Origin of the sequence: Paenibacillus sp. FSL R7-0272 (assembly GCF_037969905.1) — a bacterium.
In the GTDB taxonomy this organism is placed as follows: Bacteria; Bacillota; Bacilli; order Paenibacillales; family Paenibacillaceae; genus Paenibacillus; species Paenibacillus polysaccharolyticus.
On the sequence record NZ_CP150221.1, the window covers coordinates 57672 to 173014 of the forward strand.

General features: G+C 46.8%; 98 protein-coding genes, 11 tRNA genes, 6 rRNA genes, 1 other RNA gene and 1 riboswitch (1 of these 117 only partly in view). Of the genes, 101 read left to right on the forward strand and 15 right to left on the reverse strand.

Annotated elements, in window-relative coordinates:
* The 24 genes from spoIIE to MKY23_RS00380 all read left to right on the forward strand — a co-directional run.
* On the forward strand, nt 1-657 hold the final stretch of the coding sequence (spoIIE, locus tag MKY23_RS00265; RefSeq protein ID WP_221788853.1) for a stage II sporulation protein E. It extends 1851 nt beyond the left edge of the window; 657 of the gene's 2508 nt are visible here — the last part of the coding sequence; the start codon falls outside the window, past its left edge; its stop codon occupies nt 655-657.
* Nucleotides 658-741: 84 nt separating this feature from the next.
* Complete coding sequence (locus tag MKY23_RS00270) at nt 742-1494, forward strand: VWA domain-containing protein (RefSeq protein WP_090924623.1); 753 nt, start codon at nt 742-744, stop codon at nt 1492-1494.
* Nucleotides 1478-2425, forward strand: a complete 948-nt coding sequence (locus tag MKY23_RS00275; RefSeq protein ID WP_090924624.1) for a protein kinase — start codon at nt 1478-1480, stop codon at nt 2423-2425. The genes MKY23_RS00270 and MKY23_RS00275 overlap by 17 nt, the downstream gene beginning before the upstream one ends.
* Nucleotides 2426-2468: 43 nt before the next feature.
* Nucleotides 2469-3908, forward strand: a complete 1440-nt coding sequence (tilS, locus tag MKY23_RS00280; RefSeq protein WP_339834398.1) for a tRNA lysidine(34) synthetase TilS — start codon at nt 2469-2471, stop codon at nt 3906-3908.
* 52 nt (nt 3909-3960) lie between these two features.
* Nucleotides 3961-4500, forward strand: a complete 540-nt coding sequence (hpt, locus tag MKY23_RS00285) for a hypoxanthine phosphoribosyltransferase (RefSeq protein ID WP_090924626.1) — start codon at nt 3961-3963, stop codon at nt 4498-4500.
* Nucleotides 4501-4600: 100 nt separating this feature from the next.
* A complete protein-coding gene (gene ftsH / locus MKY23_RS00290; protein WP_221788856.1) occupies nt 4601-6643 on the forward strand; it encodes an ATP-dependent zinc metalloprotease FtsH in 2043 nt (680 codons plus the stop codon).
* Nucleotides 6644-6940: 297 nt separating this feature from the next.
* Nucleotides 6941-7879: a quinolinate synthase NadA gene (gene nadA, locus MKY23_RS00295; protein ID WP_090924628.1), complete on the forward strand. Its 939-nt coding sequence runs from the start codon at nt 6941-6943 to the stop codon at nt 7877-7879.
* A 35-nt stretch (nt 7880-7914) separates the two neighbouring features.
* Nucleotides 7915-9552, forward strand: a complete 1638-nt coding sequence (gene nadB, locus MKY23_RS00300) for an L-aspartate oxidase (protein ID WP_221788869.1) — start codon at nt 7915-7917, stop codon at nt 9550-9552.
* Nucleotides 9549-10415, forward strand: coding sequence for a carboxylating nicotinate-nucleotide diphosphorylase (gene nadC, locus MKY23_RS00305; protein ID WP_336121455.1), 867 nt, complete (start codon nt 9549-9551; stop codon nt 10413-10415). The genes nadB and nadC overlap by 4 nt, the downstream gene beginning before the upstream one ends.
* Before the next feature lie 6 nt (nt 10416-10421).
* Nucleotides 10422-11192, forward strand: a complete 771-nt coding sequence (locus tag MKY23_RS00310; protein ID WP_090924631.1) for a type III pantothenate kinase — start codon at nt 10422-10424, stop codon at nt 11190-11192.
* 77 nt (nt 11193-11269) lie between these two features.
* Complete coding sequence (gene hslO, locus MKY23_RS00315; RefSeq protein WP_154892085.1) at nt 11270-12187, forward strand: Hsp33 family molecular chaperone HslO; 918 nt, start codon at nt 11270-11272, stop codon at nt 12185-12187.
* A 23-nt stretch (nt 12188-12210) separates the two neighbouring features.
* The gene (locus MKY23_RS00320) at nt 12211-13161 is read left to right on the forward strand and encodes a peptidylprolyl isomerase (protein WP_154892084.1); all 951 of its coding nucleotides are present in this window, start codon (nt 12211-12213) and stop codon (nt 13159-13161) included.
* A gap of 400 nt (nt 13162-13561) precedes the next feature.
* A complete protein-coding gene (gene cysK / locus MKY23_RS00325; protein ID WP_090924634.1) occupies nt 13562-14500 on the forward strand; it encodes a cysteine synthase A in 939 nt (312 codons plus the stop codon).
* Nucleotides 14501-14725: 225 nt separating this feature from the next.
* Nucleotides 14726-16339 (forward strand): anthranilate synthase component I family protein, encoded by a 1614-nt coding sequence (locus MKY23_RS00330; RefSeq protein ID WP_339834416.1) that lies wholly within the window; start codon nt 14726-14728, stop codon nt 16337-16339.
* A 77-nt stretch (nt 16340-16416) separates the two neighbouring features.
* Complete coding sequence (pabA, locus tag MKY23_RS00335; RefSeq protein ID WP_339834419.1) at nt 16417-16995, forward strand: aminodeoxychorismate/anthranilate synthase component II; 579 nt, start codon at nt 16417-16419, stop codon at nt 16993-16995.
* A gap of 1 nt (nt 16996) precedes the next feature.
* Nucleotides 16997-17890: an aminotransferase class IV gene (locus MKY23_RS00340; protein WP_339839118.1), complete on the forward strand. Its 894-nt coding sequence runs from the start codon at nt 16997-16999 to the stop codon at nt 17888-17890.
* Nucleotides 17887-18753 (forward strand): dihydropteroate synthase, encoded by an 867-nt coding sequence (gene folP / locus MKY23_RS00345; RefSeq protein ID WP_339834422.1) that lies wholly within the window; start codon nt 17887-17889, stop codon nt 18751-18753. Before MKY23_RS00340 ends, folP begins: the two co-directional genes overlap by 4 nt.
* A gap of 80 nt (nt 18754-18833) precedes the next feature.
* The gene (gene folB / locus MKY23_RS00350) at nt 18834-19196 is read left to right on the forward strand and encodes a dihydroneopterin aldolase (RefSeq protein ID WP_090924638.1); all 363 of its coding nucleotides are present in this window, start codon (nt 18834-18836) and stop codon (nt 19194-19196) included.
* A gap of 9 nt (nt 19197-19205) precedes the next feature.
* On the forward strand, nt 19206-19754 hold the full coding sequence (gene folK / locus MKY23_RS00355; RefSeq protein WP_154985681.1) for a 2-amino-4-hydroxy-6-hydroxymethyldihydropteridine diphosphokinase: 549 nt from the start codon (nt 19206-19208) through the stop codon (nt 19752-19754).
* On the forward strand, nt 19706-19909 hold the full coding sequence (locus MKY23_RS00360) for a helix-turn-helix transcriptional regulator (RefSeq protein ID WP_167375851.1): 204 nt from the start codon (nt 19706-19708) through the stop codon (nt 19907-19909). Before folK ends, MKY23_RS00360 begins: the two co-directional genes overlap by 49 nt.
* Before the next feature lie 46 nt (nt 19910-19955).
* Entirely contained in the window at nt 19956-20975 is a 1020-nt protein-coding gene (gene dusB / locus MKY23_RS00365) for a tRNA dihydrouridine synthase DusB (protein WP_090924641.1), read from the forward strand.
* Nucleotides 20976-21226: 251 nt separating this feature from the next.
* Nucleotides 21227-21706, forward strand: coding sequence for a transcription elongation factor GreA (gene greA / locus MKY23_RS00370; RefSeq protein WP_090924651.1), 480 nt, complete (start codon nt 21227-21229; stop codon nt 21704-21706).
* Between the two features lie 113 nt (nt 21707-21819).
* Nucleotides 21820-23331: a lysine--tRNA ligase gene (lysS, locus tag MKY23_RS00375; RefSeq protein ID WP_090924642.1), complete on the forward strand. Its 1512-nt coding sequence runs from the start codon at nt 21820-21822 to the stop codon at nt 23329-23331.
* Nucleotides 23332-23488: 157 nt separating this feature from the next.
* Complete coding sequence (locus tag MKY23_RS00380; RefSeq protein WP_154985679.1) at nt 23489-24826, forward strand: TrkH family potassium uptake protein; 1338 nt, start codon at nt 23489-23491, stop codon at nt 24824-24826.
* Between the two features lie 84 nt (nt 24827-24910).
* Here the strand turns inward: MKY23_RS00380 and MKY23_RS00385 are convergent, their stop codons facing one another.
* Nucleotides 24911-25501 (reverse strand): TetR/AcrR family transcriptional regulator, encoded by a 591-nt coding sequence (locus MKY23_RS00385; RefSeq protein WP_339834428.1) that lies wholly within the window; start codon nt 25499-25501, stop codon nt 24911-24913.
* Nucleotides 25502-25588: 87 nt separating this feature from the next.
* Between MKY23_RS00385 and MKY23_RS00390 the strand changes: the two genes are divergently transcribed.
* The 10 genes from MKY23_RS00390 to MKY23_RS00435 all read left to right on the forward strand — a co-directional run bounded on the left by MKY23_RS00390 (nt 25589) and on the right by MKY23_RS00435 (nt 38669).
* On the forward strand, nt 25589-26137 hold the full coding sequence (locus MKY23_RS00390; RefSeq protein WP_221788862.1) for a hypothetical protein: 549 nt from the start codon (nt 25589-25591) through the stop codon (nt 26135-26137).
* Between the two features lie 349 nt (nt 26138-26486).
* Nucleotides 26487-28042: ribosomal RNA gene (locus tag MKY23_RS00395) — 16S ribosomal RNA — on the forward strand.
* Nucleotides 28043-28376: 334 nt separating this feature from the next.
* Nucleotides 28377-31303, forward strand: a 23S ribosomal RNA gene (locus MKY23_RS00400).
* Nucleotides 31304-31400: 97 nt separating this feature from the next.
* Nucleotides 31401-31517: ribosomal RNA gene (rrf, locus tag MKY23_RS00405) — 5S ribosomal RNA — on the forward strand.
* Together the 16S, 23S and 5S rRNA genes form the textbook arrangement of a ribosomal RNA operon.
* A gap of 360 nt (nt 31518-31877) precedes the next feature.
* Entirely contained in the window at nt 31878-33335 is a 1458-nt protein-coding gene (gene guaB / locus MKY23_RS00410) for an IMP dehydrogenase (protein WP_090924897.1), read from the forward strand.
* Between the two features lie 420 nt (nt 33336-33755).
* Complete coding sequence (locus MKY23_RS00415; RefSeq protein WP_154892144.1) at nt 33756-35147, forward strand: D-alanyl-D-alanine carboxypeptidase family protein; 1392 nt, start codon at nt 33756-33758, stop codon at nt 35145-35147.
* A 182-nt stretch (nt 35148-35329) separates the two neighbouring features.
* Nucleotides 35330-36211 (forward strand): pyridoxal 5'-phosphate synthase lyase subunit PdxS, encoded by an 882-nt coding sequence (pdxS, locus tag MKY23_RS00420; protein WP_062329598.1) that lies wholly within the window; start codon nt 35330-35332, stop codon nt 36209-36211.
* Nucleotides 36212-36229: 18 nt separating this feature from the next.
* Entirely contained in the window at nt 36230-36820 is a 591-nt protein-coding gene (gene pdxT, locus MKY23_RS00425) for a pyridoxal 5'-phosphate synthase glutaminase subunit PdxT (protein ID WP_339834437.1), read from the forward strand.
* 278 nt (nt 36821-37098) lie between these two features.
* A complete protein-coding gene (serS, locus tag MKY23_RS00430) occupies nt 37099-38382 on the forward strand; it encodes a serine--tRNA ligase (RefSeq protein WP_090924894.1) in 1284 nt (427 codons plus the stop codon).
* Between the two features lie 198 nt (nt 38383-38580).
* Nucleotides 38581-38669 (forward strand) — tRNA-Ser (locus MKY23_RS00435).
* Nucleotides 38670-38862: 193 nt separating this feature from the next.
* Here MKY23_RS00435 and MKY23_RS00440 read toward each other — a convergent pair.
* A complete protein-coding gene (locus tag MKY23_RS00440; protein WP_090924893.1) occupies nt 38863-39210 on the reverse strand; it encodes a hypothetical protein in 348 nt (115 codons plus the stop codon).
* A gap of 153 nt (nt 39211-39363) precedes the next feature.
* On the opposite strand from MKY23_RS00440, the gene MKY23_RS00445 reads away from it, so the two are divergent.
* The 4 genes from MKY23_RS00445 to MKY23_RS00460 all read left to right on the forward strand — a co-directional run bounded on the left by MKY23_RS00445 (nt 39364) and on the right by MKY23_RS00460 (nt 41446).
* Nucleotides 39364-39705 (forward strand): hypothetical protein, encoded by a 342-nt coding sequence (locus MKY23_RS00445; protein ID WP_090924892.1) that lies wholly within the window; start codon nt 39364-39366, stop codon nt 39703-39705.
* A 25-nt stretch (nt 39706-39730) separates the two neighbouring features.
* Entirely contained in the window at nt 39731-39907 is a 177-nt protein-coding gene (locus MKY23_RS00450) for a hypothetical protein (RefSeq protein WP_221790065.1), read from the forward strand.
* Between the two features lie 22 nt (nt 39908-39929).
* Nucleotides 39930-40082, forward strand: a complete 153-nt coding sequence (locus MKY23_RS00455; protein WP_123067169.1) for a small acid-soluble spore protein P — start codon at nt 39930-39932, stop codon at nt 40080-40082.
* 269 nt (nt 40083-40351) lie between these two features.
* Complete coding sequence (locus MKY23_RS00460) at nt 40352-41446, forward strand: hypothetical protein (RefSeq protein ID WP_090924890.1); 1095 nt, start codon at nt 40352-40354, stop codon at nt 41444-41446.
* Nucleotides 41447-41612: 166 nt separating this feature from the next.
* On the opposite strand, the gene MKY23_RS00465 is transcribed toward MKY23_RS00460, so the two are convergent.
* Together MKY23_RS00465 and tadA are read right to left on the reverse strand one after the other, a co-directional pair.
* Complete coding sequence (locus MKY23_RS00465; protein ID WP_221790067.1) at nt 41613-42185, reverse strand: GNAT family protein; 573 nt, start codon at nt 42183-42185, stop codon at nt 41613-41615.
* Nucleotides 42186-42234: 49 nt separating this feature from the next.
* Nucleotides 42235-42735: a tRNA adenosine(34) deaminase TadA gene (tadA, locus tag MKY23_RS00470; protein WP_221790069.1), complete on the reverse strand. Its 501-nt coding sequence runs from the start codon at nt 42733-42735 to the stop codon at nt 42235-42237.
* 331 nt (nt 42736-43066) lie between these two features.
* Between tadA and MKY23_RS00475 the strand changes: the two genes are divergently transcribed.
* On the forward strand, nt 43067-45406 hold the full coding sequence (locus MKY23_RS00475; RefSeq protein WP_339834447.1) for a PAS domain S-box protein: 2340 nt from the start codon (nt 43067-43069) through the stop codon (nt 45404-45406).
* A gap of 18 nt (nt 45407-45424) precedes the next feature.
* A complete protein-coding gene (locus MKY23_RS00480) occupies nt 45425-46126 on the forward strand; it encodes a pseudouridine synthase (RefSeq protein ID WP_339834450.1) in 702 nt (233 codons plus the stop codon).
* Nucleotides 46127-46328: 202 nt separating this feature from the next.
* Here the strand turns inward: MKY23_RS00480 and motB are convergent, their stop codons facing one another.
* Together motB and motA are read right to left on the reverse strand one after the other, a co-directional pair.
* Nucleotides 46329-47147, reverse strand: a complete 819-nt coding sequence (gene motB / locus MKY23_RS00485) for a flagellar motor protein MotB (protein ID WP_339834453.1) — start codon at nt 47145-47147, stop codon at nt 46329-46331.
* Nucleotides 47134-47934, reverse strand: coding sequence for a flagellar motor stator protein MotA (motA, locus tag MKY23_RS00490; protein WP_090924884.1), 801 nt, complete (start codon nt 47932-47934; stop codon nt 47134-47136). Before motA ends, motB begins: the two co-directional genes overlap by 14 nt.
* Before the next feature lie 235 nt (nt 47935-48169).
* Here motA and MKY23_RS00495 point away from each other — a divergent pair, with 235 nt between their 5' ends.
* The gene (locus MKY23_RS00495) at nt 48170-48463 is read left to right on the forward strand and encodes a hypothetical protein (protein ID WP_154960662.1); all 294 of its coding nucleotides are present in this window, start codon (nt 48170-48172) and stop codon (nt 48461-48463) included.
* A gap of 212 nt (nt 48464-48675) precedes the next feature.
* Entirely contained in the window at nt 48676-48969 is a 294-nt protein-coding gene (locus tag MKY23_RS00500) for a 4a-hydroxytetrahydrobiopterin dehydratase (protein WP_090924882.1), read from the forward strand.
* A 113-nt stretch (nt 48970-49082) separates the two neighbouring features.
* On the opposite strand, the gene MKY23_RS00505 is transcribed toward MKY23_RS00500, so the two are convergent.
* The 5 genes from MKY23_RS00505 to MKY23_RS00525 form a co-directional block, all read right to left on the reverse strand.
* Nucleotides 49083-49442, reverse strand: a complete 360-nt coding sequence (locus MKY23_RS00505) for a cytochrome c (RefSeq protein ID WP_154960663.1) — start codon at nt 49440-49442, stop codon at nt 49083-49085.
* 148 nt (nt 49443-49590) lie between these two features.
* A complete protein-coding gene (locus MKY23_RS00510; RefSeq protein ID WP_339834460.1) occupies nt 49591-50088 on the reverse strand; it encodes a GNAT family protein in 498 nt (165 codons plus the stop codon).
* Between the two features lie 362 nt (nt 50089-50450).
* On the reverse strand, nt 50451-50906 hold the full coding sequence (locus tag MKY23_RS00515) for a C40 family peptidase (protein WP_244159491.1): 456 nt from the start codon (nt 50904-50906) through the stop codon (nt 50451-50453).
* An 18-nt stretch (nt 50907-50924) separates the two neighbouring features.
* Nucleotides 50925-51062, reverse strand: a riboswitch (cyclic di-AMP (ydaO/yuaA leader).
* A gap of 293 nt (nt 51063-51355) precedes the next feature.
* Nucleotides 51356-52210 (reverse strand): hypothetical protein, encoded by an 855-nt coding sequence (locus MKY23_RS00520; protein ID WP_339834463.1) that lies wholly within the window; start codon nt 52208-52210, stop codon nt 51356-51358.
* Nucleotides 52211-52220: 10 nt separating this feature from the next.
* Entirely contained in the window at nt 52221-54212 is a 1992-nt protein-coding gene (locus MKY23_RS00525) for a M1 family metallopeptidase (RefSeq protein ID WP_339834466.1), read from the reverse strand.
* Nucleotides 54213-54313: 101 nt separating this feature from the next.
* Here MKY23_RS00525 and MKY23_RS00530 point away from each other — a divergent pair, with 101 nt between their 5' ends.
* Entirely contained in the window at nt 54314-54817 is a 504-nt protein-coding gene (locus MKY23_RS00530) for a YwhD family protein (RefSeq protein ID WP_090924876.1), read from the forward strand.
* A gap of 201 nt (nt 54818-55018) precedes the next feature.
* Here MKY23_RS00530 and MKY23_RS00535 read toward each other — a convergent pair whose 3' ends face one another.
* The gene (locus MKY23_RS00535; protein WP_339834470.1) at nt 55019-57097 is read right to left on the reverse strand and encodes a PBP1A family penicillin-binding protein; all 2079 of its coding nucleotides are present in this window, start codon (nt 57095-57097) and stop codon (nt 55019-55021) included.
* A 259-nt stretch (nt 57098-57356) separates the two neighbouring features.
* Between MKY23_RS00535 and speE the strand changes: the two genes are divergently transcribed.
* Nucleotides 57357-58184, forward strand: a complete 828-nt coding sequence (gene speE / locus MKY23_RS00540; RefSeq protein ID WP_339834473.1) for a polyamine aminopropyltransferase — start codon at nt 57357-57359, stop codon at nt 58182-58184.
* A gap of 13 nt (nt 58185-58197) precedes the next feature.
* The gene (speB, locus tag MKY23_RS00545; RefSeq protein WP_090924873.1) at nt 58198-59067 is read left to right on the forward strand and encodes an agmatinase; all 870 of its coding nucleotides are present in this window, start codon (nt 58198-58200) and stop codon (nt 59065-59067) included.
* Nucleotides 59068-59305: 238 nt separating this feature from the next.
* Here the strand turns inward: speB and MKY23_RS00550 are convergent, their stop codons facing one another.
* The gene (locus MKY23_RS00550) at nt 59306-59437 is read right to left on the reverse strand and encodes a hypothetical protein (protein WP_260410934.1); all 132 of its coding nucleotides are present in this window, start codon (nt 59435-59437) and stop codon (nt 59306-59308) included.
* A gap of 234 nt (nt 59438-59671) precedes the next feature.
* On the opposite strand from MKY23_RS00550, the gene MKY23_RS00555 reads away from it, so the two are divergent.
* From MKY23_RS00555 to argS, 6 genes are all read left to right on the forward strand, one after another.
* Nucleotides 59672-59929 (forward strand): hypothetical protein, encoded by a 258-nt coding sequence (locus tag MKY23_RS00555; RefSeq protein WP_339834478.1) that lies wholly within the window; start codon nt 59672-59674, stop codon nt 59927-59929.
* A gap of 40 nt (nt 59930-59969) precedes the next feature.
* Entirely contained in the window at nt 59970-61172 is a 1203-nt protein-coding gene (locus MKY23_RS00560; RefSeq protein ID WP_339834481.1) for a hypothetical protein, read from the forward strand.
* Nucleotides 61173-61387: 215 nt separating this feature from the next.
* Nucleotides 61388-62869 carry an alpha-N-arabinofuranosidase gene (locus tag MKY23_RS00565; RefSeq protein ID WP_339834484.1) on the forward strand — a complete coding sequence of 494 codons (1482 nt, stop codon included), beginning with the start codon at nt 61388-61390 and terminating at the stop codon, nt 62867-62869.
* 3 nt (nt 62870-62872) lie between these two features.
* Nucleotides 62873-63178, forward strand: coding sequence for a DUF6171 family protein (locus MKY23_RS00570; RefSeq protein WP_221790080.1), 306 nt, complete (start codon nt 62873-62875; stop codon nt 63176-63178).
* 403 nt (nt 63179-63581) lie between these two features.
* On the forward strand, nt 63582-64007 hold the full coding sequence (locus tag MKY23_RS00575) for a DUF1934 domain-containing protein (protein WP_090924869.1): 426 nt from the start codon (nt 63582-63584) through the stop codon (nt 64005-64007).
* Nucleotides 64004-65683, forward strand: a complete 1680-nt coding sequence (gene argS / locus MKY23_RS00580) for an arginine--tRNA ligase (RefSeq protein WP_090924868.1) — start codon at nt 64004-64006, stop codon at nt 65681-65683. The genes MKY23_RS00575 and argS overlap by 4 nt, the downstream gene beginning before the upstream one ends.
* A gap of 372 nt (nt 65684-66055) precedes the next feature.
* On the opposite strand, the gene MKY23_RS00585 is transcribed toward argS, so the two are convergent.
* Complete coding sequence (locus MKY23_RS00585; protein WP_154960674.1) at nt 66056-67210, reverse strand: S8 family peptidase; 1155 nt, start codon at nt 67208-67210, stop codon at nt 66056-66058.
* 477 nt (nt 67211-67687) lie between these two features.
* Between MKY23_RS00585 and rpoE the strand changes: the two genes are divergently transcribed.
* From rpoE to MKY23_RS00830, 49 genes are all read left to right on the forward strand, one after another.
* On the forward strand, nt 67688-68260 hold the full coding sequence (rpoE, locus tag MKY23_RS00590; protein WP_154892127.1) for a DNA-directed RNA polymerase subunit delta: 573 nt from the start codon (nt 67688-67690) through the stop codon (nt 68258-68260).
* A 495-nt stretch (nt 68261-68755) separates the two neighbouring features.
* Entirely contained in the window at nt 68756-70360 is a 1605-nt protein-coding gene (locus MKY23_RS00595) for a CTP synthase (protein ID WP_090924864.1), read from the forward strand.
* 227 nt (nt 70361-70587) lie between these two features.
* Nucleotides 70588-70974 carry a response regulator gene (locus tag MKY23_RS00600; protein WP_090924863.1) on the forward strand — a complete coding sequence of 129 codons (387 nt, stop codon included), beginning with the start codon at nt 70588-70590 and terminating at the stop codon, nt 70972-70974.
* A 259-nt stretch (nt 70975-71233) separates the two neighbouring features.
* A complete protein-coding gene (gene fba, locus MKY23_RS00605) occupies nt 71234-72088 on the forward strand; it encodes a class II fructose-1,6-bisphosphate aldolase (protein WP_056698160.1) in 855 nt (284 codons plus the stop codon).
* 147 nt (nt 72089-72235) lie between these two features.
* Nucleotides 72236-73489: a UDP-N-acetylglucosamine 1-carboxyvinyltransferase gene (locus MKY23_RS00610; RefSeq protein WP_090924862.1), complete on the forward strand. Its 1254-nt coding sequence runs from the start codon at nt 72236-72238 to the stop codon at nt 73487-73489.
* 498 nt (nt 73490-73987) lie between these two features.
* Nucleotides 73988-75313, forward strand: coding sequence for a transcription termination factor Rho (rho, locus tag MKY23_RS00615; protein ID WP_090924861.1), 1326 nt, complete (start codon nt 73988-73990; stop codon nt 75311-75313).
* Between the two features lie 138 nt (nt 75314-75451).
* Complete coding sequence (locus tag MKY23_RS00620; RefSeq protein WP_090924860.1) at nt 75452-76726, forward strand: radical SAM protein; 1275 nt, start codon at nt 75452-75454, stop codon at nt 76724-76726.
* 103 nt (nt 76727-76829) lie between these two features.
* The gene (gene rpmE / locus MKY23_RS00625) at nt 76830-77027 is read left to right on the forward strand and encodes a 50S ribosomal protein L31 (RefSeq protein ID WP_090924859.1); all 198 of its coding nucleotides are present in this window, start codon (nt 76830-76832) and stop codon (nt 77025-77027) included.
* A gap of 151 nt (nt 77028-77178) precedes the next feature.
* An RNA gene (gene ffs, locus MKY23_RS00630) (signal recognition particle sRNA large type) lies at nt 77179-77446 on the forward strand.
* A 177-nt stretch (nt 77447-77623) separates the two neighbouring features.
* On the forward strand, nt 77624-79369 hold the full coding sequence (dnaX, locus tag MKY23_RS00635; RefSeq protein WP_154985785.1) for a DNA polymerase III subunit gamma/tau: 1746 nt from the start codon (nt 77624-77626) through the stop codon (nt 79367-79369).
* A 57-nt stretch (nt 79370-79426) separates the two neighbouring features.
* Nucleotides 79427-79738, forward strand: a complete 312-nt coding sequence (locus tag MKY23_RS00640) for a YbaB/EbfC family nucleoid-associated protein (protein WP_090924857.1) — start codon at nt 79427-79429, stop codon at nt 79736-79738.
* A gap of 35 nt (nt 79739-79773) precedes the next feature.
* A complete protein-coding gene (gene recR / locus MKY23_RS00645; RefSeq protein ID WP_062329683.1) occupies nt 79774-80373 on the forward strand; it encodes a recombination mediator RecR in 600 nt (199 codons plus the stop codon).
* A gap of 195 nt (nt 80374-80568) precedes the next feature.
* Complete coding sequence (locus tag MKY23_RS00650; protein ID WP_154960676.1) at nt 80569-80844, forward strand: DUF2508 domain-containing protein; 276 nt, start codon at nt 80569-80571, stop codon at nt 80842-80844.
* Between the two features lie 57 nt (nt 80845-80901).
* Complete coding sequence (locus MKY23_RS00655) at nt 80902-81171, forward strand: pro-sigmaK processing inhibitor BofA family protein (RefSeq protein WP_154960677.1); 270 nt, start codon at nt 80902-80904, stop codon at nt 81169-81171.
* 305 nt (nt 81172-81476) lie between these two features.
* Nucleotides 81477-83032: ribosomal RNA gene (locus MKY23_RS00660) — 16S ribosomal RNA — on the forward strand.
* 106 nt (nt 83033-83138) lie between these two features.
* A 5S ribosomal RNA gene (gene rrf, locus MKY23_RS00665) occupies nt 83139-83255 on the forward strand.
* A 35-nt stretch (nt 83256-83290) separates the two neighbouring features.
* A tRNA-Ile gene (locus MKY23_RS00670) sits at nt 83291-83367 on the forward strand.
* A 22-nt stretch (nt 83368-83389) separates the two neighbouring features.
* Nucleotides 83390-83465, forward strand: a tRNA-Ala gene (locus MKY23_RS00675).
* 204 nt (nt 83466-83669) lie between these two features.
* Nucleotides 83670-86596 (forward strand): 23S ribosomal RNA (locus MKY23_RS00680).
* Between the two features lie 80 nt (nt 86597-86676).
* Nucleotides 86677-86768 (forward strand) — tRNA-Ser (locus tag MKY23_RS00685).
* Nucleotides 86769-86811: 43 nt separating this feature from the next.
* Nucleotides 86812-86888 (forward strand) — tRNA-Met (locus tag MKY23_RS00690).
* Between the two features lie 9 nt (nt 86889-86897).
* A tRNA-Val gene (locus tag MKY23_RS00695) sits at nt 86898-86973 on the forward strand.
* A 5-nt stretch (nt 86974-86978) separates the two neighbouring features.
* Nucleotides 86979-87054, forward strand: a tRNA-Thr gene (locus MKY23_RS00700).
* Nucleotides 87055-87063: 9 nt separating this feature from the next.
* Nucleotides 87064-87141, forward strand: a tRNA-Asp gene (locus tag MKY23_RS00705).
* 19 nt (nt 87142-87160) lie between these two features.
* Nucleotides 87161-87233, forward strand: a tRNA-Phe gene (locus MKY23_RS00710).
* Between the two features lie 12 nt (nt 87234-87245).
* Nucleotides 87246-87331, forward strand: a tRNA-Tyr gene (locus MKY23_RS00715).
* 7 nt (nt 87332-87338) lie between these two features.
* A tRNA-Lys gene (locus tag MKY23_RS00720) sits at nt 87339-87411 on the forward strand.
* Between the two features lie 148 nt (nt 87412-87559).
* Nucleotides 87560-88756, forward strand: coding sequence for a helix-turn-helix domain-containing protein (locus MKY23_RS00725; RefSeq protein WP_154959923.1), 1197 nt, complete (start codon nt 87560-87562; stop codon nt 88754-88756).
* A 103-nt stretch (nt 88757-88859) separates the two neighbouring features.
* Nucleotides 88860-89984 carry a sn-glycerol-3-phosphate ABC transporter ATP-binding protein UgpC gene (ugpC, locus tag MKY23_RS00730; RefSeq protein ID WP_090924764.1) on the forward strand — a complete coding sequence of 375 codons (1125 nt, stop codon included), beginning with the start codon at nt 88860-88862 and terminating at the stop codon, nt 89982-89984.
* 364 nt (nt 89985-90348) lie between these two features.
* Entirely contained in the window at nt 90349-91287 is a 939-nt protein-coding gene (gene hprK, locus MKY23_RS00735; protein ID WP_090924765.1) for an HPr(Ser) kinase/phosphatase, read from the forward strand.
* Between the two features lie 197 nt (nt 91288-91484).
* Nucleotides 91485-92519, forward strand: coding sequence for a prolipoprotein diacylglyceryl transferase (gene lgt / locus MKY23_RS00740; RefSeq protein WP_154959922.1), 1035 nt, complete (start codon nt 91485-91487; stop codon nt 92517-92519).
* Nucleotides 92520-92525: 6 nt separating this feature from the next.
* Nucleotides 92526-93182 (forward strand): pyrophosphatase PpaX, encoded by a 657-nt coding sequence (gene ppaX, locus MKY23_RS00745; RefSeq protein WP_154891579.1) that lies wholly within the window; start codon nt 92526-92528, stop codon nt 93180-93182.
* Nucleotides 93179-93721 (forward strand): acyltransferase, encoded by a 543-nt coding sequence (locus MKY23_RS00750; RefSeq protein ID WP_339834519.1) that lies wholly within the window; start codon nt 93179-93181, stop codon nt 93719-93721. Before ppaX ends, MKY23_RS00750 begins: the two co-directional genes overlap by 4 nt.
* 524 nt (nt 93722-94245) lie before the next feature.
* Nucleotides 94246-95445 carry an ATP phosphoribosyltransferase regulatory subunit gene (locus tag MKY23_RS00755; RefSeq protein ID WP_154891577.1) on the forward strand — a complete coding sequence of 400 codons (1200 nt, stop codon included), beginning with the start codon at nt 94246-94248 and terminating at the stop codon, nt 95443-95445.
* Between the two features lies 1 nt (nt 95446).
* The gene (gene hisG / locus MKY23_RS00760; protein WP_090924770.1) at nt 95447-96106 is read left to right on the forward strand and encodes an ATP phosphoribosyltransferase; all 660 of its coding nucleotides are present in this window, start codon (nt 95447-95449) and stop codon (nt 96104-96106) included.
* Between the two features lie 94 nt (nt 96107-96200).
* On the forward strand, nt 96201-97505 hold the full coding sequence (gene hisD, locus MKY23_RS00765) for a histidinol dehydrogenase (RefSeq protein WP_339834523.1): 1305 nt from the start codon (nt 96201-96203) through the stop codon (nt 97503-97505).
* The gene (hisB, locus tag MKY23_RS00770) at nt 97498-98139 is read left to right on the forward strand and encodes an imidazoleglycerol-phosphate dehydratase HisB (RefSeq protein ID WP_339834526.1); all 642 of its coding nucleotides are present in this window, start codon (nt 97498-97500) and stop codon (nt 98137-98139) included. The genes hisD and hisB overlap by 8 nt, the downstream gene beginning before the upstream one ends.
* A 3-nt stretch (nt 98140-98142) precedes the next feature.
* Nucleotides 98143-98763, forward strand: a complete 621-nt coding sequence (hisH, locus tag MKY23_RS00775) for an imidazole glycerol phosphate synthase subunit HisH (protein ID WP_339834529.1) — start codon at nt 98143-98145, stop codon at nt 98761-98763.
* 162 nt (nt 98764-98925) lie between these two features.
* Nucleotides 98926-99660 carry a 1-(5-phosphoribosyl)-5-[(5-phosphoribosylamino)methylideneamino]imidazole-4-carboxamide isomerase gene (hisA, locus tag MKY23_RS00780; RefSeq protein WP_154891573.1) on the forward strand — a complete coding sequence of 245 codons (735 nt, stop codon included), beginning with the start codon at nt 98926-98928 and terminating at the stop codon, nt 99658-99660.
* A gap of 30 nt (nt 99661-99690) precedes the next feature.
* Complete coding sequence (gene hisF, locus MKY23_RS00785; protein ID WP_251510932.1) at nt 99691-100452, forward strand: imidazole glycerol phosphate synthase subunit HisF; 762 nt, start codon at nt 99691-99693, stop codon at nt 100450-100452.
* 1 nt (nt 100453) lies between these two features.
* A complete protein-coding gene (gene hisIE / locus MKY23_RS00790; protein WP_154891593.1) occupies nt 100454-101191 on the forward strand; it encodes a bifunctional phosphoribosyl-AMP cyclohydrolase/phosphoribosyl-ATP diphosphatase HisIE in 738 nt (245 codons plus the stop codon).
* Nucleotides 101192-101205: 14 nt separating this feature from the next.
* Nucleotides 101206-102045 carry a histidinol-phosphatase HisJ gene (hisJ, locus tag MKY23_RS00795; RefSeq protein ID WP_339834536.1) on the forward strand — a complete coding sequence of 280 codons (840 nt, stop codon included), beginning with the start codon at nt 101206-101208 and terminating at the stop codon, nt 102043-102045.
* Nucleotides 102046-102135: 90 nt separating this feature from the next.
* Complete coding sequence (locus MKY23_RS00800) at nt 102136-103083, forward strand: ribose-phosphate pyrophosphokinase (RefSeq protein WP_090924777.1); 948 nt, start codon at nt 102136-102138, stop codon at nt 103081-103083.
* 268 nt (nt 103084-103351) lie between these two features.
* Nucleotides 103352-105613: a helix-turn-helix domain-containing protein gene (locus MKY23_RS00805; protein ID WP_339834540.1), complete on the forward strand. Its 2262-nt coding sequence runs from the start codon at nt 103352-103354 to the stop codon at nt 105611-105613.
* A gap of 507 nt (nt 105614-106120) precedes the next feature.
* Complete coding sequence (locus MKY23_RS00810; protein ID WP_244159484.1) at nt 106121-107713, forward strand: extracellular solute-binding protein; 1593 nt, start codon at nt 106121-106123, stop codon at nt 107711-107713.
* 117 nt (nt 107714-107830) lie between these two features.
* Nucleotides 107831-108730 (forward strand): ABC transporter permease subunit, encoded by a 900-nt coding sequence (locus MKY23_RS00815; protein WP_090924780.1) that lies wholly within the window; start codon nt 107831-107833, stop codon nt 108728-108730.
* A gap of 76 nt (nt 108731-108806) precedes the next feature.
* Nucleotides 108807-109679 carry a carbohydrate ABC transporter permease gene (locus tag MKY23_RS00820; RefSeq protein WP_090924781.1) on the forward strand — a complete coding sequence of 291 codons (873 nt, stop codon included), beginning with the start codon at nt 108807-108809 and terminating at the stop codon, nt 109677-109679.
* Nucleotides 109680-109734: 55 nt separating this feature from the next.
* Entirely contained in the window at nt 109735-110688 is a 954-nt protein-coding gene (locus MKY23_RS00825; protein WP_339834546.1) for a TIM barrel protein, read from the forward strand.
* A 128-nt stretch (nt 110689-110816) separates the two neighbouring features.
* The gene (locus MKY23_RS00830) at nt 110817-112559 is read left to right on the forward strand and encodes a hypothetical protein (RefSeq protein ID WP_339834549.1); all 1743 of its coding nucleotides are present in this window, start codon (nt 110817-110819) and stop codon (nt 112557-112559) included.
* A gap of 130 nt (nt 112560-112689) precedes the next feature.
* Here MKY23_RS00830 and MKY23_RS00835 read toward each other — a convergent pair whose 3' ends face one another.
* The gene (locus MKY23_RS00835) at nt 112690-113142 is read right to left on the reverse strand and encodes a hypothetical protein (RefSeq protein WP_339834551.1); all 453 of its coding nucleotides are present in this window, start codon (nt 113140-113142) and stop codon (nt 112690-112692) included.
* Between the two features lie 397 nt (nt 113143-113539).
* Between MKY23_RS00835 and MKY23_RS00840 the strand changes: the two genes are divergently transcribed.
* On the forward strand, nt 113540-115288 hold the full coding sequence (locus tag MKY23_RS00840; RefSeq protein ID WP_339834554.1) for a tetratricopeptide repeat protein: 1749 nt from the start codon (nt 113540-113542) through the stop codon (nt 115286-115288).
* Nucleotides 115289-115343: the final 55 nt, after the last annotated feature.

Below are 115343 nucleotides of genomic sequence, written 5' to 3' on the forward strand. Positions count from 1 at the left end.
TTCAGCACTGTGGAACTTGGCAACGGTACGTTTGCAGTGGCACTTAGTGACGGGATGGGCAACGGGGAACGGGCTCGTATGGAGAGCAGTGCTGCATTAAATATTTTGGAGCAACTGCTTCAATCGGGCATGGACGAGAAATTAGCAATCAAATCTGTCAATTCGGTGCTGATGCTGCGTTCTCCAGAGGAGATGTATGCCACCGTAGATATGGCATTGATCGATGAATATACGGCAGAGACAACGTTTATGAAAATTGGTTCGACCCCAAGCTTTATTAAACGTGGGCAGGAGGTTATTCAAGTTTCAGCGAGCAATCTACCGATTGGGATCATTAAAGATATTGAGGTCGATTTGGTCACCCTTCAGTTACAGCCGGGTGATATCTTGATCATGATGACGGACGGCATCTATGATGCTCCAGGATATGCAGTCAATAAAGAGCTATGGATGAAACGACTTATTCAGGAGATTCATACGGATGATCCGCAGGAACTCGCAGATTGCTTGCTTGAGAGTGTTATTCGCTATCAGCAGCAAGAGATTTTGGATGACATGACCGTTGTGGTTGGCAAAGTTGAACATTATCGCCCGGAATGGGCCACCTTACGTGTGCCTGGTATTAATCGTATGGAGCGTCCTCGCACCGTAAGTTAAATCTATTCGAATCCGTTTGAACTCTCTTCAATGTGGCAATGCTAGTCATAGAGTTGGAGAGTACGAAAAACGGAGGGATATCGGATGAAACAAATTTTGTTGATCACCGACGGTTGTTCCAATGTGGGGGTAAGCCCGGTACTGGCAGCGGCGCAGGCACGCGAAGAGGGTATTACAGTCAATGTCGTAGGTGTAATTGATTATGGCACGATTGGCGAGCTGGGTAGTCGGGAGATTGAAGATATTGCGAGAGCTGGCGGAGGCATCAGTCAGACTGTAGGCACAAGACAGCTTGCCCATACGATGCAGATGATGACGAGAAAAACAGTGGTTCAGACCATTCAACAGGCGGTTAATAGAGAGTTAACACAAATTTTGGGAGAGAAGGGGACCAAGACTGTAACGGATCTGGAACCATCCCAGCGCTCACAGGTTGTGGAAGTGATTGACAATCTGACGGAAAATGCCGCCCTGCAGGTCACACTTCTGATTGATGTCAGTGCAAGTATGAAACCGAAACTGGCAGCAGTAGAAGAAGGGATTCGGGATTTGATGTTAAGCCTGCAGGCACGAGTAGGCAAAAGTCGTTTATCTGTATTTCATTTTCCAGGCCGCCACAGCGGAGAGGATGCGGTAATGGATATCGACTGGACCGATGATCCCGGGCGTGTTCGTTCCTTGTTTGGACGGTTGCAAACAAAGGGTGCAACACCGACAGGCCCTGCAATTCAGAAGGTGATTGATTTTTACCGTTATGGTACACTGGAGGAACAGCAGGAAATAGAAGGGAACTATCGCATTGAAAGAGAAGGGATGCTCGGTGACAACGTTGTCTGATGCCTCTTTCCCGCCAGGAACCGTCATTACGGGGAAATGGAACCGAAGTCGGTATACGATTCGAAAGTTGCTGGGCAGAGGCGCCAATGGGGTTGTTTTCCTCGTCCAGCGTGGAGAGAATGGCAAACATTATGCGCTCAAAATGGGATTTGACCCGGTTGATTTGCAATCGGAGATCAATGTACTCAAATCATTTCAATTACAGCGTAATCATGAAGCCCTTCGGCAGAGCGGCATTCCTTCCTATCTTAAAGATGTGGATGATTATGCCGTTCGTGGACGGGATATTCCTTTTTATGTGATGCGCTACGTTCGGGGTGAGGCTCTCCATCATTTCATTCGGCGTCAGGGAACGGACTGGACACTGCTGGTTGGATTAAGATTGTTGCAGAGACTCGCTCAATTACATCAGGCAGGCTGGGTATTTGGTGATCTCAAACCTCAAAATGTACTCGTGTCCGATTACGGTCATGTCGAGCTGATTGATTATGGCGGGGTAACGTCCATTGGACGAAGCGTTAAACAGTTCACGGAATGGTATGACCGGGGATTTTGGAATGCAGGTAGCCGAACTGCGGATGCTACATATGATGTGTTTGCGTATGCGCTTTTGATGATTCACATTTTGGAAGCGGACGCGCTGAAGTCTTTGGCTGCAGATGGCCTCCCACAATTGCGGAATGTGAGTCAACTTGTGATGTTGGTGGAAAAAAGCGAACGGCTGGCCCCTTTTCGTGAATGGATTATAGTGGCCCTACGGGGACAATTCCAGAATGCAGACCATGCTGCAAAATCGTGGAAGGAATTAATGGCACGTCCTACACAGATGCGCCGGCGTTCCAGAAGCAGCACACCGCGATGGCTGAAGAATGCATTTGCTCTATCGGTAATTCTACTTATCGGTGTACTTATCTATGCACTACGTTTTTGATGTTGGGCGTGCATATACATAACGCAAGGAATGAGGAACAGGTATGGAAGCTTCGCGCTGGGAGACACTGGTGGATAATGTACTGGATGCAGCGGAAGAGCATCAGTTATGGGTTCCCGGAGACCGGATTGTCATCGCTGTATCTGGCGGGCCGGATTCGGTAGCTTTTTTGCATATCATGCATGAGATCAGCAAGCGACATGTGCCGCTTGAATTGATCTGTGCCCATGTACATCATGGATTTCGGACGGAGTCGGATGAAGAGGCCCGTCAGATGATGGATGTGGCACGTCAGCTTGGCCTTGCATTTGAGTGGGTAAAAGCCGATATACCTTCCTATATGAAACAGACAGGTCAGGGTCCACAGGAGGCAGCGAGGAACCGGCGTTACGCCTTTTTGCATGAAGTGGCTGACAAATATGGGGCAGCAAGTATTGCCCTGGCACATCATGCCGATGATCAGGCCGAGACAGTTATGCTTCATTTGCTCCGAGGTAGCGGGCTTTCGGGGCTGGCAGGTATGAAGTTCAAACGTCGTGAAAAAAATGTGGAACTTATCCGTCCATGCCTTCGTATAAACAAGACAGACCTTGTAGAAGCTTGTATTACACAGGGTTTTACTTATTTTCATGATGAGAGTAATGATCAACGAAAATATCGGCGTAATGCGATTCGTCTGGATGTGCTTCCATTTTTGGGGCAATATAATGGACAACTCACGCCGTCACTGAATCGACTTGCCGAAATTGTGGGTGACGAAGACGATTTCATGGAGCAGAGTACTCAAGACACATACAGGTGTCTAGTGCAGGTGAACGGCGGAAGGCAGACCTTTGAGGTGCCTTCCTTCTTGAAGTTACATGTCGCTTTACAACGAAGGTTGATTAAACTAATATTGAATTATCTGCCTTTGGACAGTGATTTTGTCGACTTTACCCGTATTGAAACTATTCGGCGCAAGGTCATGGAGACCGAGGTGACGACCTGGAGCCTGGATATAGGACAGACACTCGTATGTGTCCGGGAGTATGATCTGATTTCTTTTGGCGAACGGGCAAGTGCACAGGGTCAATCTTACGAGTATCGTCTTGCACAATGGAGCGGAACTTATGAGCTTTCACTCACCGAGATTAACCGATATATCCGGTTGATGCCGATGAGTCCCGAAAACTATCATGTACCGGAATCGGCTGATCAGGCCGCATTTGATGCGAATGGGCTTCAGATGCCGCTGGTTGTACGTTCACGGTTACCTGGAGATACCATGAAGGTAATGGGATTAAACGGGAGCAAAAAGGTGAAAAATATTTTCATCGACGAGAAGATTCCCCCATCTGTCAGACCACGCATTCCTGTGGTTTGTGATGGAGCAGGCAATGTCATCTGGTTACCGGGTGTTCGCCGGTCCGATATGGCTCCTGTCAGGGAGAGCACTTCCGCAATCCTGTACATGACTGTAGGCGATTCAGCGATTCAGGGGTAGTGGTTATGGTTCAGGTAAGGCTTTCATAGTATAACTTAGGAGGTTCGCACAGTTGCAGAACGACATTCAAGAAGTATTGATCAGTGAAGAAGAAATTCAGAGTAAGGTTAAGGAATTAGGCGCAACACTTAGTGCCGATTATGCTAACCGGAACCCTTTGGTCATTTGCGTGCTCAAAGGTGCGTTTATATTTATGGCTGATTTGGTTAAGAACATAACGGTACCGGTTGAGATGGATTTTATGGCCGTATCCAGTTATGGTGCATCTACCAAGTCATCCGGTGTTGTCAAAATCATCAAGGATCTCGATGTATCCGTTGAAGGACGTGAAGTTCTGATTGTCGAAGATATTATCGACAGCGGACTGACCCTCAGCTATTTGATTGAATTGTTGGAAAACCGCGGTGCTGAAACCGTACGTGTGGTGACATTGTTCGATAAACCATCCGGCCGTAAAGTGGAACTGGAAGCTCACTACACGGGCTTTGATATCCCTGATGCGTTCATCGTGGGGTACGGTCTGGATTATGCCGAGCAATACCGGAATCTTCCTTATATCGGGATTCTGAAACCAGAAATCTACACAAGCTGATATCTAGTAAGGCCGAAGCCTTGAGCTGTTCTTGGCTTCTATTGAGAAGCCATGTCGGGCTATGTTAAAATAATTAAAGTGTCTCGAGAGGAGGTAGGGGATGAATCGGTTCATCCGGAATTCTGGTTTTTATTTGATTCTTTTTTTAGTTGTGGTGGGTTTAGTTAGATTTATCACAGATGGAAACGATGTTATAGAAAACCCTAGATATGATCAGTTTCGTGCTGAGGTTAAAGCCAACAATATCGCCGAAGTGACTGTTCAATTCAATGGTCAGACATATCTCGTGACCGGCCGATACAAACAAGCACCTGATGGGGCCAAATCAGAAAATTTCTCAACGTATATTCCTCCTACGGATGAGGCAATTACCGAACTTGTAGCTGCAAGTGAAGCTAACAAATTTGAATATCATCAGGAACCAATGAAAGGTGACAGCATCTGGTTGACGTTGCTGACTTCCTTTATTCCTTTGATCATTATGTTCCTGCTGTTCTTCTTCCTGTTTAATCAGGCTCAAGGCGGCGGCGGTAAAGTAATGAACTTTGGTAAAAGCCGTGCTCGCCTCTACAATGAAGAGAAGAAGCGCGTTACATTTGAAGATGTGGCGGGTGCAGACGAGGAGAAACAAGAGCTTGTTGAAGTCGTAGACTTCCTCAAGGACCCTCGGAAGTTCGCAGCCGTTGGGGCACGTATTCCGAAGGGCGTATTGCTCGTAGGTCCTCCAGGTACAGGTAAGACATTGCTTGCTCGTGCTGTAGCCGGTGAAGCAGGTGTACCATTCTTCAGCATTTCCGGTTCCGATTTCGTTGAAATGTTTGTCGGTGTCGGTGCATCACGTGTACGTGACTTGTTCGAAAATGCAAAGAAAAATGCGCCTTGTATCATCTTTATTGACGAGATCGATGCAGTAGGACGTCAGCGTGGTGCTGGTCTGGGCGGAGGTCACGACGAGCGTGAACAGACCCTTAACCAATTGCTCGTTGAAATGGACGGATTCGGTGCAAACGAAGGTATTATCATCGTTGCCGCAACGAACCGTGCAGACATTCTGGACCCTGCGTTGTTGCGCCCAGGCCGTTTTGACCGTCAAATTACAGTGGATCGTCCAGACGTCAAGGGCCGTGAAGCTGTACTGAAAGTACACTCCCGTAATAAACCGCTCACGAAAGATGTGAAATTGGACATCATCGCGAAGCGTACAACAGGTTTCTCGGGTGCAGACCTGGAGAACTTGCTGAATGAAGCGGCATTGCTCGCAGCACGCCGTAACAGAAAAGATATTTCCATGCGTGAAGTGGATGAGGCGATTGACCGAGTCATCGTTGGTACGGAGAAGAAAAGCCGTGTCATCAGTGATCGGGAGAAACGCATTGTTGCTTATCACGAAGCAGGCCATACCATTGTAGGATACTTCCTGGAACATGCTGATATGGTACATAAAGTGACCATCATTCCGCGCGGACGTGCGGGTGGATATGTAATCATGTTGCCAAAAGAAGACCGTATGCTCGTTACCAAACAGGAGTTGCTGGATAAAGTAACCGGACTTCTCGGAGGTCGCGTGGCGGAAGAATTGTTTATCGGTGAGATCGGTACCGGTGCATACAGTGACTTCCAACAAGCGACAGGTATCGTTCGTAGCATGGTTATGGAATACGGTATGAGTGAGAAACTGGGTCCAATGCAATTCGGAAGTTCACAAGGACAGGTATTCCTTGGACGGGATATCGGTCATGAACAGAATTACTCGGATTCCATCGCATATGAGATCGACCAAGAGATGCAACGCTTTATTAACGACTGTTATGAGAAGTGTAAAGCTCTCCTTACCAAACATACAAGAGAGATGCATCTGATCGCTGAAACACTGCTTGAAGTGGAGACACTGGAAATGGATCAGATCAAGCAATTGATTGAAACAGGTTCCTTGACACCAAAAGCAGAAGGCGATAACTCAGGAGAAGGTACGCCAAATGAAGGCGGCGAGCCAATCATTGATAACATCGGTGATGTTCGCGTTCGCATTCAAGGCAAAGATGAAACATCTGAGCCACCAGCTGGAGATATTCCAAACGAAGCTCCTGACCTGGATAAGGGCAGCAATGATCCGAATGATGGTGGCTCAAAGCCAACATCTTAATATGTAACATGTCTGGTCATGTGACCGGAATGAAAAGAGAGCCCTTGTGGCTCTCTTTTTTTTGTAGGATTTATTCAAGATCAGAAGAAACAGATAATCAAGAGCTATATGGCGAACCGGATAGCATAAGGGGGAAAAGGCAGTATATCCTGCCTTTTTTCATTTATTGACAGAGTCGTGAACGTTGTGTACATTAGTTGTTAAACCGCTTGTGATTCGTTTCACCAGCGAACATAACGACATAGGTTAGTCCATGAAACAGCGCTTGACGCTGTCCCGATAAGGAGAGGATCACAGGTGGAAGCTCTGGCTTTAGAGCGCAAGGCTGAGATGAATCGTGAGCTGCGTGAGCGGCTGATGGAACTCAAGAAGGAACGTAATGCTATTATTCTTGCTCATTATTATCAACGTGATGAAGTACAGGAAGTCGCAGATTTCCGCGGAGACTCTTTCCTGCTGGCCCAGAAGGCAGCGCAAACAGATGCGGATGTTATTGTATTCTGTGGTGTTCATTTTATGGGTGAAAGCGCTAAAATTCTGGCTCCGGGCAAAACCGTTTTGATCCCTGATGAACGTGCCGGGTGCCCAATGGCAGACATGGTGAACGTGGACGGATTACGTAAGCTGAAGGCACAACACCCGAACGCCAAGGTAGTCACCTACATTAATTCCTCGGCTGAGATCAAAGCAGAAACAGATATTTGCTGTACATCAGCAAACGCTGTTCGTGTAATCCAGTCTGTGGATTCCGAAGAAATCATCTGGGTACCGGACAAAAACCTGGGGCATTATGTACAGCAGCACACAGACAAGAAGATGATCATCTGGGAAGGTTACTGCAATACACACGATATGCTCACGGTAAAAGATGTTGTTGAGATGAAGGCTAAATATCCGAATGCTGAGTTTGTGGTGCACCCCGAGTGTCGCCCTGAAGTTGTAGAAATGGGGGATTTTGTAGGCAGCACAACAGCCATTTTGGAATATTGCAAGAAATCCTCCACTAAGGAATTCATTGTCGGCACGGAGGATGGCACAGGATATCAGCTTCGCCTCGACAGTCCGGATAAACAGTTCCATTTTGCGACCAAGTTCCTGGTATGTCCGAACATGAAGGTGAACAACCTGAAGAAGCTGGTCAAATGCCTGGAGACGATGAAGCCTCAGATCTATGTCCCACCGGCTGTTGCTGATAAAGCCAGAGAATCACTAGAGCGCATGTTACTGGTGAAGTAACATGCGTTACTCTTGCTCCGAGACAGGTGAATAAGATGATACCGCAATATATATATGATTTTGACCTCTCTGCGCTGCCAATGGTGGAGACCGATGTACTGGTGATCGGTTCAGGCATTGCTGGTTTGTTTACCGCAATTAAGGCTAGCGAACAGCATCGTGTTCTGATGATTACGAAGAAGTCTTTACTTGAGAGTAACACCAGATATGCGCAGGGCGGGATTGCGGCTGTTATTGCTGAAGATGATTCTCCTGCGTACCACTTGCAAGATACTCTTGTTGCCGGAGCCGGTTTGTGTCGATCCGAGGCAGTTGAAGTATTGGTTAATGAGGGCCCGGACGGTGTCAGAGAACTGATCCGTCTGGGAACATTGTTCGATCTGGAGAACGGCGAGTTGGCGTTGACGCAGGAAGGTGCGCACAGCCACCGCCGTATTTTACATGCCAATGGGGATGCGACTGGATATGAGATCGTAAGGGCACTCGCTGTTGAGGTTCACGAGCATCCAGGCATTGACGTTTGGGATGAGCACTTTGTGGTGGATTTGATTACGGATCGAGGAGAATGTATCGGTGCTCTGATTCTGAAAGAAGACGGCTCAAAGGTGTTTGTCAAAGCAAAAGCAACAGTGCTCTGCTCAGGCGGTGCGGGACAGCTGTATCGTTATACGACGAATCCGGATGTAGCTACAGCTGATGGGGTAGCTATGGCATACCGTGCGGGGGCTATAGTTCGTGATATGGAATTCATCCAGTTTCACCCGACATCCTTATGTTACCCGGGAGCACCCCGCTTCCTGGTATCTGAAGCGGTACGCGGGGAAGGTGCTTGCCTCCGCAACGTGAAGGGTGAACGATTCATGGAGAAATATCATGCCCAGCTTGAACTGGCACCCCGTGATATTGTAGCTAGAGCGATTGTCAGCGAGATGGAACTGACGAATAGTACCTTTGTTTACCTCGACATTACCCATGAGCAGCCGGAGATGGTGAAGCATCGTTTTCCTACCATTTATGAAACTTGTATGCGTTACGGTCTCGACATGACTACAGATTGGATTCCGGTTGCACCTGCCGCGCATTATATGATGGGCGGAGTAAAGACGGACTTGAGTGGTGAGAGCAGTATCCCCCGTTTATTTGCCTGTGGCGAGGTATCCTCTACCGGCGTGCACGGAGCTAATCGACTAGCGAGCAATTCCTTATCTGAAGCGATTGTATTTGGACGCAGAATCGTGGATCGTATCCATGCGTTGCCGGCCATCGAAGAACCACTTGGAAGAGATGTGAAATCTCAGAGCATGGAGAATCAGAATATTAGCCGTGCAAAAGAACAGCAACATTCCAAGCCGGTATCGGAAAGACGTTTACGTCTGCAAAAGATGATGGTTCGTCAAGTGGGACTGCGAAGAAACGGAAAGAACTTGCAACAGGCAATGGATAAATTGCAACAGGAGTTGTCTTTTTTTGATCAAAGACTTACCCAAAGAGAAGAACTGGAGTATGCGAACCTTCTGACTTGTGCGTGGCTTGTAACCAGCGGAGCGCTGCACCGTGAGGAGAGCCGAGGAGCACATTACCGTGAGGACTTCCCTGCACGAGACGATATAATATGGCAGAAGCATAGTCTGCAGCAGCGAGAACAAGCGATTGTGGAGGAATGGATGTCATGATACTGAACGGATATAATGAGGAACTAATTGAGACGATCAAAGGCTGGCTGCGCGAGGATGTAGGTGCAGGGGATGTCACAACGAATGTGACCATTCCAGCAGGTAGTGAATCCAAGGCTGTGATTCATGCCAAAGATCATGGAGTCATAGCGGGCATGACGATTGCTGAGCTTGTTTTTCAAGTCGTAGATCCAGAGCTCCGTTATACGGCAAAGGTAAAAGACGGTGATACAGTCACTCCTGGCACCATATTGGCTGAAGTTGAAGGGAGTACACATTCGCTCCTGACTGGGGAACGGCTCGCACTTAATCTGTTACAGCGTATGTCCGGTGTTGCTACCCGAACACGTTCCTACGTAGATGCTCTTGATGGATTGAAGACCAGACTTGTCGATACGCGCAAAACAACACCAGGCCATCGCTTGCTGGAAAAGTATGCTGTACGTGTGGGGGGCGGAGCCAATCACCGGTTTGGACTGTATGATGCCGTTATGATCAAAGACAATCATATTAAAGGTGCAGGTAGCATTACAGAAGCTGTGCAGCGAGCACGGGCAGTTATTCCGCATACGATGACGATTGAAGTTGAAACGGAAAACATTGCTCAAGTACAGGAAGCCTTGCAAGCTGGGTCAGATATCATTATGCTGGATAACATGCGGCCTGATCGGATGCGAGAAGCAGTCGCTCTGATTCGTGAACAGGCTCCGCATGTGAAGATAGAAGCATCCGGCAATGTGTCACTTGAAACGATTCGAGGAATAGCGGAAACGGGTGTGGATGTAATTTCGGTTGGCAGGTTAACCTATTCTTTTGAGAGCCTGGATATCAGCCTGGATTTAAACGAAAAGAAAGAGGGGTGAACCTCCTTGATTCTAGTCGTAGACGTGGGCAATAGTAACATCGTGCTCGGGGTATATCAGGGCCGTGAACTGTTGCATCATTTTCGTCTGAGCACATCTCGTCAGTCCACAGTGGATGAATACGGCGTATTGATTTATAATTTATTTCATATGTCCGGTATTTCTGCCCGAGACATTGAGGGTGTCATTATTTCATCAGTGGTTCCGCCACTGGTGAGTGTCATCGAAACGATGTGTGTGAAATATGTGGGCAAAAAGCCATTGCTGGTTGGGCCCGGTATCAAGACCGGCCTGAATCTACGATATGAGAATCCGCGTGAAGTAGGGGCGGATCGGATCGTGAATGCTGTGGCGGCCGTGGAAAAATACGGCGGCCCGCTTGTGGTCGTTGATTTTGGTACAGCCACGACGTTCGACTGCATTGACGAGAAGGGCCATTACCTTGGCGGTGCGATTGTACCCGGTATTCACATTGCTACCGAAGCTCTTTACGAGCGAGCAGCGAAGCTACCGCGAATTGAGCTGGAGAAGCCGAAGAAGGTGATTGGGCGCAATACCGTGCATGCCATGCAGTCCGGCATCATCTATGGTTATGCTGGCCAAGTGGACGGCATCGTAGAACGAATTCGCGAAGAGATGAAGGCTGAACCTATGGTTATTGCCACAGGAGGTCTTGCTACTCTGATTGCAGAAGAAACCCGTAGCATTGAGAAAGTTGATCCACTGCTTACGCTTGAGGGGCTACGTGTCATCTACGAGCGGAACCGGGAAAGGTAGACATACAAAGGGCGGCATACAGCAGGCTGGGATTACAGCTTAAATGTTGAGCCGTTTTTTTCTGTTAGGATATTAAAATGACACGCCAAAGGAGGCTGAATGACTTGGAAAACAACAACAAACATGACCGGTTGATCCGTGGTACAGCGATGAATGGAAAGGTAAGAGCGTTTGCCGTTCAGACCACAGAACTGGTAGAAGAACTGCGTAGAAGACATGATACGTTTCCCACGGCTACAGCAGCTATGGGGCGTACAGTAACGACAGCAGCCATTATGGGTGCCATGCTTAAAGGTGATGAGAAACTAACTATACAAGTGAACGGAGATGGCCCAATAGGCCAGATCGTAGCGGACGCTAATGCCAAAGGTGAGGTGCGCGGTTATGTTTCCAATCCGCATGTACATCTGCCCAGCAATCGTTTTGGTAAATTGGATGTAGCTGGGGCGGTGGGTACAGAAGGTTTCATAAATATAACGAAGGATCTGGGACTGAAAGACCCGTACCGTGGTAGCATTCCGATTATCTCGGGCGAACTGGGCGAAGACTTTACTTATTATTTTGCTCAGTCAGAACAGACGCCTTCTGCTGTTGGAGTGGGTGTGCTGGTTGATACGGATAACTCGGTTATTGTTTCGGGCGGATTTATTATTCAGCTTCTCCCAGGCCTCACTGATCCCGAGATTACAGAAATCGAGAATGCCATTGGTGCACTGCCTCCGGTGACAACCTTGTTGAACGAAGGACTCGAGCTAGAGGAATTGTTGCGCCGTCTCCTGCCGGATGTGCAGGTCATGGGCGAACTGGATATTCGTTTTAGATGTAGTTGTTCTCGTGAACGTCTGGAACAAACCTTAATCAGTCTAGGCCAGTCCGAGCTGGAGCAATTAATTGAAGAAGAGGGGCAAGCTGAAGTGGTCTGCCAATTCTGTAATGAAGCGTATGATTTTAACAAAGAGCAGCTAGAGGCCATCCTAGAACAAGCCAAGAATTGATCGATGCGGGGACGGGATGAGGTATGACCAGACAGGAAAAAGGATTATGGACGGCGGTCGTTATTTTGACACTTGGCGTGCTCGTGATGGGTACATTCATGGCGATGCAGGTGCTTCATCAGGGGAAAGAAGATGCAGAGACACCTCATGATGCCAACAAGGAAGAGGGAAGTACGGTTGCAACGATTAACGGTGAAGTGATTACGGATAAAGATTGGACAGATGCATTAAAACGACGTTATGGCAGTGAAATCCTGCTGCAGATGTTGAATCGAAAAGCGGTTTATGCTGAAGCCCTTCAACGCAATTTGGTGGTTACTCCGAAAGAGATTGCAAGAGAAATGGCTGGAGCGATGGATGGGTATGATTCAGAGAAGTCATACTATGATGCCATGAAATCACAGCTTGGCCTGTCGAAGCAGGATCTCGAATTAGAGGCAGGTTACCGTCTACTGCTCGAAAAGATTGCTACCGCAGGTATCCAGGTGAAGGATGACGATATTCAAAAATACTGGGTAGAGCATCGAGAAGACTATATCACCCCTGAGAAATATGATCTGTCTATTATTGTGGTAAAAGAAAAGTCTGATTCAGAGGCTATATTGACGGAGCTTCGGAACGGGAAAGATTTCGAAGAAATGGCTCGTTCCGAATCAGAGGATAGTTACTCCCGAGATGCGGGAGGTAAACTAGGGTGGATTGATCAGAACGACCCTTTCCAACCTAAATCCATTTTGCAAAGGGCTGCCAATATGTCAATCGGTGATATTGCTGGTCCAGTGAAAGTTGAGGACGGTTATGCCATCATCAAACTGAATGACAAAGCCGAACGCCAGGAGCAGTCAGCAAAGGAAGTACATGAAGAGATTCGTATGGAGCTGGCCTTAAGTCAGGCTGATCCACTTCCGCAGGTAGAGCAGATGCTGCGCGATAAATACGAGGCTGTGATCATCTCCGAGATTCCTGCCTCCTGAAACGAAGATTGACAATTTTCCTGTCTTATAGAAGTTGCATCTTGATAAAAATACTTTGTCTACGGTCTCAGGGCCCAAGGCAAAGTATTTTTTTGAGTACTCATATTGACAATGGCGTGTAACGTTGATAAGATAAAAATAATCAAAACCTACTCGTTTACTCGGATATAAATACATCATGACATGAGATGCATGAATTCAAATGTTTTTTCAATGTAATAAAGAAACTTTCGGAAAACTCGGCGCTACCTACACCTGTTTGCGTGGTTCTTTATGCAGAAAGGATCGGATAACCACCGGATTTCCGCAGTTCTTCATAAACATCCAGAGGCTGACTTGCAGAAACCGCATAAGTTTACAGGAGTTAAGTACCATTTATACCACTAAGGAGGGCATTCATATGGCTAAAGTAGTTAATAACGTAACTGAACTCATCGGAGGTACTCCGCTTGTTCGTTTGAACAATATCGTACCTGAAGGCAGTGCTGAAGTATTGGTGAAGCTGGAATACCAGAACCCAGGATCAAGTGTTAAAGATCGGATCGCAGTTAGCATTGTTGAAGAAGCGGAAAAAGAAGGCAAGCTGAAACCGGGTGGTACGATCATTGAAGCAACAAGCGGTAACACGGGGATCGGCCTCGCGATGGTTGCTGCTGCTAAAGGCTACAAGTCTGTTATTGTAATGCCTGAGACGATGAGCTTGGAGCGTCGTAACCTGCTTCGTGCTTATGGTGCTGAGCTTGTACTTACACCTGGAGCAGAAGGAATGAATGGTGCAGTCAAAAAAGCCGAAGAGCTGTTGAAAGAAAACCCGTCCTACTTCATGGCGGAGCAGTTCAAAAACAAAGCAAATGTGAAGATTCACCGCGAAACGACAGGTCCTGAAATCGTTGAAGCGATCCAGTCTGTAGGCGGCACGCTCGATGCATTTGTTGCGGGCATCGGTACTGGCGGAACAATCACAGGTACGGGTGAAGTGTTGAAAGAAGCGTTCCCTGGAATCAAAATTGTGGCTGTAGAGCCGGCAGCATCACCAATTTTGGCTGGTGGCAAACCGGGTCCTCACAAAATTCAGGGAATTGGAGCAAACTTTATTCCTGAAATTTTGGATCAAGAAGTATATGACGAGATCATTCACATCGAGAATGATGATGCATTTGAAACGGCTCGTGCTGTTGCAAAAGAAGAGGGTATTCTGTCCGGTATTTCATCCGGTGCAGCGATTCGCGCAGGACTTCAAGTAGCCAAACAACTGGGTGCAGGTAAACGCGTTGTCGTTATCGTGCCAAGTAATGGCGAACGTTATCTGAGCACACCGCTTTACAATTTCGAGGCGTAATTCAGACATAGGACCTATCTTTTACCGGATAAGCTCGATGTTTCTGAACAGTTTATATCAATCCTTCCTGCCCTGACGGGTAGGGAGGATTTTTTGCGTAATGCTTTTAAAAGCAACGGCGCTTTAGTATACTATCAAACAATAAGAACTATATAAGTTGAACACTCGGTTGCACAACTTATATAGTGAGACAGGAAAGGGCGGCGGGCCGCAGTGACACACCTGATGACAACATACGCCGACTGGGAAGCATGGGCTGGACAAGGCTGGACAATGTTACCATATATAACGAAGTCGGATGAGGGAACGTATCATGGCGGTTTACCGCTAACGTGGGAGGCAGCGTGGCAGCAAGCATCTCCTAACGCAATTGTGCTGGAGAATGGCAAAGGCGGAAGGTATACTTTCCTCGGCTTAAATCCGGTATCCATCGTTTCCGGCAAAGGACAGGAAGCCACAATTCATGACGTGTTTCAAGGAACAAGCAGAACAGATCAGGGCAATCCGCTGGATGTGCTAAAACGGTGGACATCACCTTACCGAGCACCCAAGGTTGACGGAGCACCAGATTTTGCAGGCGGTTGCGCCGGATACCTCAGTTATGATGTAGCCAGATCACTGGAGAAACTGCCAACGATTGCTGAGGATAATCCTGCACTTCCAGATTACTGGTGGATGCGCTTTGAGGAAATATGGGCATACGACCATGAGCAGCAGGCTCTTTTTTGTATGGTGCATCTGGAAGTGAGTGCTGAACAGCAGGAACAGGCCAATCTACAGAGTCTCTATGCTGCGGCTGGGAAACGTGCGGTAGCCATGCAGCAACGCTGGCTTCATATTATGGGTTTCGCTCAGGCAGAGGAGCAACAGCAAGCGTTGGAGCTCCGTCACAGGCGGGTTCATCTTGCCCTACGCACAGAAGAATCCGAATGGGAAACAGAGGGATGGAGGACGTCCTTCCCACAAAAGGATTTTGAACAAGCTGTTCTTCAGGTACAGGAGTATATCAGGCAAGGCGATGTATTTCAGGTTAATCTGTCCCTGCGACATGAAAAGCAGCTCCAATCCAGTAGCGAGCATATCTATGAATGGCTGCGTATCGTGAACCCGTCACCCTATATGGGAATGCTTCGCAGTCCCGAATTCCAACTGGTCAGTGGATCGCCAGAATTGCTCGTCAAAGTGGAGAACGGCAAAGTGAGTGCGCGGCCCATCGCAGGAACACGAAGAAGAGGACGAGATGAAGCAGAGGATCAGGCGATGGCAGATGAGTTGCTTGGCAGTGAGAAGGAGCGAGCCGAGCATATTATGCTGGTTGATCTGGAGCGCAATGATATCGGGCGAATTGCTGCGTATGGATCGGTTCATGTTCCTGAATTAATGACAATCGAGAAATATTCACATGTTATGCACCTGGTTTCACAGGTGGAAGGCAAGCTGGCGGAAGGATTAACTGTGTTTGATGTCATTGCCGCAACGTTTCCTGGCGGAACGATAACGGGTGCTCCGAAAGTACGCACGATGGAGATTATCGAAGAGCTTGAGCCAGTGCGACGGGGGCCATATACAGGGTCAATCGGATGGATAGACTACAGTGGCAATATGGAGCTGAATATCGTTATACGCACTCTTGCGATTAAGGATGGGACGGGTTATGTGCAGGCTGGTGCAGGTATTGTCATTGATTCCGATCCATATCGCGAGTACAAGGAGTGTTCCAACAAGGCTAGAGCAATGATGCGAGCTGTGAACTACAGTGAACGAGCGGAGGCTGACACAGCGCAGGCATCAGCAGGAGAACCCCAACGCGAGCAGAAACACACGAACAGAACAGAATGAAGCGATGAAATGGAATAAGTTAAAATAAACAAGGCATCCGCCGTAATCTGCGGTGGAATATGAGGAGGAGCAGACCTATGATTCTGGTTATCGACAATTACGATTCCTTTACCTACAACCTGGTTCAATATCTGGGTGAATTAGGGGAAACGGTGGAAGTTCGCCGCAATGACGAGATTGATCTGGCAGGTATTGAAGCACTGGCACCGGATCATATTCTGATCTCTCCAGGTCCATGTACACCGAATGAAGCGGGGATCAGCTTGGCAGTTATCGAACATTTCAAAGGAAGCATTCCCATCTTTGGCGTCTGTCTTGGACATCAGGCGATCGGGCAGGCGTTTGGAGGCAATGTCATTCGAGCGGATCGGATGATGCACGGCAAAACATCGGAGATGCATCACCAGGGTACATCGGTATTTACGGGGCTGCCTTCTCCGTTTACGGCAACTCGGTATCATTCATTGATCGTGGAACGTAGTAGCCTGCCGGATTGTCTGGAGATTACAGCGGAAACAGCTGAAGGAGAGATTATGGGTCTGCGTCACAAAACGTATGCGATTGAAGGGGTACAGTTCCACCCGGAATCCATCATTACAGATCATGGTCATCAGATGCTTCGCAATTTCCTATCACAGCAAAAAGCGAACGTATAATATGCAATATGCCGCGATTAATGGGGAACTGGTTCAACTGGCGTCGGCTTTGGTTCCTGTAACGGATCACGGCTTTTTGTACGGACTGGGGCTGTTCGAGACCTTTCGAACATACCAAGGAGTTCCCTACCTTCTGGAAAGGCATCTGGAGCGAATGGCTTCAGGCTGTGAAGAGTTGGGCATTCCTTTTACAGTGACAGCAGAGGAAGTCAAAGACTGGATATCCCGTCTGATGCAGGGAAACGAGCTTAAGGATGCGTACGTGCGTTATACAGTATCTGCTGGTGAAGCGCCGCTTGGACTACCTTCGGGGGATTATACAGACCCCACACATATCGTACTGGCAAAATCATTACCTGCCCCTTCTACTACTCTGTATGAAAGGGGTAAAATGCTACAACGTCTATCTACACCTCGTAATACACCGGAAAGCCAAATCAGATTCAAGTCGCTTCACTACATGAACAGTATCTTGGCGAAACGTGAATTAAACACTTATGTTGGGCAAGACCAGCGATTACTGAGCGCAGAAGGATTACAACTTACGCGCGACGATTATGTTGCGGAGGGCATTGTCAGCAATATATTTTGGGTGCGAGAGAAAGTTCTCTACACCCCTTCGCTGTCAACAGGCATTCTTCCAGGGATCACTAGAGCGGTGGTGATGGAGATTGCAGCAGATCAAGGCATCGCTTGCATAGAAGTGCAGTCACCATGGGAAGATCTTCAGCAAGCAGATGAAATTTTTCTGACGGGTTCCGTAGCCGAGCTCGTGCCGGTGACGACGTTGCGGGATCTGAACGGCACAGAAACAGCAATCAGCAATGGACGGATCGGTCCGGTAACGGCAGTACTGCTGCGTATGTACCGGGAGAAAGCGGGGTATACTTCATGACACTTACACCGGTCATCTATGAACGGAAATATGAATGGGGACCAGCTTCAATTACGCTGGGATCCCGGACACAGATTATGGGCATTTTGAATGTCACGCCAGATTCGTTCTCAGATGGTGGGCGCTACAATAGTGTGGAGCGGGCAGTAGCCCATGCGAAACAAATGATGGAAGACGGTGCGGATCTGATTGATATCGGTGGAGAATCCACCCGTCCAGGATCAGAGGTGGTCGGTGCAGATGAAGAACTTCATCGAATTATTCCGGTGATCGAAGCCTTGCGTGCAGAGGCGCCACATATTCCGATCTCCGTGGATACGTACAAGGCTGACGTTGCGCGCCAAGCCATTCTGGCAGGGGCCCATATCATCAACGATGTATGGGGGGCCAAGGCCGACCCGGATATGGCGCGGACTGCTGCTGAGCTGGGTTGCCCGATTATTCTGATGCATAATCGGCAGGCAAGAGACTACACCGATTACCTGCCTGATGTTGTGCGTGATGTGCAGGACAGCGTTCAGCTTGCGCTTGCAGCGGGCGTAGAGGAGAGTCAGATTATACTGGACCCAGGGATTGGTTTTGTGAAGGACCTCTCGGAGAACCTGGAGTTGATGTCTTCTCTCGGTCTGTTAAACGAGTTGGGGTATCCCGTGTTGCTTGCTACATCCCGCAAAAGATTCATCCAGCACACGCTGGATGTAGGTGCTGACGATGCGCTGGAAGGTACAGCAGCAACGGTTGCATTTGGCATTGCCCAAGGCTGCCAGTTGGTACGGGTTCATGATGTGAAGCCGATCCGGCGGACGGCGGACATGTGTGATGCGATGTTATATCGTTCTCCGGGCTTACGGAGAAGATCGTAATAGAGGGCCTTCACGGCCCCTCATGTTGAAGCGAAGCGTTTTGATATAGAAAGTATTTGAATAAAAGGCAGGGGAACTTGATGGACAGAATGGTATTGCACCGCATGGAGTATTACGGGTATCACGGTGTGTTTGCAGAAGAACGAAAGCTAGGTCAGCGGTATTACATTGATCTGGAGATCGATATGGATCTGGGTGAGGCTGGGCGTAACGATGATCTGACCAAAACGATTAATTACGCAGAGATTCATGAGCTGGTGAAGCAGATCGTCGAAAATAAATCATTCCAGTTAATTGAAGCGTTGGGTGAACATATTGCATCTTCTTTACTAGACACTTATACTATTATCAATGCATTGACAGTCAAGGTGACGAAGCCGCACCCGCCATTTGATATTCATTTTGGAGGCGTAACGGTAGAGCTTCGCCGCTCAAGAAAGTGAGAACCGATCATGATTGCACATTCGACCTCTGAATCCTCAGAGGCTTATATTGCTTTAGGGGCTAATTTGGGTAATCGGGAGCAGACGCTTCTTGAAGCGTTAACACTTCTGAATGAACACCCTCATATATCTGTGCTACGCTGTTCTGCGCTATATGAGACAGAGCCGGTAGGATATGTCGATCAGCCTGCGTTTTTGAATATGGCTGCTACAGTCAGTACAAGTCTGACTCCGGAGCTTTTGCTCGCCGAATTGCTCAGTGTAGAGAATCAGCTTGGACGGGTTAGGGATATTCGCTGGGGCCCACGTACGGTGGATCTGGACTTGCTCTGGATGCATGGAGAGACGCGAGATACTGAACTGCTTCAACTGCCGCATCCCCGTATGGGAGAGCGGGCTTTTGTACTGGTGCCGCTGTCGGACATCGTACCGCAGGACGAGGCATCAGGTCTGCATACCTTTGTACACGCATCGTTGTCTGTACTGGATGGAAAGGATGGAATACAGCGTTGGAAAACATGCAATTGGCCAACCGAATCCGGGCGTTCCGGAAGTTGAAAGGGTTAACCCAGCATGAGCTTGCGGCCGAGACAGGTATATCTTTGGCTATTCTGGGGACGATTGAACGGGGAAATCGCAAGGTGACAGCACAGGAACTGAACAAGATTGCGGGTGTGCTCGCGATTAGTATCGAGGAATTACAAGGGAAATAAAGAACGACGGACAACGAAGAACGGATAAAGAGGTGAACTAGCAGACATGCTTAAGATTGGTAATATTGAAATGAAGAATCAAGTTGTTCTTGCACCTATGGCTGGTGTATGTAATCCCGCTTTTCGCCTGATCGCCAAAGAGTTTGGTACGGGCCTTGTCTGCGCTGAGATGGTGAGTGGCAAAGCCATTGTGCATGGCAACCAGCGGACTCGCGAGATGTTATTTGTGGATGAACGTGAGAAACCGCTCAGTCTGCAGATCTGGGGAGGCGACCGGGAATCGCTTGTCGAGGCAGCTAGAATCGTAGATAAGGAAACCAATGCAGATATCATCGATATTAACATGGGGTGTCCTGTTCCGAAGGTAACGAAGTGTGATGCAGGTGCACGCTGGTTGCTGGACCCGAACAAGATCTATGAGATGGTATCCGCTGTTGTAGAAGCTGTTGAGAAACCAGTCACCGTTAAAATGCGGATCGGCTGGGACAACGAACACATCTATGTGGTGGAGAACGCTCTTGCGGTGGAACGCGCTGGTGGAAGTGCTGTCAGCGTGCATGGACGGACAAGAGAACAACTCTATACAGGTACAGCGGATTGGTCACATATCAAAAATGTCAAAGAAGCTGTCTCCATTCCAGTCATCGGTAATGGCGACGTATCTTCACCGGAAGATGCTCGCCGTATGCTGGACGAGACCGGGTGTGACGGAGTAATGATTGGTCGTGCTGCCTTGGGTAATCCATGGATGTTATATCGCACAATTCAGTATCTGAGTTCAGGCCAGTTACCTCCTGACCCGAATGCAGAGGAGAAGATCCGTGTAGCTGTTTTGCATATGGATCGGCTAATTGCACTCAAAAATGAGACCGTCGCTGTACGTGAAATGCGTAAACATCTGGCTTGGTACTTGAAGGGATTGAAGGGATCTGCCCGAATCAAGGACGTTATTATGGAAGGAACCAAACGGGATGAGATGGTGGGCATACTGGAGAACTTTGTGGAACAGTTGAAAATGGAAGGAAATCTGGAGTCTGAACCGGTAATTGCGGGTAATGCCTCATAATTAGGAGGCGTGCTGTAAAACGTTTACAGCCGCAGGGGATGTAACATTGACTTTTCGAGATCGTTCACCTATAATTTCTCAGTATAAATTCGCCATGTGCGTTTACTAAGTATAGTGCATCAGGAGGAATATTCTATTTCTCTGGAGAACTTCATATAGTTTTGAAGATGTATGCGGGCGGAGTTCTGTCATCAGCACTGATTCCGTTGCCGTACAATCAAATTATTCCCATGACAGGAGAATCGGTTGAGATGAGCGACAAGGAAGTTATCCTTACACCAGAAGGACTCAAAAAGCTGGAAGAAGAACTGGAAACACTGAAGTCAGTGAAGCGCCGCGAAGTGGCTGAACGGATCAAAGTAGCTATTGGCTATGGTGATATCAGTGAGAACTCCGAATACGAAGATGCGAAAAATGAGCAAGCTTTTATTGAAGGACGTATCATCACACTCGAGAAGCTGTTGCGTAACGCACGAATTATCAACAGCGACGAAATCGATACCGATTCCGTAAGTGTGGGTGCAACCGTAACTGTAGAGGATTTGGAATTCGGCGATATCACAGAATATACGATTGTAGGTACAGCGGAATCCAATCCCCTTCAGAACAAGATTTCCAATGAAAGTCCTGTAGGTAAAGCTATTTTGGGCAAGAAAAAAGGTACAGTGGTTGATGTAAGTGTGCCTGCTGGCGTAATTCAATATAAAATTGTAGATATTAAAAAGCTGTAGTAACGAAGCAGTCAGGCGTAGTAGACAAAAGCTTCCTTAGGGAAGCTTTTTTCAACATTACGGACAAGCCTCACGCACAGGCTGCAATGTAAATAAGGAGATGAATACAGATCATGACGGATGAAGTCTTGAATCAGGAAACCGAACTTAGCGAGCTGTTACAGATTCGCCGCGACAAATTGGACGAGCTCCGCAACTTGGGAATCGACCCTTTTGGCCAAAAATACGTACGTACCGAAGAAGCCGGCTCCATTCTGAAGAAGTATGAAGAACTGACCAAGGAAGAGCTGGAAGAGAAGCACATCGAAGTCAGTATTGCCGGACGGATTATGGCGAAGCGGGGCATGGGTAAAGCAAGCTTTGCACATATTCAGGACCTGAGCGGCCGAATCCAGATCTATGTTCGTCAGGATAGCGTACCTGAGGACAAGTTTGCGGCATTCAGCCTGCTTGATCTCGGGGATATCGTTGGGGTAACTGGCGTTGTCTTCAAAACCAAAACAGGTGAGACTTCCGTTAAAGTAAAAGACCTGGAAGTGTTGTCGAAATCTCTTTATCCACTCCCGGATAAATACCATGGTTTGACTGACGTTGAACTGCGTTATCGCCAGCGTTATGTAGACCTGATCATGAACCCTGATGTGCAGCAGACCTTCATTATGCGTTCCAAAATCATTCAATCCATGCGTCGTTATCTTGACTCCCATGGCTACCTTGAAGTGGAGACACCGACATTGCATACAATCGCAGGTGGTGCGGCGGCTCGTCCGTTTATTACTCATCACAATGCGCTTGATATGGAACTGTACATGCGGATCGCGATTGAACTTCACTTGAAACGTCTGATTGTCGGCGGTCTGGAAAAAGTATATGAGATTGGCCGCGTATACCGGAACGAAGGTATGTCTACACGTCATAATCCGGAATTTACGATGATTGAGTTGTATGAGGCTTATGCGGATTACAAGGATATCATGGCTTTAACTGAAAACCTGGTTGCTCACATCGCACAGGAAGTATTGGGTAAACAAGTTATCCAATATGGAGATCATGAAGTGAATCTTAAGCCGCAATGGCGCCGTGTGACCATGGTGGATGCGGTTAAGGAAGTTGTCGGTGTAGACTTCTCCGTTCATATGACGGATGAGGAAGCGCACAGCTTGGCGAAACAGCATAACGTAAAAGTTGAACCACATATGACATTTGGTCACATCCTGAACGCCTTCTTCGAAGAGTTTGTTGAAGAAACGTTGATACAGCCAACGTTCATTATGGGACATCCGCTTGAAATCTCGCCACTGGCGAAGAAAAGCGATGCAGATCCACGCTTCACGGATCGCTTCGAGTTGTTTATCGTTGGACGTGAGCATGCCAATGCCTTCACCGAGCTGAATGATCCAATTGATCAGCGTCAGCGTTTTGAAGCTCAGATGTTGGAGAAAGAGCACGGTAATGATGAGGCTCATGAGATGGATGACGATTTCATCCGTGCACTTGAATATGGTATGCCACCAACAGGTGGTCTGGGAATCGGCATCGATCGTTTGATTATGTTGCTGACCAATTCACCGTCCATCCGTGACGTACTGCTCTTCCCGCATATGCGTCCACGTACACAAGAGTAAATAAGGAACGTATCTTTCGTTCATAATAGAAGAGGAACCTGCCACTTGCTTCAAGCTGGGGCAAGTTCCTCTTTGGGTTTACATAGGCAACTCATTCAGACGTGCTACGGGTCACAAGTTGCTCCTATTTTTATTTTGGTTAAAAGAGGTGCCCTTCATGAAGTTCAGGCTTCAGATCGCCAGGTTCATATCTCCTCCGTTAATATTGGTTGGCGGTTTCTTGCTAATTATCTCTATTGGGACCGTTTTGTTGATGTTGCCGTTTTCTAATCAGAGTGGCACACATCTAGCCTTTATTGATGCTTTATTCACAGCTACATCAGCGGCATGTGTGACTGGGCTAGTTGTGGTGGATGTAGGAACAACTTTCAATTTGTTTGGTCAGATTGTCATCATGATCCTGATGCAACTTGGCGGGCTCGGTTTCATGACCATGGCCACATTGTTTGCACTTGTGCTGGGCAAACGCATATCTCTTAAAGACAGGTTGCTACTGAAAGAGGCTATTAATGCGGACAGCATGGAGGGAATTGTGCGGATTATCCGCAAGGTTCTGATCTTTTCATTCACTATTGAAGGGGTAGCTGCGGTCATTCTGGCTTTACGCTGGGCAACGGAGATGCCTTTTATGCAGGCCGTATACTACGGCATATTTCATTCCGTTTCCTTGTTTAACAATGGTGGGTTTGATCTGTTTGGCAACAGTTTTCAATATTATACCGGAGACTGGATTTTTAACATTACTGCTTCGATTCTCGTGATATCTGGTGGACTTGGTTTTGTTGTGTTGAATGACCTGTTTGAATATCGCAAACGCCGCCGGTTATCTTTGCAATCGAAATTGGTGCTGTCCGTGTCAGGTGCGTTGATCGGTATAGGTGCAGTGGTGTTGTTTATTTTCGAATTCACCAACAGTCACACGCTTGGTTCACTAACTTGGAGCGAGAAGATCTACGCATCGTTCTTTCAGTCTGTCTCAACGCGTTCTTCCGGGACAAGTACGATTGACATTACGCAGATGCGACAAGCGACTCAGTTTTTCTTTATTTTGCTCATGTTTATTGGCGCTTCTCCAGGTTCGACAGGTGGAGGGATAAAAACAACCACGTTTCTGATCATGATTGGTGCTGTATATGCCATGATTCGGGGCAACAAGGACATTGTTTTTTTTCGTCAACGTGTACCTAAAGATCTGCTTATGAGAGCCCTGACGATCATTATGGTTTCCCTCAGTATCTTCATGATTGTAGTGATGCTGTTACTTACAACCGAAGATGCACCATTCCTTTCTCTCATGTTTGAGGCTGCATCTGCTATTGGTACGGTGGGGCTGTCGGTGGGCGTAACCCATGAGATGACCAATTGGGGCAAAATCATTATTACCTTCACCATGTTTGTTGGTCGGATTGGGCCGCTAACGATTGCGTATGCACTTCGTCCCCGTAAAGAGAAGAAATTGTATCGCCATCCAGAAGGCCGGATCATTATTGGATAAAACAAAAAACGCAGACATTCGATATCTACCCCTATGAGTAAAAATGGAGTGGCATTGAATGTACTGCGTTTTTTATGTTGCGCTCTAAGGACATAGAGAGGCCAGATGTAAGGTGAGAGCGTTGTCCATAAGTTGGCCGTTTATCTGATCGGGTCTAAGCACGGCATGGATAGCCAAGCCGTCAATAAGAGCATATAGTCTCTCGATCTCAAGTTCCTGATTTAGATCTGGTCTGAAGATGCCGAGCTTCACCAGCGAAGTAATAACGATCTCGACAGCTCGTCTAATATCATTATATACAGAGTCAGCCAGTTTCTTAAGTGCAGGATCCGTTTTGGATTTGGCAGTAAAAGCGTACCACACCTCCATTTCAGCCATTTTCTCATCCGTATTGGGTATGAATTCAAGCAGTAACTGTTTCATATGTTCCATCGGAGGCCCGTCGAAAGACATACTTTGAATCCGGGCAGTCACCCGTTCCGAAACCAAATTCATTGCATATAACAGAAGCTCCGATTGAGTGGAAAAATAGTGGCGCATGGATCCGACCGAGATTCCAGCTTCCTCAGCGATATTTCGAACAGAAGCTTGTTCCATACCATTTTTCCGGATAATACGCCAAGCGGCCTCGGCTACGAGCAAGCGCTGTTTGTCATGATCAACGATTTTAGGCATGTCATGATTATAACACCATTGATTATTATGGTACAAAAGTGTTAAATTAATTATAATACAGTCGTATTATATAAAAGGGGTGTAATTATGGTTGCTTATTTCATTATTGCCTGTGAGATTGCATTTTGGATATTTGTCGCGGCAGGGCTAAGTGTTCGGTATATGCTGGGTAAGAAGCGATTGGGATTGGCTTTGCTTGCCGCCACACCAATTGTTGATGTTTTGTTGCTCGTAGCTACTGTAGTAGATCTTCAACGCGGAGCAACAGCAAGTATGGTTCATGGTATAGCGGCTATCTATATTGGAGTAAGCATTGCTTTTGGACATCAAATGATCGCTTGGGCTGATGGTTACTTTCAATACTGGTTTAGAGGGGGAGAGAATCCTAGGCGGAATAAGTTATATGGAAGAGAACATGCAAGGAACGAGCGTATAGGGTGGGTCAGACATCTTTTGGCTTGGAGTATTGGAAGTGCGCTTTTGTATATTATGATATGGTGGATTGGTGATCCAGCTCGAACAGAGGTGTTTTCAGGTCTAATCCGAGTATGGGCAATAGTGCTGGGGATTGATCTCGTGATAAGTATTAGTTATAGCTTTTGGCCGAGGAAAGCTCCTGCTAAAAATATAGGTTAACGGTTCAGATTGTCTTATGAAATGATCAAGTTCTTGATAAAAGTGAAAAAAAGCTTGCAATCAAAAATCATACATGGTATATTCTAATTCCGGCCAAGAAAACACAGTTTACACGGTGCGGTAAGCCAATAAAAATAAGCTTCGAAAGAAACTTGAAAAAAGAGCTTGCAAAGTTGGTTCGGAAATGATATGATATAAAAGTTACTGAAGCGAATGAGTGACAGTGACTGAATATGTTTGATCTTTGAAAACTGAACAACGAGTGAGTATCGATCTTGCTTGCAAGATCAAAAATGAGATTTTTAATCTCGTCAGATTCAAAATGAGCTTATCGCTCTTTTCAATAACTTTATTGGAGAGTTTGATCCTGGCTCAGGACGAACGCTGGCGGCATGCCTAATACATGCAAGTCGAGCGGACTTGAAGAGAAGCTTGCTTCTCGGATGGTTAGCGGCGGACGGGTGAGTAACACGTAGGCAACCTGCCCTCAAGCTTGGGACAACTACCGGAAACGGTAGCTAATACCGAATACTTGTTTTCTTCGCCTGAAGAGAACTGGAAAGACGGAGCAATCTGTCACTTGGGGATGGGCCTGCGGCGCATTAGCTAGTTGGTGAGGTAACGGCTCACCAAGGCGACGATGCGTAGCCGACCTGAGAGGGTGATCGGCCACACTGGGACTGAGACACGGCCCAGACTCCTACGGGAGGCAGCAGTAGGGAATCTTCCGCAATGGGCGAAAGCCTGACGGAGCAATGCCGCGTGAGTGATGAAGGTTTTCGGATCGTAAAGCTCTGTTGCCAGGGAAGAACGCTTGGGAGAGTAACTGCTCTCAAGGTGACGGTACCTGAGAAGAAAGCCCCGGCTAACTACGTGCCAGCAGCCGCGGTAATACGTAGGGGGCAAGCGTTGTCCGGAATTATTGGGCGTAAAGCGCGCGCAGGCGGTCATGTAAGTCTGGTGTTTAATCCCGGGGCTCAACCCCGGATCGCACTGGAAACTGTGTGACTTGAGTGCAGAAGAGGAGAGTGGAATTCCACGTGTAGCGGTGAAATGCGTAGAGATGTGGAGGAACACCAGTGGCGAAGGCGACTCTCTGGGCTGTAACTGACGCTGAGGCGCGAAAGCGTGGGGAGCAAACAGGATTAGATACCCTGGTAGTCCACGCCGTAAACGATGAGTGCTAGGTGTTAGGGGTTTCGATACCCTTGGTGCCGAAGTTAACACATTAAGCACTCCGCCTGGGGAGTACGGTCGCAAGACTGAAACTCAAAGGAATTGACGGGGACCCGCACAAGCAGTGGAGTATGTGGTTTAATTCGAAGCAACGCGAAGAACCTTACCAGGTCTTGACATCCAACTAACGAGGCAGAGATGCGTTAGGTGCCCTTCGGGGAAAGTTGAGACAGGTGGTGCATGGTTGTCGTCAGCTCGTGTCGTGAGATGTTGGGTTAAGTCCCGCAACGAGCGCAACCCTTATATTTAGTTGCCAGCACTTCGGGTGGGCACTCTAGATAGACTGCCGGTGACAAACCGGAGGAAGGTGGGGATGACGTCAAATCATCATGCCCCTTATGACCTGGGCTACACACGTACTACAATGGCCGGTACAACGGGCTGCGAAATCGCGAGATGGAGCCAATCCCAACAAAGCCGGTCTCAGTTCGGATTGCAGGCTGCAACTCGCCTGCATGAAGTCGGAATTGCTAGTAATCGCGGATCAGCATGCCGCGGTGAATACGTTCCCGGGTCTTGTACACACCGCCCGTCACACCACGAGAGTTTATAACACCCGAAGTCGGTGGGGTAACCGCAAGGAGCCAGCCGCCGAAGGTGGGATAGATGATTGGGGTGAAGTCGTAACAAGGTAGCCGTATCGGAAGGTGCGGCTGGATCACCTCCTTTCTATGGAGAATCGTTTCCCGCGTGGAAACATTCAAATATGCAGCTCAGCTGCAAACCACTCACTCGTTGCTCAGTTTTGAGAGCTCAAACTCTCAAAACTTCTCGTTTGTTCGACCGACACATCCGTGAACGGCCCGAACCAAACGATTTGTTCTTTGAAAACTAGATATCGAAACGAAACAAACGCGAATTAGAACATTCCTTTTTAGCTGAACTTGTGTATAACAAGTTTCAATAAAAACGGTAGATTGCTGGAGCGAGTGATCGAAATGGAACGACTTTTGGCTTTGCGCAAGCAAACCAAGGGAAGTGACAGCTCGAACACGAGCGACCTGGTTAAGCTACTAAGAGCACACGGAGGATGCCTAGGCGCTAGGAGCCGATGAAGGACGTGGCGAACAACGAAACTGCCTCGGGGAGCTGTAAGCAAGCTTTGATCCGGGGATGTCCGAATGGGGAAACCCAGCTGGGGTAATATCCAGTTACTCATAACTGAATACATAGGTTATGTAGAGGCATACCAGGGGAACTGAAACATCTAAGTACCCTGAGGAAGAGAAAACAATAGTGATTCCGTCAGTAGCGGCGAGCGAACGCGGAGAAGCCCAAACCAGAGAGCTTGCTCTTTGGGGTTGTGGGACGTCTCACATGGAGTTACAAAGGAGTCAGTTAAACGAAGAGGTCTGGAAAGGCCCGCCAAAGAAGGTAAAAGCCCTGTAATTGAAAGTTGATTCTCTCCGAGACGGATCCCGAGTAGTGCGGGGCACGTGAAACCCCGTATGAATCCGGCAGGACCATCTGCCAAGGCTAAATACTTCCTAGCGACCGATAGTGAAGCAGTACCGTGAGGGAAAGGTGAAAAGCACCCCGGAAGGGGAGTGAAATAGAACCTGAAACCGTGTGCTTACAAAAAGTCAGAGCCCGTTTTAGGGGTGATGGCGTGCCTTTTGTAGAATGAACCGGCGAGTTACGTTCCCGTGCAAGGTTAAGGTGAAGAGCCGGAGCCGCAGCGAAAGCGAGTCTGAATAGGGCGAGTGAGTACGTGGACGTAGACCCGAAACCGGGTGATCTACCCCTGTCCAGGGTGAAGGTGCGGTAACACGCACTGGAGGCCCGAACCCACGCATGTTGAAAAATGCGGGGATGAGGTGGGGGTAGCGGAGAAATTCCAATCGAACTCGGAGATAGCTGGTTCTCCCCGAAATAGCTTTAGGGCTAGCCTCGGAAAACAGAGTCGTGGAGGTAGAGCACTGATTGGGTGCGGGGCCCGCAAGGGTTACCAAGCTCAGTCAAACTCCGAATGCCATAGACTTACTTCCGGGAGTCAGACAGTGAGTGCTAAGATCCATTGTCAAAAGGGAAACAGCCCAGACCATCAGCTAAGGTCCCCAAGTGTGTGTTAAGTGGGAAAGGATGTGGAGTTGCACAGACAACCAGGATGTTGGCTTAGAAGCAGCCACCATTGAAAGAGTGCGTAATAGCTCACTGGTCGAGTGACTCTGCGCCGAAAATGTAACGGGGCTAAACACACCACCGAAGCTATGGCTTGATGCTTGCATCAGGGGTAGGGGAGCGTTGTATAAGGGTTGAAGGTGTACCGTAAGGAGCGCTGGACATTATACAAGTGAGAATGCCGGTATGAGTAACGAAAAGATCAGTGAGAATCTGATCCGCCGAAAGCCTAAGGGTTCCTGAGGAAGGCTCGTCCGCTCAGGGTAAGTCGGGACCTAAGGCGAGGCCGAAAGGCGTAGTCGAAGGACAACAGGTCGAAATTCCTGTACCACCGTAAATCGTTACGAGCGATGGGGGGACGCAGTAGGGTAGTGACGCAGGCTGATGGATGCCTGTCCAAGCAGTGAGGCTGGTTAGTAGGCAAATCCGCTAACCGTAAGGCTGAGCTGTGATGGGGAGTGAAAATTACAGTAGCGAAGGTCATGATCTCACACTGCCAAGAAAAGCCTCTAGCCAGATGAAGGTGCCCGTACCGCAAACCGACACAGGTAGGCGAGAAGAGAATTCTAAGGCGCGCGGAAGAACTCTCGTTAAGGAACTCGGCAAAATGACCCCGTAACTTCGGGAGAAGGGGTGCCCCGGTAGTGTGAATAGCACGAGGGGGCCGCAGTGAAAAGGCCCAAGCGACTGTTTAGCAAAAACACAGGTCTGTGCGAAGCCGTAAGGCGAAGTATACGGGCTGACGCCTGCCCGGTGCTGGAAGGTTAAGGGGAGTGGTTAGGGAGTAATCCCGAAGCTGTGAACCGAAGCCCCAGTAAACGGCGGCCGTAACTATAACGGTCCTAAGGTAGCGAAATTCCTTGTCAGGTAAATTCTGACCCGCACGAATGGCGTAACGACTTGGGCGCTGTCTCAACGAGAGATCCGGTGAAATTTTAATACCTGTGAAGATGCAGGTTACCCGCGACAAGACGGAAAGACCCCATGGAGCTTTACTGCAGCTTGATATTGAATTTGGGTACGATCTGTACAGGATAGGTGGGAGCCTTTGAAGCGTGAGCGCCAGCTTGCGTGGAGGCACCGTTGGGATACCACCCTGATCGTATCTAGGTTCTAACCTGGTACCGTAATCCGGTGCGGGGACAGTGTCAGGTGGGCAGTTTGACTGGGGCGGTCGCCTCCTAAAGAGTAACGGAGGCGCCCAAAGGTTCCCTCAGAATGGTTGGAAATCATTCGAAGAGTGCAAAGGCATAAGGGAGCTTGACTGCGAGACCTACAAGTCGAGCAGGGACGAAAGTCGGGCTTAGTGATCCGGTGGTACCGCATGGAAGGGCCATCGCTCAACGGATAAAAGCTACCCTGGGGATAACAGGCTTATCTCCCCCAAGAGTCCACATCGACGGGGAGGTTTGGCACCTCGATGTCGGCTCATCGCATCCTGGGGCTGAAGTAGGTCCCAAGGGTTGGGCTGTTCGCCCATTAAAGCGGTACGCGAGCTGGGTTCAGAACGTCGTGAGACAGTTCGGTCCCTATCTGTCGTGGGCGTAGGAAATTTGAGAGGAGCTGTCCTTAGTACGAGAGGACCGGGATGGACGTACCGCTGGTGTACCAGTTGTTCCGCCAGGAGCACCGCTGGGTAGCTATGTACGGACGGGATAAGCGCTGAAAGCATCTAAGCGTGAAGCCCCCCTCAAGATGAGATTTCCCAGTATGTAAGACCCCTTGAAGACGACGAGGTAGATAGGCTGGGGGTGGAAGTGCAGTAATGCATGGAGCTGACCAGTACTAATCGGTCGAGGGCTTATCCAATAGCAAGTTTTAAATCGCGTACGTTTCGTTTCGAATCTAGTTTTCAGAGAACAACAACTCTGAATGAATGGAAGAAGCTATGCTTCGACCAATCGCGTTTGGTGGCGATGGCGGAGGGGTTCCACACGTACCCATCCCGAACACGACCGTTAAGCCCTCTAGCGCCGATGGTACTTGGACCGCAGGGTCCTGGGAGAGTAGGACGCCGCCAAGCAAAGAACCACTGCCGATGATGTTCGGTGGTGGTTTTTATATTTTTATCAAAATCGTGAAGAACATAAAAATCTTCATTAAAGGAATACTTAAACTACACTCAAAACAAAAGCAGGCGTCCATCTGAATAAAAGGACGCCTTTTGTTATATTATCAAGGCTTGTCCACCTAAGAAACACATTTGTATACAAGGGGAAGCACACCTGATTGTTCCAAGGAGTTTCCCTTGACATTCTAAATATCGCTTTGCTAAGATGGACAATAATATATTTTCAGAAAACGAATTTTCGGCATACAATACAGCCTTGAATCTTCGGGTTTTGGTCCGTAAAGCTGAGCAAACATAAGGAGGAACACTTGCGTGTGGGAAGATAAATTTGGTAAGGAAGGCTTCACCTTTGATGATGTATTGCTAGTGCCACGGAAATCCGAGACACTGCCTAAAGAAGTAGACGTATCCGTTCGTTTGAGTGATAACGTCAAATTGAACATTCCTTTGATTAGTGCAGGGATGGATACTGTTACTGAAGCGACATTGGCGATTGCCATTGCACGTGAAGGCGGTATTGGTATTATTCATAAAAATATGTCCGTTGAACAACAAGCTGAAGAAGTGGATCGGGTTAAACGCTCGGAGAGCGGTGTTATCACCAATCCTTTTTCACTTACAGCTGAACATCTGGTATCTGATGCTGAGGCAGTTATGGCAAAATACCGGATTTCTGGTGTGCCTATCGTTGAAGGAGATCAGAAGCTCGTAGGAATCCTGACAAACCGTGACTTGCGATTTATCCATGATTTCAACATCAAGATTAGTGAAGTCATGACGCGTGAGAATTTGGTTACAGCTCCTGTGGGTACAACACTGCAAGAGGCAGAAGGTATCTTGCAGAAGCATAAAATTGAAAAACTACCATTGGTGGATGAGTCCAACACATTGAAGGGCCTTATCACGATTAAAGATATCGAGAAGGCCATTCAGTTCCCACAAGCTGCGAAGGATGCGCAAGGTCGCCTTTTGGTTGGTGCAGCAATTGGTATCTCCAAAGATACTTTTGAACGTGCAGACGCTTTGGTCAAAGCGGGTGTGGATCTGATTACAGTAGATTCAGCTCATGGCCATCATATTAACATTATTGAAGCGGTTCGCAAGTTACGCGAACGTTTCCCTGAGCTCACCATTATTGCAGGCAACGTTGCTACGGGTGAAGCCACACGTGATCTGATTGAAGCAGGAGCTTCGGTTGTTAAAGTAGGTATTGGGCCAGGCTCCATTTGTACTACTCGTGTTATTGCAGGTATTGGTGTTCCTCAAGTTACAGCTGTATATGATTGTGCAAGCGTGGCGCGTGAATACGGCGTACCTATCATTGCTGACGGCGGTATTAAATACTCTGGGGAGATCACCAAAGCTCTTGCTGCCGGTGCTCATGCGGTAATGCTGGGAAGCCTGTTTGCAGGAACAGCAGAGAGTCCAGGAGAAACGGAAATCTTCCAAGGACGTAGTTATAAAGTATATCGTGGTATGGGTTCAATGGCTGCAATGAAACAAGGCAGTAAAGACCGTTACTTCCAGGATGATGACAAAAAACTGGTTCCTGAAGGCATTGAGGGTCGAGTAGCATACAAAGGTCCTTTGTCTGATACAATTCATCAGTTGATCGGCGGATTGCGTTCGGGTATGGGATACTGCGGAACGAGTAATCTGGATCAATTGCGTAATGACACAAGCTTTATCCGTATTACAGGCGCTGGCCTTCGTGAGAGCCACCCACATGATGTGCAGATTACGAAAGAAGCACCTAACTACTCGTTGTAATCTGAAGTGAGTTAATGATTTCCAAGGCAGGCTCGGCGATTTTCGCCGGGCTTGTCTTTTTTTGCGGATACCCCTGTGATAGAATAGAACAAGCGGTGACCGTCCTAGGATGGAACGGGGCGTTGCGGCGATTTTTTGACGTGATCCATGAATTTTTTATAAAACTCAAGGTAAGCCAGTTATGACTTATCATACTAGAAAGAATGTTTATTACGTTTTACATAAGATAAGCATTCAGCAAGATGCGAGCGAAGTGACAATTGATCTGAATAATAGAGCAACGAACTTGCTCATTTCGATACAGCGCATTCAGCAGAGAACCACATATCCATTGACACAGTGACAGGGACTATGAAAATAGCAGCTTGAGCTGCACTGAGGCATTATTCAGAAGCTTCAGACCGAAGGGAGTATTCATCATTGAAAGCCAAACACATGAATAAGAAAAAACGTCAGATCCTCAAAAAGAGCGTAGCCTCCGTTATGCTCCTTAACATGCTATGCATGTCTGCAGTGATGCCTGTTATGGCCGCTGCCAGTGACTCTGGTCAGGTTCTGACTGCGGCAGCTACAACAACGAAAACGCCAGCAAAGGCCGTTAGTATCCCTTCAGTAGACTCGCTTGGACTTGATGTAAGATCGGCAGTCCTGATGGAAGCTTCTACAGGCCAGATTTTACTGTCAGTTGACGCGGATAAAGCGATGCCACCAGCGAGTATGACGAAGATGATGACAGAGTATATTGTTGCAGAACAGGTGAAACAGGGCAAGTTTGGCTGGGACGATGTAGTTACTGTTAAAAAAAATGCAGCTAAAAGTATCGGATCACGCATTTTCCTGGCTGAAGGTGATCAGCACACGGTAAAAGATCTGTATATCGCCATGGCTGTTGGATCGGCCAATGATGCTACCGTGGCATTGGCAGAGTATGTTGCCGGTTCGGAAGCTGAATTCGTAAAAATGATGAATGAGGAAGCGAAACGGATGGGTATGAAGGATACCCACTTCATTAACTCTACTGGTCTGGATCGTGCAGACATGCCAGCAGAATTCCGTCCAGCAGAAGACAAGGAAACGGTGATGTCCGCTTTAGACGCTGCTATTTTGTGTAGATATATCGTCAGAGATCATCCTGACTACAAAGATTTTACAACGATTCAATCCTACAAATTCCGTCCGAACGACAAAGCACCTATTATCAATTATAACTGGATGCTGGAAGCGAATAAAAATATAACCAACTTCAAAAGCTACGCTTACGAAGGCCTGGATGGTATGAAAACAGGCCATACGAGCAACGCAGGCAATAACTTTACGGGTACGGCTGAGCGTAACGGTATGCGTTTGATTAGCGTGGTGATGGGAACCGATTCTGAATCCGCACGTTTTAGAGAAACGAAAAAGGTGCTGGATTATGGTTTTGATAATTTTGAAGTAAAACAGGCTGTTGCAGGTAAAACCAAAGTTAAAGGCTGGGAAACGGTACCTCTGAAAAAAGGGAAAGAGACGACAGTTCCTGTCGTAACCGACAATGCAGTAAGTTTTGTTGTTCCTAAAGGAACTCAAGACCTGAACGTAACATTCAAAGCGAGTGTAACTGAAGCGGACAAACTGGTTGCACCAATTAAAGCGGGTACTAAGGTTGGTACGGTCACTTACACCTACAAAGCAGAGGGAATGGAACCTCAGGAAAAAACGGTAAACCTGATTACAGCCGAAGAGGCTGAGAAGGGCGGCTGGTTCCGCCTATTCTTCCGTGCGATCAAAGACTTCTTCGTTGATCTGTTCGATGGAATCAAAAACTTGTTTTAACTGAAAAATACAAACTAATACTGAATGAGTGGATTGTATATTTACGCTTTTTCCGGTAAAATATCAAGTTAGAATTCTACGTATTACAGTATAAAAGTCTAAGGTTCTTTCATCTGAATAGAAGCGCTATTATGCTTATTGAAAAATGGGAGACAACACATACACTACGGGGGGCTTGGAATATGGAAACGGGAACATCACGCGTTAAAAGAGGTATGGCTGAAATGCAAAAAGGCGGCGTAATCATGGACGTCATGAACGCTGAGCAAGCTAAAATTGCGGAAGCAGCAGGTGCAACAGCAGTAATGGCACTTGAGCGTGTTCCTTCTGATATTCGCGCAGCAGGTGGAGTAGCTCGTATGGCTGATCCAACGATTGTGGAAGAAGTAATGAAAGTTGTTACGATCCCTGTTATGGCCAAAGCACGTATTGGTCACTATGTAGAAGCTAAAGTACTTGAGTCACTGGGTGTGGATTACCTGGATGAGAGTGAGGTACTGACTCCTGCGGATGAAGTATTCCATATTGATAAACATGAGTTTACTGTACCGTTTGTATGTGGAGCGAAAGACTTGGGTGAGGCACTTCGCCGGATCGGTGAAGGAGCATCTATGATTCGTACAAAAGGTGAGCCGGGAACAGGCAACATTGTTGAGGCGGTACGTCATATGCGTTTCATTAACAGCCAAATTCGTAAAGTAACCAATATGTCAAAAGACGAGCTGTATGCTGAAGCGAAGAATCTGGGCGTTGCCTATGAGCTTCTACTGGATGTGCATGAGAACGGAAAATTGCCAGTGGTTAACTTTGCAGCGGGCGGCGTAGCCACTCCAGCAGATGCTGCACTTATGATGCACCTTGGAGCAGACGGTGTATTTGTAGGTTCTGGTATTTTCAAATCGGACAGCCCGGAGAAATTCGCACGTGCAATCGTTGAAGCAACAACACATTATACCGATTATAAATTGATTGCCGAGGTTTCTAAAAACCTGGGAGCACCAATGAAAGGCATCGAAATTTCCAAACTCGCACCTTCCGAGCGTATGCAGGATCGCGGCTGGTAAGAGAAGGGGAATTCAGACATGAAGATCGGCGTTTTGGCACTTCAGGGTGCTGTTACAGAACATATACGCAGTATTGAACGTGCTGGAGCTGAAGGTGTAGCCATTAAGCAAATTCAGCAGTTAGAGGAACTGGATGGCTTGATTTTACCGGGTGGAGAGAGCACAACCATCGGAAAGCTCATGCGCAAGTATGGGTTCATGGAAGCCATTCGTGCCTTCGCCGCAGCTGGAAAGCCGGTATTCGGTACCTGTGCGGGTCTGATCGTTATGGCCAAGCGTATTCAAGGTCAGGATGAGGCTCATCTGGAGCTTATGGATATGACCGTTTCCCGTAATGCTTTTGGGAGACAGAGAGAGAGCTTTGAGACAGACCTACCTGTAAAAGGTATCGATGAGACGGTACGGGCTGTATTTATACGCGCTCCGTTAATTGAGAGTGTTGGCGAACAGGTCGAGGTTCTTTCCACGTATAAAGATGAGATTGTGACAGCACGCCAGGGACATTTGCTGGCTTGCTCCTACCATCCAGAGTTGACGGATGACTACCGTCTACATGCTTACTTTGTAGACATGGCAAGGGCATATAAACAATCGGTAGAAGCAAAATAAAGTATGATGTACAACCTATGATCTCCCGGTCATCGGAGCACTCCTCAGTTGTCTGTTCTAGGCTACTGAGGCAGCTGCATCTGGACGGATGCCTCATGTTGCTTGTAACTGCTGCATAGCGGAATCGCAGCGGAGGTGGCAACCGGGGACATAGGTTGTTTTTTCGGTTATTAGCACATTGTAGGTTATAATAGATATTATTGTGTTTTTAAATGAAAGTATCGAGAACGGGCCTGACATGAGGCTCTATAATGTAGGTTTATTAGGAGGGGTACGTAGTGCTTGATGTGAAAATATTGCGGAATGAATATGCACGTGTAGAAGAAGCATTAAATAATCGTGGCAAATCGCTCGACCTGATTGCAGGGTTTACAGAATTGGATGCAAAGCGACGGGAATTACTGCAGGAGAGCGAGAATCTGAAAAGTCGCCGTAACACCGTGTCCGCAGAAGTAGCTAGACTGAAGAAGAACCGTGAGAACGCCGATGATTTGATTGTCGAGATGCGCGAGGTCTCCGATCGAATTAAAGCGATGGATGAGGAAGTACGTGAGCTTGAGGTTAAGATTAATGACCTCACGATGGCGATTCCTAACATTCCAAATGAAAGTGTGCCTGTAGGTACATCCGAAGAGGATAATGTTGAAATTCGCCGTTGGGAAGAGCCCAAGTCATTCTCTTTCACGCCAAAAGCGCACTGGGAGATTGCACAGGAGCTGGACATCCTTGATTTTGAAGCAGCAGCCAAAGTGACAGGTTCCCGTTTTACCTTCTATAAAGGACTTGGAGCGCGTCTGGAGCGTGCACTGATTAACTTTATGATGGATTTGCACAGTGATCAGCACGGATACGAAGAAATTTTGCCTCCATATATCGTGAACCGGGACAGCTTGTTTGGAACAGGCCAGTTGCCGAAGTTCGAGGAAGATCTGTTCAAGCTTAGAGATACCGAGTATTATCTGATCCCAACAGCAGAAGTACCCGTAACGAACTACCACCGTGAAGAAATTTTGAATGCCGATGATCTGCCGAAGCATTTTGTCGCATATAGTTCCTGTTTCCGCTCAGAGGCTGGTTCGGCTGGACGGGATACTCGTGGCTTGATTCGTCAGCATCAGTTCAACAAGGTGGAGTTGCTCAAGTTATCTTCACCAGAGACATCGTATGATGAGCTGGAGAAAATGACACAAAACGCAGAGCGTGTGCTACAACTTCTGGGCTTGCCTTACCGTGTGTTGACGCTCTGTACGGCAGATATGGGTTTCACTTCGGCTAAAACATATGATATTGAAGTGTGGCTGCCTGAGAGCAATACCTACCGTGAGATTTCATCATGCTCTAACTGCGAAGACTTCCAGGCACGTCGTGCCAATATCCGTTTCCGCAGAGAGCCTAAGGCGAAACCTGAATTTGTACACACACTGAACGGTTCAGGACTGGCAGTGGGACGTACAGTAGCAGCCATTCTGGAGAACTATCAGCAAGAAGACGGAACGGTGATTATTCCAGAAGCATTGCGTCCTTATATGGGTGGGATTGAAGTCATCGCTCGCCGTAAATAGTACGATGTTTAAGATAGCATAATTAACAAATCATCTTACTCCATTCGCCATTTGAGGATGGCGGGTGGGATGGGTGATGTGTTACAGTGCTGGAGGCTGTTAAATCCAGTTCTATTATAAATTTTAAATAAAAATACTTGCATTCCATCATTAATCTATGGTATGATACTTTTCGTGGCAAGTTTATAAAATATTTTTGGAGAGGTACCGAAGCGGTCATAACGGGGCGGTCTTGAAAACCGTTAGGGTGCAAGCCCACGTGGGTTCGAATCCCACCCTCTCCGCCATAACTTTTAAATGACACGCCGCATATGGATTTGCGGTGATTATGTTTGAAACGCACTAGACTGTTGAATAGCGGTCTGGTGCGTTTTTTGTGTTTGTGACCTTTAGAGATAAATCTAACGGGAGTTACTCGTAGGGGTGCTTTTATGAAGAAAATTAAAAGCATACCTAGAACGGTATGCCTTTAAACGAAACCTATGTAGTTTTGGCTTGCTTTTTAGATACTGCTATTTTCTTCTGCAATTCTTTATGTGCAGCAAAACTCATAATAAGGAAGATTAGGTTAACGACCGCAAAGACCGAATAGCCTGGTTGATACGTTATTGCTAATAACAAAGCTATCACTTCTGCTACGACTAGAATTGAAAAGGTTGTAAATGGTAATGTGAAAATAAAAGCCCATGCAATGAATTGAACGAAGATTAGTCCTCCGCTTAATATGCGTGTAGTCTCTCCATCATAACCTACAGGTTGTGTTGTCAGAAACTTAAAGAACATGAATACAAGCCAAAACGCGAAGATGATGCCTGTGGCAACTCTCAATAGATGATTCCCTCCTAACTCTATATAATGAAATGATTGTATCATGCACAATTGAATTTGTAATCATTTTAATGAAGTTTATGGTATGGCCAGATTCATTCATGCATAAAAACAACGTCTTCTCCGCACGTTATAGAAGTGGAGGTGGTAAAGATGAACCGCGAACTAAACATTGATCAGAACGAACTTGTAGGTGCTTGGCAGGAGCGTTTGCCTGAAGTCTTGAATGTGGGTGATCAGGCACAGGTTATGGCAGACGAAGCAAATCATCAGGCGATTCGGATACACATTGCTACAGCAGGTCACGAAATGTACTCTTTTGATTTTAAATGCCAATATGTTGATTCCCGTGAGGTCAGTGTAGAGCTAGTTGACGTGGAACGGGATGGGCGAACAACGGATGAGCGCACAGAACCGATTCAGGAACTGGCGCATGATTACACTCGGCATATTCACGAGTGTGCTCAGTCACTGCAATCGATAACGAAATCTTAACACGAACCAAAAGGGGTCGAATGGAATGACTAAAGCCAAATTGGGTGTGGATAAAAACCTGCAAAATGTTGTTGGAGATCTCGAACAAACTGTGGTTAACAGCCATCATGCACAGCAAATACAGCAAGATTCCAATGATCGCCGCCATCAGGATGCATTAAATCATGATAAAACGGAAGATAGAGACCCATCTCATTCCTAACCTATGATGAGGAGGCACTTATATGAGTAAACCAAAAGCAATTCCTGTACCCGAAGCTCAGGATAACCATCAGCAACGTCATTCATCCAAGCGTTCTTCCATGCAGGAACCATTGTCTGGCTCTAAAAAAGTGAAGAATCAGAATCATGTGGATCATCTAAATCCGGAGGGGTAACCTATAATGTTCTCGTGCAAAAGATAAGTACCAAACATAAAAAATCACTTCATTTCGAAAGTCCCTTGTTACCTAACAGGGGGCTTTTGCGTATTCATACATATGGAAAGACTAGCAGTCAGATCATCCCGTACCTGACATAGGTCTTTCTAGCCATTTTCAAGAGGAAAAATCACAATTTTCCCAAATTAGGTTTCAGTATCGGCCGAGATGGTATATCATTGGTATTGAATTATTTTTTTGGGGTTATCACGAGAGGAGAGAAACAAATGACTAAACGCATGGGGGCGCTTCTTCTTACGTTGTTGTTAACCGTATCTTTGGCTTTAACAGCATGTAGTAGCAAGCAAGAACCAAAAGAGGCATTGAAGACGGCTGCAGCGAATGCTTCTAAATTAACTTCGTACGAAATGAGTTCCAACTTTACAATTAATGAGTTGAGCTATAAACCTGGTGATGCATCTCAGACGGATCAAAGCATGACCCAGTTTATGAGCATGCTGAAGGACGCACAACTGAATGTCACAGGTGTATACCAAAGCGAGCCAATGCAGACAGAGATGACCGTTGGCATCGAGCTTAAAGGCGATATGGGGATGACTTTTAACATTCCTATGGTAATGACCAAAGAGAAATTGTATATAAAAGTGCCAAACATCCCATTCTTCCCGATTCCGGAAAATATGGTGGGCAAATTTATTGAATTCGACTTGAAAAAGCTGGCGGAGCAAGAGGGTACAGAATTTAACCCCGATGCACTGGACGCAGCCAAAACACAAAAGCTGAGCAACGAAATCATGGATGCGGTACTGGGTGAGTATGATGAAGCTAAGTTCTTCAAAAACCTCGACACCAAAGATGCAAAGTTGCCTGAAGGTGTAGACGCGAAGCAGGTTGTACAATTCTCTGTAAACAATGACAATGTGAAAGAAGCAGTTACTGTACTGGTAACCAAAGCACTTCCTAAAGTGATGGATATTGTCTCTAAAGAAGAGTACAGAGATATGTTGCAATTGAGCCAAGCAGATATTGACAAAGCCAAAGAAGATTTGAAAATCTCTGAAGCAGATCAAGCTGAAATGACTAAAGATCTGGATAAATTGAAAAACGTTCTGACAATCAACACATTCAACATTGATTTTGCGTTGGATAAAAACGACTTCCCAGTTTATCAAAAAATGGTCGCTGACATGCTGATCAAACCGGAAGATACCAAAGACGAAATGAAATTGGCCTTCACTGGTTCGAACACATACACTAAAATTAACGAAAAGCCTGAATTCAAAATCAACATCCCAACGGGTGACGATGTAATTACGATGGAAGAGTTCGAGCAATTGATGAACTCCTCTTACGGATATTAGGATCTAAACCTGATCTACAAATAAAACCCGCCTGATACTCAAGCAGAGAAAGCTCTTTTCCTGCTAGTATCTAGGCGGGTTTTATTTGTATAAATACCACTCGCTCCTGTACACAAGGAATGATGTGTTTATTATGTAGACAATCACTGAGGGTGCGGCAATGGGCTTAGCGCTGTAATTCATCTCCCAAATCTTCGGCAAGCACGGCGTAGATTTGATGATCCTGATAGACCCCGTTAATTTTCAAATATTTACGAGCGATCCCCTCATGCTGGAATCCGTTCTTCTCCAGTACCCGCTTAGAACCCTGGTTTGATGGCAATACAGCGGCCTGCACCCGGTTTAACTTCAGAACACGAAATCCATAGGCTACAGCCAGCTTTACCGCAGCAGTCATTCGTCCACCGCCTTGATAGTCCGGATGGATGAAGTAACCCATATCTGCATAATTAGCAACGCCGAGCACAACATTGTTCAGACTGACTTGCCCGATGAGGAGGTCATCCTTAATCGTGAAGATACCGAACTGATAACCGGTACCCTCGTCAGCAGCTCGCACGCGATCCTCAATGCGCCGGGTCTGAGCTTCAAGCGTGTAAAAATCATTTTCGCGAATTGGTTCAACTGCTTGATAAGGGATGCGGGTAAGCTCAATCAGTTCAAGATAGGCTTGTGCATCTTTGATGTCGAGTAAACGAAGACTTATGCCATGAGCTGTATCGTATAGTGTTAGTGCCATTGCAGCAAACATCCTTTCTCACATATTGTTTTCTTATGTTACAGGGTTATTATTTTTTACGCAAACGTCTGAAAAATTGAGTCAGCATGGAAGAACACTCCGGTTGTAGAACATCAGGGATAACCTCGGTTCTATGGTTGAAGCGCGGTTCTTGAAGTAAATTCATTAATGTCCCTGCACATCCTGCTTTGGGATCCGCAGTACCGAAGATAACGCGTGGAACCCTAGATTGTACAATCGCACCGGCACACATTGGACAAGGTTCGAGAGTAACGTACAGTGAACAGTCCAGTAAGCGCCAAGCTCCAATGACTTCGCTTGCCTCTCGAATGGCTACCATCTCCGCATGGGCAGTAGAATCGAGCGTGGTTTCCCGCAGATTATACCCACGACCGATAATCTCGTTGTTACGCACAATTACGGCTCCGATGGGTACCTCACCAAGCGCCTCTGCTTTCTGGGCTTCTGCAATAGCCTGCCTCATCCAATATTCATGCAGCTCTTCCTCGGGCAGCACTGTGAGATCAGGCTGGGGAAAATCATCCTTCATAGGCGTAAAACTCCCTTCTTCAACATTTATTCAGCGAACAAACATTCGGTTTGTTAACATGTTGTGCACAGAATTGTGGATAACTATTAGTTAATCACATAGTTATGAACATACTATCCACAACCCTGTGGATTTGTGAATAAATCAAGTGATACATCTCATTGCATTTCATGAAAAGTGAACATACAACAATATTCGATCTATTCAGCCAGAGCGGTAACTTTCGGGCAAAGGGCGATTATCCTTTTCAAATAGTCATACAAGCGTTATGATGGGTATAGGTTTTGCCATATATCGCCAGAGGGCATAAGCCGAGAGGTGAAGAACGAATTTGTCTATTAAAACGAAATTATCCATGATTATGTCGTGCTCGGTGCTCGTTATTTTGGTATTAAATATCGCACTGAGTTATTATACTACAGAAGAGAATTTGAGGCAGGATAGTGAGAACAAGATGGTACTCACAGCGAAACAGATCGCAATTTCTGTCGAACAAAATCAGTACAGTGCAGATTATGTAAAAAGACAGATTGGAAACAATCTGTGGCTTGCTTCTATTATGGCAGCAGAGGAATTAGATCCAGACATCAAGAACATTACCAATGAAGATCTGGTTCGTTTGAGTAAAAAAGTAGGTGTATCCCATATCTCACTCCTGGAACAGACGGATAATGACATTGTGGTTAACAGGTCCTCTGATCCAAGGGAGATAGGGCTCTCCACGAAATCAATGACGTACTGGTATCAGGCGTTTAAGCAGTTATTCGAGAAGCATCAGGTAACGATTCCCGAGGGGCAGAAGCTTGATCATTTCTGGTCAGATGGTTTCGAGTATTCGACGTCCAGTCCTACAGATATTGATATCTGGGGTTATTACCATGATGGAAAGAGAAATTACATAATCAACCCCTTCTATAATAATACTGAAGTAGATGACTATGTGAAGATCTCTAGCCCGGATGAAATCTTAAATAAAATCCGTGAAGTCAATCCCTCCATTTTGGAGATTACAGGCATTAATCCATTGACTTTTGCGAGCCCGGATATGAGCGATGATGGAAGAGATACGAACTTCAGCAAACTGAATAACAGACCGATCCGTTTTGGTACATATCAGTATGGCTCGGTAGATGAAGACCATCGTGCTGTGGTGCGAGCTGTTCGCACAGGGCAGAATGTATCTTTCGTGAGTGAAACACATGATCAGAAGGTTTTGAAGAGTTTTATTCCGATTTTCACACCGAATGAGTCTTCATATGTGATCAGTATTGTCATGGATTACAAACAAATATCCTCGATGGTATCTGAACAGCTGGTCAGCCATGCTTCGATATCTCTGGTTTTGCTGGAGATTGTGATCTTTGGCAGTTACTTGCTTGCTGGTTACATTACACGTCCCATCCAATCGATCTTGGGCAAGGTGAATGATGTGGCGGATGGGCATTTTGATTTCCGTCTGAAGATTAAACGCAAGGATGAGCTGGGACAGCTCGCCAACCGGATTAATGCGATGATTCGAAATCTGGGTCACTATACAAGTCGTCTAAAGCAGATGTATGAAGAGAACCGGGCAGTGAAGGAGCATCTGGAGTCTATCATTAATCAGACAGCTGATGCAATTCATATAACAGACCTTGAAGGAAAAGTGCTACGGGTTAACCGTGCATTTGAACAATTATATGGTTTTCGTAGCCGTGAGGTGGAAGGACGTTCGCTCAAGATTATTCCTCCTGAAGCGGAAGAAGAAATGAAGCAGCAGCATGCACAGCTTATTGAAGGCATGTCGATTACGTCTAATGAAACGATCTGGATGAAAAAAGACGGAACCCGGGTTGAAGTCAGTGTAAGTACGGCGCCTGTACGCGACGAGGCTGGTGAGATTACAGCTCTCATCAGTGTCTCAAGGGATATTACAAGCCGTAATCGGATGGAAGAGCTGCTTAGAAGGTCGGAGAAGCTAACGACGGTTGGACAGCTAGCCGCCGGAGTAGCCCATGAGATTCGAAATCCACTTACAACGTTGCGCGGTTTCCTACAGCTTCAACAGGAGAGCAACAAGCTAAATCATCGCCATCTGGATCTGATGTTATCTGAGCTTGACCGAATCAACCTGATCGTAGGCGAGTTTTTGATTCTGGCGAAGCCGCAAGCAGTTCATTTTCAAGAGCGAGATATTCGTTTCATTCTTGGGGATGTTATCTCATTGCTGGATAGTCAGGCACATCTGCACGGGGTTGAGTTTGTGTTGCATGCATCATCGGATTCAGCTATGGTACACTGTGAAGAGAATCAGTTAAAGCAAGTATTCATCAATGTCCTCAAAAACGGTATGGAAGCTATGCCGAATGGAGGAAGCATCCATATCAAGCTGAAGATTAACGAGCAGGCCAACCGAGTTAGGATTGAAATTAAGGATGAAGGCATTGGCATCCCGGAAGAAATGATGGCAAAGCTTGGTGAGCCGTTCTTCACGAACAAAGAATCCGGCACAGGACTCGGCCTCATGGTAAGTCAGCGAATTATTCAATCCCATAAGGGCATGATGGATATTAAGAGTGCTATGAATAGGGGAACCACTGTCATTATTGAACTGCCGGCTTCTGAAGTGCAGACACAGTTACAGGAGGCAGATCCATCAGCGGAAGAACAACAACCAGATGAAGAGAACTAGATGAGGTGAGATGACCTTTTGCGTATTAATAAATTTATTAGTGAGACAGGTTACTGCTCCCGCCGAGCAGCCGACAAATTAATTGAAAGTGGTCAGGTGACCATTAATGGCATCAAGGCGGAGCTCGGCAGTCAAGCAGAAGAAGGCGACGATGTTCGAATCAACGGGAAGCCGATTAGTGAGAAGAAAAAGCATGTGTACATTGCGTTGAACAAACCCGTGGGAATCACAAGTACAACTGAACAGCATATTCAGGGGAATATTGTTGATTTTGTTGGGCATCATGAACGGATCTTCCCGATCGGACGTCTAGACAAGGATTCGGAAGGTTTAATTCTGATGACGAATGATGGGGACATCGTGAATCGGATTTTGAGATCCGAAGGTCGTCATGAAAAGGAATATATTGTAACGGTTGATCGGACAATCACACCAAGCTTCCTCAGGGGAATGAGCACCGGTGTTAAAATCCTAGGTGAAATGACGCTGCCTTGCACCGTAACTAGAATGACAGACCGTGTGTTCCGTATTATTTTGACGGAAGGCAAGAACCGTCAAATCCGGCGGATGTGCAGTGCATTCGGATATGAGGTTCGCAAGCTGAAGCGGATTCGTATCATGAACATTCATCTTGGAGAGCAGGCAACAGGAACATGGCGGGAGCTTACATCTGCTGAAAAAGCAGAGCTGGGCGGCTTACTGGACTATTCGTTGGAATAAGGAATACTGAATATGAAACGGGTGAAGGCCCGCCTTAACATTAGCACGAATGAAAAAGCATTGTTTCCTTTAAGAGGAGACAATGCTTTTTAGTTTAAATACAGGAGGACACCCATATACTCGACGCCTCAAAAAAGAGAAAAACCGCTCTCCATCAGTTTCAAGGAGAACGGTCTTAAACTCATTCCGTGCTGAAGGACTGCTAATTGCCACCACTCACGGATTTTACATTCGCATTGTTACTTTGATACTTCCGGATAATGGACACTTCTACACGCCGATTCTGTGCTCTTCCGATATTTGTATCGTTGCTGGCGATTGGATGATACTCCCCGTAACCACTAGGTGTGAACTTGGAAGGATCAAGCTGCGGGTTCAGCAACAGGATTTTCAGAAAGTTCAGAGCACGATCTGCACTCAAATCCCAGTTATCCTTATATTGGTTATTGGAAATGGGAATATTATCGGTATGGCCGGATACGACAACTTCATACTCAGGGAACTCTTGCAGCATGCTAGAGATCGCTTTGGCCAGTGAACGTGATTCAGGCTTCACATCTGCTCGCCCAGAGGAGAACAACGCTTTATCACTGATGGTGATCTTGAGTTCAGACTGGTTGAGTTTGGTATTCAGTTGGTCTGATAGTCCATTCTGAGAAATATACTTGTCGAGTCGCTTCTTGAGTTTTTCCAGATCTTCCTGTTCCTTTTGGGCCATCTGGGCATCCGTAATCTGAGCAGGAGTTTTCTTTGTGATTTCCTTCGGTACTTCCTTGTTCTTGCCTAAGTCTGTACTGGAGTCCGTTGGATTCATTGACGTGTGATCCAGAACACCGGAACCTCCGTTGAGTGCACTGCTTAGTGCAGAGGCCATTTGCTCGAATTTGGCAGCATCTAGTGAACTCATGGAGAACAGGGTGATGAACAAGGCGAGCAACAAGGTCATTAAGTCGGAATAGGGAAGCAACCAACTTTCATCAATATGCTCCTCATGCGGTTCGTGTTTTTTACCCTTTTTCACCTGATGATCCCTCCTTCTCTTCCAGTTGTTTACGTTCGGAAGGTGTCAGGAATACGGATAACTTTTGGTTGATGGCAATAGTAGATACGCCAGATTGAATAGACAAGAGTCCTTCAACCATCATCAACTTGATTTCCATCTCTTTCTTGGACATCCGCTTCAGCTTGTTGGACATCGGGTGCCATAACACGTAACCACTGAAGATACCCAGGAGGGTTGCGATAAATGCCGCTGCAATAGCATGAGAGAGCTTCTCCATGTCACTGAGGTCGGCGAGTGCCGCAATCAGGCCTACGACGGCCCCGAGAACGCCGAGGGTTGGTGCATACATCCCCGCCTGAGCGAAGATCAGTGCGCCGCCGCGATGTCGTTCTTCGGTCGCATGAATATCTTCCATCAGTACATCACTGACGAACTCCTGGTCGTTACCGTCAATAATCATCCGCATGCCGCTGCGAAGGAACTGATCATCAATCTCTTCTACTTTTGATTCCAGAGCGAGCAAACCTTCACGACGGGTAGTGGAAGCCCAGTCCATAAATGTGCCAATTAGAGAAACGCGGTCAATCAGTTCTTGCTTCTTGAAAAGGATACCGAATAACTTCGGAATCTTCTTAACTTCAGACATAGGAAACGCCATAAAGATGGTTCCTGCCGTACCAACGAAGATAATAACGTATGCTGCCGGGTTATTAACGAGGTTAATCAGCGGAGCACCCTTCAAAAACATACCGAGTACAAGGGAGACTAACCCCAAAACTAGTCCGATAATCGTTGAAATTTCCATCATACACCTCATCCATGAGATAAAATTGAATCCTTTCAGGCGGCAGAATTCGGGCTTCCAGACGAAGGTTCTGCTGCAATCCGTTGCATGTCTGGCAACCTCCATGGCTACCGAAAACGAATGAAACGGTCATGTATAGTATTTATCGACCAGATGGGCTTTTTTTTTAAGGGTTATTTTCAGGTATAATAAGATCAAATCCGCCTTTTACAAGGTGAGTGGGAGTGAGAAGTCAATGGGCGTAAAGCATGGACGTGATTATGAAGGAATATTGACAGATTTAACAGTGGCCATAGGACGCATACCGGATCGCTATGTTTTCTTTGAAATGGATGCGGAAGAGTGGGGGAGACTAGGGGAACCGGAACAGCTCGAGGTAGACGAAGCACTGGCGGAGGACTTGTTCTACGCGCTTGGAGAGGAATCCGTCATTCCGGTTGGGAGCGGTGTGGTGATCCATGACAAAGAACAACACCGGATCCATATTTTGATTGGAGAAGAAGAGCTAACCTTTGTACCTCTAATTTAACATGTGTAGTGACGATAAAACCTTGCGCTTCAAGGCACTGAGCCATCTGTTCTATGGATTTTGGTGCTTTGACGTGGTAAGATGATACTCATGAAAAAGGCGCCGCTGGGCGGTGGCCTGCCTTTTAGGCTGTATGGGCAGCATGTAAAGGTGCCGATGGTCATGTGGATGTAAGTCCGCGATGTCTCATCATATGGGGAGGAAGATAACGCATGGTTTTTACGCAAGAGGAAGTCGAAGCTCATCTGGGAAGGCTTGAAGGCTGGGAACTGGAAGAGGGACGGTGGATTGTCCGCAAATTTGTGTTTTCTAACTATATGAAAGGGATTGCTTTTGTGGATGAAGTCGCTGCGATTTCGGAAGCATTCAATCATCACCCTTTTATTACTATTGATTATACAACGGTTACACTGCGTCTTACGTCTTGGGATGCAGGTGGCATTACATCGGTAGACATCAAAGAAGCAGAGCAGTACAACGAAGCTTTTGAGAAAATGAGAACATAATAATCTGCACCAACGTTGTCTGCAGGATGATGTTTGTAATGCATACCAAAAGAGGCTCTTGTCTCCCTAACGGGAGGGTGAGAGCCTCTTTGATGCCTTACGCGCAGAATGCATTATTTCTTCTCTGCTAGCCACATTGCAATGTGGGCGATTTCTTCGTCTTGCAGTTTGCCTTTGAACGAAGGCATACCGCCGCCTTTACCTTTGACAATGGTGGAATAGATTTTCTCCACATCGTCCTTGCTGCCGATGTTCGCAAGAGCTGGGCCTACGCCACCTTGAAGCTGATCGCCGTGACAGGAGATACAGTTGGCCTTCACTAGTGTCTCAGCCTGTCCGGCGTCCATAGCCACTTCAGGCATGGTTGGTTTGGCTTCCTGAGCCACTTCTTCTTTACCTGGAAGCGTAAACATTAAAACAATAGCTAAAGCACATGCTGCAAAAAATACCCCGCTCATGATCCATTTGTGCATCCCTTATGTCCCCTCCAGAATGAAAGATCATCTAACTCAAACTATCCCTATCATTATAACGGAAGCTGTAGCTACATCATAGCATTTTGTGGTAAATTTTTAAACTAATCACAAAAGAGAGACCAATTAAAGCCATTTAATCGTGGGTTTACTCTCTCGGACCTTCATAGACCATGCAATGGAAAGGCTTTAAACCATCTGGGGTTTGGCGTTCATATGTATCCTGGATGACAAATCCGCTTTTTAGATATACCTGAATGGCACGGGTATTCCAAGTCAGTACTTCAAGATCAATTTCATTGGATGGATTTCGGCGGATGGCCTCTTGTACGATCGCAGTAACAAATGCTTTGCCGAGACCTTGACCACACAGATCGGGGCGCATACCGAGACCGATTCGTGTGACATGCTGGAGCGGAAAATATTGTGCAAACCCATAAACCTGGTCATGTTGATCCAGGATAATGGCATATTGTTGTTGTCTGAGCTGTGCATCACCGAACTCGACTTCGAGTGCTTTCATCTGTTCCCAAGGAAGCCAGCTATAGATATTGTAAGGTGGGGCGTATTTCCAGCCACATATAAGTTCAGCATGTTCTTCTTGCATCGGTACAACATGAAGTATCAAAGAGGCTTCATTCTTCATATAACAGTGCATGCTCCTTTCTTCAATATCCGTATCATTGTTCACTCTACAAAAGAGCTGTGTATTAGGCAAGTCTTCATATGATCAAATAAAAATTGAAACAAAAGTCGTGATCATTCCGTTTATATTATAACAGGCTGGGTAAAAACATGATAAGGGCACGGACAAACGAAAGCAGGCGAACGTGTTAGTTCACATACACACCATGACTTGCAACATCGGAAACTACACAGAGTCAGAAAGCATAAAAAAACCGCCGGATACATTCCTGCGGAGAATGTACCGGGCGGTTCTGTTTATACTTCGTATTTCGTTACAGTAGAGTTACATGGTTCCAACATCATGTTGATTACAGCTTGTACCTAGTCAAGGGCCAGTGACTCATAATCGTCCGTACTCATGATCCGTTTAGCGCCAACGTAGCGGTTAGCCCAGTAGTTCTCACTCAAAGAGCTGATCGTTACACCTTTGGAAGAAGAAGAATGTGCAAACTTGCCACTTCCTACAAAAATGCCTACGTGTGATATACCTTTACCTGTTGTGTTGAAGAACACCAGATCTCCAGGTCTCATCTCCATGCGAGATACGGAATCACCCATGTCGTATTGGGAGCTAGATTGACGAGCCAAATCAATACCTAATTTGTCGAATACATACCGTGTGAATCCGGAGCAGTCAAAACCGTCAAGCGTTGTTCCTCCGCTTTTGTATGTAGTTCCCATTGCTGAATCAATTACTTTATCCATCTTAGAATCTGCAAATGCGCTGCCTGCTCCAAGTGATAATGCAAATGTGAGGCTAAGTACTGCTGCGGTCAGTTTCTTCTTAAACAAGTGATATACCCCTTCCAACGCCTGCGAGGTTAGCTTAAGGATTCGGTTGAAGGTCCCCTATGATCCCTCTGTTTCAAGATCAATTCACCCATAACTGGTTCCCCCGCTTCCCAGGTGCCAGGAATTTGGCTATGCTAGTTATGCACCTGAAAAATGAAAAGAAAATTTAATTTTAAGGATTTAATTTAAAGTTGTTACAAATAAGGATTTAAAGATTACAAAGTTGTTACTAAAAACTCACTGCGCTTATTGTACCAGAGGCTTAGTACTTTGGCAACGTTTAGCAGTAAAATTAACAAAAAAAACCTCGACCTTTGACGGGGAAAGGTCGAGGTTTGCGTATTTATACGTAATAACCAATGAAATGTTTAACATGAGATGGTAACATTTCTTTATTTTTGAAAGCGATCTCAGATGGCGTGTAACATTTTAGTTCAACGTATATGATTTTCATGTCTGGTAGATGTGGACTGCCATAAACGGAAATGACTACATACTTTCCACATACTGAGTAGGCTTCGGGCAAGCGGATAGGATTGTTGCAGGATTAATCCGGATAGTCCTGTCAAGAACCAGGAGGCGGAAGTGAATGCACCAAAGATCAATAAATGCACAACTCCCAGCACCAGCGCAATGCCGATGACAGCAAAGATGCGGCGCACAGCAATCCACAGTCCCTTGAGCGTCCCGTGAATTCGCCCTTCTGCATCCGGGTCAGAAATACCAAACTGCATGTAGAGCACTGCATGATGTACAATCCAGCCATAAATAATCCAGCCTGCTACATATGGAATGCCGGGAAGTAATAAATGAAGAGAATGAAAACTGTCCATTATTGTAGAAAACAATTTGGGCAGAAGCCAGTATGCAGGCAAGAACATGAGAAAGGTACGTATAGTGTGTAGCAATATCATGGGTTTCCATAACGTTTTGATGCCCCGAATAAAAGGAATGCGTTCTTCAGTAGATTGATAATGTTGCAGGGAGTAGAGTAACCCGGCCTGAATAAGTGGACTGATCAGCAGGCGAAGCAATAACATGCCGCCCAAAATCCACAGATAACGCTGGACCTCCGGACCGGACAGGCTGAGCTGGCTTTCCATTTTGAATAAAAGTGTGCTTAGCTCGCCGACATCATCCGTTGGATAACGTAGTAATAGAGGAACGACAGCCGATTGAACCAACCGGTAGATGAAATAACCCCAAGTTAATTGATAGATAAACAAGAGTGCGGCAATAAACATATGCTGACGGACAAGAAACCAGCCTTCACGAATTTTTGCTTTCACTGTCTCCACCTCACCATGACAGACCTCCGAATATGGCTTCAATTAGTTTCGTAGCACTCATGTTCCAGCGGGATTTGACTTGCTCGTCCAGTCCGGTTCTCAGGAAATTGTTCATATGGCGATTTTCGAGCACGATGTCATACAAAGGGTCAGTCATGGCCCAGGTGACAGGAGATGTATATGTCAGTTTATAGGTGACGCGCTCCTCGCGGCCATCCCAGTGTTTGGTTACGGTATGGCCGTCCTCAAACGCAATCCGAACAGGAACCTTGGGAAAGTCACTGCCCTTTTTGACAATGGTGACAGAGGACTCGTACATTTTTTTGCCGTCCTTCTCTATAGAAGAAACGTTGATCTTCTCTACAGCAAAATCGGCCATGCCGTTCCGGTAGACATATTGGTCAAAGTAATCCGCCCAGGAGGTGCGGGTGACTTGCTCAACCACCTTTTGAAAATCGCCCGTTGCGGGATGTTTAAAGCGATATTTTTTTACATACGTCGCAAGGATTCGTTCCATGGTCTTCGCTCCGACTTGCTGTTCAATGCCGAGTAGCACCAGTTTGCCCCTTGTGTACACGTTGGAAGCATATTGATTCTGTGAGTCAAACTTCCACGAGGGCTGTGTTAGAGGAGCCGGAGATGTGATCAGACCTGATTGTACCGGTAGATTCGGAATCAATCCGTATTCCTGTTCCATCAGTTTATCTTCTGCATAGGAGGTGAACCCTTCATCCAGCCAGGCCTCCTCAAACTCATTGCTCGCAACCATGCCGTAGAAGTATTGATGTCCAATTTCATGAACAACGGTGCGTTCCAGATCGTAACCCGGTGTTGTGTCATCGGCCCCAAAGGCTGTAATGAGAGTTGGGTACTCCATGCCTCCGGCCCCGTTTGCGGCTTTTGGCGGAACCACGATAGATAAGGTGGCATAAGGATAGGGGCCAAACCACTTGCTGTAATTCGTTAATGCGGCTTTGGCTGCAAAGAGATACCGCTCCTTCAGATCCTGATGTGCCGGATCAAGGTAGAGTTTAATACGTACACCGGGCACGTTGGGGGCAGAGAAGGGTTCCTCCGCATACACAAAATCAGGTGAGGCTGCCCAAGCGAAATCATGCACATCATCGGCATAAAATTGATACACTTTCTCACCATTCTTCAAGGTTGCCTGCTGCGTGGGGAATCCGGTTGCTGCCACCTTGTATGTTTCGGGTACTCGGATACGCACACTGTAGATACCGAAGTCAGCATAGAACTCGGAGTTCCCGTGATACTGATGCAGGTTCCAGCCTTCTATGGTACGGCCCCGTCTTCCAACAGGCTCGTAAGCACTGAGTTTAGGAAACCACTGGCCTGCCATGACAAAATCATCTGTTTTGCCCATCCTTGCGAAAATTTTGGGTAAACTTACTTCAAACGATGTGCGTATTGTGATGCTTTCCCCGCCCTTGACGGGTTTAGGGAGACGAACCTTAATCAGCGTTTTGTCTTTGATGTTCCCGTCATCCGGCTGTACATACTGCATCCGGTGTAGCAGAGAGAGCCCATCCTCCGTCTGCATGTCAGTAAACTTCATGGAGCCATAACCATCTGTAGGCATGACATCGCCGCGAAGCTTACCGCCCGATTCTTTCATAAATGTAGTATCCGCAGAGGAGAATGCATTAGGGTACATATGAAAATAAAGTTCGTTCACCGTTTTTTTGCCCGGATGAGTCCATGTTATGGTCTGTGTGCCTTGCAGTTTGTTCCCCTCGTTCAGCTTCACATCCATGTGGTATTCAACCACACGATTGCTGTATACCTCGGCTGTAGGGGATTGTACACTTTCCGGGGGGGCGGGCGCTCCGTTTTTGGCTGGAGGCTTGCCCGATTCTGGAGCGAGTACGGGTAACTCAGATGAAATGGAGCGATTGTAACCGAGTGTGATCCATACCCCTCCGGCAAACAGGCATAAGGCCAGGGATATGATGAGCCAGCTCTTGGCGCGTCGTGGAATCATCGTTCAATACCTCCCGTTGACAAGCATCTACAGCATGTATATGTTTGCATTGGGCCAATTATTAGTTAAAATATTTGTATCAACTCTTGGAGGCTATGAACATGGACCAAAATGAGCAAAACGGCAAGAAACAGATTGCCTTGAATATCGTGAGTGCAAAGAGCAAGCATAAAGGCTTTGGTTCAGGCTCTATTGATCTGAACAATCTTTCTCCGGTCATCATTGACCAGGGCGAAGCGAAAATCGACATCGGTGCCATGCACGCGAAGAGTAAAGTGGAACGAGGCATTAAATTTTCAACGAATCGTGAAGACGTTCCGAATGGACGTCAGGTATGGCTGGTATGGGTCGCTGTGGATCGTACAGAGCAAGGACAGTTGTATGGCGGGGCAACGGCATGTGAGATGTGGATTGACACGGAAGCCAAACGGGGGTGGAAGCTGCTCGCGGATCACGTCAACCGGATGGATTATGCGATGAAACGCCGATTTATGCTGGATGAGCTGGGACCGCAAGACAAAGCGGCACTGAAGACTCTTCTGATCTCTCATAATGAAGAATGGTGGAATGCTTCCCCGGATGAATTGAAAGAGGCACTTGCCTAACGGGAAAAAAGAAAAAAGCAACAAGCCCCGAACCGGCAGGTTATCCGGTTTCGGGGCTTGCTTTATTTTTGTGATGAGGATGTAGCGAAGGCTTCATACAGTCGCCTGCATATTTATGAATCCTCCATGTAAATATATGGAGTCTGTTAAACCGGCCATCTTCTTGACGCAATCAAGTCATTACGGATATGCGTCATTCTGTCATTCTACCCACCAGCGTTTGAAATCACTCCACCAAGAACGCTTCTGCTCCTGTACCCCTTTTTGGTTCTGTGCTTCGCGCGCCTTATCGTCCTGAGGATTGTCCAGTGGCTCCGTCTCGCCACGGCAGACTTCAGTCGGCTCCGTTCCCTGAATAAACACTTCCAGCCGTTTCTCTTCGCAGCCGTTACCAGCGAGTTTTCCGGTTTCCGGGTTAATGTAGACACTCACGACCTGATCAGGTACAGAGAAGATTTTTGGAGGGACACTTGCAAGGGCTTGTTCCGTAAACTGAGCAAAGATCGGGGCTGCGCGTCGGCCATCCGATGTCGAGATCGCTTTGCCCTGATCATAGCCCACCCATACAGCGGTGGACAGCTCTGGGGTGAATCCAACCAACCAGGCATCCGTATTGGTTGTTCCTGTTTTGCCAGCCACCGGACGTTTGATGGTGGCAGATACCCGATTGCCTGTGCCTCCGTTCTCAAAAACACTCTCCATCAGACGTGTCAGTACGTAGGCTGCTGCCGGTTCCACCACAGTGTCTGCTTTGGTCTGCGGAGATTCATACAACACACGCCCTGCCGCATCCGTCACTTGTAAAATAGCTACGGGTGGTGTCCGTTGTCCTCCAGCAGCAATAACGGAGAAGGCGGAGGCCATCTCCAGCGGACTGACAGGTGAAGTACCCAGTGCAAGAGAAGGGACAGGACTCAGCTTGCTTGTAATACCGAGCTTTTGAGCCATGTTTACGACTTGTTCTGGACTGATCTTCATAATCGTGTTGACCGCGTAGATGTTATCAGATGCAGCGATGGCTTGGCGAAGATCAATCTCACCTAAATATTTATCGCCGAAGTTGCCGGGTTTGTACGTTTTGCGGTCATTATCGTAATGGAACAGGGTAGGCTGGCTGTTGAAAATAGATGCACTGGTAAGCTGCTTCGATTCGAGAGCAGCGAGATACATAATCGGCTTAAAGGCTGATCCCGGCTGGCGTGTTGTTGTCAGCACATGGTTGATCTGATTGGTACGATAATTTTTGCCACCAACCATCGCTTTAATGTAACCGGTGCGCGGGTCAATCGACACGAGTGCGGTCTCCAGCTCGCTTTTCGCATCCATACCTTTGACAACCGCCATTTCCGCAGCCTTCTGCACTCGTAAATCCAGTGTCGTGTAGATGTTCAGCCCGCCGTGATCCAGCATCGCTTCGCTGATGCCAAGCTCCTTCACTGCAAGACTTCGAATGTAGTCGCGGAAATACGGTGCGTTCTCCACCGTCTTGCGCTCGCCCTCGGGTTTGAAGTTCAGCATTTCTTCGTAGGCGGAGTCCGCTTGTTTTTGCGTAATTTTACCCGTTTCAATCATGGCTTTCAGCACAATCTTCTGTCGATCCTTGGCATTTTTCATATGATTGTAGGGAGAATAATAAGTCGGTCCCTTCGGAATACCCGCAAGCATAGCGCTCTCGGCCAGATCAAGTTTCTTTGCGGATTTGCCAAAATACATCTGTGCAGCTGCCTCAATACCATAGGCACCGTGACCATAATAGATTTCATTTAAGTACATCTGCAAAATTTCATCTTTGCTGTATTTCATCTCAAGCTGTGCAGTATACATGGCTTCCTTGGCTTTGCGTGTCCATGTTTTCTCGTGGGACAGGTAGAGATTACGTGCCAACTGTTGGGTCAGTGTACTTGCTCCTTGAGACATTCGCATGTGCTGGATGTTGACAAGGACAGCTCGTCCCATGCCTTGAATGTCAAATCCGAAATGCTGCCTGAATTTACGATCCTCTACGGCTAGTGTAGCGTTCACCAAATCAGGGGTAATATCCTGAAGTTGTACGGGAATCGAATCCTTGCCGCCAGCGGAGAAGGTGGCGATGACTTCACCTTGACTGTCGAGTAATCTTGAGTTGCGATCCGAGTCAGCAAGGGGCAGACTGGTTGCGTATAGATATACCAAAATGGCAGCTATGGCAATCAGGCCGAGCGCCGTAAGTATGGATAGATATTTGATGAATTGGAGTACACGGAACCCGCGTTTGCGGGTCTTGACACTTGGCTTGTTCATGGAACGGGCTCCTCTCTTTTCTTTCCAGTATGGGACGGGAATAACCGGGATATTCAATTGGGCTGCGAAGTGAACAAATTCTAGCCAATTTTGGCCTGAAAACCGTTTTACAGTTGAATCGTCTATCGCGTATAATGCAAAAGGGTAATGAAAAGGTAGGGTTCGGCACAACATACTAAAGCATGTGTGGACGAACAGACCAGTGATTATGCATTTTAAAATGATCACTCATTACTTTTACGGAAAGAAGGTAGCGATCATGGAATTGTGGTTTACAGAGAAGCAGACCCCTGTGTTCGGCATTACCGCTAAGATTAAGCAGACTTACGTCACGGAGCAAACGGATTTTCAGGATCTCGTGATGGTTGAAACCGAAGAATTCGGAAATATGCTTGTACTGGACGGCATGGTGATGACGACGGTTAAGGACGAGTTTGTATATCATGAAATGGCGGCACATCCGGCCTTGAACACTCACCCAAACCCGAAAAAAGTGCTGGTGGTTGGCGGCGGTGACGGCGGTGTAATCCGTGAAGTCATCAAACATGCGGCTGTAGAAAAAGCAGTTCTCGTCGAAATTGACGGTAAAGTGATCGAATATTCCAAAATGTATTTACCTGAAATCGCCGGCAAGCTTGATGAGCCGAACGTTGAAGTGCTCGTTAACGATGGTTACATGCATATCATTGAACATAAAGATGAGTACGATGTTATTATCGTAGACTCAACAGAACCTGTAGGCCCAGCTGCTCCGCTCTTCGAGCGTGGTTTCTATCAGGGGATCTATGAAGCACTCAAAGAAGACGGGATCTTCGTTGCCCAGACGGACAACCCTTGGTTTAAGGCGGATCTGATCCAGAAGGTGAACAAAGATGTCAAAGAAATCTTCCCGATCGTACATGTGTACGGCTGTAATATTCCAACCTACCCAAGTGGTCTATGGACATTTACCATGGGCAGCAAAAGGCATGATCCACTTGAGGTAGACGAGGCTCAAATTCCGGAGATGGATACGAAGTATTACTCTCCACGTCTGCACAAAGCGGCATTTGTACTTCCAAAATTCGTGGAAGATTTAACGAAATAAAGGGGAAATGAAGATGAAACTGGATCAAGCTTATTCAGGAAACGTATTTATTTGCAGCTCTGAGGATTATGAAAATTCGAAAGCGGTCATCTACGGTATGCCGATGGACTACACCGTCAGCTTCCGTCCGGGTTCCCGTTTCGGCCCGGCTCATATCCGTCAGGCTTCGGTTGGACTTGAAGAGTACAGCCCGTATCTCGATAAAAGTATCGTGGACATGACCTATTTTGATGCGGGAGATTTGTTGTTGCCATTCGGTAACGCAGGACGCAGTCTTGAGGTTATCCATGAGTACATCGGCAACCTGCTGGCAGATGACAAGTTCCCGATTGGCCTGGGCGGCGAGCATCTGGTGACATGGCCCGTGATTCAACAGATGTACAAGAAATATCCGGATCTCATTCTGATCCACATTGATGCACACGCAGACCTTCGTGAACACTATGAAGGCGAGCCTCTGTCTCATTCCACACCTGTGCGTAAAGCTGCTGAACTGATGGGCGGTCAAAATATTTATCAATTCGGTATCCGTTCCGGCTCCCGCGAGGAATTCCAGTATGGTCGTGAGAACATTAACTTCTACCCGTTTGAAGTAGCGGCTCCAATGAAGGAAGCTCTTCCGAAAATGGGCAACCGTCCAGTTTATGTAACGATCGACATCGACGTGCTTGATCCGTCTGCTGCACCAGGAACTGGAACAGCAGAAGCTGGTGGAATCACATCCAAAGAACTGCTTGAAGCGGTTCACATGATTGCTGGATCGGATGTGAACGTTGTTGGCTGTGACTTGGTGGAAGTAGCACCAATCTATGATCCGACACAACAGACACAGATCGTAGCTGCCAAGTTGATTCGTGAAATGCTGCTTGGATTCGTGAAGTAAGTGAACTTAACTTCTGTTTCAAGCTATGTTATACTGGAAACAGAAGTGTTAGTAATATATTTAATTAATATATTGTGGTCGTGAAGTATAGGGTCTGCGGGTTCGACCATATACTAAATAAAGAGTCATTATCGTTGGCGCGATAATGACTCTTAGGACCCGAAAGGCTGTGGATTGCCACGGCGTGCATGAATTAAATAATGTTATTCAAGCAAAACCCACCGTCAGGCGATCAACCTTATGAGGTGGGTTTTTGCTTGTTCCGAAACTTTTTACGCAACCAACGGTAAAGCCTTCGTCCACTCAGCACAATGCTGAGGATCGCAGCAATCCACCGGATTACATCAAGCAACGCCACAAGTTTGACCATCGACGTCACCCCCTTTCGGACAGCAACGCCGTGATCATAAAACATCCACACTCAATCATAAGTCCATACCCCTAATTATAGCACATACGTTCCTGTTACTCTATGATTAGTTACTTGATATTTCATATATTCATGAGATATTACATAGACATGAAGCAGGACATCGACTGCTTAATTATGTATAATATGGAATGGAAGTGAGGTGGAGATTATATGTACGCCATTCGAGCACATTTGAGTATGTTCCCCAAATGGTTTGTTACCATAACAACCATATTTATTATTCAACTTGTTGTAGCCATGACGGGTTATTTTAATTTCAGCTTTCTGCTTGTAAATCTGGCAACGTTATTTGGTGCTTATGCCGCCAGGGAATATAAATTTAATAAAATCTCTTTCGTTTTATGTCTGATCCTAAGTATCAGTTTTGTTATGCTGGCTATTCAGTCTTATTCATTGTCATCTGCTTTCACCCGAATTGTTACGTTATGATGCGCGATTTGGGGTAAAACGATAGAAGGAGGTGTTACCAATGAGAATCAAGACAACCAAGAACACCAAGACATGGAAACGAGCAAGTGTGATAACTCTAGTGCTTACACTATTATGGGGAATGGGACAGGCTCATACATTACCTGATGCTAGCGCAGCACCTTCAACCGCAACATGTGGCACAGGAGATCATGGACTGACATCAGAACTGAAAAAAGGCAGTGGCGTGGAAGAACAGCAATTGCAATTCACGGATATCAATTTTCTAAATCAAAATACAGGACGGGCGGCAGGTAAAGGGTTCTTGATTGGAACTTCGAATGCGGGCTGTACTTGGCAACCCATATACACGGGACAGTGGCAGTTCGAACAATTAAACTTCCCAAATAACGTTACAGGGTATGCACTGGCGGGCGTGAAGGGCTCCTCACTAACGTATCTCATACGTACGGACGATGGAGGTTCACACTGGAAAAGACTGAGTACACCAGGTGTTCCGCCGTTCAAGCGGATTGATTTCGGGGATAAAAATACGGGCTATGGATACACTTATAACGGAGCATATCGAACTGACAATGGCGGTATGACATGGAGTAAAATAACTACACCAGCTAACACTAGAGCCGCTACATTTATTACAGATAAGCTGGGGTATGCTGTTGTAGTTGTACCCGGGACAGGCTATAAGATCGAGAAGACAAGTAATGGAGGCAAGAGCTGGAATACAGCTCTTCAGGTGAAATCCGGTACATGGAACGGAGCAGACCTGTATGCAAATGGATCTCAGGTATGGGCTATCCTATATGGGGATGCGGGCATGTCCCAGCAATCCTACTCCCTGTATGCGAGTGGTGATCAAGGAGAGAGCTGGAGGCAGGTTTTCGCTCAATCGACAGCAGGCGCAGGGCCGGCCCCCGGTGCCAATCAAGATGGCAAAGGAACCGGACCGGCTAATCCCGGTGGACATCCAGGCAACATGGCACTGATTGGTAAAAAGACCGCTTATCTCTCTGCTGGATCGCCAGCGGCAGACAAGGTTGGAATTGGGCGTTCCTTTGATGGAGGTTCCACGTGGAAAAACATTGATCTGAAAGCTCAAGGCTATAGCTCCCGTATCTCGTTCCCTACAACCAAGATCGGCTGGCTTGTTGTGACAAGTACGAACGCACCTGCCGTTTATGCAACAACAGATGGTGGAATAACCTGGTCAGCAAAAATTTTATTTCGCTCAGAACAGAATTAACAAATTATAAAATGAATTAATGTATTAGCTAATTCATAGTAAAAACGATCTATGTGTATTTTTAATTGAATTAAAATGATGTAACCTCATAATGAGCCCTTTTCCTGAGATTTGATATGGAAAAGGGCTTTTTTTTCAGGAAACAAAAGGGTTGAAACCTGTCTCAAAACAGGTTATTGTAAGCGTTGACAACATATTTCAAGGAGGTTGAAATAATGGTTAATGTTATTTTAAAGGCTGATTCAGATAAAGGATTAATAAATCGCAATATATATGGTCACTTTTCCGAGCATTTGGGACGTTGTATTTATGAAGGCCTCTGGGTGGGTGAAGATTCACCTATTCCAAATACGGAAGGTATTCGGAACGATGTACTTGCGGCACTTCAGAAGCTGAACATTCCTGTGCTTCGCTGGCCAGGTGGTTGTTTTGCTGATGAATATCACTGGAAGGATGGTGTAGGGCCAAAAAGTGAACGTGCACGCATGATTAATACCCACTGGGGTGGCGTGGAAGAGAATAACCATTTTGGTACACATGAATTCATGAGGCTGTGTGAACTGCTGGGGGCAGAACCTTATATCAGCGGCAACCTAGGCAGTGGAACCGTGCAGGAAATGCAGGAGTGGGTAGAGTACATTACGTTTGATGGTGAGTCTCCTATGGCGAACTGGCGGAAGCAGAACGGCCGGGAAGAACCGTGGAAGCTGAAGTATTTTGGCGTCGGCAATGAGAACTGGGGCTGCGGTGGCAACATGCGTCCAGAGTATTATGCGGATGAATATCGTCGTTACGCTACATATGTACGTAATTATTCAGAAAATCAGATTTACAAAATTGCTTGTGGACCGAACGACAGCAACTATGAGTGGATGGAAGTGTTGATGAGAGAAGCGGCCCGTTTCATGGATGGCATTAGCCTTCATTATTACACGATTCCGACAGGTGTATGGGAAGATAAAGGGAATGCTACCGGTTTTGGAGAGGCTGAATGGTTCACTACATTGAAAAAAACGCTGTTTATGGATGAATTACTTGTAAAGCACTCCGAGATCATGGACAAATATGATCCGGAAGGCCGAGTAGGCATTATCGTAGATGAGTGGGGGACATGGTACAACGTTGAACCAGGAACCAATCCGGGTTTTCTATACCAGCAGAATACCATGCGGGATGCAGTACTTGCGGCGGTGAACCTGAACATCTTCAATCAGCATAACAAACGGGTGCATATGGCGAATCTGGCTCAGATCGTTAATGTACTTCAATCGCTTGTATTTACTGAAGGGGATAAAATGATCCTGACGCCGACGTACCATGTGTTCGATATGTATCAGGTCCATATGGATGCACAGCGTCTGGATCTCAGTTATGAGAGCCCGGGGTATACATTTGGTGAGGAGACGATTCCGCAACTTAGTCTGTCTGCATCACGGAACAAAGATGGCGTTATTCATGTGACAGGATGTAATCTTAGTCATACGGATGAGCTTGAAGTAGTCGTGCAACTGGAGGCAGGTCAAGCGGCAAGCGTATCGGGACAGTTGCTCCATAACGCTGACTTTGGGGCATTTAATACGTTTGAACAGCCAGATCAGGTGAAACTTGTAGCTTGGGAAGGGCTTGTTTTGGAGAATAATACATTGCGTTTTGTGTTACCTCCGGCTTCCGTTGGTGTGGTCGCTGTTCAGGGTTAAGGTATGAAGCCTAGCAATCACCAATACCAACAGCAGCCCCGTGAGGGAAGAAACGAACCCTGTAAGGGTTGTGACAGCCAGTATGATATTCATATCAGTGATGCCAAAATGGCCCGTCTGGTGGAGATCGCTTCACGCTCACGCACTACGGTAGAGGATGAGGAGTATGAGCGTCGCCTTGCGATCTGCTCAGGCTGCCCTGATCTGCAATATGGAACAACATGCCGGCACTGCGGCTGCCTTGTACAAGTGCGCGCGAAACTGGCCGATTCCACCTGTCCCTATCCGTATGCATCGCAGTGGGCATGAACAGAGTTCATCATTTTATGTTTGAAACTGGGTAAACAAGTATGTTGTTATATTGCCTAGATACGTTTCATTATAATGTAGTAAGAGGGCAAGCCCAATGAAGCAAAGTGGCAAAGTGAATGAAGTCAGACAGCCAGATGATGAAGCAAGATAACGAGATAGATGTGAATTAAGGGAGGGCTGCACGATACGGGTGCAGCTCTCCTTTTTGATGTCATAACAAAAAAACTCTGAATTTGGATTTGAATTGAGCGGGTGAACTGGATATAGTTATACAGTAGAGTGTAGGAGAGCAAGTTTATTCGGAATATGAGCGTGTATAGCGACACACCATTCAGGAAGGGCTGTTCTCACCAGCTGTCCTGATTTTGCGTCGCCTCGAATATAATGGAGGTTAACATTCATGTCGAAGATGCGACCGGTTCAGATCCGGCTGCATAGCCGTTATGAAGGGGAAGATGTACTGCAGGAAATGCAGGGAGAAGCTGTGGTCAAGGGAGCATACTTGTATGTTCGTTACGAAGAGCCACAGGCTGGACCCGAGGGAGGCATCACTCGTACAACATTGAAGCTGGGCGGACAATCCATCAAGATTATACGTCATGGTGAGGTGGAGTCGGAGCAGACGTTTGAATTAAACCGAAAGCTTCCAGGTTTCTACCGTTCACCATATATGTCGTTTGCCCTGTCCACGCATACACAGAAGCTGGAACTTTCCATTCAGGGATTGAGCGCACGCGCAGCGTGGAGCTACGACTTTTACCGCTTTGATGAAGAAGCCGGACATTTTGCGATTAGTTTGCATATACAGGAGGAACCAAATTCATGACACGTAATCCACTAGATACGATTAACGAACGGGTAAGTACAGCCATTGGCAATGCGATTGTTGCTGCTGGCATCGTAACACAGGAAGAGCTTCCAGCTATTACACTTGAAGTGCCGCGCGAGAAGTCCCATGGTGATCTGGCTACCAATGCAGCGATGCAGTTGACCAAGATTGCCAAACGGAACCCTCGTCAGATTGCCGAGGAAATCATCGCTAACCTGAATCTTGCAGAAGCCGGAATTGAAAAGGCGGAGATTGCAGGACCAGGATTCATTAACTTCAAATTGAACAAGAGTTATCTCTATCCCGTGCTTAACTTGGTGCATGAGCAAGGAGAGAACTACGGAAGAATTGATGTTGGAGCGGGGAAAAAGGTGGAGATGGAATTTGTCAGCGCCAACCCGACAGGCAGTCTGCATCTGGGTCATGCCCGCGGAGCAGCTGTAGGGGATGCCCTGTGCAACATCCTCGATTACGCAGGTTACGATGTAACTCGTGAATATTACATTAATGATGCGGGTAACCAGGTGTTTAATCTGGCCCGTTCTATCGAAGCGCGTTATCTGCAAGAGCTGGGTCAAGAAGCTGAAATGCCGGAAGATGGATATCATGGTGAAGACATTAAAGGTTTCGCGAAGGAACTGGTTGCTGAAAAAGGAGACAGCTTGCTGTCTATGCACCCGGGAGATCGCGCGGCATACTTCCGTGATTATGGTCTGGAGAAAGAACTGGACAAGATCAAACGCGACCTGAACCGCTTCCGTGTGAACTTCGATATCTGGTTCAGCGAAACATCGCTGTATGATAACGGGGAAGTGCTTCGCGTGCTGGACGAGCTACGTGACCGCAACGAGATTTATGAAAAAGACGGCGCAACTTGGTTGAAAACGATGCAATATGGTGATGACAAGGAGCGCGTTCTGATCAAAAACGACGGTACGTATACCTATCTGACACCGGATATTGCATATCACCGCGATAAATACTCCCGTGGTTATGACACGATGATCAACATTTGGGGAGCGGATCACCACGGCTATATTCCGCGTATGAAAGCAGCAATGCAAGCGCTGGGCAACGATCCGGACAAGCTGGTAGTTTTGATTGCACAGATGGTTAGCTTGTTCCAAAATGGCGAGAAAGTAAAAATGTCCAAACGTACAGGTAAAGCTGTAACGATGGAAGACCTGATGGATGAGGTTGGCATTGATGCCATTCGTTATTTCTTCACGATGCGTAGCATGGATTCGCATCTGGACTTTGACATGGATTTGGCGATTTCGACATCCAATGAAAATCCGGTATTCTACGTACAATATGCACATGCACGTGTGTGCAGTGTGTATCGTCAAGCCGAAGAGCAAGGTATCGAGTTGTTGCCACTGGCACAGATCGATCTGTCCAAGCTGACTACCGAGCACGAGTATGACCTTCTTCGTAAAATGGGAGAATTACCTGAAGAGATCGCTGCAGCGGCTACAGGTTATGCGCCGCATCGCATCATTCGTTATGTCTACGAACTGGCATCCCTGTTCCATAGTTACTACCGGGCTGATCGCGTCATTACCGAAGACGCGCAGCAGACCCAGGCGCGCCTGGCGCTGATCGGTGCCGTTCGCACCGTCATCGCAACAGCGCTCCGTCTGGTGGGCGTATCCGCACCAGACAAAATGTAATCCCTTCGGCCAAGTGGCGGACACCTTCCTGCCGCTCGGCCGAAGGCAAAGTCTCCATGCCCCCGCGCGAGCATTTACTTATGCGCGCGGGCATGGAGACTTTTTTTGTGCCCGTGGCTGGCGGTGGCCAGCACCTGGCCCTTGCGGGTACTGGCGATGCTCGCCAAGTACCCGTAAAGGGCTCAGGCTTGCCGCCTGCCGCGGGCACCCAGCAGTGCCCTGCCATCGGCAAAGCCGCAGGGCACTGCTTCAAGAGCAGGCTCGGTTGTGCCTGCTCTCGCTCTTGCCTGCTGCGCAAGGCGTGCCCGGCAGTGGCCGGCATCCGTTGCTGCGCAGCACAGGTGCTGGCGGCGTGTAGCATGCGCCGCCAAGTCACCCCCCGCCCTCTTGCATCAGCTTGAGGGCGTCTAGCTCGCCACCGCGGACTTTACTCTTCGCGGTGGTGCTTTTACGGGCGCGCAGCGGAACCGTCGCGCGCTTCACAAGTGTCTTGATCTCGGCTGGAGACAAGCCGGGATGTTTGGCGAGCAGCAACGCGATTGCGCCGCTCACATGGGAGGTGGCCATGGATGTTCCACTCATCTCATGGTGCTTGCCTTGCACCCAGGAGGACACAATTTTGTCCCCGGGTGCATAGACGTCCACATAAGCACCGCGATTGCTGAATGAAGCAATACGTCTGTTTTTGTCGGTAGCCCCAACCGAGATGGTCTGCGGATATCGAGCAGGATAGTCGATGCTGCGGCGCTTACCGTCATTTCCTGACGAAGCCACAATGACGATTCCTGCATGATATGCACGGTTGACCACATCAAGCAAAGATTTACTTCGTGTTTTCATACCGAAACTCATATTGATAATATCCACCTTGTTGCGTACACACCAGTCGATGCCGAGTACAATGTCCGAGACATAAGCAGAGCCGTTGTGATCAAAGGCTTTGACGGGGTAGATTAATGAACGCGGGGCAACGCCGATCATGCCTTCGGTACTGTTGGCTGCGGCAATGGTTCCTGCAATATGGGTACCGTGACCGTTGTCATCATGGGGAAGCAAGCTTCGGTTCAACAGATTAATGCCACGGGCAAGGGAGTATCGTAGATCAGGGTGATGGTAATCTGCTCCTGTATCAATAACACCAATTTTGATCCGGTGTCCTGTCGAAACAGACCATACTTTAGGGGCTCGAATTTGCTTCACACCCCAGGGTATGCCTTGAGGGGTGCTGGGTTTGTTGTGGAGTGCAGTAGAATGCAGCGAGACAGGAGTGTCTTCCTCTAACGTAATGTCGTCCCCGTATCGATATAACACGTCCGGGCTCTGGACAGGAGCGATGAGAGTTCTGGCAAGCCTTGAGGTTCGAACGCCTCCCAGATCGGTGAATTCATTGCGCATTCGGGATAATTCAACGAGACAGGCCTCGTACTGCTGCGGTTTGGCGAATCGAATCAGATAACGTCCCCCGTGTTCAGGTTCGGGGCATCTCATTCCGTCAATCAACTGATGCAATAAACCGGTATAGTCCATTATGGGCTGCCCCCTTCGGGATGAACATGCTGAGGTATTCTATGAATGCGCTCATCCCGGCGCATGGGGAACTTGCCCTTTTTTTATAAAAACACATTCTCTCCGTGTCAAAACGGGCGCAGGTACATATGATGGATGGAGGGCTAGAGGGCTCTTGCGGGGAACCTGGTGAGGAGCAATCCTACGAGGGTATACAGTCAGAAGGCGGAGGGGACTCCGTCTTTTACATATGGTTTGGGCTTTTGTTCATAGAGATAGCGTACATATTCATTGCCTCCTTATCATTCTGTCTCTCGAAGTGAGGAGATCGGGATATGGATCAAAGGACGGATGTGTAAATATGGGACATGCTTACATAAAAACTTGCTTTTTAACGCTAAATAGGTTTTACTTAGGTTTGTTAATGGATATGTTATACGTAACGATCCAGTTTGCAGGGGATATAAAGTGAATTATGTGTGAGAGGAAGTGTCTTCAGTGAGTACCTCGCTCAATTTGAAAATTGATAAAGAAAAGGTAAGAGAGATCCCTTTGGTGGATCTGGCCTTTATGGTGCTGAAAGCGGCAAACACGCCGTATTACTACCGGGATTTGATGAATGAGGTAGCGAAACAGCGCGGAATGACAGATGAAGAGATCAACGAGTATATCGCCCAGCTGTATACCGAAATTAATATCGATGGCCGTTTTGCTTGCGTCGGTACGAGTCTTTGGGGATTGAAACGCTGGTATCCGGTTGTTGGATCGGAAGATTCCATGACGGGTGCGAAGCGTCCGCGTATCATCAACGATGAAGATGATGATCTGGAAGACGAAGACTTCGGTGAAGAGGACGACAGCTACAACAGTGACGAAGACTTCGACAGCACAGATGATGATCAAGACGAAGATGAAGACGAAGATGACGATGATGATGACATCTTTGATGAAGAAGACAGTGAAGAAGAAGTGCTGGTTGAAGATGACGATTTGGAAGACGAAGACCTCGAAGAAGACGAAGAAGAGTCCGAAGACGAGGATGAATTTGACGACGATTCCGATAATCGGTAATCCTTTTTGCTGACGAAAAATTGCCCGTTTTTTCCCCGATAGTCAGCCTTGACAGCAGACGGGGTAACGGGTAAACTATTGCATGGGCTTATGAATGAGCGACAATATATTTATGTTTTTTTAGAGAAAGTGCCCCGTCCTGCGGGAGTACTTTCTTTTTGTATTTTTAGAGGCAGAATGATGCCAAACGATTACTTTTCCGACTGCTTCCGGCCAAACCTTTTCGGCCTGTTTTTTTGTATGTTCAAACAAAGAAAATAGAACTACCGACGAGGTTTGTAGTGGGACAAGCGTGGATGAAGGCTCCCGGAAAGTTTGCATTATTTTTTGCCAGGAATGATGTGTTAGTTAAAGCCGTCTTCGCTGGAAAGGGCAGTTCGCAGATGCAGTTAATTTCTGCCATTGCTCTTTTTAACGATGATTACCTGGGAAACGGGTTACGATAACACCATATATCGCCTGAATTTCTGTACTTATATTAGGAGGGTAATAACAGTGACAAAGTATATTTTCGTGACGGGCGGAGTTGTGTCCTCCCTGGGCAAAGGGATTACAGCAGCCTCGCTGGGCAGATTGCTGAAGAACAGAGGACTCAAAGTAACAATCCAAAAATTCGATCCATACATCAACATTGACCCGGGAACCATGAGTCCTTATCAACATGGTGAGGTATTCGTAACGGATGATGGCGCAGAGACGGACCTGGACCTTGGCCACTACGAACGTTTTATTGACATCAACCTTTCCAAAAACAGCAATGTCACGACAGGTAAAGTGTACTCTTCTGTAATCAGCAAAGAGCGTCGCGGAGAGTATCTGGGCGGTACAGTTCAAGTCATTCCACATATCACAAACGAGATCAAAGAGCGTGTATTCCGCGCTGGACGTGAAGCGGGTTCGGATGTTGTTATTACCGAGATTGGCGGAACGGTGGGTGACATCGAGAGTTTGCCATTCCTGGAAGCGATTCGTCAGATCAAGAGTGATGTAGGTCGTGACAACGTGATGTACATTCACGTTACACTGATTCCATATATCAAAGCAGCGGGTGAAGTCAAAACAAAACCGACACAACACAGTGTGAAGGAATTGCGTAGCATTGGTATCCAACCAAACGTTATCGTTTGTCGTACGGAATATGAGCTGTCCAAGGACATGAAGGCCAAAATCGCACTTTTCTGTGATATTGACGAGAATGCAGTCGTTGAATGCCGTGATGCAAGCACGTTGTATGAAGTACCACTTAACCTTCGTGAAGAGGGTCTGGATGAAATCGTGGTTAACCATCTGAAACTGACTACTCCTGCACCGGATATGAGCGAGTGGGAAGGTCTGGTGAACCGGATCAGCAAGCTGGAGCGTACGGTCGAGATTGCAATCGTTGGTAAATATGTGGCATTGCATGATGCGTACCTGAGTGTTGTAGAGTCCCTGTCACATGCAGGGTTTGCATCCAATGCGGACGTGAAGATCCGCTGGGTTCCTTCTGAAGATATTACCGATGAGAATGTAGGCGACATGTTGCATGGTATTGGTGGTATTCTTGTTCCTGGTGGCTTCGGTGATCGCGGTATTGAAGGCAAAGTATCGGCAATTCGTTATGCCCGTGAAAAAAATATTCCGTTCTTCGGAATTTGCCTGGGTATGCAGGTTTCTGTCATTGAATATGCACGCTCTATCGTTGGTTTGAACGGAGCAAACAGTTCGGAGATTAACCCGGCTACCGAGTTCCCGGTAATTGACCTGCTGCCTGAGCAAAAAGATATTGAAAATCTGGGCGGTACGATGCGTCTGGGTCTGTACCCTTGTAAGCTGCAGGAAGGTTCTTTGGCGATGTCATGTTACGACGATGAGTTGGTATACGAAAGACACCGTCACCGGTACGAGTTTAACAACGAATACCGTGAAGCGATTGAAAAAGCAGGTCTTGTTATTTCCGGTACATCACCGGATGGACGCCTGGTTGAGATTGTGGAACTTCCTGGACACCCTTGGTTCTTGGCAGTACAGTTCCATCCGGAATTCACTTCCCGTCCGAACCGTCCGCAACCATTGTTCCGTGAGTTTGTGAAAGCTTCTCTGGAGAACGCGGAGAAATAATAAATTGAATCATTGAAAACCCTAGTATTATGAGGATGTTTCTGGCTGCTATTATAGCGCGGAAACGTCCTTTTCTTTTTAATAAAGATGTAGATTGATTTACCCTTTGTCAATTTGAGATAATAGAAGGATTTTACTGGAAGAGGTAGAATACTTATCATGACGACTATGGGATAGTTATCCAGATGTAATGTGTATATGCTTTCCTAATTCTAGGAGGTTACAGCGTGGAAGAGAAAAAAGTTCTGATTGTCGATGACCAAAACGGTATTCGTATTCTACTGATGGAAGTGTTCAGCAGCGAAGGGTATAACACATTTCAGGCGGCAAACGGCAAGATTGCGCTCGAAATCGTCAATAAGGACAAGCCGGATCTCGTTCTGCTGGACATGAAAATTCCGGGGATGGACGGGCTTGAAATACTGAAGCATATCAAGGAGATTGACCCTGATATCAAGGTTATTATGATGACGGCGTATGGAGAACTTGACATGATCAAGGAAGCTACCGATCTTGGCGCGCTCATGCATTTTACGAAACCGTTTGATATTGATGAGATGCGTGTGGCCGTTAATATGCAACTTCGCAATGGCGCTGCGAACAAATGCAGCTAAATCCTGTCGATACAGGATTTTTTTGCGTCAACCACCAACCACATGTAATCATGAGAAAATGGAGTATTTCACCTGTTAGTGTAGGGAATATTGGAAATGGTAACGCCATCATGCCGTGTCTGTGAAAACTGTGCTGCAAAGCACAGCATTTTTGCAAAAGCTTGTTTAGTATTTGACATGGGATGTGGTATAATAAGCCCGTATGTGATTTCGGCTAAAAACCATAGACACAACCCAAACCCCTAGGAGGATTGAAACCATGCCATTAGTATCTATGACAGACATGTTGAACAAAGCACTTGAAGGAAAATATGCAGTTGGTCAATACAACATCAACAACCTTGAGTGGACTCAAGCGATTCTTACTGCTGCTGAAGAAGAGAAATCCCCAGTAATTCTGGGCGTATCCGAAGGTGCAGCACGTCACATGGGCGGCTTTACTACTGTAGTTAAAATGGTAGAAGGACTCTTGATTGACATGAAAATTTCCGTACCAGTTGCAATCCATCTGGATCACGGTTCAAGCTTCGACAAATGTAAAGAAGCAATCGATGCTGGCTTTACATCCGTTATGATCGACGGTTCCCATCACTCCATCGATGAGAACATCGAAATGACTAAAAAAGTCGTTGAATACGCACACGCTAAAGGCGTTTCTGTAGAAGCTGAAGTTGGTACTGTAGGCGGACAAGAAGACGACGTTATCGGTGGTATTCAATACGCTGACTTGAACGAATGTATCCGCATCGTTAAAGAAACAGGTATCGATACTTTGGCACCAGCTCTGGGTTCCGTTCACGGTCCTTACCAAGGCGAGCCAAACCTCGGCTTCAAAGAAATGGAAGAAGTTCGTGACGCGGTACAAGTTCCACTCGTATTGCACGGTGGTACAGGTATTCCTAAGCACGATATCGATAAAGCAATCTCTTTGGGTACTTCCAAAATCAACGTGAACACAGAGAACCAAATCTCGTTCACAAAAGCAGTTCGTGAAGTGCTTGCAGCAAAACCAAACGCTTACGATCCACGTACGTTCATCGTACCAGGCCGTGATGCAATCAAAGAAACTGTTAAAGGTAAAATCCGTGAGTTTGGTTCCAACAACAAAGCGTAATTTATCTTTAAAAGTTCCATACTGTGAAATGGAAGAACACCGCCTAGCCGGTGTCTTTCCATTTTCACACCTTATTTCTACATCGTTAGCCATCAGCACGTATTGCCGTTCATCGGCTGCAAAACACGTAGGGGGACATTAAGCTTTATGGAAAAATTAATGATTAGTGGCGGACGTCCGTTACAGGGAACTGTAACTATAAGCGGTGCCAAAAACAGCGCCATTGCGCTTATTCCTGCAGCATTGCTTGCCGAGTCAGAGGTCGTGTTGGATAACTTGCCATTACTCAGTGACGTGGCCGTATATGCAGAAATTTTGGAGGAACTTGGGGCGCGTGTGACTTGGGAAGGTAGTCAGATGAAAATTGATCCTTCTGATATTAAATCCATTCCGATGCCAAACGGTCCTGTGAAGAAACTTCGTGCTTCTTATTATATGATGGGAGCACTGCTTGGACGTTTTAAAGAAGCAACAATAGGTTTGCCCGGAGGTTGTAATTTTGAACCTCGTCCAATTGATCAACACATCAAAGGGTTTGAAGCGCTTGGCGCAACCGTGACGAATGAACATGGCTCTATCCATTTGTATGCCAAAGAGCTACGCGGAGCTAAAATATATCTTGATGTAAGCAGTGTTGGTGCAACCATCAACATTATGCTGGCGGCCACTCGTGCCAAAGGCTCTACAATTATTGAAAATGCGGCTAAAGAGCCTGAGATTATAGATGTAGCAACACTTTTGAATTCTATGGGTGCCAGCATCAAAGGTGCAGGTACAGAAACGATTCGAATCGAAGGGGTCTCGGAGCTTAAGGGTTGCCGTCACTCCATTATTCCGGATCGGATTCAAGCGGGCACGTATATGATCGCTGCGGCGGCCACGCGCGGAGATGTACTCATTGATAATGTCATTCCCAAACATCTGGAGGCTTTAACGGCCAAGTTGCTGGAGATGGGAGTGGGTATCGAGGAGCTGGACGAAAGTATTCGGGTTATTGGACAGCCGCAGTACAGTCATGTTGATGTAAAGGCGCTGGTATATCCAGGATTCCCTACCGACCTGCAGTCCCCAATGACCAGTGTATTAACACAAGCGAACGGTGTAAGTGTACTGAGTGACTTTGTATACAGCAATCGGTTCAAACATGTGCCTGAACTGGTTCGTATGGGCGCCAAAATCCGTGTGGAAGGCCGATCAGCCATTATTGAAGGCAGTGCACTGAATGCGGCTAAAGTAAAAGCGTCGGATCTTCGTGCTGGTGCAGCACTAGTCATCGCGGGACTTACCGTCAGTGAAGGAGTTACTGAGGTGACGGGAGTTGAGTTTATTGATCGTGGTTACGATCATTTGGTGACCAACCTACGTTTGCTTGGTGCAGACGTGTGGCGGGAAACCGAATAGGTATTGATTAAGGCGCAGCATCGCAAATATTCCCGCTTGAAGCGTGTTTTGTAGCGGTGCTGCATAACCTATAGTAGAATAGGGTATACTATTCTAATAGATTTTGTATTCTCTTCCGGATATGATGAACTGTAACAGGTTCTCGTTTCGGAGGGTCTTTTTTTGAAATAAACATCATAAGGCTTAGAACACATCATTTCTTATATTGTTTTTGAAAATCATTCCCTTTCTCCAATCCCCGGATTTGTTTGAACCTGCGCTTCATAGCCGGTCTTCCCGGATCGATCGCCCCATGTTTGGAGTTCACTCATTAAGGATTATGCCATGTAATGGCCATTCCACCCGGAAACTTACACACCAAGACATGTATTTGCATTATAACGGTTACATTCCGTACAATGGATAGAAGAGATTGTGGTAGAACTGCTTTCTATGGCTTGAATTAGCTAACGAAACTATCCATTTCACGGACTCATTAATTGAATAGGTGGTTATTATATGGATCTGCAAATTTCCGATTTGGAAGAAATGAAATTAACGGACCTCTATAAGCTGGCGAAAAAATACCAGATTCCTTATTACGGGACCCTTAAAAAGAAAGAATTAATCTTTGCAATACTCCGTGCGCAAGCGGAACAAAGTGGTTTGATGTTTATGCAGGGCGTGCTCGAGATTTTACCTGAAGGTTACGGCTTCTTGAGGCCAATCAACTATTTGCCAAGTACAGAAGATATTTATATCTCGGCCTCACAGATTCGCAAGTTTGATTTACGCACGGGTGACCTTGTATCAGGTAAGTGTCGAACGCCAAAAGAAAATGAGAGATATTTCGGTTTATTGCAAGTTAACGCTGTGAATGGTGAGAATCCATCGGCGGCTGCGGAGAGACTTCACTTCCCGGCATTAACCCCATTGTATCCGCAGAAGAAACTGGTTCTTGAAACATCCCCGAGCCATTTATCCACACGTATTATGGATGTGCTTGCCCCTGTAGGGTTGGGACAACGTGGATTGATCGTAGCACCTCCCAAAGCCGGTAAAACGCTTCTCCTCAAAGAAATTGCCAACAGCATCTCAACTAACAATCCAGAAATTGAACTTTTTGTCCTGTTGATTGATGAACGTCCAGAAGAAGTAACGGATATGTCTCGTTCGGTAAAAGGTGAAGTTGTCGCTTCCACGTTTGATGAGTTGCCCGAGAATCATATCAAAGTAGCGGAACTGGTGCTGGAGCGCGCTCTGCGTTTGGTTGAAGCCAAAAAGGATGTCGTTATTTTGCTCGATAGTATCACACGTCTGGCTCGTGCATATAACCTGGTGATTCCACCATCTGGACGTACACTAAGTGGTGGTATTGATCCAGCAGCATTCCATCGTCCAAAGCGTTTCTTTGGTTCTGCTCGTAACGTGGAGGAAGGCGGTAGCTTGACTATTTTGGCAACAGCGTTGATTGATACGGGGTCGCGTATGGATGACATCATTTATGAAGAATTTAAAGGTACGGGTAATATGGAGCTTCATCTGGATCGCAAATTGGCTGAACGCCGTATTTTCCCTGCCATCGATATTCGCCGTTCCGGTACACGCCGTGAAGAGGTATTGCTTAGCAAGGAAGAGCTGGATACGATCTGGGCTATTCGTAAAAATATGAATGATTCCCATGACTTCGTTGAAGGTTTCCTGAAAAAACTACGCAACAGTAAAACGAATGCCGAGTTCCTGGCTGCGTTTGACGCGGCTGGCAATGCGCCCTCCAGCAATGCTGGAACGACGACAACTCGCCGTTCCCCAAGACAAACGGCTACATCAGGAACATCGAATTAACATTTGAACTGCAGTTTGAATTCGTATAACGTAGCCATGATCGTTGTAAGATAAAGATGTGGCTGACTGTACAATCAACTGACTGCAATATAATATACTCGTCGTCAGGTTTAACCCAATAGATGTGAGGAGAACATCATGTATTTAGTATACGCAGATGAAAAAGGTAATGTTTTTGATCATCCCTCCCTGTACGGACTCGCCCGTAGTGGAGATATGATTGTCGAGATAATGGAGGATGAGTTGATTCCTCTGCCGGACGGTGCAACATTGGTTGGTCTTCCAAGCACCCGTCCTATCGGTATGGACCCGGATACAGGCGAGATGTTGCCGTTGCCGAGTGATACACAAGCTGTAGGGGCTCTGTTGCCGCAAGGTTTTACGCGTCTGTGCTTGCCGGGTTACGTAAAAACGGATAAGGATTACAAGCTGCCGTTGTTTGGATACTCGGCTGTCGTTTGGAAAGATGGCGGTTTCTACGTTACGGCTTCCCAGTCCGATATTCCTGAGAAGTGGAATCCGATGAACTGTGATCGTGACGATGTGCGCTCTGGGGTTAAACGATTTACGGAGAAGTATCCAGAGAACCGTTTATACACCCACCTGTCCAATTGTGCACTGGGTTATGAGTGTCTCACGTCTTCCAACACATTCTTGAATCGTTGGGAAGGCGGCGTTCCTGTATCATACTCATGTAATGCTGGTTGTTTCGGTTGTATCTCTGAACAGCCGGATGACAGTGGATTTGTATCACCTCAAACACGGATGAATTTCCGTCCTCGTGTAGATGAGATCGTTGAAGTGATGCTGGAACATCTGAAAACACCCGAATCTATTATTAGCTTCGGACAGGGGTGTGAAGGTGAACCTTCCACACAGGCCAAGCTGATCATCGAAGCTATTCGCGAAGTGCGCTCCATTACGGATATGGGGTACATCAACATTAATACCAATGCTGGCTTGAATGATCATATTCGCGGCATTGTGGATGCAGGTCTGGATCTGATGCGTGTGAGTACGATCAGTGCATTGGATGATCATTACAACGCGTATTACAAACCTCGTGGATATACATTGGCTAATGTAGAGAAATCAATGAAGTACGCTGCGGAGCAAGGGGTATATACCTCCATTAACTATCTGATCTTCCCGGGTGTAACCGATCGTGAGGAAGAGATCGAGGCAATGATTGAATTTGCACGCCGCACCAACCTGCGATTGATTCAGATGCGTAACCTGAATATTGACCCGGAGAGCTATCTGGAGTTAATTCCGCCAGCACAGGGAGATATATTGGGAATGAAGCAGATGCTGGAGATATTTGCGGAAGAGTTGCCGGATGTTGTCATTGGGTCGTATACGCATGTTCCACCGGCTGGGATGGCTCGTCCCAAAAAGCTAATTACCTCTTGAATGAATTAGATTGCAACCGGGTTTAGGCCGTGTTATAATCTGCTGTGTTGTGCCATTTACTCTGGGTCCGCTTGAGGCTCAGGGCGGAAAGAGGTGAAAGGTAATGAAAGAAGCAATTCATCCTAAATACACGATTGGTCAAGTATCCTGCGCATGCGGTAATACTTTTGAGACTGGTTCGGTTAAAGAAGGACTTCGTGTAGAGATTTGCTCCGCGTGCCACCCGTTCTTCACAGGTAAACAGAAGTTTATCGATGCTGGCGGCCGTGTGGACCGTTTCAAAAAGAAATACGGAATCTAATCGTACAATTCCTTGTGGATTGTCTAATTATTGTATCCCAATCACCCCTGCTATTTTGGCAGGGGTTTTTAGTTACTTATACAGAGAAGTGTGTGGTTTCCATTTTCCAGCCGGTTGCATTTTGGACTACCTTGCGTTATACTATTTCTTACCGTGCTAGATGGGGAGGTAGCGGTGCCCTGTAACTCGCAATCCGCTATAGCGAGGTTGAATTCCTGTTAGAGGTTTTGTCGATGTGAGGTTTGGTCCCTGAACGTGGTGTTGACGGTTGGGTCCTCCGCAATGAGTACTCATGAACCTGGTCAGGTCCGGAAGGAAGCAGCCATAAGTGAGATCACTCTTGTGCCGGAGGGTTGCCTAGCCTGAGCTATTGTTCAGGGGTGCCGCTTGGATCGCAAATATCGATAGCAGGTGCACGGCTTAACCTTTTAAATTGTAGAGACCTTTGCAGCAGTATAAATGCAGGGGTCTTTTTTGATATGTTGAAAAAACCGCGTATGAAATGAGTCAGATAAAGTTTGGATTCACTCTGGAATATAGTATAATGGGGTGACGACAACGGACTCGAATGCGAAGTGGAAGGAAGGTAACGCATCATGGAGCATATCGCGTTATACCGGGCGTGGCGTCCTCAGTCGTTCCAGGATATGGTGGGACAACAACATATTATTCAGACCTTGCAGAACGCGATTCGTGAACAGCGGACCTCCCACGCTTATTTGTTTAGCGGTCCCCGAGGGACGGGGAAGACAAGTGCGGCCAAAATATTGGCCAAGGCTGTAAACTGTGAACGCGGACCTGCAACTGAGCCTTGTAACGAATGTGAGGCTTGCCGCCGAATTACGAATGGCGCTGTTATGGATGTGCAGGAGATTGATGCTGCCTCCAATCGGGGCGTCGAGGAGATCCGCGATCTTCGGGAAAAGGTGAAGTATGCCCCTACCGAAGTCCGGCAGAAAGTTTATATTATTGATGAAGTGCACATGTTGACGACAGAGGCGTTCAATGCTTTGCTCAAAACATTGGAGGAGCCGCCGCCACATGTAATGTTTATTTTAGCAACGACGGAACCGCATCGTCTGCCTGCTACCATTATATCGCGTTGTCAGCGATTTGATTTTCGCCGCGTATCTCTGGAAGAACAGACAGCCAGATTGACTTTGATCTGTGAACAGGAAGGGATGGAAGCGGATCAAGATGCGTTGCAGTACATTGCCCGTCTATCTGATGGTGGGATGAGGGATGCGCTCAGTGTGCTGGATCAAATCTCTTCATTTACCGATGGGAAAGTAACGTATCAGCAGGTTATGGACATGACAGGCGGTATTCCTTCAGAACAATTTGCCAAGCTCGCATCCTCCTTGCTCAAAGGGGATGTCGGTCATATTTTGCAGATGATCGAGGGCTTTATGCATGAAGGCAAGAGTGCGGACAAATGTATGGAGAATCTGCTCTACTATTTCCGGGATTTACTGATGATCAAGATGGTGCCAGATGCGGACAAACTGACGGATCGGGTGTTGAACCCGGAATCGTTTCGAGATATGGCGGAATCGTTTACGAAGGAACAGTTGTTTCAGATGATCGATACGCTGAATCGGTACCAGAGTGAGATGAAATATGCAGTTCAGCCGCAGACATTGTTTGAGGTGGCTCTGCTTAAACTGTGTAGTATCCCGGCTATGGGCGGAGCTGCTTCATCGGTTGGAGTGACTTCTCCTTCTGCACCCGCTGATACTGGAGAGATCAATCGATTGAAACAGCAGCTTGCTGAGCTGGAGAAAAAGCTAGATCGGGCGCTCAAGAGTGGTCTGTCAGGTGGGGATGCGGCTTCAAATGCTCCTGCACGACCGGCAACACGTGCGCCAATGTCCAGAGCGAACGCTCCGGTGAAGCTTCCGGCGAATTTGGATCAATATATTGCGCGCAAAGGATCTCCAGAATTCACGGAGATCAGCAAAAAATGGAGCCAGATTTTGCAACGCGTCAAAGAAGAGAAAGTTACGGTTCATGCTTGGTTTATGGATGGAGAGCCGGTTTCACTGCTCGAAGACAATGTGCTGGTTGCTTTTAAGAACAACATTCACCGTGAAACAACGGAAAAACAGGCGAATCGTGATGTCATTGAGCGGGTGCTTTCGGAACAGCTTGGGCGTCCGGCTCGACTTGTGACGATGATGCTTAGGGACTGGACTGGTGCGATGGAAGGAGCTTCTGAAACGCCAAAGGAGGATTTTAAGCTTGAACCAGAGCATGAAGATGGTGGTTCAGGCGATAAACAGCCTTGGATTGATGAAGCTATTCAGTTATTTGGCGAAGATCTCGTAGTCATTAAAGAGTAGTACATTACGATGTAATGTGTATAATTTGAGATAACTATATTAAAGGAGATGACGGATATGAATAACATGAACCAAATGATGAAACAAGTGAAGAAAATGCAGGAGCAAATGCTGAAGGCGCAGGAAGAACTCGCGGACAAAACGGTTCAAGGTACTTCTGGCGGCGGAGTGGTAACTGCTGAAGTTAACGGGCATAAAAAACTGCTTGCCATCACGATCAAGCCTGAAGCCGTAGATCCGGATGATGTTGAAATGCTTCAAGACCTTGTCATGACTGCTGTGAATGATGCTTTGACAAAAGCAGATGAAATTGCGAATCAGGATATGGGTAAATTCACGGGTGGCATGAAAATTCCGGGGTTATTTTAGTATAAACTGATCCTGTCAAAAGGAGACACAACCGATTGTATTATCCTGAACCGATAGCCAAGCTGATTGATGCCTTCACCCGTCTTCCTGGGGTGGGTCCGAAGACAGCGGCTCGTTTAGCTTTTCATGTGCTTAACATGAAGGAAGATGACGTTATTGATTTTGCCAAAGCGCTCGTGAGTGTGAAGCGTAATCTCCATTACTGTTCTGTGTGCTGTAATATTACAGATACAGACCCTTGCCGGATATGTCAGGATAAGTCGAGAGATGTGTCCGTCATCTGTGTAGTCCAAGATTCGAAAGATCTGGTAGCTATGGAGCGGACTAAGGAATTCGATGGGTACTACCATGTGTTGCAGGGGGCGATTTCTCCAATGGAGGGAATTGGTCCGGATGATATACGCTTGAAAGAGCTGTTAACTCGTTTGAGTGATGAGCGGGTAAAAGAATTGATTTTGGCGACTAATCCCAATATTGAGGGAGAAGCTACGGCGATGTACATTTCCCGCCTAGTGCGTCCGTTTGAAATTAGTGTGACCCGTATTGCTCACGGATTACCCGTGGGCGGCGATCTGGAGTATGCAGATGAAGTTACACTTTCGAAGGCGCTGGAAGGACGCAGAGAGATGCGCTAATGTATCTAGTTGCGTGTGAGCTTGATAAGGGTGTCGTTCGTATAGAAGACAATCCAATAAATTGATTTATATTGCAAGAGAGAGCCGTGAGCTCTCTCTTTTTTTTATTATAAAAGTAGATGTCCGAGTTCTAAGTTTGTCCCTTCCTTGATATGTATGAGAGTGTGCTATACGGATGGATAAGGGAGGGTGTTTATGTTGATATGGCGAAAAAAGCGTAGCTTAAGGGACGGGAAGAAGAGAGAGCTTGCGAAACTGGAGGCGGAGTTGGTTTATGTGGATGTGCAGAAGGCCAAACAAGAGTGGGAACGTGCGATGCGACAGTTTGAGGATGCTCTGGGAGAGGATGAGATCGATTATGCCATCTATGTGCTTGAAGCGGCCGAGAGGAAATATCAAATTCATTTGAAACGGGCCAAACGGTTGAATGGGATGGATGTGACTACTACCGATCGAGAACTCAGTGTGTAATTAGAGTGAGGTGGCTGAGTATACAGGTGATTTTATATATAGTTGGAGGTGGAATGTATGAAGAGTGTTATTCTGGGAAGCATATTGGTCGCCTCTCTGCTGGCGCTGGTTATTGTTTTGTTTAGAAAACGCTTAGGATTAACAATCTTTACATCAATCGGAATTCATGTGGTGCTTGCGGCCGCTGGGATATATGTCGTAAATTATTCGGGTTGGATAACAGGAACTTATATCCCTTTAAATCCTGCAACAATAGGTACAGTTACTGTTCTGGGACTCCCGGGGGTTGGTCTGTTATTGGGGTTGAAAATTTCTTTGTTCGGGTAGTTGACTACCGAGCAATATATATGGTACATTATATCTCGTTGCTTTGCTTGCTTGGTTATACGCTTTGCTTGAAACAAATGAAGTTCATTACGAACTTCAAAAATAATTTCAAAAAAAGGCTTGACCAAAACAAACGAAGTATGATATATTATAAAAGTCGCCGCTGAGACAAAATGGTGATGAAAAAAAGAAGTTTGATCTTTGAAAACTGAACAACGAGTGAGTATCGATCTTGCTTGCAAGATCAAAAATGAGATTTTTAATCTCGTCAGATTCAAAATGAGCTTATCGCTCTTTTCAATACTTTATTGGAGAGTTTGATCCTGGCTCAGGACGAACGCTGGCGGCATGCCTAATACATGCAAGTCGAGCGGACTTGAAGAGAAGCTTGCTTCTCGGATGGTTAGCGGCGGACGGGTGAGTAACACGTAGGCAACCTGCCCTCAAGCTTGGGACAACTACCGGAAACGGTAGCTAATACCGAATACTTGTTTTCTTCGCCTGAAGAGAACTGGAAAGACGGAGCAATCTGTCACTTGGGGATGGGCCTGCGGCGCATTAGCTAGTTGGTGAGGTAACGGCTCACCAAGGCGACGATGCGTAGCCGACCTGAGAGGGTGATCGGCCACACTGGGACTGAGACACGGCCCAGACTCCTACGGGAGGCAGCAGTAGGGAATCTTCCGCAATGGGCGAAAGCCTGACGGAGCAATGCCGCGTGAGTGATGAAGGTTTTCGGATCGTAAAGCTCTGTTGCCAGGGAAGAACGCTTGGGAGAGTAACTGCTCTCAAGGTGACGGTACCTGAGAAGAAAGCCCCGGCTAACTACGTGCCAGCAGCCGCGGTAATACGTAGGGGGCAAGCGTTGTCCGGAATTATTGGGCGTAAAGCGCGCGCAGGCGGTCATGTAAGTCTGGTGTTTAATCCCGGGGCTCAACCCCGGATCGCACTGGAAACTGCGTGACTTGAGTGCAGAAGAGGAGAGTGGAATTCCACGTGTAGCGGTGAAATGCGTAGAGATGTGGAGGAACACCAGTGGCGAAGGCGACTCTCTGGGCTGTAACTGACGCTGAGGCGCGAAAGCGTGGGGAGCAAACAGGATTAGATACCCTGGTAGTCCACGCCGTAAACGATGAGTGCTAGGTGTTAGGGGTTTCGATACCCTTGGTGCCGAAGTTAACACATTAAGCACTCCGCCTGGGGAGTACGGTCGCAAGACTGAAACTCAAAGGAATTGACGGGGACCCGCACAAGCAGTGGAGTATGTGGTTTAATTCGAAGCAACGCGAAGAACCTTACCAGGTCTTGACATCCAACTAACGAGGCAGAGATGCGTTAGGTGCCCTTCGGGGAAAGTTGAGACAGGTGGTGCATGGTTGTCGTCAGCTCGTGTCGTGAGATGTTGGGTTAAGTCCCGCAACGAGCGCAACCCTTATATTTAGTTGCCAGCACTTCGGGTGGGCACTCTAGATAGACTGCCGGTGACAAACCGGAGGAAGGTGGGGATGACGTCAAATCATCATGCCCCTTATGACCTGGGCTACACACGTACTACAATGGCCGGTACAACGGGCTGCGAAATCGCGAGATGGAGCCAATCCCAACAAAGCCGGTCTCAGTTCGGATTGCAGGCTGCAACTCGCCTGCATGAAGTCGGAATTGCTAGTAATCGCGGATCAGCATGCCGCGGTGAATACGTTCCCGGGTCTTGTACACACCGCCCGTCACACCACGAGAGTTTATAACACCCGAAGTCGGTGGGGTAACCGCAAGGAGCCAGCCGCCGAAGGTGGGATAGATGATTGGGGTGAAGTCGTAACAAGGTAGCCGTATCGGAAGGTGCGGCTGGATCACCTCCTTTCTATGGAGAATCGTCTTCCAGAGCGAAGACATTCAAATATAAAATCTAGCCAGGTCGGCTAGTTACTCACTCGTTGCTCAGTTTTGAGAGCTCAAACTCTCAAACGTTTGGTGGCGATAGCGAAGGGGTTCCACACGTTCCCATCCCGAACACGACCGTTAAGCCCTTCAGCGTCGATGGTACTTGGACCGCAGGGTCCTGGGAGAGTAGAACGCCGCCAAGCGTAACCCATTACGGGTTCAAAACTTATATAAATGTGGGCCCTTAGCTCAGTTGGTTAGAGCGCACCTCTGATAAGGGTGAGGCCGGTGGTTCGAGTCCACCAGGGCCCACCATTTTAACATCTAAATAATGTATGGGGCCATAGCTCAGCTGGGAGAGCGCCTGCCTTGCAAGCAGGAGGTCAGCGGTTCGATCCCGCTTGGCTCCACCAACAAGATTTACAAGCTTGTTCTTTGAAAACTAGATATCGAAACGAAACAAACGCGAATTAGAACATTCCTTTTTAGCTGAACTTGTGTATAACAAGTTTCAATAAAAACGGTAGATAATGCAATTGCGATGGTATCGAATAGGAGCGACTTTTGGCTTTGCGCAAGCAAAACAAGGGAAGCGAGCAGTCGAAACCGGAGCATATGGTTAAGCTACTAAGAGCACACGGAGGATGCCTAGGCGCTAGGAGCCGATGAAGGACGTGGCGAACAACGAAACTGCCTCGGGGAGCTGTAAGCAAGCTTTGATCCGGGGATGTCCGAATGGGGAAACCCAGCTGGGGTAATTTCCAGTTACTCTTGTCTGAATACATAGGGCAAGTAGAGGCATACCAGGGGAACTGAAACATCTAAGTACCCTGAGGAAGAGAAAACAATAGTGATTCCGTCAGTAGCGGCGAGCGAACGCGGAGAAGCCCAAACCAAGGAGCTTGCTCTTTGGGGTTGTGGGACGTCTCACATGGAGTTACAAAGGAACCGGTTAAGCGAAGAGGTCTGGAAAGGCCCGCCAAAGAAGGTAAAAGCCCTGTAATTGAAAGTCTGTTCCCTCCGAGACGGATCCCGAGTAGTGCGGGGCACGTGAAACCCCGTATGAATCCGGCAGGACCATCTGCCAAGGCTAAATACTTCCTAGCGACCGATAGTGAAGCAGTACCGTGAGGGAAAGGTGAAAAGCACCCCGGAAGGGGAGTGAAATAGAACCTGAAACCGTGTGCTTACAAAAAGTCAGAGCCCGTTTTAGGGGTGATGGCGTGCCTTTTGTAGAATGAACCGGCGAGTTACGTTCCCGTGCAAGGTTAAGGTGAAGAGCCGGAGCCGCAGCGAAAGCGAGTCTGAATAGGGCGCCATAGTACGTGGACGTAGACCCGAAACCGGGTGATCTACCCCTGTCCAGGGTGAAGGTGCGGTAACACGCACTGGAGGCCCGAACCCACGCATGTTGAAAAATGCGGGGATGAGGTGGGGGTAGCGGAGAAATTCCAATCGAACTCGGAGATAGCTGGTTCTCCCCGAAATAGCTTTAGGGCTAGCCTCGGAAAACAGAGTCGTGGAGGTAGAGCACTGATTGGGTGCGGGGCCCGCAAGGGTTACCAAGCTCAGTCAAACTCCGAATGCCATAGACTTACTTCCGGGAGTCAGACAGTGAGTGCTAAGATCCATTGTCAAAAGGGAAACAGCCCAGACCATCAGCTAAGGTCCCCAAGTGTGTGTTAAGTGGGAAAGGATGTGGAGTTGCACAGACAACCAGGATGTTGGCTTAGAAGCAGCCACCATTGAAAGAGTGCGTAATAGCTCACTGGTCGAGTGACTCTGCGCCGAAAATGTAACGGGGCTAAACACACCACCGAAGCTATGGCTTGATGCTTGCATCAGGGGTAGGGGAGCGTTGTATAAGGGTTGAAGGTGTACCGTAAGGAGCGCTGGACATTATACAAGTGAGAATGCCGGTATGAGTAACGAAAAGATCAGTGAGAATCTGATCCGCCGAAAGCCTAAGGGTTCCTGAGGAAGGCTCGTCCGCTCAGGGTAAGTCGGGACCTAAGGCGAGGCCGAAAGGCGTAGTCGAAGGACAACAGGTCGAAATTCCTGTACCACCGTAAATCGTTACGAGCGATGGGGGGACGCAGTAGGGTAGTGACGCAGGCTGATGGATGCCTGTCCAAGCAGTAAGGCTGGTTAGTAGGCAAATCCGCTAACCGTAAGGCTGAGCTGTGATGGGGAGTGAAAATTACAGTAGCGAAGGTCATGATCTCACACTGCCAAGAAAAGCCTCTAGCCAGATGAAGGTGCCCGTACCGCAAACCGACACAGGTAGGCGAGAAGAGAATTCTAAGGCGCGCGGAAGAACTCTCGTTAAGGAACTCGGCAAAATGACCCCGTAACTTCGGGAGAAGGGGTGCCCCGGTAGTGTGAATAGCACGAGGGGGCCGCAGTGAAAAGGCCCAAGCGACTGTTTAGCAAAAACACAGGTCTGTGCGAAGCCGTAAGGCGAAGTATACGGGCTGACGCCTGCCCGGTGCTGGAAGGTTAAGGGGAGTGGTTAGGGAGTAATCCCGAAGCTGTGAACCGAAGCCCCAGTAAACGGCGGCCGTAACTATAACGGTCCTAAGGTAGCGAAATTCCTTGTCAGGTAAATTCTGACCCGCACGAATGGCGTAACGACTTGGGCGCTGTCTCAACGAGAGATCCGGTGAAATTTTAATACCTGTGAAGATGCAGGTTACCCGCGACAAGACGGAAAGACCCCATGGAGCTTTACTGCAGCTTGATATTGAATTTGGGTACGATCTGTACAGGATAGGTGGGAGCCTTTGAAGCGTGAGCGCCAGCTTGCGTGGAGGCACCGTTGGGATACCACCCTGATCGTATCTAGGTTCTAACCTGGTACCGTAAACCGGTGCGGGGACAGTGTCAGGTGGGCAGTTTGACTGGGGCGGTCGCCTCCTAAAGAGTAACGGAGGCGCCCAAAGGTTCCCTCAGAATGGTTGGAAATCATTCGAAGAGTGCAAAGGCATAAGGGAGCTTGACTGCGAGACCTACAAGTCGAGCAGGGACGAAAGTCGGGCTTAGTGATCCGGTGGTACCGCATGGAAGGGCCATCGCTCAACGGATAAAAGCTACCCTGGGGATAACAGGCTTATCTCCCCCAAGAGTCCACATCGACGGGGAGGTTTGGCACCTCGATGTCGGCTCATCGCATCCTGGGGCTGAAGTAGGTCCCAAGGGTTGGGCTGTTCGCCCATTAAAGCGGTACGCGAGCTGGGTTCAGAACGTCGTGAGACAGTTCGGTCCCTATCTGTCGTGGGCGTAGGAAATTTGAGAGGAGCTGTCCTTAGTACGAGAGGACCGGGATGGACGTACCGCTGGTGTACCAGTTGTTCCGCCAGGAGCACCGCTGGGTAGCTATGTACGGACGGGATAAGCGCTGAAAGCATCTAAGCGTGAAGCCCCCCTCAAGATGAGATTTCCCAGTATGTAAGACCCCTTGAAGACGACGAGGTAGATAGGCTGGGGGTGGAAGTGCAGTAATGCATGGAGCTGACCAGTACTAATCGGTCGAGGGCTTATCCAATAGCAAGTTTTAATCGCGCACGTTTCGTTTCGAATCTAGTTTTCAAGGAGCAATCCTTGTACAACGTTGAGATTGTCTTTGGAGAGATACCCAAGTGGCTATAAGGGGACCCTCTGCTAAGGGGTTAGGCTGAGTAATCGGTGCGAGGGTTCGAATCCCTCTCTCTCCGCCATCTTTACCTAAGGATGGACAAGCAATCGAAACATTTATAATATGGCGGTGTAGCTCAGCTGGCTAGAGCGTACGGTTCATACCCGTAAGGTCGGGGGTTCGATCCCCTCCGCCGCTACCATATTACCCAGGAGGCTTAGCTCAGCTGGGAGAGCATCTGCCTTACAAGCAGAGGGTCGGGGGTTCGATCCCCTCAGCCTCCACCATATACGCCGGTGTAGCTCAACTGGTAGAGCAACTGACTTGTAATCAGTAGGTTGGGGGTTCAAGTCCTCTCGCCGGCACCATTAATGCCTGGAACCGTGGTGTAGTTGGCCTAACATGCCTGCCTGTCACGCAGGAGATCGCGGGTTCGAATCCCGTCGGTTCCGCCATTAATCTAAAATTAAATACGGCTCGGTAGCTCAGTCGGTAGAGCAGAGGACTGAAAATCCTCGTGTCGGCGGTTCGATTCCGTCCCGAGCCACCTTTAATCCTTGGAGGATTAGCGAAGTGGCCAAACGCATCAGACTGTAAATCTGCTCCCGTACGGGTTCGGTGGTTCGAATCCATCATCCTCCACCAGTTTTACGAGTCATTAGCTCAGTTGGTAGAGCACCTGACTTTTAATCAGGGTGTCGAAGGTTCGAATCCTTCATGACTCATCTTAAATAAAGAGTGATCGATCATTAATATGATCGATCACTCTTTTTGTTTACACTGATATATTGAAGAATTGTGGATACAGAGCAGTAAACATCAAGATATGATAAAATGATGATAAAAATAAAGCAGAGTGGTGAAGTTCATTAGATGAAGCTCATACCTGATTTAAAACAGCAAATCGAAGTTATTATAGGCACCACATTGGATGAATATGAAATTACGATGCATGAGTGGATACAATCCATTGATCATTTAATTGGCTTGGATGAAAATAAACCGCAGCATATTCTAAGTAGACCGGGTAAAGGTGAACGTGGTTCATTAGAAAGTTCTTCAATATCTTCTGATGTTCTAAGTTTACACCATGGTGAGCGCGTCTTTTTCAAAGTTGGCACAAATGAGCAGGCAAAAACCGTCCTGTGCTGGGGTTGCGATGCGGTATCTATTTCAATGGAGACTCGACGTCTAATTGAATTACTGATTCTTAATAAGTTTATTACGAGTCAAAGCGATAATTCATCGCTATTCAAGAATGATACCGATAAACAATTATCTTCTCTGGGGATATGGCTTAAGGATCAGATTAAAGAGTACAATTCGGGCAGTTTCGATCCACTGCCTGATTCGTTTGCTTCTATTGCAGGATTTCAGGAGGAGAAAGTTCTTTTTCTGTTGCAGGGTGAGACTCCGGATTCTCAGCGTGTTGACTCTATAGTTTTGAATAAGTTGCTCGAAAGTTATTTTGGTGAAGACATCACACTAATCCCGTTGGGTGAGCAAGAATGGCTCTTCATGGGAGACGAAGAGATTGTTACCGGTGAGGCTGATGAAGATACAGCAGAGGCCAGAAAAGAGTCACTGAATGCTTTTTGTATGGGACTGTATGAGCTTGTGGCCAGTGAATTCGCCGGCGTTTTCCACTTGTCAGCTTCGCTACCGTGTATTCCCAAAGAGGCGTTGCTTCAGGTGACATTCCTTCTTCAGGAAAGCATGGAACTTGGTCGCTCTTTCCACGTTACACAGCATATCCACCTTCCTTGGAATCTGCAACTAGAGCAATTGGTGGCTAGTATTTCAGAGCAACAGCGAATGCGTTTTATCCGAGAAACGGGAAAGGATACGACGCTCTTTAATGACAGCGAGACGTTGGCTACATTGGAGAACTTCTTCAGTTTAGACTGTAACGTCAGCGAGACAGCAAAGCGTTTGTTTATCCATCGTAATACGCTGGTGTACCGTCTGGATAAGATTAAACAAGAGATTGGTTATGATGTAAGACACTTTAAAAGTGCGATCGTTGTGCAACTTTTACTTCTAATGTACAAAGTGACGAAAAAGGCTTAATATTTTTGTGCAGTTTGCGAATAGTCAGATAACCAATCGATAGGGTATTATAAAACTACAAATTGTATTCGATTACAAAATGATCTCTGAGGAGGCAACAATCATGGCAGGAGTACGTTTAGAGCATATTTTCAAAAAATACCCGGGTTCTGATAAAGCAACTGTAGTTGACATTAACCTGGACATTAAAGATAAAGAGTTTCTGGTACTGGTAGGTCCGTCCGGTTGTGGTAAATCAACAACACTGCGTATGATCGCAGGCCTTGAGGAAATTTCTGAAGGTAAACTCTATATCGGTGACCGTGTCGTTAATGATGTTGCACCTAAAGACCGCGATATCGCGATGGTATTCCAATCTTACGCCTTGTATCCGCATATGAGCGTATATCAAAACATGGCATTTGGTTTGAAATTGCGTAAGGTTAAAAAAGATGAGATCGACAAACGTGTACGTGAAGCAGCTAAAATCCTCGACATCGAACACTTGCTTGAGCGTAAGCCTAAAGCATTGTCCGGTGGTCAACGTCAACGTGTCGCTTTGGGACGTGCGATTGTCCGTGATCCACAAGTCTTCTTGATGGATGAGCCTCTCTCCAACTTGGATGCGAAACTTCGTGGACAAATGCGTGCGGAAATCACTAAGCTTGCTAAACGTTTGGAAACAACCGTTATCTACGTAACGCATGACCAGATCGAAGCAATGACGATGGGTGACCGGATCGTAGTTATGAAGGATGGTATCATCCAACAAGCAGCTTCTCCTGAAGAGCTGTACAACCACCCGGCGAACCTGTTCGTAGCTGGTTTCATCGGTTCCCCGACAATGAACTTCATCTCGGGTAAACTGGCTGAGCAAGGTGCGAGTCTTCACTTCGTAGCTCCTGGTGTGGATGTTGAAATCCCGCAAGGTAAAGCACAAGTGCTGAAATCCAGAGGATATGTTGGTAAAGAAGTTATTCTGGGTGTTCGTCCAGAAGACATTCACGAAGAGCCAGTATTCCTGGAAGCTTCCCCGAACTCTGTATTCTCTACTCACGTAGATGTAACAGAGAACCTGGGTCACGAAATGCTCCTTTATTTGAGCGGTGTAGGTAACGACACTACAATTGCACGTGTAGACGGACGTTCTAACACTCGTGATGGTTCCACAGTTAAAATGGCCATTGACATGAACAAAGTTCATATCTTTGACAAGGAATCCGAAGTTAACGTACTTCTTCAAGACTAATTCTACTGAAGGTTCCTCGGTAACGATGGAATCTGGAAGTAACGTAATTATATAATGTAAATCGAGCCCCTTCCGTTTTCGCTGGAAGGGGCTTTTTTCAAAAATGCAAGGGATGATCAATACGTTCGGGTGGAAATATAGTGCAGATAGAGCAAGGAGTCTGCGATTGCAATCGATCCCAAATTCATTTAAGATTATTTGAAGGTCTGTCTTCAAAATGTTGCATGTTGGAGTATTATTAGAGCGATATTTTACAGGCGAAGTGACCTGGTTATGAATGTTGTTGTGAATACGCTAATAATGGAAAGAAACGATACACGAATGGGTACATAGAGGCACAGCGAATGCTGAAAGGAAGAGACAAATGGCGAAAAAAGTGAAAGTATCCGAATTGGTACAGCAGTTTCAGATGGAAGTGGTGTCGGGGTCACAGGGTTTGAAAAGGTTTATCACGGTAGATGATCTTAACCGTCCTGGCCTGGAGATGGCCGGTTACTTTGAATATCATCCAAAAGAGCGGGTGCAACTCCTGGGAAGAACAGAGCTGGCCTTTTTTGCAATGTTGCCTGAACATGAGCGCCGTGAACGTATGCAGCGTCTATGCACAGAGGAAACACCTTGTATTGTGGTTACACGTGGACTCGAAGTTCCTCAGGAACTGATCGATATCAGTGAAGAACAGAATCTGGCTGTGCTTCGTAGCAATATGGCGACAACGATTCTTTCCAGCCGTATTACGGGATTTCTGGAAGGTAAGTTGGCACCTACAGCCACCATTCACGGTGTATTGTGTGATGTGTATGGTGTAGGTATGTTGATCACAGGCAGTAGCGGTATTGGTAAAAGTGAAACTGCGCTTGAACTTGTTAAACGCGGTCACCGTCTAATTGCCGATGATGCCGTTGAAATTCGCCAAACCTCCGACTTTCAACTTCACGGTACCGCACCAGAACTGATCCGTCACCTGCTTGAAATCCGGGGTGTCGGTATTATCAACGTCATGACTTTATTTGGCGCCGGGGCTGTACGTAATAATAAACGGATTACATTGGTTGTACGTCTTGAAGCATGGCAGCAGGATAAACAGTATGACCGTCTGGGATTGGATGAAGAAACAACGCGTATTATTGATACCGATGTACCCTTGGTTACTATTCCAGTTCGTCCTGGACGAAACTTGGCTGTAATTATCGAGGTGGCGGGCATGAACTATCGCTTAAAACAGATGGGGCTTAATGCTGCACTCCAGTTCACGAACAAGCTGACTGCAACGATTTCAGAAGATATGGAAGATATGGACTAAGGTGGGCTAAGGAAAGTTACCCCGATCAACTGAATAGCAGGATAGGGGCAATATTAAGCATCAAGCTATAAAATAAAGATTAAAGTTTTCATGAGGCATGACAACTGGGGTCTGCACACCTTCAAACCGGAAGGTGGATAGCAGGCTCCAGACAGTCATGCTTACCGATGTGAATTGATTGATAGGAGTGTGAATGAATGGATACATTATTACTGTTGAACCCGATTGCGTTCTCTATTGGCGCTTTAAAGGTTCACTGGTATGGGCTTATCTTGGGTACTGCGGCGCTGTTAGGGTTGCTGCTTGTTATTCGGGAGGGCAAACGATTTAATATTCCGCAAGAAGTGTTCATGGATATGGTTTTGCTAGGTGTGCCTTCTGCAATTATTGGAGCCCGAATCTACTATGTGGCTTTTAAGTGGGAAGATTATAAGGACAACCTATGGGACGTTTTTAAAATATGGAATGGCGGTATTGCGATCTATGGCGCACTGATTGGTGCCATTATATGTGCAGTCATTTTCTTCCGTCGTAAAGGATATAACTTCTGGCGTATGGCCGACATCTGTGCACCTGGACTGATCGTTGGACAGATGATTGGACGCTGGGGTAACTTTGTAAATCAGGAGGCGTATGGCGGTCCTGTAGAGGAATCATTTTTAAGAGACAAGCTGCACTTGCCAGACTTTATTGTGAATCAAATGAACGTGGAAGGTGTATTTCATCATCCGGCCTTTTTGTATGAATCCGTATGGAGTTTTGCAGGGCTGATCCTGTTGCTGGTGCTTCGTCGTCAGAAGTTCATGCGTGCAGGCGAGATGTTTATGTCCTATTTCATCTGGTATTCCATCGGACGATTCTTTATTGAAGCTGTGCGTACGGACAGTCTGGGTTTTCAGGCTCCAGAGTGGATCGCTTCTTTGGTGAACGGATTATGGTCTCCAATGACTGCACTCGGCTTCGAACAAGGTTATTTAGATCCAGCGTACGGTAATGTACGAATTTCACAACTGCTTGCGATTGGCATTATTGTTGCCGCTGTTGTGTTTATTGTCGTGAGAAGAGTGACAGGTAAAGCAAGTGCACATTATAGTGATCCGATTGTCTCGTCGAAAGTGGCTGCAGATGATATTGGACATTCGGAAACAGTAGCTGTTGAAGAGGACAAGGTAACAACAGCACCAAATCAGGCTCAAGATGATCCGAAGCAAGTTGAAGATAAAAAGGAGTAATGCAACGTGATTAATACGGTACTGTTCGATCTGGATGGAACGATTATTGATACCAATGAGCTGATTATCAACTCATTCCTGCATGTTATGGGAGGTTGGGATCATGCTGCCCCGTGGACAAGAGAGCAGATTATTCCGCATATGGGAGGCACATTGGAGCAACAAATGCGAACCTTTTCAGGTCAGGAAGAGGTATCGGAGTACGTCAAAGGTTATCGTGCTTATAATGATATTCACCATGAGGCGATGGTCAGACCCTTCCCCCATGTGATCGAGGTTGTTGAGGCTTTGAATCAGGCAGGGATTACGATGGGTGTGGTGACGACTAAAATTCGTCCTTCTACATTAAAGGTGCTGGAGCGCTTTGATTTGCTTAAATATATGAAGTCCATTGTGACTGTGCAGGATGTAACTCATCCCAAACCTCATGCAGAACCGGTGCAAAAAGCGATGGAGGAACTGGGATCGAACCCAGCTCACACACTGATGATCGGGGACAGTCCTGTCGATATTCAATCGGCGCAAAATGCAGGTGCTCTCTCCGCTGGTGTGGCCTGGTCGCTTAAAGGGGAGCAGGTGCTGAGCGGGTATAAGCCAGATTACATTTTGCATGATATGAGGGATCTACTGGATATGGTTCTTACGGGAACGGGTCGTTCATGAGAAAAGTAACCCGCTATCCGGTAGAAAGTCAAAATGCACTTTGGCATATCTACAAGACAGTGAGCCCGTGGAAGGGCGTTCGTAATTTTATCTGGATTCAGTTGTCACGGTACTGTCCTGTTTTGCCTCTCAAGAACTGGATTTATCGACGCATGCTTGGTATGAAGGTGGGGGAGCATACAGCTTTTGGCCTGATGGTAATGGTGGATGTATTTTTTCCGGAAAAAATAACGATTGGTGAAAATTCAGTGATTGGTTACAATACCACGATTCTGGCTCACGAGTATCTCATTAAAGAGTACAGACTTGGCGATGTCATTATCGGAGACAATGTGCTGATCGGGGCGAATACAACCATTTTGCCAGGGGTAACGATTGGAGACGGAGCGGTAGTTGCTGCCGGAGCGGTAGTTCATAAGGATGTTGCTCCAGGAGCTTTTGTTGGAGGCAATCCCTTGCGTGATTTGTCACGTCCGTCAGGATCGACGGAAGAAATGGTGTTCAAGACGGAGGAACCTTCTCAGCGAAAGCTACATTAAGCGCGAGGATCATTGTTTGCAAGTGAACGAATGCATGGAGGGAAGAGCTGCTGAGGGCAGCTTTTTTCGTATACAAAACTTGAATTGAAGCAAAGGTTAGGGGCCGTAAGACACGGACAACAGGACAAGTGGGTTTAGATCGGATAGTCACCAAGAGCAGTCATAGCTTAAGATTGTTGACGATTCCGCAGCTTCCATGTTATCATATCCCATATCCTTTAGTTTGTTAGCACTTTACCATGTGAAAGCGAACCGGGTGAAGGTGACAATTAATCTATAGAGTAAACGGGTTATTCTTGTAAAGGTGAAGCGTTCGTTAAGCCAAAGAACATGCGGCTTTACTCAAAATTAGGGTAACTAACATAGAACGGGGATTTGTCATACATAAATCCTTTTGAGATAGAGCGTTAGAGACGATAGAGATGAAAATCTAAATTTAGTTATCGTATTTTAGCAGATGTGAAGATATTATAGTGCAACCTTATATAACAATCCAAATTCATGACTCGGGGTGAATCATTTCCATGTCCAAACCAAAAGGCTTTGAAAAACCAACTGGCTTCCGTGACTATACACCACATGTGGTGTCCAAGCTGCGTAAAATTGAACGAAATGTACTGGATTGCATGGAGCGTTGGGGTTATCGTCAGATCATAACACCAACGATTGAATATTACGACACAGTAGGGGTGGCTAGCTCTACTTCAGATCGCAAATTGTTTAAATTGCTGAACAGCCGGGGAACGACACTGGTTCTACGTTCTGATCTGACAGCTCCGATTGCGCGTGTAGTATCATCGATGCTCAAAGATGAGGCTTTGCCGCTACGTCTGTCCTATCATGCGAATGTATTTCGTTCTATTGAAGAGGAAGCTGGACGGGAGGCTGAATTTTTCCAAACAGGTGTTGAACTTGTAGGGGACGATTCTCCTGAGGCGGATGCTGAAGTAGTTGCATTAGCGATTGCCTCATTGCAGGCAGCGGGTGTATCTTCTTTTAAAATAGCAATGGGTCATATGGGTTTTCTGAATGGACTGCTGGAAGAAGTGATTCCGGGTCAGACGGCTGAGCAGGAACAGTTGAAGGAAGGGCTATTAGGTCGTGATTATGTGGGCTACCGTCAGTCCATTGAAGCTTTGCAACTGGAACCCAAACAAAAACAGCAACTTGAAGCGATTTTACGTCTGCGTGGCGGGAAAGAAATATGCACACATGCGAGCGAACTTAGCTCAAGTGCTGAAGCGGCACAATCTATTGCACATCTGTGTGCAGTGTTTGAAGTATTGGAGGCCTATGGTGTCTCTGAGCATGTGCTGATTGATCTGACGATGATCGGGGATTTCTCCTATTACACAGGCATGACATTTGAAGGTTATGCGGCAGAGCTGGGATCACCTGTGTGTAGCGGCGGACGATATGACAATCTGTTGCAGCAGTTTGGGCGCGCTCTTCCGGCTACAGGATTTGCGTTGAAAACAAACCGGATTATCGATGGTGTTCATGGCATTACGATTGAAGAGACGAAAACGGTACGTATTGAATATAGCCCAGATCGGCGTGCTGAGGCATTGACCGAAGCAGCGAGATTACGAAGTCTAGGTCACAATGTAGTTACATCTCTTCTTGCTAATGAAAAGGCAGAGACGACATCTGTAACAAGCGAAACGACTGCGGATCAGGTGGAGCAGGTCATCATCTATGGATCGAAAAAGGGAGGGAACTGAGATGTCGGATATTCTGAAGGTGGCCATGCCTAAAGGCCGCATCTATAAAAAGGCCTCCAAATTGTTTCGTGAGGCAGGGCTAGACATTCCAGAGGACGTGGACGATACACGCAAACTGGTGATCGAGGTACCAGAAGCGGGTATGGAATTCATTATGGCTAAACCTGTGGATGTGCCAACGTACGTGGAGTACGGTGTTGCCGATATTGGCATTGTCGGGAAAGACGTGTTGCTTGAAGAGGATCGTGATGTGTATGAACTGCTGAATCTAGGCATTGCCCAGTGCCGTATGTCGGTTATCGGGCTACCGGACTGGAAGGCAGGTATCCAGCAGCGAGTTGCAACCAAATATCCACGAATCGCTTCCCAGTACTTCCGTGAGCAAGGACAACAGGTTGAGGTTATTAAGCTGAACGGATCAATTGAGCTTGCGCCTCTAATCGGACTGGCTGATCGGATTGTCGATCTAGTGGAGACCGGGCAGACGTTACGTGAGAACGGACTTGTGGAAATGACGGAAATTCTGAATATTACTAGCCGTTTGATCGCGAATCGGGTGAGCTACCGGATGAAAAACGCACGTATTCAGGCGCTGTGTGATGCACTTCAATCGGTCATCCCAAGTGGGAATGAGGTTACTGCGGGAAGTGCGAGAAGATAGCGAACAGATCAGTAAAGAACGATAGCGAATAGATTAGTGAGCAGGGATAATGGATAGATAAGTGAGTCAATTGATATGTAAGGAGGTTGTGCACATGAAGATTGTACCAGCACGGGAATTTGATCTGAAGCGGGAAGTGGAGTATGGTACACCGGAGCAAAATGAATCGGTACGGCGAATTGTCGCAGATATTCGCCGGGAAGGTGATGCGGCCCTGCTGCGTTACACGGAGCAGTTGGACCGCACGACGCTGACGGCTGCGCAGTTGCGCGTGCCGCAGGAGGAGCTCCAGGCAGCGTATGCAGCCGTTGAGCCATCTTTTGTAACGGCGATTCGCCAAGCCGCCGTTAACATTCGTGCGTTTCATGAGAAGCAGAAACGCAATTCGTGGATGGACTGGCAGCCGGACGGCAGTCTGCTCGGCCAGGTTATTCGGCCGCTGAAACGAGTCGGCGTGTATGTCCCTGGAGGGAAAGCAGCGTATCCATCGTCGGTGCTGATGAATGTCATTCCGGCACAGGTTGCAGGCGTGCCGGAGATTGTGCTTGTTACACCGCCGGCGACGAACGGCGGTGAAGGTATTAACCCGTACATTCTCGTGGCTGCCGCGGAAGCGGGCGTGAACGAGATGTACCGGGTTGGCGGCGCGCAAGCGATCGCCGCCCTCGCTTACGGCACGGAGAGCATTGCCCCGGTCGACAAGATCTGTGGACCGGGTAATATCTACGTGGCGCTCGCGAAGCGCGAGGTATATGGGGCGGTCGATATCGACAGTATCGCCGGGCCAAGCGAGATTGTGGTGCTCGCCGATGATACGGCGAACCCGATGTATGTCGCCGCGGACTTGTTGTCGCAGGCGGAGCACGACGAGATGGCATCGGCCATTCTCGTCACGAATTCGGCCACGCTGGCGGAAGCGGTGCAGGCCGAGGTGCAGCGGCAGCTGGATGTGCTGCCGCGGCGCGATATCGCTTCTGCTTCCGTGGAGCAGCATGGCGCGATTATCGTGGTGGATTCCATCGATGAGGGAATCGATGTCGTGAACCGGCTTGCACCGGAGCATCTGGAGATCATGGTGCAAGAGCCGATGGCTTACGCTGGCCGGATCGAGAATGCCGGTGCGATCTTCCTCGGGCCGTATAGCTCCGAACCGGTTGGCGATTATTTTGCCGGACCGAATCATATTATTCCGACCAATGGAACTGCCCGGTTTAGCTCACCGGTAGATGTGGATGATTTTATCAAAAAATCGAGTCTGATTTATTATAGTAAAGAGGCATTGCTACAGAACGGAGCGGCTATTATCGAATTAGCCCGTCATGAGGGGCTTGAAGGACACGCTCGTGCAATCGCTGTACGTTTAGAACAGGAAGGAAAGGCGGAATCGGACAATGGATAATCAGAATAAGAGTACAGGACAGGGTGTCGAGCTTCAAAATAATGGTGCAGTTCGCCAAGCAGAGGTTGACCGCAAAACGAACGAAACCAATATCCAGCTGTCATTCAACGTAGATGGCACAGGGCAATCAAATATTGAAACGGATGTACCGTTTCTGAACCATATGCTCGATCTGTTCACAAAGCATGGACAATTTGATCTTAACGTACAGGCTCGTGGAGATATTGATATTGATGATCACCACACGGTTGAAGACATCGGCATTTGTCTGGGACAGACGCTGTACCAGGCGCTCGGCGACAAACGTGGTATTAAGCGTTATGCGAGCGTGTTTGTACCGATGGATGAAGCACTCGCACAAGTTATCATTGATGTGAGTAACCGTCCGCACTTTGAATACCGGGCCGAGTACCCGTCACAACAAGTAGGTAGCTTTTCTACAGAGCTTGTGCATGAATTTCTGTGGAAATTAGCGCTCGAAGCGCGGATTACGCTACATGTCATTGTGCACTACGGTCAGAACACACACCACATGATCGAAGCAGTCTTCAAAGCTCTCGGACGTGCGCTGGATGAAGCAACGATGATTGATCCACGAGTAACCGGCGTGCCCTCCACGAAGGGAGTGCTGTAGACGATGGCGATTGCAATTGTCGATTACGGTATGGGGAACCTGCACAGCGTCGGCAAAGCGGTCGAACGTCTTGGCTATGAAGCGCTGGTCACGGGTGAGCGGGAAGCCATTCTTGCCGCAGATGGCGTTATTCTGCCGGGGGTAGGTGCTTTTGGCGACGCAATGGTGCATTTGCGGGAGACGGGTTTGGATGTAGTCGTTAAAGAAGCCGCTGCAAGAACGAAACCGCTCCTTGGCATTTGTCTAGGCATGCAATTATTATTCAGCTCCAGTGAGGAGCATGGCGAGCATGAGGGATTGGACATTTTACCGGGCAAAGTAGTGCGCTTCGCACCAAGTGAGCTGAAGGTTCCCCATATGGGATGGAACCGTTTGGAATTTATACATCCGGAAAATCCGCTCTTCGCAGGTCTGGATGCAGGGCATGTCTATTTTGTTCACTCTTATCATGCACTTACAGAGAACAAGGGTGATCTGCTCGCCGTTACGGATTACGGACATCCCGTTACAGCGATTGTAGGTAGAGGCTCGAACTTCGGCATGCAGTTCCATCCCGAGAAGAGCGGAGAGCTTGGCATGAAACTGCTGGGCAACTTCCTGTCTTTGACGAGCTCAGTAGTTTAACAGCAATATAAGACTAACCTTTATCGCGTATAGCGGTTATTCCAGTAAGCTGTATGAACTGTTATACTCATCTAAAACAAAATCAGTTTTAAATATATTCAGCTTGAAGTTACATGAACGTTTGAGCAAATTTCAATCGAATCTACACTCAGGAGGACTTGTATGTCATCTTTTATCTTATATCCGGCAATCGATATCCGGGACGGCAAATGTGTAAGACTGGTGCAGGGAGATTATAATCAAGAAACGGTGTACAACGATGACCCGGTTCAGGTTGCGCTTAACTGGGAGAAGCAAGGCGGTACATACGTTCATCTGGTGGACCTGGATGGCGCCAAAGCAGGACACCCGGTTAACGATGAGTTGATTGGACGTATTGCATCCGCAGTGAATGTACCTGTACAGGTTGGCGGCGGGCTTCGTACAGTCACTGACGTTGAGCGTTTATTGGGTCTGGGTGTTAGCCGATTGATTATCGGGACAGCGGCGATTGAGGATCGTGCTTTTACGGAAGAAGTACTGGGACGTTACGGGGATAAAGTAGCGATCGGTATCGATGCGCGGGGCGGATATGTTGCCACTCGTGGCTGGCTAGAAACCTCCGAAGTACAGGCTGAAGTACTGGCGAAGGAGCTCGCTGCTTATGGAGCGGAAACGTTTATCTTTACGGACATCTCCCGTGACGGTATGATGCAGGGGCCTAATGTTGAGGCAATTGTGTCTCTTGCCAAAGCAAGCGGACGTACAGTTATTGCTTCTGGCGGTGTCAGTGTGATGGATGATTTGCTTCGTTTGAGTCGTCATGCAGATGACGGTGTTGGCGGAGCCATTGTAGGTAAAGCCTTGTATACGGGAAGTATTGATCTGGCTGAAGCGGTGCGTTTGGTTAACAAGTAACGGATAACCGGGTAGAGAGGAAGAAACAGTATGCTGGCAAAAAGAATCATTCCCTGTCTGGACGTGAAGGATGGCCGGGTCGTTAAAGGCGTGAACTTCGTCAATCTCCGCGATGCGGGTGATCCGGTAGAGCTGGCGGCACTGTACGACCGCGAAGGCGCGGACGAGCTCGTATTTCTCGATATCTCCGCATCAGTGGAGGGCCGTGAAACGATGGAGGAAGTCGTAAGACAGACAGCAGGCGAAATTGCCATTCCGTTTACGGTTGGCGGCGGGATCTCCAAAGTGGAGGACATGAAGCGTATTTTGCGTGCAGGTGCGGACAAAATTGCGGTAAATACAGCGGCAGTACTTAATCCACAGATTATTGCGGATGGCGCACGTCGCTTTGGCTCGCAATGTATCGTAGTTGCTATTGATGCCAAGTATAACGAGGCTTGGGGTGAGTGGGAAGTGTACACCCACGGCGGACGGAAGCCATCTGGCATTAAAGCATTGGAGTGGGTGAGACAAGCCGAGGAACTGGGTGCAGGAGAAATCCTGTTAACCAGTATGGATGCAGATGGCACAAAGGACGGTTTTGATCTGAAGCTGACCGCTGCTGTTTCGGAATCGGTGAGCATTCCTGTTATTGCATCAGGCGGTGCAGGCAAGGAATCACACTTCTATGATGTATTCACAACAGGCAAAGCGGACGCAGGTCTGGCTGCAACCATTTTTCACTATAAAGAAATTGCCGTACCGGCATTAAAACAACAATTACGAGAGCAAGGGGTGGAAATCCGTGACTAAAGTGAGCGATGAAATCAAGGAGCAACTCTCCTTGGAGCAGGTTGTGGAGCATATCCGCTGGGATGAAGGATTGGTCCCTGCCATTGTGCAGGATGTGGATACCCGTGAAGTGTTAATGATGGCTTATATGAACCGTGAATCCCTCAAGTTATCACTTGAATCCGGTGAGACATGGTTCTGGTCACGTTCACGCCAGGAGTTGTGGAATAAAGGAGCAACTTCAGGTAATGTACAGAAGATCGTTTCTTTAAAATATGACTGTGACGGCGACACGCTGTTAGTTGAGGTGAAGCCGAAGGGGCCGGCTTGTCATACAGGTGCAGTGACCTGCTTCCATAATGAAATTATCGGGTTGTCCGCAAGTGAAACGGAACAAGACAACAAAGAAGAAGCGGGAAGCACTACAAACTCCAGCACAACCTCTTCATCTAATGCGGAAAGCCGCTTTGATGTTCTTGCTGAACTGGAATCCGTCATTGCTGAACGTGAGCGCGAACGCCCAGAAGGTGCGTATACCACGTATCTCTTCGATAAAGGTGTCGATAAAATCTTGAAAAAAATCGGTGAGGAAGCCTCCGAGACGATTATTGCCGCGAAAAATAAAGACAATGACGAACTTCGTCTTGAAGTCAGTGACCTGATGTATCACTTGCTCGTATTGCTCCAAGAGCGCAAGCTACCGCTGGATGACATCATGTCCGAATTGAGTCGCCGTCACGAACGGCCGCGCCGCGATTAGGAGGCGAACGCTGAATGCGTATAGACTATCACACCCACCATGAACGCTGCGGACATGCTGTTGGCAAGCTGGAAGAATACGTGCAACGCGGGATCGCCATCGGTCTGTCCCAGATTGGGTTGTCTGATCATATGCCGCTCCTGCACGTAGATCCGGCTGAATACTATCCAGAGATGGCCATGCCTATGGATGAATTGCCACGATATGTTGAGGAATGTTTCATCTTGAAGGAACGTTACCGCGGGCAGATTGATGTCCGTGTTGGTCTTGAAGGGGATTATATCGAAGGTTGGGAATTGGAGATTCGTTCAATCATTGAACGTTATCCATGGGATTATGTAATTGGCTCTGTGCATTTCCTTGGTGAGTGGGATATTACAGATTTTCGGCAGACCCACCACTGGGAAGGCAAGGATGTCCTTGAAGTATATCGCCAGTATTATGATGCTGTAAGCAAAGCAGCCGCTACAGGGTTGTATGATATCATTGGACATTCGGATGTGATCAAACGTTTTGGTTATGTACCATCTCCTGAGCAAAATGAGGAACGCATTGCACTGGAGAATGCGGCCTTGCAAGCTATTGCGAAGAGCGGCTGCGCTATGGAGCTGAATGCTTCAGGTCTGTCCAAACCTTGCGCAGAGATGTTCCCAAGCCGAAGAATGCTAACCGAAGCGATTCGATTGGGTATTCCTCTGACGATGGGATCGGATGCACATGATCCGATGAAGCTAGGCGATTATTTGCCAGAGGCAGAGGCGCTTTTGCATGAACTTGGCTGTAAGGAAGTTGCTGTTTTCGAAAGCCGCCAGCGCTCGTTCATTCCTTTAAATGTAGACAGCAGTGGAGTATAATAAGGGTAAAACCACCTTTTATACAAGTTGGATTCTCCAATTTAACTATACAAGGAATTATGATCGGGGATAAACCCGCGGGAGGGCATTATGCAGCATTCGTTACGTATTTTTTCCGGTTCATCTAACCCTAAGCTTGCAGAGCAGGTATGCGACAAGCTGGGAGTACAACTGGGTAAGATTAAACTGTCCCGGTTCAAGAGCGGAGAAATATACGTTCATTACGAAGAAACGATCCGCAATTGTGATGTATTTTTGATACAGTCTTTGTCTCATCCGATTAATGAACTGTTTGTCGAATTGCTTGTTATGATTGATGCGGCAAAACGAGCTTCGGCACGCACGGTAAATATTATCGTTCCGTATTACGGCTATGCTCGGCAAGAGCGGAAGTCTGCTCCACGTGAGCCTATCTCGGCCAAGATGGTTGCAGATGTATTAACGACAGCGGGAGCAAGCCGGGTGGTTACGATTGATCTGCATGCGGCTGCAATTCAGGGCTTCTTCAACATTCCGGTGGATCACATGACATCACTCGACTTAATCAGCGAATACCTGCTCAGTAAAGAGATCAAAAATCCGGTTGTAGTTTCTCCTGATGCAGGACGAGCATCCATGGCGGAGAAGCTCGCGAACCGTCTGGATTCACCTTTTGCCATCATGATCAAGAAACGTCCAAGTCATAACGAATCGATTATCACACATGTCATCGGTGATGTTGAGGGACGAACGCCGATCATTATCGAGGATCTGATCGATACAGGTACAACGATTGTGAATGTTGTTGAAGGATTAAAAGAACGCGGTGCAGAGAATGCTTATGTTTGCGCAACTCATGGCTTGTTCTCGGATGGGGCGGTAAGCAAACTAAATCATCCATCGATTACCGAGGTTGTGGTAACAGACTCTATTGCACTGCCAGAGGATCACCCAGATTGTTTTAAAGTATTACCCGTTGCACCAATGCTCTCACGAGCGATCCGCATTATTGTTGATGGTGGATCTATGGCTACACTGTTTAAGGATTCCGGTATTTAGTCTCAGTACCATAAATAGGTGCTTTACAGCCCAATCTCATTTCATGTTCCGTGTCTGAGTGCATTTGCTCAGCACGGTATTTTTGTGTTAACCCCACGAATTGAATTCTGTGCTTTGCTGTTTGGTCGCTTGTGATATAATAACTATAAATATTAAGAAATGATAGCGTTTTATTTATAGATGAATCTGGAATGGTTTTGTTACGGATACTAAACAGTAGAACCACGGCTGATGGACATTGGCATCGTGGAGTGAGGAGTGGGGTCTATTGTCGCGCACGTGGTATTATCGATTGCTCTTTTCGTATTTCCCTATATTTTTCTTTACGATGACGATAATTATCTTTATTGCTTTTGTATTCATTAATGATATTTCCAGAGAGGAAACTAGGAAAGCTGACCGGATATCCACCAGTTATCTGGCCACCACGCTGGATCATACAATCCGGGACATTGAACTGGCTGTGACAGAGAAAGTGCAATACGAACCGGCATACAGGCTTTATTTCAACGGTAACAATCCTAATAACTCGGATACAGTGTATACGATTGCACAAAGTTTACGTGAGATGATCAATTCTTCTTCATGGATTCAATCCATATATCTGTATGACAAGCAACATGAGCGCGTTATAACGCTAAGTGGTTCAAGAGACGTGGGGAATTTCTCAGACAAGGCATGGATTGATCACATTCTAAGTGGTGCAACGGGTCAAGGCTGGCAGCCTGTTCGAGAGATGGAACCAGAAGAGTATCAGAGGACACCTGTACAAGTGTTGACCGTAAATAAAGAAATGCCTTTACCTTTTGGCTCAGAAGGTGTATTGGTCATCAATATCAAGATGAGCAGTATCAAGCAGAGTGTCGATAGCATGGTCAATGGAAAACTCTCTTTCCTGACGATAAGTGATCAGGAGGGCAGGGTCGTCTATGATGCTCATTCGGATAATGAGAGTGCTATCGAGGGTACAAAATTAAATGAGCTATCATTGGAAAGATTGGGATGGACTCTTAGCAGCGGCATTAAAGCTGGCAATTTGTTTGGCTGGGTGTCGGTTGTTTCATATGTTTGGGTGTTCATTGCTATTTTGACGGTGATCTGCGCAATTATCTACATCGTATATGTGACCCGGCGTAACTATAAGCCAATTCAGATCATCATGAACCGGATTGAATCGCAACAGATCAAAGCATTTGAACAATCCGGTGCTCGTATGGATGAGATGAAGATGATTGATGGTGTGCTTGAGAACTTGATTAACCATATGATGGATTATGATAAAAAGAGCCGCGAGAATGTACTTATGCAACGTAGTAAGTTGTTTAGTGCTTTACTACAAGGTGAGCATGTGGACAATGCGGCTGGCCAGCTGTATGAGGTGTCCCCATTTGATGGAGCCCATGCGGCTTCTCGCTTTATCGTGGTTGTTGGGGATATTAACCGATATGAGAAGGGATTTCAGGAGAAATTCACCAGAGGAGAGCAAAATACACTGAAGTTTGCCCTGATGAATGTATTACAGGAGCTATCTAGGGATACAGAAGTGCAATGTTGGACGGAATGGATCAGTGCTGATCGGATTGCTATTCTTTTCTTTTCGAAGGAAGACGGGCAACAAGGTCAGGAACTGTCTAAGCAGATTCGAATAGTTGCTGAGGAATGTAAGTCCTGGGTAGAGCAGAACCTCCGTATTTCCCTCAGCTTCGGCATTGGTCCTGTTGCTGAGGGAATTGAAGCAATACATCAATCGTTTACAGCTGCTGAAGCAGTCATGCAGCGGAAGTTGTTGATGAATGGTGATGTGGGTGAAGCAGAGACCAGCGAGATACAACATCCATTGCTGGAGACATATACGTATTTGCAGATGATTGCTGACTTTGTCAAACGGTTCAGAATGTCGAGTGGGCAGTGGAGAGAGCAATTAGAGGATATCTTTAAGGAATTTGAGCGAAACAAATTACCGGATGATGAGATCCGTTCCTTAATTGAGGCTATGCTTCAGATGCTTAGCCGGGAAGTCTCTATGATGTCGGAAGGATTGCAGAAAGAGCTGTCGGAAGAGAATATTAACAATTGGCTTAATGCAATGGAAGAAGCAGAATCGTTAGAGGATGTTAAAGTACTGTTGTTCGACAGTCTTACCGATCTGTTCCGGACATACGTTGCTGTTACGGAAACGAAGAGCTACAAAGCTATGGTTAATGAAATGAAAAAGTATATCGAGGAGCAGTTCACCAACCCTGAGCTGTCACTTAAACATCTGAGTGACCGTTTCCAGATTTCTGGAAAACATGCCAGTTATCTGTTTAAGACCGAATTCAATATGAAATTTGTTGACTTTGTGACTGAGCTTAGGATGAAAGAAACGGAGAAGTTACTGCTTAATACTGATTATTCTTTACAGGACATAGCTTTAAAGGTCGGATATGCGAATGGTATTACACTGGGACGTGTATTCAAACGAGTCACAGGCATTACACCTGGGGATTACCGCCGGATGAAAAAGGATCAAAAAGCGACAGATGAATAATGTGATATCTGTGCTTGCTCCAAAATGAGAGAGTAAAATTGTGTCATGTTTCCATACATGGTCAACAGAGTATTGAAATAAATCAGGGTGAATCGACATGTTGAGTCTCCATAATTTAGGGGGATATCATCAAATGCGATTCGCCCTTTTTACTTAGTTTTAACATCATAAAATGAAAGCGCTTGAAAAACGATGAAATAAACATGTATGTTTCATGGTAATGTCAGAAGATGTGTCATCAATGCTTCCTGATGTAACATACGAATTTAGTCAGTGCGAGAAAATGGTTTGTTTCCATCGTGTTTGGATAGGGGGAGTTAGTGCCTCTAAACCCTTCTCCCATGCGGTTTTATGGAATTTTGGCAGTCTGCGAAAATAAGCTACCATGCAAACCATAACTCGTTTGTAGACCCACCCGAATTTAGTATGTTGTCAGAGCACACAATAGTATGGAATACTCAGGGCAAGCTTTAAAACATTCACGTAAAGCCAAAGGGGATGAACAGAATGACAAGAAAAGGGAGTCTTAAAAAGTTGATGGGTTTGGCGCTTACAGCAGTAATGGGCGTCTCACTACTTGCGGGGTGCGGATCATCAGACAACAAATCAGCAGAAGGCGGAGCAGCTGGTGATGGAAAGCGTGTCACATTAAAGGTGGAGCTTTTCGACCGTGGTAACACCCCATCGCCTTACACAATCACGAACAGCTATCTCACAAAGATGATTCAAGAGAAGTTCGGCGATCCTAACAACATTGATGTACAATTTGTTCCTGTTCAACGTTCCGAAGAAGTGACGAAGCTGAATGTCCTGATGGCTAGTGCCTCAGATGTTCCAGATGTTGTCTTTGTTTACGACTCCACTGTGTTTTACCGTTATGCACAACAGGGAGGTCTGACAGATGTAGGTGATCTGGTGAACCAGTATGGACCTAATCTGAAGAAATTCCTGGGTGAAGATACTTTAAAGTTTGGACAATTGGAAGGAAAGCAATTTGCTATTCCGGGTAAACGCGCCATTACTGGCCGTTACAGTTCTTATATTCGTCAAGATTGGTTAGATAAGCTGGGAATGCCAGCACCTAAGACAACCGATGAGTTGTATACAACACTGAAAGCATTCAAGGAAAAAGATCCAGCGAAACTGGGAAGCAAAAACATTCCTATGGGCTTTGCGCTTGCACCGGCTCAGTATGAGACATTGATCTACTCCTTTATCAAACCTGTAAGTGGCGACAAAACATACGGTCAACGTTATGAATTGCCGCTCCATGAAGGATTCAAAGAGTCCATGCAATTCCTGAACAAACTTTACAATGAAGGTTTGATCAGTAAAGATTTCAGTTTGGATAAAGACAAAACGCAACTGAATAAAGATATTCAAAATGGTAATGTAGGTTTCTGGTCTGAAGATGCTGATGCTATGTTCGGTAAAGAGGCTACTATGGATCTCATGCGTAAAAATGTAAGCGACGGCAAAGTTCTGCCATTAGATGCTTATACTAACCCGAACGCAGATAACAAACACATCAAATCACGTTACGGTTCAAATGGTTTGTTCATTATGATTCCGAAAAGCAGTGAGCGTGCAGTGGAAGCAGTTAAATACCTGGATTGGATGGCGTCTGACAACAACCTGATGGATATCATCAGCGGTGTGAAAGGCGAGAACTATGATCTGGTAGACGGTATTCCGGTTGCAAAAGAAGATGTAGCCCAAGAAGCAGCAGATCGTTTCTACAACGCAAATGATTTTGCGATTATCTCCAACGGTAAAAACATCGGAGATCAAGCTACAAACGAAAAAGCATGGATTCTGGGTTACCCTAAAAATAACCAGGAGCTGTTGAAGCAATCTCTTGAGATTGCAAACACAGATACAGTAGGACCGATCATCTTCGATAAACCGATTGCTGCCGAGATGAAATATGGCACTACACTTAATGACAAGCTTGATGTCATTATCGTAAAATCCGCTATGGCAAAACCAGCTGATTTCGAATCTGTATTTGAAAAAGAAATGGCTGATTACATGTCCTTGGGCGGTAACGATTTGAAGAAAGAGCTGGAAGAAGCTTTGCAGGGTATGGGTGGAAAGTAAACCTTAGTACGCTTGGAACATGTTAAAAAAGAAACCATACAACTGTTTCAAATTAGAAAGGAACGTGTGCCGCCAGATAGGCGGCACAAACGTTTCTTATGATAGGAGGAAACCGTCTTGAACCTCACATATTTGAAAAGATATTGGCAGCTATATGCATTGATTTCTCTGCCTATAATCTACTTTTTAATTTTCCGTTACGGACCGATGTACGGTGTCCAGATCGCTTTTAAAGATTTCAACCTTTTTCAAGGTATCAACGGTAGTGAATGGATCGGTTTCGATGCTTTTCGCGAGGTATTCGCAATGCCCGATTTCTACACTACATTACGCAACACATTTATGCTGAATTTTCTTGATCTGATCGTTTCATTCCCTGCTCCAATTATTCTGGCGATTATGCTCTATGAGGTTAGATTCAAATGGTTTAAGAAAATCTCACAAACCATTCTGTATATTCCTCACTTTATCTCCTGGGTTATCATCGGAGGGATTGTCTACCAATTGTTTGGCAATCAATCCGGTATGGTAAACAATCTACTGCAGAGCATGGGATTTGATTCCATTCCATTTTTGACAGAAAAAAACTCATGGCTTGTTACCTACCTGTTCACAGGTGTGTGGCAAAGCGCTGGGTGGGGAACCATCTTGTATCTGGCTGCATTAACAGGTGTGAACAAGGAATTGTTCGAGGCAGCTGAGATTGACGGTGCAACGCGGCTGAAGAGAATCTGGCATATTACAATACCAAGTATTAAACCAACGATCATCACCTTGCTTATTCTTAACCTTGGAAATATGGTCAGCATTGGTTTTGACCGGCCTTATGTTATTGGTAATACGGCTGTTCGTGAATATTCCGATGTACTTAGTACCTTTGTATACAGAATTGGTCTACAGTCTGGACAATATACACTTGCAACGGTTGTTGGCTTATTCCAAGCGGTTGTCGGACTGGTCTTTGTCCTAGGTTCAAACTATCTGTCCAAGAAAACAACGGGTGAAGGAATTCTCTAATTCCAGAACAATAGTAAGATGTACACCAATTTGACTTGTTGTACGTATAGATCATCAGTAAAGGAGTTGTGCGCAGATGAGTGAACGCACCTCGAACCGGATTTTCGACATTGTCAATGTCACCTTTATTTCATTGTTTGTACTATTCTGTCTTGCTCCGTTCTTACACACGATTGCGATATCACTTAGTTCGAACCGGGCCATAACGTCAGGTGAAGTAACGATTTTCCCGAAAGAGTTCTCTTGGGATGCCTATGGTCAAGTATTCTCGGATAACTCCATGCTGTATTCACTAGGATTTACAGCGCTTCTTACGGTTGCAACAACGGTACTCTGTCTGTTGTTTACCATTGCTGCAGCGTACCCGTTGACGAAGAAAAAATTAAAGGGCCGTAAGTTGTTTATGTACATCATTATTATTACGATGTTCTTCAGCGGCGGGATTATTCCTGAGTATCTGCTGATTCGTGACCTGCATTTGATGAACTCGGTTTGGGCATTGATTTTACCAGGGTTGGTTAGTCCGTTTAACTTGATTATCCTGATCTCCTTCTTCCGCGGAATACCGGATAGCCTGGAAGAGTCCGCCGAAATTGATGGAAGCTCTCATGTGTACACGCTCTTCAAAATCATTTTGCCACTGTCTATGCCGGTACTTGCTACACTTGGTCTGTTCTATGCGGTCGGACGCTGGAATGGCTTCCAGGATTCCCTGATGTACATCACAGATCCGAAGTTATATCCTTTGCAACTGAAGCTCTTTCAAATGGTACAGAACAACATGATAAGTGACCTCACGTTGCTGGAGGGTGCTAGCCGTACAAGATTAACACCAGAGAGTCTTAAAGCTGCAGCAGTTGTCTTTGCAACAGTACCGATCCTGCTGGTATATCCATGGTTGCAAAAGTATTTTGTTAGTGGCGCAATGCAAGGAGCAATCAAAGGTTAATTCGTAGTCCCCATACACGCAAACATCACATTCGGGGAAGGAGAAGGAATGAATTATGCAGGGAATTGACAAGGGAGAATACTCATTCTCTACATGCTGGAATATCAGGAGACATCCTGTAGGCGAGGACATGATTCGGGAAATTGCAGGACTTGGCTTTCGCCGGGTGGAGCTTAACTATAATGTAACGAAGGAAATGCTCACTACAATTGAGCCGATGATTGAGCGCGGAGAGATTGGGGTGTCCAGTGTACACAACACATTCCCCCATGATCCCGATCCTGATTACGGAACCGATTCTGTGCTGCTCGGCTTTGAAGATGAAGTCAAGCGTAAGCGGGCCATTGATCTGCTGGTTGGATCGGCTGAATATGCGCATCGTTATGGAGGGGAAGCGGTCGTTGTACACCCAGGCGAGGTACCTTTCCCACATGATGTCAGCAAGGATCTGGAAAAGCTGTATCGCGAAGAAGGAACGGATTCTCCACATTATCAGAATAAATGGGCAGAGTTCATGGAGCGGCGCGATGCCCTGAGCGCAGGGTATATTGAAAAAATCATCGTCAGTCTGGATGAAGTTTGCAACCGTGCGGTATCCAAGGGGCTAAACGTCCGTTTTGGGATCGAGACCCGCTCAAGACCGCAACAAATCCCTACACTTGCCGAAGCGAAAACGATCATTCAGGCTCTGAAGGGCGCTCCGGTCGGAATTTGGTACGATACGGGTCATGCCATTATGATGGATCGACTGGGACTGTACGATAGTGTAGGTGAGATGCAGGGGCTCATGGATGATATCGTAGGTGTTCATATCCATGAAACACTGGGATTATCGGATCACTGGTGTCCATACGTGCACAGTAAGGATATGCACTTCTATGATGCATATCTGCCTATGATCCGTAAAGCACAGGTGAAGGTATATGAACTGAAGTCAGCCTGTGAACCGGAAGCGATTCACGAAAGTCATGATCTGCTGATGCAGAAACTTGCGAGATTAGAAGTATAGTTAGACAAAGCGATAAGATCGGTTGGCTTGGGCTGTTAGAGCGCACAGCCTGCTGATCTTATCTTTTGATAGGGCTTTATTTGTATGAGTTGATGTTATTGGATGGATGGGATGGAGGGGTAATGTAGATGTATAGACAAATGGTAGAAAGCAATGACAGAGCTACTAAGCGAGGCATAGAGCGGCAGGTGCTTGATTCGGAAAGCCGTTACTATGGTGGAACAATTGATCCTTTTTCGGGTGTGGCTTGGGTTAACCATACGACGGGAACGCCAACAGATATGTGTTTCTGGGGGGCAGCCCTTTCTAATCCAGACTCAACGTATTATCGTGACGAGACTCTGTTAGAGAGACTTCGGCTAGCGAGTGAGTTTGTGTTGCGTCATCAGCACAGTGATGGATCGATATCACCTGGCTGGACAAACTATCACTCCCCGCCAGACACTGCTTTTGTTGTTGTAGGATATTCGCAGTTATATCAACTTTTGAACCAACAGGATTGGGCGCCACTGAAGCCTGTATTGGATAATATGCGATTGTTTCTGGAACGGACGATTCCAGTCATGTTAACGGGAGGTTGTCATACACCAAATCATCGCTGGGTGTTGTGTGCCGCACTTGGTTTTCTGCATGAGATCTTTGGTATAGAGGAAGCGGTGAAACGTGCGGAGCAATGGCTTGCGGAAGGGATTGATATTACCCCTGATGGGGAGTGGACCGAACGTAGCAACGGGATCTACAATGCGGTGAGTGATATTATGCTGATTCATGCCGCACGGTTATTGAACCGTCCTGAACTGCTGGAACCAGTCCGTTTGAACCTTCGGATGATGGTATATCTCGTACACCCTACAGGTGAGATTGTGACTGATTATTCAGGTCGACAGGATCTGGGCAGTAAGCATGGCTTGTCTTCGTATTATTTGCCCTATGCGATTATGGCCAAACTGGATCAAGATCCGATTTTTGCAGGTATGGCTGCTTGGGCAGTTAGTGATTTGACAGATCCAGGTGTGTGTTCCGTGAATGCTCTTGTGAAGTTAATGTTGGAACCGGAACTCATAGAGATCGACGGGGTAAAAGACACATTACCCGAGAAGTATGACATCATACTTAATGAACATTTTGTTAGAGGGGGTTATTTGGAGAGAATCGATTTGGTAGGCCACCATCAACGAATCTCGCACAGTCGGATGCATACGGATTTTGGTGCTTCTGTTGCTCGAATCCGTGATGGAGAAACCAGTTTGACGGTTATGACGGAAGTAGCTCCATTTTTTGCACTTCGTCATGGTGAGGTACGTCTGCTCGCTGTTCAGTTAGCATCTTACTTTAACCCCGGGTATGTACCGATGCAAAATATGACTCGTCTCCCTCAGGGATATCGATTGACTGGGGAACAGAAGAAAGGTTATTACGGTCCTGTTCCTTCGGCTGATTTACCAGCTACAGCTTCTTCATCAATCAGCCCGTGGTATTTGCTTCCGCATCAGACTCGTACACTTACACATGAGCAGACATTCCGTGTTGGTGCCGAGGTACTGCAGACAGACCGCGGCTGGACGATGCATCTGACTGGTGAGGAACCACAGGACATCATGATGCAATTATCCTTTGTATTTGGAAGTGAAGGAGAACTTAGCTGTGAGGATGGCATAGAAACCAGTGATGGTAGTATTCTGTGGAAAGGCGGCAAGCTTCGTTATAGTTGCGCAGAAGATTGGCTTGAGATTGATGGAGGCGAGATGGGACATCTGGCGGCAACGGTGCGTGAAGCCAAAATGCCTGAGAATTGCAAAATTGTACTGGTTAATTTCATGACGCCCTTCGATAAAACGCTGAATATAACCCTTTCTCCGTCACTAGTATGATGAGAAATCTCAGTAAACTTCTTGGCTAAAGTATTTATAGAATTAAGTAATCAGCGTGTACCGATATTCATCCGGTGCACGCTGTTTATGTTTTCTTGAATCTTTTTGTGGTAATAAATGGGATTATGTGTTATGAATTTAGTTGTTCTAACGCAGTTTCAATTGCCTCCTTCATTAATGGATGGTCTTTGCTGTTACTCCAGTAAATAAGGAGAATATTTTCTTTTTCGTATAAGAAAGGTAACGTTGTTGGATTGGTATTTTCTGTGATTTCGTTAAATTCTTTAGCTCCTTTTAAACGATCCTTTTCTGAATTGAAGATATAGAAATGGATAAATTCTTCGGTATTATTGTTTTCTTCTGAGCCTGGCAACTTAACGGAGTACACTTCTGGTATAACATCATTTAATTTCATGGGATATCCGGTTATGCCATAAGGCTCTAATTCTAAATTTTGCGATTTAAGTGCATTGAGCAAATCATCCAAATTTAACTTGTTTTCATTTTCTCTGGAACACCCGACTAAGGCAACGAAGCACATAATAATCATGATTAAGAGCAACTTTGTCTTTGTAATATTCATATGAATTCCCTCTCCTTGGATAATATCGGCTTATTTTTGTCATAGACACAATTTATGTTAATTTTCAATGTGTAAAACTGAGTTAAAGTGATGTATTAGGTGATTTGTATGGGAAATTATATAAAATTAGCATTACAGTAAAAAGATAAACTTATTTTACCATAAACAATTCATACCATTTAAATTCCCTTAAATGGAGAGTGTTATAGAGGGTGTGGAATTTATCTATCTATGAAGCTCCGGACCAATGGTATTTCACTCATAATCGGTATGAAATGCCATCTTAATTATTTGTATTTTTTTCATAAACGACATGAAACTACATATAGCGAAGAGCGCCTAAAGATGTGGTATACTGAAGAGTATGAATGAAAACAAAGAGGAGGTGCCTTGCGAGATGAAGGGCAAGCTAGTGCGGACCGAGGGTCACCTTGCCAATATTATACCGATTCACTTGGATGCTTCTTTCTTTTTTGAAAGAGCTGTCCGCTCGCTGGACCGTAATCATGTCGACAAGGCATTGAAATATTTTCGCAAAGCTGTTGAGTACGAGCCGGAAAATCCGGTGAATCATTGTAATATGGCGGGTATATTATCAGAAAAGGGAGACTATAAAGCTTCCAATGCCATTCTGGCTCATGTGCTGGATGTGGTTGACCCGTCGATGACGGAATGTTATTTCTATATGGCAAACAATTATGCCAACATGGATCAATTTGAGGAAGCCGAGCGGGCGTTGGTCACCTATTTAGAGGAAGACACGCAGGGGCAGTTCATGACGGAAGCAGAAGAGATGATGGAGCTTTTGTATTATGAGCTGGATCGCCCAGCCAAATTAAATCGAATCAAGTCACGCCAGGGGGTTGTGGAGCACGATCAGGCACGTGAGTTGCTGGAAGAAGGGAAGTTTGCCCAAGCTGCAGAACTGCTCGAAGGCATGTCGCCCGATTATCCGGATTATCTTGCTGCCCGTAACAATCTTGCTCTCGCCTATTATTATATGGGACTGTTCTCCAAAGCGAAAGAGACTATTGCTGATGTGCTGGAACAAGAACCGGGCAATCTGCACGCACTATGCAATCTGGCGATCTTTTATCAAAATGAGAATCGGACAGACCAAGTGCTGTTGTTGATTAAAAAACTGCGCGCGATCGTGCCATTCCAGCACGAACAGGTATACAAGCTCGCTACAACAATGGGGATTCTGGGCCAGCATGACGCGGCCTATATTCATTTCCGCCGTTTACTCAAGGGTGAAGAGACCGCTACTGATCCGGCACTGGCGCATTACGCAGCAGTAGCAGCTTTCAACACAGAACGGTATGACATCGCAAAGCGGCTGTGGCATCACGTGAACAAGCTTGACCCAGGTTCTGAGGTGGCTCGTTATTATTTGGACGGCCTTGAAGCGGTAATTCAAGGTGTGCAGGAGCCGAGTAAGTTAAGCTATCACTACCATCTTCCCTTTGACGAGCAGTTCAAGCAATGGGAGGATTACGGTAATGGCATTCCGGAAGAGATGAAAAATGATCCACTGATTCGCTCATCGTTCTTCTGGGCTTTACGTCATGGAGATCAGGCAACCAAGCTGCAGGTTATTCATGCGCTTGGCATGATTGGGGATTATGAGGTGCAACAGGCCTTGCAATTGTTCATTGATGAACCTGGTGAAGAGCCTACCCTGGTCAAGGCGGCGCAAGCCGTTTTACATGATCTGCAAAGGGTTGAACATCCTGAATTGAACGCTGAAGTTTCTCAACCACTTACCCCGGAGGCGGAGGCGTTAAAGACCGTACCTAAGGTGAGTAAGAAGGAAATTACAGGGATTCGACTCGGAAAAGAGACGTCCCCCCATTGGCAGGCTGTTGTTGATCGTGCGCTTCAGATGTCAGAGGCGAGAGCCGAATTACAGCAAGAGATGGAGCGGATCTGGACAGATTATGTTTCCAGGGTTCGACCGGATCTATCTGGTTCTAAACAGATCGAAGGATGGGCTGCAGGACTGGAGTATCTGGCTTCCAAAAACCGTAGCCGGCCCGTTACGTATCAGAGTATCGCTGAACGTTACGGTATATCCGCATCTACTGTCAGCAAATATGCGAGGCAGCTCAATCAGATCTGTAGTGTAACTCCGCCTAACGGATAGAATTCAGAGATATAGGCTCTGTAGAACGTGGCAATTCAAGCTTGAAGCATGGTTG

Coding starts and splice junctions, on each gene's coding strand:
- MKY23_RS00510 (WP_339834460.1), bottom strand. CDS start 50,088: ATGAAGAATGAAGCCTCTTTGATACTTCATGTTGTACCGATGCAAGAA.
- rpmE (WP_090924859.1), top strand. CDS start 76,830: ATGAAAGAAGCAATTCATCCTAAATACACGATTGGTCAAGTATCCTGC.
- MKY23_RS00465 (WP_221790067.1), bottom strand. CDS start 42,185: ATGGCACTAACACTATACGATACAGCTCATGGCATAAGTCTTCGTTTA.
- speB (WP_090924873.1), top strand. CDS start 58,198: ATGAAACTGGATCAAGCTTATTCAGGAAACGTATTTATTTGCAGCTCT.
- lysS (WP_090924642.1), top strand. CDS start 21,820: ATGACGGATGAAGTCTTGAATCAGGAAACCGAACTTAGCGAGCTGTTA.
- pdxT (WP_339834437.1), top strand. CDS start 36,230: ATGAAGATCGGCGTTTTGGCACTTCAGGGTGCTGTTACAGAACATATA.
- MKY23_RS00650 (WP_154960676.1), top strand. CDS start 80,569: ATGTTGATATGGCGAAAAAAGCGTAGCTTAAGGGACGGGAAGAAGAGA.
- MKY23_RS00385 (WP_339834428.1), bottom strand. CDS start 25,501: ATGCCTAAAATCGTTGATCATGACAAACAGCGCTTGCTCGTAGCCGAG.
- folP (WP_339834422.1), top strand. CDS start 17,887: ATGACACTTACACCGGTCATCTATGAACGGAAATATGAATGGGGACCA.
- MKY23_RS00450 (WP_221790065.1), top strand. CDS start 39,731: ATGACTAAAGCCAAATTGGGTGTGGATAAAAACCTGCAAAATGTTGTT.
- MKY23_RS00655 (WP_154960677.1), top strand. CDS start 80,902: ATGAAGAGTGTTATTCTGGGAAGCATATTGGTCGCCTCTCTGCTGGCG.
- cysK (WP_090924634.1), top strand. CDS start 13,562: ATGGCTAAAGTAGTTAATAACGTAACTGAACTCATCGGAGGTACTCCG.
- MKY23_RS00640 (WP_090924857.1), top strand. CDS start 79,427: ATGAATAACATGAACCAAATGATGAAACAAGTGAAGAAAATGCAGGAG.
- MKY23_RS00270 (WP_090924623.1), top strand. CDS start 742: ATGAAACAAATTTTGTTGATCACCGACGGTTGTTCCAATGTGGGGGTA.
- hisG (WP_090924770.1), top strand. CDS start 95,447: ATGTCGGATATTCTGAAGGTGGCCATGCCTAAAGGCCGCATCTATAAA.
- tilS (WP_339834398.1), top strand. CDS start 2,469: ATGGAAGCTTCGCGCTGGGAGACACTGGTGGATAATGTACTGGATGCA.
- dnaX (WP_154985785.1), top strand. CDS start 77,624: ATGGAGCATATCGCGTTATACCGGGCGTGGCGTCCTCAGTCGTTCCAG.
- tadA (WP_221790069.1), bottom strand. CDS start 42,735: ATGAAGGATGATTTTCCCCAGCCTGATCTCACAGTGCTGCCCGAGGAA.
- MKY23_RS00570 (WP_221790080.1), top strand. CDS start 62,873: ATGAAGCCTAGCAATCACCAATACCAACAGCAGCCCCGTGAGGGAAGA.
- MKY23_RS00455 (WP_123067169.1), top strand. CDS start 39,930: ATGAGTAAACCAAAAGCAATTCCTGTACCCGAAGCTCAGGATAACCAT.
- argS (WP_090924868.1), top strand. CDS start 64,004: ATGACACGTAATCCACTAGATACGATTAACGAACGGGTAAGTACAGCC.
- MKY23_RS00575 (WP_090924869.1), top strand. CDS start 63,582: ATGTCGAAGATGCGACCGGTTCAGATCCGGCTGCATAGCCGTTATGAA.
- speE (WP_339834473.1), top strand. CDS start 57,357: ATGGAATTGTGGTTTACAGAGAAGCAGACCCCTGTGTTCGGCATTACC.
- MKY23_RS00460 (WP_090924890.1), top strand. CDS start 40,352: ATGACTAAACGCATGGGGGCGCTTCTTCTTACGTTGTTGTTAACCGTA.
- hisA (WP_154891573.1), top strand. CDS start 98,926: ATGTCATCTTTTATCTTATATCCGGCAATCGATATCCGGGACGGCAAA.
- dusB (WP_090924641.1), top strand. CDS start 19,956: ATGCTTAAGATTGGTAATATTGAAATGAAGAATCAAGTTGTTCTTGCA.
- folK (WP_154985681.1), top strand. CDS start 19,206: ATGATTGCACATTCGACCTCTGAATCCTCAGAGGCTTATATTGCTTTA.
- pdxS (WP_062329598.1), top strand. CDS start 35,330: ATGGAAACGGGAACATCACGCGTTAAAAGAGGTATGGCTGAAATGCAA.
- MKY23_RS00340 (WP_339839118.1), top strand. CDS start 16,997: ATGCAATATGCCGCGATTAATGGGGAACTGGTTCAACTGGCGTCGGCT.
- MKY23_RS00820 (WP_090924781.1), top strand. CDS start 108,807: ATGAGTGAACGCACCTCGAACCGGATTTTCGACATTGTCAATGTCACC.
- MKY23_RS00620 (WP_090924860.1), top strand. CDS start 75,452: ATGTATTTAGTATACGCAGATGAAAAAGGTAATGTTTTTGATCATCCC.
- MKY23_RS00830 (WP_339834549.1), top strand. CDS start 110,817: ATGTATAGACAAATGGTAGAAAGCAATGACAGAGCTACTAAGCGAGGC.
- hprK (WP_090924765.1), top strand. CDS start 90,349: ATGGCGAAAAAAGTGAAAGTATCCGAATTGGTACAGCAGTTTCAGATG.
- MKY23_RS00825 (WP_339834546.1), top strand. CDS start 109,735: ATGCAGGGAATTGACAAGGGAGAATACTCATTCTCTACATGCTGGAAT.
- hisJ (WP_339834536.1), top strand. CDS start 101,206: ATGCGTATAGACTATCACACCCACCATGAACGCTGCGGACATGCTGTT.
- fba (WP_056698160.1), top strand. CDS start 71,234: ATGCCATTAGTATCTATGACAGACATGTTGAACAAAGCACTTGAAGGA.
- MKY23_RS00565 (WP_339834484.1), top strand. CDS start 61,388: ATGGTTAATGTTATTTTAAAGGCTGATTCAGATAAAGGATTAATAAAT.
- hisH (WP_339834529.1), top strand. CDS start 98,143: ATGGCGATTGCAATTGTCGATTACGGTATGGGGAACCTGCACAGCGTC.
- MKY23_RS00725 (WP_154959923.1), top strand. CDS start 87,560: ATGAAGCTCATACCTGATTTAAAACAGCAAATCGAAGTTATTATAGGC.
- motA (WP_090924884.1), bottom strand. CDS start 47,934: ATGGAAATTTCAACGATTATCGGACTAGTTTTGGGGTTAGTCTCCCTT.
- ugpC (WP_090924764.1), top strand. CDS start 88,860: ATGGCAGGAGTACGTTTAGAGCATATTTTCAAAAAATACCCGGGTTCT.
- MKY23_RS00380 (WP_154985679.1), top strand. CDS start 23,489: ATGAAGTTCAGGCTTCAGATCGCCAGGTTCATATCTCCTCCGTTAATA.
- MKY23_RS00500 (WP_090924882.1), top strand. CDS start 48,676: ATGGTTTTTACGCAAGAGGAAGTCGAAGCTCATCTGGGAAGGCTTGAA.
- MKY23_RS00320 (WP_154892084.1), top strand. CDS start 12,211: ATGACCAGACAGGAAAAAGGATTATGGACGGCGGTCGTTATTTTGACA.
- MKY23_RS00530 (WP_090924876.1), top strand. CDS start 54,314: ATGGACCAAAATGAGCAAAACGGCAAGAAACAGATTGCCTTGAATATC.
- MKY23_RS00755 (WP_154891577.1), top strand. CDS start 94,246: ATGTCCAAACCAAAAGGCTTTGAAAAACCAACTGGCTTCCGTGACTAT.
- MKY23_RS00560 (WP_339834481.1), top strand. CDS start 59,970: ATGAGAATCAAGACAACCAAGAACACCAAGACATGGAAACGAGCAAGT.
- MKY23_RS00535 (WP_339834470.1), bottom strand. CDS start 57,097: ATGAACAAGCCAAGTGTCAAGACCCGCAAACGCGGGTTCCGTGTACTC.
- hisB (WP_339834526.1), top strand. CDS start 97,498: ATGGATAATCAGAATAAGAGTACAGGACAGGGTGTCGAGCTTCAAAAT.
- MKY23_RS00525 (WP_339834466.1), bottom strand. CDS start 54,212: ATGATTCCACGACGCGCCAAGAGCTGGCTCATCATATCCCTGGCCTTA.
- rho (WP_090924861.1), top strand. CDS start 73,988: ATGGATCTGCAAATTTCCGATTTGGAAGAAATGAAATTAACGGACCTC.
- MKY23_RS00585 (WP_154960674.1), bottom strand. CDS start 67,210: ATGGACTATACCGGTTTATTGCATCAGTTGATTGACGGAATGAGATGC.
- hslO (WP_154892085.1), top strand. CDS start 11,270: ATGACACGCCAAAGGAGGCTGAATGACTTGGAAAACAACAACAAACAT.
- MKY23_RS00750 (WP_339834519.1), top strand. CDS start 93,179: ATGAGAAAAGTAACCCGCTATCCGGTAGAAAGTCAAAATGCACTTTGG.
- MKY23_RS00610 (WP_090924862.1), top strand. CDS start 72,236: ATGGAAAAATTAATGATTAGTGGCGGACGTCCGTTACAGGGAACTGTA.
- MKY23_RS00810 (WP_244159484.1), top strand. CDS start 106,121: ATGACAAGAAAAGGGAGTCTTAAAAAGTTGATGGGTTTGGCGCTTACA.
- MKY23_RS00445 (WP_090924892.1), top strand. CDS start 39,364: ATGAACCGCGAACTAAACATTGATCAGAACGAACTTGTAGGTGCTTGG.
- MKY23_RS00390 (WP_221788862.1), top strand. CDS start 25,589: ATGGTTGCTTATTTCATTATTGCCTGTGAGATTGCATTTTGGATATTT.
- MKY23_RS00840 (WP_339834554.1), top strand. CDS start 113,540: ATGAAGGGCAAGCTAGTGCGGACCGAGGGTCACCTTGCCAATATTATA.
- MKY23_RS00550 (WP_260410934.1), bottom strand. CDS start 59,437: ATGGTCAAACTTGTGGCGTTGCTTGATGTAATCCGGTGGATTGCTGCG.
- hisF (WP_251510932.1), top strand. CDS start 99,691: ATGCTGGCAAAAAGAATCATTCCCTGTCTGGACGTGAAGGATGGCCGG.
- MKY23_RS00800 (WP_090924777.1), top strand. CDS start 102,136: ATGCAGCATTCGTTACGTATTTTTTCCGGTTCATCTAACCCTAAGCTT.
- MKY23_RS00835 (WP_339834551.1), bottom strand. CDS start 113,142: ATGAATATTACAAAGACAAAGTTGCTCTTAATCATGATTATTATGTGC.
- MKY23_RS00505 (WP_154960663.1), bottom strand. CDS start 49,442: ATGCACAAATGGATCATGAGCGGGGTATTTTTTGCAGCATGTGCTTTA.
- lgt (WP_154959922.1), top strand. CDS start 91,485: ATGGATACATTATTACTGTTGAACCCGATTGCGTTCTCTATTGGCGCT.
- ftsH (WP_221788856.1), top strand. CDS start 4,601: ATGAATCGGTTCATCCGGAATTCTGGTTTTTATTTGATTCTTTTTTTA.
- hisD (WP_339834523.1), top strand. CDS start 96,201: ATGAAGATTGTACCAGCACGGGAATTTGATCTGAAGCGGGAAGTGGAG.
- folB (WP_090924638.1), top strand. CDS start 18,834: ATGGACAGAATGGTATTGCACCGCATGGAGTATTACGGGTATCACGGT.
- MKY23_RS00495 (WP_154960662.1), top strand. CDS start 48,170: ATGGGCGTAAAGCATGGACGTGATTATGAAGGAATATTGACAGATTTA.
- nadB (WP_221788869.1), top strand. CDS start 7,915: ATGATACCGCAATATATATATGATTTTGACCTCTCTGCGCTGCCAATG.
- pabA (WP_339834419.1), top strand. CDS start 16,417: ATGATTCTGGTTATCGACAATTACGATTCCTTTACCTACAACCTGGTT.
- greA (WP_090924651.1), top strand. CDS start 21,227: ATGAGCGACAAGGAAGTTATCCTTACACCAGAAGGACTCAAAAAGCTG.
- nadC (WP_336121455.1), top strand. CDS start 9,549: ATGATACTGAACGGATATAATGAGGAACTAATTGAGACGATCAAAGGC.
- MKY23_RS00330 (WP_339834416.1), top strand. CDS start 14,726: ATGACAACATACGCCGACTGGGAAGCATGGGCTGGACAAGGCTGGACA.